Here is a 114,548-nt window from a genome sequence, read left to right as displayed (position 1 = left end):
CGTCGTACAGCGCCGTCTCCTTCACGATGCCGCCGCGTGCGGTGTTGATGAGGTAGGATTTCGGCTTCATCCGGCCGATCCGCGCCGCGTCGAACAGGCCGACGGTCTCCGGCGTCTTCGGGCAGTGGATGGTGACGAAATCGGCGTGCGGCAGCGCGGCATCGAGGTCGGCGACCGGCTCGCAGCCTGCCGCCTTGATCTCTGTGGCTGCCTTGTAGGGATCATAAACCTGCACATTCATGTCCATCGCCAGGCAGCGCTTGGCGGTGCGGGTGCCGATGCGGCCGAAGCCGATGATGAGGACGGTCTTGCCATAGAGATCGAACGGCAGCATGCCGAGGCGGTCGGCCCATTTGCCGTCCTTGACGCAGGAATGCATCTCCTGCGCGCGTTTGGCCAGTGTCAGCATCATGAACAGCGCCTGCTCGGCGACCGAGGGCGAGTTCGCGCTGCCCGCGACCATCAGCGGCACCTTGCGGCGGGAGAGGGCGGGGACGTCGACGGCGTCGTAGCCGACGCCGATCCGGGTCACCACCTTCATGTCCTTTGAGGCTTCAAGCTCGGTTTCGCCGAACGCGGTGGCGCCGAGCGCCACGCCATGGACCGGCGCGTGGCTCTTCAGCAAAGCCTCAAAATCCCTGGCGGAGATCAGGTTCGGAAACTCGATGAGCTCGATGTCATCGCGCTGGGTGAGGAGGGCGCGTGCCCCTTGCGACAAAGTTTGCGTAACAAAGATTTTCTTCTTGTTGGTCGACATCGTCCCTACCTGCACGAGTTTCTTGCCCGGCCGTCACAATACGGCGCCGGTCGCCTCGTTTAGCAGGTGCATATTGTTCAGGTCCATCGCCAAACGCATGGGGCCCCCGTCCTTGGCGCCCGCATTGGGATCGACACGGCCGCAGATCGGCGTGCCCTCCAGTCCGAAATAGACCAGCGTCTCCATTCCCATCGGCTCGGTGACGTCAAGCACGGTGTCGAAGGTCTCGACCCCCGGCTCCAGATGCGCATGCGATTCCGTGAGATGTTCGGGACGGATGCCGAGCAACAGGTTTTCAGCTCGGGGCAGCGCGCTGTAATGGGCGGCGCGGGCCGGCGGCAACGGGAACGAGATGCGGTCCGTCAGGCGGACGTTGAGCTTGCCGCCGACGTCCTCGAGCCGGCACGGAATGAAGTTCATAGCCGGCGAGCCAATGAAGCCCGCGACGAAGCGCGTCGCCGGCTTGTGGTAGAGCTCGTTCGGCGTGCCGATCTGCTCGATCCGCCCCTTGTTCATCACCACGACGCGATCGGCCAGCGTCATCGCCTCGACCTGGTCATGGGTGACGTAGACCGTCGTGGTGCGCACCTTCTGGTGCACCTTCTTGATCTCGATCCGCATCTGCACGCGCAGCTTGGCGTCGAGATTGGACAGCGGCTCGTCGAACAGGAAGACTTTCGGGTTGCGCACGATGGCCCGCCCCATGGCAACGCGCTGGCGCTGGCCGCCGGAGAGCTGCTTCGGCTTGCGGTCGATCAGGTCGGTGATGTCGAGGAGGCGGGCGGCCTCGGTCACCCGCGCCTTGATCTCGGCCTTGGGATAGTGCTTGAGCCGCAACCCGAACGACATGTTCTCCGCGACCGTCATGTGCGGGTAAAGCGCGTAATTCTGAAACACCATCGCGATGTCGCGGTCCTTCGGGGGCACGTCGTTGACTACGTCCCCGCCGATCATGATGTCGCCGTCGGTGATGTCCTCGAGTCCCGCGATCATCCGCAACGTCGTCGACTTACCGCAACCGGAGGGGCCGACGAGCACGATGAACTCATGGTCTGAGATGTCGAGGTCGATGCCGCGCACCGCCTCGACGTCGTCGTAACGCTTGACCACCTTCCGCAACGCAACCTCAGCCATAAGACATCAACCCTTTGTCGCGCCGGCGGTCAGGCCGGCAATGTAATAGTCCATCAGGAAGGCATAGATGACCAGCGGCGGGGCTGCGCCAAGCAGCGCGCCGGTCATGATCTGACCCCAGTTGAAAACGTCACCCTTGATCAAAGTGGTGGTGATGCCGACCGGCAGCACGAGTTGGTCGATGGATGTCGTGAACACCAGGGGATAGAGGAACTGCGCCCAGGACACGGTGAAGGCGAAGATGGTCGCTGCGATTAGGCCGGGCAGGGCGACGGGGATGAAAATCCGCGTCAAGGTCTGGAGCCAGGAAGCGCCGTCGATGAGAGCCGCCTCGTCGAGCTCCTTCGGAATCGAGGCGAAATAACCGATCATGATCCAGGTGCAGAACGGCACGGTCAGCGTCGGATAGATGAACACCAGCACGTACCATCGGTTGAGGAGAGTGATGCCGGTAACGTCCTGGACCACCGCGAGCATCTTGAACAAGGGAATGAACAGGAGGCTGTCCGGGATCAGATAGGTGAGAAAGACGCCGGTCGCGAGCGTCGCCGAGCCCCAGAACTTCATCCGCGCCAATGCAAACGCCGCCGGAATGCTGATCAGCATCGTCACGATCACGACCACGATCGAGATCATCGACGAATTCCAGAAGAATCGCAGGAACTGGTTCGAGGTCAACAGCTCGACATAGTTCGACAGGGTCGGATGAAATACCCACCACGGATTGGTGGCGGCCGAGATCTCCGCGCTGCTCTTGAGCGAGGTGATCAGCATGTAGATCGGCGGGATCAGGAAGAAGATCGCAAACAGCACCAGGAAAAAGTAGGACCAGCGCAGCGCCCAGGTGCGGTCGCGGCTCATGCTTCGAAGCTTGACCTTGCGTGTCGGTCCGGCCTTGTCGATTGCGAGCGTGCTCATCAGGCTTCGTTCCCGCGTTTGTTGACATCACGCAGGATGAAGACCGCTGCGACGGCGAGGATCGGCACCATGAACAGCGAGACGCAGGCGCCGAGCGGAATGTCGCTGCTCTGGATGCCGACCTGGAACGCCCAGGTGGCGAACAGATGCGTCCGGTCCAGCGGACCGCCAGAAGTGAGGATGCGCACGATGTCGAAATTGGCGAAAGTGACGATCAGCGAGAACAGCGTGGTGATGGCGATGATGTTGCGCATCATCGGCAAGGTGATGTGCCAGATCTTCTGCCACCAATTGGCGCCGTCGATCGCTGCGGCTTCGTAGAGCTGGTCGGGTACGGATTTCAGCGCGGCCAGGTACATGATCAGGAAGAACGGCGCTCCGTACCAGACGTTGACGAGGATGACGGAGAAGCGCGCCCAGAAGGTGTCACCGAGCCACGGGATCGGACCGATGCCGAAGAACGAGAGCGTATAGTTGAAGGCGCTGTAGGAGGGATCGAACAGCCACAGCCATGCCAGCGTGCTCATCGCCGGCGGGATCACCCAGGGCACCAGCAGCATGCCGCGCCATTTACGTTGCTTCTTGCCGGGAATGTTGTGGACGAAATGCGCGACGATGAAGCCGATCAGCGCCTTGAAGACCACGGCGGTAATCGCAAAAATGCAGGACTGTCTCACCACCATCCAGAACGTTTCGCGCTTGAACAGGAAGGTGAAATTGCTGAGGCCGACGAACTTCGTCATCGCCTTGTTGAGCGTCGCCAGGTAGACCGAATAGAAGGCGGGATAAAGCACGAGCAGAGCGATCAGGAGGATCAGCGGCAGCGTCAGGAAGAACGCGACGGTCGATTTCCGTCCCATTGCATTGCGCAGGCTCGCCCGTTTGCGCGGGCTTGCAGTTCGAGCGAGACGGCCTTGCTCAACGACGACATCGGCCATGACGTTAGCCTCTTTTGCAGGACACGTAGCAGGACATCTGGAACGGGAAGCCGGCGCAGCCGTCGGCTTCATTCGGCAAGCGGATCGAGCGTGGGGTGCCTCGGCGGCTCACGCGCGAAGCGTGAACCGCCATGGCACATACCCGGCTCAGGTCCGCATGAAGCCTTCGCACTCGCCTTCGGCCCAGGCGAGCGCGGTTTCCAACTTCTCTCCTTGCGCAAAGCGCAGCGCCATCTTGGTCAGCGTCGCCTGGAAGTAGATCTGCTGGGCGATCTTCGGCGGCGCCGGAGACGCGGCGATCGACATCGTCTGCTGCTTGTAGGGATCCGGATAGTGGAACAGCGTGCCCTTCGGCGGCCCTTCCTCGGCCCAGGTCTTGAACTTCGTCATGTTCGCGTAGGCCGGCAGATCGTACCCGCCGCTCGCCGCGACGAACTTCTCGATTGCCGCTGGCGAGGACAGGTGAACGAGCAAGCTCTTGGCCGCTTCCTTGTTCTTGCCAAAGGCCCAGACGCCCCAGAAGTACGGCAGGAAGGGCGCAAAACGTCCCTTCGGACCGGACGGGAAGCCGTGCGTCCAGCACTGTTCGGCGACTTGCGGCGCGTCGCGCTTGGCGACCGCCCAGGCACTCGGCGGATTCAGGATCATCGCCCCGCGGCCCGAGATCAGCCATTTGTTGTTGGAGGCATCGTCCCAGGACGGCGCGTCTGTGGGCAGGACGGCGATCAGCTTCTTGTAGAATTCGAGCGCCTGCCGCACTGCGTCGGTCTTGACGGTGATATCGCCCTTGGCGTTGACGAGCTCGGCCCCGAATGACTGGAAGATCGCGCCGGCGGTGTCGACGCTGTCGGTGGTCTCGCCGAGACCGATGCCGAAGGGGAAGCCGGCCTTGTGACAGGCCTCGGCCGCCTTCAGGAATGTCTCCATGGTCCAGTTGTCCGCCTTTGGCGGACCGCCGGCTGGATACATCTCCTGCACGTCGATGCCGGCGTGTTTCTTCATCAGATCGATGCGGGAGCAGGGGCCCTTGATCTGGCTTCCCGGCGTCGCGGGCACTGCGAGCCATTTGCCGCCCGACCGCCCGAGATATTTGACGGTGTCGTTCACCTCGCCGTTCTGCTTGATGAGCGGCTCCATGACGTCGTTGAGCGGTTCGAGATTCTCGGAATAAGCGTGCGGCCACCAGCTCGGCATCTGCAGAATGTCGTGGCCGGACTTGGCCTGGGCTTCGGCCGCCGCCGTCAGCTCGATCTTCTTGTTGTTGCTGGTGATGTAGTCGATCGAGACTTCAACCTTCTCCTTCTCGCCCCATTCCTTGACGAGCGCGGTGGAGGCATCGTTGGCGCCGGGCACCCAGTGGTCCCAAAAGCCGATCGAGAGCTTGCCGGCGGCGTAAGCGCCTCGGACATAGGGCGCTGTGATCAGCGCCGCGGAGGACATTGCAGTGGCAGCCACAAATTGACGTCGCGTCAGTGTCTTGCGTGACATCTCGTTTCCTCGCTTGGGTGTTTTATTGTTCTGGCGTTTCCTCTGAACTCTTCCGAGTTCTACTTATGATTTTCTTTTTGAGAGTTTCTTGTTCGACGTTTCTTATTGATGCCCTCGGCTTGGAAGGCAAATTGGTAGCGCGATCAGATCATGATTGATTGCGTCTGTCGAGAAAGCCGAACGGTTTGCGCCTAGAACTAACGTTGTGTCCGGGAAGGCGGCAGCGCCCTCGATATCTTGCGCGGACCATGAACCACGATCGGTCATTTTGCGACGCACACTTTGCGCCGACGCGCCCGGTCGATGCATGCGCAATTACGCCGCAGTTTCGAATAAGCCTGCATAAGCGCCTCGCGCCAAACACTTTTCGGGCGTGGATAGCAATTGTCGGTGGCTAGACCTCGAAGCGGTGAAAACGATAGTGTTGCAACTGGCGGGTGGTTCTCACCCCCAACGGCCTAATCAGATCGAAATGGAGACCAGAATGATCAACCCGGCGCCGCTTGCGCGGCTTAACCTGCGGCGATGGTTCGCGCTGGGATCCGTTTTCGTGTTGCTGCTCGGCGCAGCCGCGGTGGCGAACGCTCAAGGCCTGGTCAAAGGGGTTCAGGAAGGAGCGGCGGCCGGGAACAAGGCGGCAGGTCCGGTCGGCGGCGTGCTCGGCGGCGCGATCGGCGGTGTGGTCGGCGTCTTCACCGGCGTGCTCGGTGTTGGCAATAATGGCAATCAGGCGCCTGCCGCCAAGGATTCGAGCAAGGACGCTGCCAAAGACGCCAAGCAGGGCGCCGGCAAGGACAAGGATGCCAAGAGCGCTAAGGCTGGCAAGGGCGCCAAGGCGAGCAAGGAGGCGAAGAACGCGCCGCAGGACAAGGATGTCACCGTCCTCACCCAGACCGGCGCACCGCAATTGACCGCCGACCAGATCGTCACCAACAGCGACTCCTATATCGAGCGGATCAAGACCGAACTGAACCTCACGCCCGACCAGGAGAAGCACTGGTACGGCTTCTCGAGCGCCATGCACTACCTCGGGCATAACGGTGCCGAGCGGCTCAACCTGCGGGTCGCGCGCGCCAAGCGGGATCCGCCCGACGACATCGTCGAGCAGATGCGCAACGAGGCCCAATTCCTCATCGACCGCGCTGCCGACCAGCGCAATGTCGCCGACGCCGCTGAGCCCCTCTATTCGGGCCTCGATGACAAGCAGAAGCAGGTGTTCGTACAGGCGATGGTGCGGCTCAGCCACGAACGAGGACTGGATTGATCAAGTTGAATCGGATCGGGCGCGTCTGAATTAACGGACCCCGCTACGAATTCGTGAATCCTCTTCGCGATTCGGTTATGATTAGCTTCGGAAGCTGATGGGCGGGGTTGATATGGCGGACGGACTCTCCGTTTTCCTGGTCGAAGACGAGACGTTGATCCGGATGATGATGACGGACATGGTGGAGGAACTCGGCCACCACGTCATCGCGGAAGCGGATAATGTTCGGGACGCCAGCGCTTTCGCCATGACCGCGCAGTACGATCTTGCGATCCTCGACATCAATCTCAAGGGCCTCTACGTCGATCCGGTCGCCGACCTGATCGAGCGTCGCGGGAAGCCGTTTTTGTTCGCCACAGGTTACGGTCCGGAGCTGCTGCCGTCCTTGCTCAGGCGCCGGCCGATCCTGCGCAAGCCCATCTCGATCGATCAGCTCAAGGCAATGATCGATTCGATGTTTCCGGAAGCGGCAGCAAAGACGCCTCACTGAGACCAAAAACAAAAATGGCCGCCCGTCAGGGGCGGCCATTTCGCGACGGAATTCGTCGCGGTCTCACATCAGGCCGGCGCCGAGATCGATGCCGCGCGCCATCAGGCCGAACGAGGCGACCAGGCCCGTGCAGCAAAACAGCAAGATGGTCTTGAATGAAGAAAACGAAGAATCGGCCAAACGCGTTTCGCTGGTGGCCGGCATCGCGGCGATCGAAATCATGCTCATGTTCATTCCCCCCTTTGTTGCCCCTGAATTGCATCAGGTGAGGGAACTCCTAGAGCAAAAAGTTTGACGCGAGCTTTCGAGGGATCGTTAACGAAATCGCAATTGATGCCGCGTTTTCGGGCACCGTAGCGCAACCACTCGTTTCACTGGCGCCCGTTCTTCAGCACGGTAGCGATAGTGTGGGCCGTCATGGCGGCGCGGTCCGAAGCGCGCTGGGCGGCGAGGCGGTCACGCGCCTTTTCCTCGATCAAGAGCTCGATCAGGGCCAGCCGCTTGCCATCGTCGTCCGCCTCGAGCAGCAGGCGGTGATAGCGGTGATAGTCGAAACCCAGATCCTGCTTACGCATGTCACGCCCCCGCAACTACGCCACACACAAGCCAGGATTGTTTCTCATCCGGGACGAACGCGCAAGCACGATCCCGCGTCGAGCGGGCGTGCCGTGCAATCAGCTGTGCATGACTGGAATCCGCGGACGGAGGCGCGCGCGGTTAAGGCTGGTTGTGCTCCGCGAACATCTTCAGGCCGAGGAAACTCGCATCAGGTTTCGTGACCAGCCTGGTCGGGATGTCGCGGAGATAGTCCTGGAAGCGTCCCTTGGCTTCGAAGCGCGCCCGGAATGCGGAAGCCGCAAGGAACTCCGGAAAGCGCGGCACGATTCCGCCGGCGATATAGACGCCGCCGCGGGCGCCGAAGGTCACCCCGAGATTGCCGGCGACCGAGCCGAGGATGGCGCAAAACATGTCCAGCGTCGCGCGGCAGAGTTCGCAACTGCCCTCCAAGGCCGCCTTCGTGATGGCAGCGGCATCGCGATGCGGCACCTCGGCGCCTTCCACTTCGGCCAGCGCCTCGTACAGGCTTTGCAGGCCGGAACCGGACAATGCGCCACGCTCGATGGAGACATGGCCGAGGCGCCGGCGCATGCACGCGATCACGCGTTCCTCGCGCTCGTCCTCTGCCGGCAGGGTCGCGTGGCCCGCCTCGGTGACGACGGCCAACCGTGAGCCGTGGCGCTCGACCAGACAGGAAACACCAAAGCCGGTTCCGGGACCGACCACCAGCAACGGTTCTCCGGGAAGACCCTCCTGTCCGCCGAGCGGGATCAGGTCGGCGGGCTGCAGGGCGGGCAGGGACCAGGCCACCACCTCGAAATCGTTGAGAACATGGACGCTGTCGAAGCCGAGAGCCGGCTGAAGCTCGTTGCCGTCGATGACCCACGGGCTGTTGGTCATGACGCAGCGGTTGTTGGTCACCGGCCCCGCGACGGCCAGCACAGCCCTTCGGGGCGTTTTGCCGTCTGAGCGACGCGCGAGAACATCGGCAATGGCTTCCCGGACGGTCGGGAAGTCTGCCACTTTGACGTAGTCGATCGGTCCGGTCTCATCGCCCTGACTGAGCGCGAAGCGCGCATTGGTGCCGCCGATATCGGCGAGAAGAATCTGTCCTGTCTTGCCGATGGTCATGTGGGTATGGCTGCCACAGCCCCTTTCGGGCTGCGGGAACCGCTTCCTCCGCTCTATCCGGTCGCAAAATGCGAACGGCTTTTAGAATCCGTCCCCTGGTGGATCTAGTCAACACGGATGAGCCCAAACCGTTGCATCCCGGCACCGACGGGGTGCATTCGCGCAGATCGCCGCACCGCTTCGGTGGTTGCGAAGCAGCGCGGGAAGATCGACACTGGAGACGTTCGTTCTGCGCCGGTCGCGCGGGATGGCCTGGAATGGACCTTGCGATGAAGATTTCCGACCGCGACGTGCTGCTGGTCATCGATGTGCAGAACGATTTTTGCACGGGCGGGGCGCTCGCCGTGCCCGGCGGCGAGACGGTCGTCCCCGCCATCAATCGGATCGCCCAAAAATTCGCCAATGTGGTGCTGACCCAGGACTGGCATCCCCGCGATCATGTCTCCTTTGCGCCGAACCATGCGGGCAAACAGCCGTTCCAGACTATCGCGCTTGACTACGGCGTCCAGGTGCTCTGGCCGAGCCATTGCGTCCAGGGCACGGCGGGCGCGGAATTTCATCGCGATCTCGACGTCACCCGCGCGAGCCTGGTGGTGCGGAAGGGGTTTCGGCGCGGCATCGATTCCTATTCGGCGCTGTTCGAAAACGACAGGAAAACGCCGACCGGCCTGCTCGGATATTTGCGCGAGCGCGAATTGAAGACGATCTTCGTCGTTGGCCTCGCGCTCGACTTCTGCGTCCGCTTCTCGGCGGAGGATGCCCGCAAGGCGGGGTTCGAGGTCGCCGTCATCGAGGGCGCCTGCCGCGGCATCGATCTCGACGGCTCGGTGGCCGCGACCCATCAGAGTTTTCGGGAGCGCGGCATTTCGCTCGTCAGCTTCGAGGCCTTCCTGTGAGGACCGTGAGATAGCCATGGCGGAGAAGACCGGCAAACAGCAGCGCGCACCGGGCCGGGTCCCGGATGACCCGCTGCTGTGGCCGTTCGCTGCGGCTCGGCTTGCGATGGATGCCTGCTTCGGATGGCTCGAGCGCGCTCCGCCGGAGCAGTCCGACAGCAGCCTGCCGTGGACCACGCCCAACTCCGTCGCGCTGGAGCTCGCGACCATGCGCCTGCGCAATTGCGCGCGGACGGGGGCCGGTCAGCCGGCCCTGGTCTGCGCGCCCTATGCGCTGCACCGGGCCCTGATCGCCGACTTCGCCCCCGGCCACAGCGTGGTGCAGTCCCTGCAAAATGGCGGCATCGACCGGATCTATCTCACCGACTGGCGCTCAGCCACGCCTGACATGCGCTATCTCTCGATCGACAGCTATCTTGGCGATCTCAACGTCGCCATCGACGAGATCGGCACGCCGGTCGATCTCGTCGGACTGTGTCAGGGTGGCTGGCTGTCGCTGCTCTATGCGGCGCGCTTTCCCGCCAAGGTGCGGCGGCTGGTGCTGGCAGGCGCGCCCGTCGACCTCTCGATCGAGTCCAGACTGTCGCAGCTCGCCCGCAACGCGCCGGAGATGGTCTATGGCCAGCTCGTCGCCCGCGGCGGCGGCAATGTCAGCGGCGAGGAGATGCTGCGGGTCTGGTCGAAGGCGCCGAGCCGCGACGACATCGTGACGGCGCTGCAGAGCGACCTCTCCGGCGAGGAAGGTGCGGCGCTGCTGGCACGCTTCGAGCGCTGGAATGCCGAGCCTCTCAATCTGCCCGGCACCTATTATCTCGAGATCGTCAATTGGATTTTCCGGGAGAACCGGATCGCGCGCGGCCAATTCACGGCACTCGGCCGCGTGGTTGATCTGAAGGACGTCAAGGCGCCGGTCTTCCTGCTGGCCGGGCTTGACGACGACGTCGTGCCGGCTGCGCAGGCGCTCGCCACCGCCGGCTTGCTCGGTACCCCACCGGCCTTCATTGCGGCGGTCTCCGAGCCCAGCAACCATCTCGGGCTGTTCATGGGTGCGCGGACCCATGCCCATGCCTGGCCCCGGATCGCCGAGTGGCTGCGCGACGATCTGCCCGGCATGCTGGTGCGCACAGCCTGACGCTGCCCAAGGGCCGGGCAGCGAAGCTGCAAATCCGTTATGCATTCCGTTGAATGGCCTGCACGGGACCATGTCGATGGGTTAAATGGAGTCCAGAGCTGGCGGAGGCCGGTCGCGACGAGACAAAGGGACTGTGCTCGATGAGTTTCCACTCGATCTATGCCCACGGATTTGCGCGCGTGGCGGCCTGCGTCACCACCTCTCATGTGGCCGATCCCACGGCAAACGCGAGGGCGGTTCTGGCGGCGGCGAAGGACTGCCATGCGCAGTCGGTGGCAGTTGCCGTGTTTCCCGAGCTTTGCCTGTCCGGCTATGCGATCGAAGATCTCGTCAAGCAGGACCCGCTGCTCGATGCGGTCGAGCGCGGGCTCGTGGCCATCGTCGAGGCATCCTCGTCCCTGATGACCGTCCTGATCGTTGGCGCGCCGCTGCGCTTTGGCAATCGGATCTACAATTGCGCGGTCGTCATCCATCGCGGCAAAGTCCTCGGCGTCGTGCCCAAGAGCTACCTGCCGACCTATCGCGAATTCTACGAGGGACGGCATTTCGCCTCCGGCGCCGGCATCGTCGGAGAGATGGTGGCCTTTTGCGGGCTGCATGCCCCGTTCGGCGTCGACCTCCTGTTCGCGGCCGAGGACGTTCCGGGACTGACCATCGGCGTCGAGATCTGCGAGGACATGTGGATCCCGGTGACGCCGGCTTCCGAGCTCGCGCTTGCGGGCGCGAGCGTGCTGATCAATCTCTCGGGCAGCCCGATCACGATCGGCCGCGCCCGCTCGCGTGCGCTCTTGTGCCAATCGACTTCGGCGCGCTGCCTCGCGGCCTATGTCTATTCCGCGGCCGGGGCAGGGGAATCGACCACCGATTTGGCCTGGGACGGCCAGACCTCGATCTACGAGAACGGCGTGCTGCTGGCCGAGGGTGAGCGGTTCCGGCAGGGCGGCCAGATCACGCTGGCAGACGTCGATCTGGACCTGCTCAGGCAGGAACGCGCGCTGATGGGCACGTTCGACGACAACCGCCGGCAGCGCGAGGCCTTCTTCCGGAAAGTCGGCTTCGCCTTGAAGCCGCCGGCCGCCGATATCGGCTTCCTGCGCAAGATCGAGCGATTTCCGTTCGTGCCAAGCGACGAGAGCCTGCTCGAGCAGGACTGCTATGAGGCCTACAACATTCAGGTCGCGGGCCTCGTCCAGCGCATGCGTGCGACCGGCACCAAGCGCGTCGTCATCGGCGTCTCGGGCGGGCTCGATTCTACCCACGCTTTGATCGTCGCCGCCAAGGCCGTCGATCTTCTTGGCCTGCCGCGCGAGAACATTCTCGCCTACACCATGCCGGGCTTTGCCACCGGCAGCGAGAGCAAGACCAATGCGCTGGCGCTGATGAAGGCGTTGCAGACGAGTTGGCAGGAGCTCGACATTCGCACCACGGCGACGCAGATGCTGAAGGACATCGGCCATCCCTTCGGCAAGGGCGAGAAGGTCTACGACGTCACGTTCGAGAACGTGCAGGCGGGCCTGCGAACGGACTATCTGTTCCGGCTCGCCAACCACAACGGCGGCATCGTCATCGGCACCGGCGATCTCTCCGAGCTCGCACTGGGCTGGTGCACCTACGGCGTCGGCGACCAGATGGCGCACTATAACGTCAACGCCGGGGTGCCGAAGACACTGATCCAGCATCTGATCCGCTGGGTGATTGCGTCAAAGCAGTTCAGCGACGACGTCAACCAAACGCTTGGATCGATCCTGTCTGCCGAAATCTCGCCGGAGCTGGTTCCGGCCGAGCCGGGCGAGAAGCCGCAGAGCACGGAAGCTTCGGTCGGTCCCTACGAGCTCCAGGATTTCAACCTGTTCTACACGCTGCGGTTTGGCATGCGGCCGTCCAAGATCGCGTTCATGGCGTTCCAGGCGTGGAAGGACGTCGCCGAGGGCGAATGGCCGCCGGCATTTCCGGCCGACAAGCGCAGGGCCTACGATCTCAAGGAGATCCGCCGCTGGCTCGAGGTGTTCCTGCGCCGCTTCTTCGCTTTCAGCCAGTTCAAGCGCTCGGCGATGCCGAACGGACCCAAGGTTTCGGCCGGCGGCTCATTATCGCCGCGCGGCGACTGGCGCGCGCCGTCGGATTCGAGCGCGGCAGCGTGGCTTGAAGATCTCGAACGGAATGTGCCGGTTTGAACGGGAGATGAGCGATGTCGGCCGGCGATGGGCCCGAGCAGGGCGGCAACCCACAGAAGGTCCTCAACGGCCTCTACATCTTTGAGATCGAGATGCGCGACGGCAAGCGCGGCCAGGCCAAAGGCGTCGTCGTGCTCTGCGACGGCCGCATCATGGGCGGCGACAGCTATTTCTACTACACCGGCAGCTACACCTTCCGGAACGGAAAATGGCGCGGCGATATGACCGTCAATCAGCACACCGAGGCCGTCGGCAAGCCGCTCGCGTTCGGCGGCAGGGAAGTGACCTGCGGCTTTTCGGGCGACTATTCCGCCGACGGCGCCGAGGTTGAAGGCATGGCGCTGGTTGGCAAGACCAGCGTGACATTCACGGCGCGGCTCACGATGAAGGACCCGATGTGAGACCGGCCTGAGATGTGAGACCCGCGTGATCGGCCCTCGTTCCTGACCAGGAACCTTCGCACCCACAGAACGTTCGCGTCTGTTGTTGCGGATTTCCGAGGAGAGGGACCATGCGCAAGCACTTGATGTTATCGACTGCAGCGATCGGACTGATGCTTGCTTCCGGCTTCGCCCACGCCCAGGCGCCCGGTGAGCGTAGAGACGAGCCGAGACGGACCGAGGAGCCGGCGAAAGGCGCCGCACCGCAGCGCGGCGGCGCCCAAGAGCGTGTTCAAGAGCGCGCGCAGGGCGCCCAGGACCGATTGCAGGGCGCTGGCCGCGAGGAGAAGGGCGGCGCTGCCAGGCAGGACGCGAGTGACGACAAGCGCCAGCCGGCGAGTTCTGCCGAGCGCAACCAGCCGAAGTCGAAGGATCAGGCACAAGAATCCCGCGAGCCTTCGCGCGATCGCAATCGCGATGCCGAGAGCACGAAACCGGGACGCGACAGCAAGAGCAGAGCCGAGACGAAGCAGGACAAATCGGCGCCGCAGAAATCAACGGCCGAGTCCGAGAAGTCCAAGTCCGGCACGTCTAGCCAGCAGAACGAGCGCACGGGTGCCGCGGCCAACCAGAACGAGCGCAACCAGACCCAGCCGCCGCGCAACGCGGCTGACCAGCAGCAGCCGGCGCAACAGAACAATCGACCGGCCACCGCGACCGACACGAACCGGACGGCCCCGACCAACAATGCGCAGACCGCGCCCGCCACCTCGGGCACGCAGACCAATCAAGCCAACCAGACGACGCAGACCAACACGCAGGCTAATCAGCAGACGCAGGTGACGTCCGAGAAGCAGGTGCGGATCTCCGAAACGGTGAGCCGTGCACGCCTGGCGGAGCCGGAGCGTAATCTGAACATTTCGATCCGGGTCGGCGAGACCATTCCCTCGCGCGTGCGCCTTCACAGGCTTCCGCCCGAGATCGTCTCGATCGAGCCTGAATATCGAGACTACGAATATTTCGCGACCGGTGACGACGTCGTCATTGTGGAGCCGCGGACGCATCGCATCGTCAGCCAGGTCCCTCGCGATCCGTCGCGAGCCCGCGCCCAGATGAGCGGCGGCACCTCATCGGGAATGGCGGCCGCGGGGGGCAGCAATGTGAACTGCCAGATCATGCGGCGTGACGCCTCGGGCAATGTGGCCCAGGCAGAACCCTCCACCGTAGGCTCGACCGCACGAAACGATTCCCTGAGCGTGACCGTCCAGATGCCCGGCGGCGGCTCGTCCGCGCCGATCGCCCTCGGCGCTGCCGCGGGCAACATCGTGGTCGCGACGCAAGGGCAGGGCGACTGCACGGTAACGATCGAGCCGCAGACGCGCTAAGCGCCCGGGTCGGCATAACGACGCCAAAACGACTTCGCGCCGCACGGCTGATCAAGCCGGCGGCGCGAAATCACGTTCAATCTAGAAAGTCCCGAGGTCCGGAGTGCCTAGGAGTCCGGACCTCGTAACCTTGCCCCAGCCTTTGATCCCCCCGCCCCATGTGGTCCCCCAACCCCGTGGTGCGCGATCAGAGGGTGATGCCCTTGGAAGGCCGCCGATCGATGCCCGCGATGTACGCGACATCGGAATAGGATTCCATTCCGGACGACTACGGATTTTATCGTGCTTGCATTTGCGCGGTGCATGCGCCTGCACGCGCGATTGCCCGAAACCAATGCAAGCGCGCGCCGACTTGTAGCCTGGATGGAGCGCAGCGTAATCCGGGGCCGGTCTCGTCCTCCGGCGCGCACTTGCCCTGCGCTCCATCCGCGCTACGAAGAGCCCGCGCCGGGAGCAGGGGAGCCCTGTCCGGCTCAAGTTCCCGTTGCGCGCGTTCCCCCCGTGCGCTATCCGGCCGGAAAGGCCTGAGGCGGCTTCGAAATTTTGCCGCGCCCGGCCAGCCAAACCCGAGGACGGAATCCGCCATGCCAGCCTATCGCTCCCGCACCACCACCCACGGCCGCAACATGGCGGGCGCCCGCGGCCTCTGGCGCGCGACTGGCATGAAGGACGGCGATTTCGGCAAGCCGATCATCGCGGTGGTCAATTCCTTCACCCAGTTCGTGCCCGGCCACGTCCATCTCAAGGACCTCGGCCAGCTTGTCGCCCGCGAGATCGAGCAGGCCGGCGGCGTGGCGAAAGAGTTCAACACCATCGCGGTCGACGACGGCATCGCCATGGGCCATGACGGCATGCTCTACAGCCTGCCGTCGCGCGAGCTCATCGCCGACAGCGTCGAGTACATGGTCAATGCGCATTGCGCCGACGGCATGGTCTGCATCTCCAATTGCGACAAGATCACCCCCGGCATGCTGATGGCCGCGCTGCGGCTCAACATCCCCGCCGTGTTCGTCTCGGGCGGACCGATGGAGGCCGGCAAGGTCACGCTGCAGGGCAAGACCAAGGCGGTCGACCTGATCGATGCCATGGTCGCAGCCGCCGACTCCAAGGTCAGCGACGAGGACGTCAAGGTGATCGAGCGCTCGGCGTGCCCGACCTGCGGCTCGTGCTCGGGCATGTTCACGGCCAATTCGATGAACTGCCTCACGGAAGCCCTTGGCCTTGCGCTCCCCGGCAACGGCACGGTGGTCGCGACCCACGCCGATCGCAAGCGCCTGTTCGTCGAGGCTGGCCACACCATCGTCGATATCGTGCGCCGCCACTACGAGCAGGACGACACTAGCGTGCTGCCGCGCAACGTCGCGAACTTCAAAGCGTTCGAGAACGCGATGACGCTCGATATCGCGATGGGTGGCTCGACCAACACGGTGCTGCATCTGCTCGCCGCCGCCCATGAAGGCGAGGTCAAGTTCACCATGCAGGACATCGACCGGCTGTCGCGCCGCGTGCCCGTGCTGTGCAAGGTCGCGCCGTCGGTCGCCGACGTGCATGTCGAGGACGTGCATCGCGCTGGCGGCATCATGGGCATTCTGGGCGAGCTCGACCGCGCCGGCCTGATCGACACCTCGGTCTCGACCGTGCACGCGCCGACCATGAGCGACGCGCTGGAGCGCTGGGACATCAAGCGTTCCAGGAGCGAGTCTGTCCGCACCTTCTTCCGGGCCTCGCCCGGCGGCATCCCGACCCAAATCGCCTTCAGCCAGGAGCGTCGCTACGACGAGCTTGATTCCGACCGCGAGAAGGGCGTGGTGCGCAACCTCGAGCACGCCTTCAGCAAGGACGGCGGTCTCGCCGTGCTCTACGGCAACCTCGCGCAGGACGGCTGCATCGTGAAGACCGCCGGCGTCGACGCCTCAATCCTGAAATTCGCAGGCCCCGCCCGCGTGTTCGAAAGCCAGGACGCAGCCGTGGAAGGCATTCTGGGCGGCAAGGTCGTCGCCGGCGAGGTCGTGGTCATCATCTATGAAGGCCCGCGCGGCGGCCCCGGCATGCAGGAGATGCTGTATCCGACCAGCTATCTGAAATCGATGGGCCTCGGCAAAGCCTGCGCGCTCGTCACCGACGGACGCTTCTCAGGCGGCTCGTCGGGCCTGTCGATCGGCCATCTGTCGCCGGAAGCGGCCGAAGGCGGCAACATCGGTCTGGTGCGGACCGGCGATCGCATCGCCATCGACATCCCGAGCCGCAGCATCACCCTCGAGGTCTCCGACGAGGAGCTGGCCAAGCGCCGCGCCGCGGAAGAGGCGAAGGGCGATGCCGCCTGGCAGGCGATCGGCCGTAAGCGCAACGTCTCGACGGCGCTTCAGGCCTACGCTGCGCTCACCACCAGCGCCGCGCGCGGCGCGGTGCGCGAGGTGAAACGGCGCTCGAAGTAACAGCGTCTCGTACGCGTGATCGCAAGCATCACGCACAGCGCATGGTCAACGAGTTCTGAACGGCCGGCGCAAGCCGGCCGTTTGCATTAAGGATGCCCCGACGAACTTCGGCAAAGCAAGGTTTTGCGGCGTATACTGGCAGCGACCTTCGCAAATCCATTTTGGCAATTGGGGCACCACAACAATGTCTCGCACTCTCGCTGTCGTTTTCTCGACCGTCGTCGCTGCGATTTCCATGACGAGCGCTGCTTCCGCCGGCTGCTACAATTGCTACACGCCGCCGCCGTGCACGACCTGCTACCAGCAGCAATATGTGCAGCCGCAATACCGCACCGTCGACGAGACCGTGATGGTTTCGCCCGGCTCCGTGGTGGCGCACCGCGCGCCGGCGCAATACCGCACCGTGATGGTGCCGCAGACCGTGATGGTGGCGCCGCCGAGCGTCCAGTACGAGCGCATCCCGCCGCAATACGCCACGCGCCAGCGCGTCGAGATGGTCCAGCCGGGCTATTCCTATTACGCCCCGGTGCAGATGAACTGTGCGTCCTGCGGGTACTGAGCTAAAGCAACAATGAACGGACTTCGCGCGGCGCTCCCTCGGGGGCGCCGCTTTTCTTTGCAGCTGGCAAACGAGGCCCGGAAACGGAAGCGACTCCAAACCGGGCCTCGCAACCGGCAACGCCCTGGGAGATGTCGCCAGTGTCCGGGATTGCCGAGAGGGCAATAGGGTAAGGGAACAGGCTGACGCTCGCCTGACAGATCCGATGCCGGGGAAAGGGGCGGGCGCCAACTTCGCGTTGCTATGCGCCGTCGACTGCGTTAAGCGACAGCCATTCCTGACTTGGAAGGGTGGCCGAGTGGTTTAAGGCACCGGTCTTGAAAACCGGCGTGCCCGCAAGGGTACCGTGGGTTCGAATCCCACCCCTTCCGCCATCTTCTAGTCCGATGGCGTCCTAATCCGTCTTTCTCTGTCGAAGAGGCGCTTGATCTAAATCGGCCGGGTTCGTTGGTTGGGCTTGGTGGCAGCGCGGGGTCCGGCAGCGTGCCCACGTGGTCTGGTGCCGCTCGGCGCCGGAACGGACGGCCTCTCCATTCCCATGTTCGCAAGCGGCACCCCTTCGGCGCCGGGTGGACTCTCCATGGTCGGCGAGAAAGGTCCCGAGCTGGTCAACTTTCCGCACGGCGCGCAGGTTTTCAACGCCAGTCAAACGCGGGGAATGCGGGGATCAGAGCGGCCCTGCTGTGGTCATGCGACGGTGTGCTGGGAGTAGCTGCCGAACTTGTGGACTGGCCGCCCCGCCGCTACGATTTGCGGCATGGGACGGACCAAAAAGCTGATCGATTGCCACGACTGCGACCACCCGGTTTCACCGAGTGCGTCGGCCTGCCCAAATTGCGGCTCGAAGGTGCCGTTCGGTCCTCCCATTCTTCACCGCAAAAGGCCCCCGATCTATAACGTCGAGGCGCGCAACGACCGCAACATGGTCGTCTTTGCCGGAACGCTGGGAGGCTTAGGCGCAGCCTATGGATTTGCGACAAGCGCGGGGCCGCTTAGCGCTGCGCTGCTGGTCACGTCGTACGGCATGCTGGGTGTCTTGGCGGGCGTCCCGCTTGCGGCGTTGTTCAACATCACGCGCCGGCTGTGGCGATAGCGCCCCCCGGAATCTGGGAAGTCCTAGCGTCGCTCCCGGCGCTCTGATCCGCAATTGATCGGCAGCCGGGAGCATGGGGGCTGGTAAGGAAGCGGTGCCATTTCTACATCCGAGTGACTATCCGGGCCGCTTGGGATTCCGGTAGTCTTACGGAATCCTTTTTCGGAACACGGTGTTCTACTGTGAGAACACCGGCGAGATTTAAGTACCAGTTTGTAATTTGACCGGGATGGCCGCAGTGGGGGCTGGAACCACCCTGCGGCCTTTCGCTTTAGCGAAACCCATTTCTAAGTTGAGCCGTACCGTCTCTGGGGCGAAGTCGGCGGAGAGTTCGTGAGCATTCAAATTATTATAGCCGCCATGCTGGAGCGCGAGCTAGCAGCGCGCGGCGTGCAATCGTTGGGACATTCCGATTGCATGGAGATCGTCGAGAACCTGCTCGGGCGACTGAAAGATCTGGACCGGGAGTTAGCTGCGCGAGGCGCCAACCAGGCGGTAGGCTCATGGAGAGGCGGCCCCGGGTCGGAGGGGCCGGGGACTGGTTAGACCGAGGCCGCGACGCGGGAGCTTTGGCATTCTCTTGTTCACGATGCAGGTTCGCGAGAGTTGCAATCGATCGCGGATCGATATTTGCGATCTGCGGTCTGGCAGGCGAGCAATCCGGTCAGCCGGGACGCGTCGCGCCGTGAGCACGATGAGTTTTAGATCGTCTTCCGGTGTCCAATGGTCGGTGCGTATTTGTCCGCTCCAGGCTCAAGATGCTGAGGCCATTCAATTGCCGTGCAGAAAAAGCCGCGTCGCTTGATTTCCCCTGCAAGAGCTTCCGCGCGCAGCCTCGCTGGCAATCCGATAAAACGCGTGCCGGCTAGCCTATCTGCTTGCACCTCTTGGCGAATGAACTCGTGCATCCGCAGAATGAACTGGTCAGATAGGCCTTCGAATTCGCTCATGCCAGCCAATCGCGCGTCAGCCAAAGATATAGGCAACCAAAAAGGTGGCTGGCTGCCAAGCGATGAACCCAATCGCCTCCAGCGAAACAGCTGTGGCCAGGAGGGCTACAGCGCTGAAGGTGAGGGGAATGACGAGATCAAAAAAGTTGTGGGGCTCGTCTGCATCTGCAGTTTGAAATGCGGTTCTATTGGACATTCGAATATTCCTCTATTTCGAGGTCATATCGAATTCGACGCTCTCAGCAAAACGTTCGCTGGGGTTAACCTGACCGCTAAACCTTAACAGTGGTCCAGTCCCTTCAGGAATGTGTCGCGGCACAAAACCGATCGACGGCCTTGATCAGTGTGTCTTTCAATCCACCAGTCTGCTGCCGACTACTCAGCAAGCGCAGGGATCAAAGCCGGCTGACTGCAAGCTCGCGATACTGTGAACAAGACGCAGCCGCCAACGCCAAGGCGCCAACGCAACCTCGTTGGGCTTGTGGTGGTCTGCTCCCGACAATGATTTGTCAGCTGCGGTGGAAATAGAGCGAGAACGTCGATTGTAGTGAATCCTCGTCTCTGCATTTTATAGTCAGTGCGGCGAGTCGTGCACCGCACGTAGAAGGAGTGAGGTCCGTTCGAAAAAAGTCGAAGATCAATACAGTTGACAAGAGACCCCTCCCGCCGGTCTATCCGACCGGTTCTATCCGTCGCGTTTCCCCGGCAGGTAATCAGTGCATCAGACCTCCACTCCGGCCTCCCTCGACAAGCTGAAGCTCCGCATTCAGGCGTTGCGTTCCAAGACGATCGCCAATGGCTGCACCGAGGACGAGGCACTGTCTGCGGCCGCCAAGGTCGCCGAGCTGCTGGATCGACATGATCTGTCGCTCTCCGACGTCGAACTGCGCGCGTCGTCGTGCGAGCGGAGGGTCTACGAGACTTTTCGCAAGAAGCGCATTCCGCTGGACGACTGCGTCGGCGCGATCGCTCATTTCTGCGATTGTCGGGTCTGGCGCGAGAAGAACGCGGCCGGCGACAACCGCTACGTGTTCTTCGGTCTCGGCGCGGATGTCGAGGTCGCGCATTATCTGGCCGAATTGATCGACGGTGCCGTGCGCGCTGACCTTGGCCGCTTCAAGACCTCGGTCGACTACGGCAGGTTCCGGCACCAAGAGCGGCATCTGGCCAATGCCTCCTTCGCGCTCGGGATGGTGGCGTTGATCGCGGACAAGCTGGTCGCGATCAAGGCCGGTCGCGATCAGGTCAACGAAAGCACCGGCCGCGGGCTGGTGGTTCTCAAGACGTCGGTGGTCGATGCGGAGTTCGACAAGCTCGACCTGAAGATGCGGACCCAGCGTAGCGCCAGCCGGATGGTGTCGATGACGGCCTATGAAGCCGGTGGCGCCGCCGGCGCGTCGCTCGCCATCAATCCCGGGCTTGGCAAGTCGCAGTCGGGGACCACTCCCAAAGGACGCTGAACGCGTCGGGGAGGGCGTGCAGCTTCGCCGTCATCGCAGTTCAGTCGATCGACTTCTCGAGCTTCTGGGCTGCGCGGAAGTCGTCCATATGCTGCAGGTTCGGCCCGTACGCGGCCTCCTTGGTCAGCAGGTGGTAGATCCGGGCCACGACGGTTTGCAGATGTTTCATGCGTCCGCGCGGCATCGCCCGGGCCTTGCAAAGGGCTCGGACCGCATGCGCCCGGAAATAATCAAAAGCGTCTGACATCGCGGACATAACGTTCCGCTCGATGATTGGTTCTTGGATCTGTTCTTGCTCGCGCGTCCAAAAACGTCTCCAGGAACACTGTCGAATGGGAGAACTTAGCCAGGCACGAAGCTATGGGACGGGCGAGGCATATTCTTCTTTTTCTCGAACCGATTGGGATGTCTCGGCTCGCTGCTGGTCTCCGGGTTGATCACTCTCGCGCTGCTGTTCATGTTTGGGATCGTTCGGTTCTAAACGCCCGCGCGTTCAGGAACCTGGCCCTCGCTGACCAGTTGTTCGCACGCTGGTCCAGCCACGGAGGGCGCCCTTGGAAAGTACGATCATCGGAGAATTCGACACGCGCCGCGGCGCCGAGCTTGCGGTTGAGCATGTCGTGCAGGAATGCGGCGTGCCGCGAACGGACGTCTTCGTACAGCCGGTCGGCGACGCGAACACGTCGGGGACACGCCCGGCCGGTCCTGACGCCAAGACCGCGCCCGCGCCGGAGGGGCATCAGAAACTGGAAGGCCGGATCGAGGTTTCCGTGGATTTTCACGGCGATGCGCCCGAGAAGATCGCGGACGCCTTGAAGGGCGCAGGTGCAAAGGCGGTCCGAACCAAGTAGCGGCAATCGTGCGGGTCAGCGCCGTGGCTCAGCATGCGGGCAGGCCGCAGGCGAATCGTGGCCATGACGGCAAGGAACCCCTCGCGCGTTCGGTGCGTTTAGACGCGAATGCGAATGGCGAGGTTGACCTGCTTCAGAGCTCATCGACCCTGATTCCCGGCGACACCGTCTGGCGGCGGTGCAAGGCGCGGCGTGTGGCGGTTCTGAACGATGCTGCCGCTTATTTCGCGGCGCTGCGGGAGGCACTGCTGCAGGCGCAGGATCTCGTCTATATCGTCGGGTGGGATATCCATAGCGAAACCAGGCTGGTCGGAGAATCCGGGCGAGCGCATGACGGCTTGCCGGAGCAGCTCGGTCCATTGCTACGCGCGCTGGTCCAGCGCCGTCCCGCCTTGCGGATCAACATTCTCGTCTGGGACTTCGTCTCGTTCTACGCCTCCGAAAGGGAGTGGAATTCCGCGGCCAAATTCAGCGCCGACACCGACAGCCGCGTCCGGTTTCACCTGGATTCCACACTTCCATTTGGTTCGGCCCAACACCAGAAGATCGTCTGTGTCGATGGTTCACTGGCGTTCGTCGGCGGGCTCGATCTGACGATCAGGCGCTGGGACACAAGTGATCATAGCGCCGATCACGCCTTGCGCTGCGATCCCCAGGGCAAGCCATATTTGCCGTTTCATGACGTTCAATGCATGGTCGACGGGGATGCGGCGGCGTGGCTGTTCGATCTCGTGGAGCAACGCTGGCGCGCGGCGGGCCAACAGATTGACGATCGGCGCCCGCTGAAAAGCTTGCGCTGGCCGGCGAATGTGCCGGTCGAGGCTGAGCATATGCCGGTGGGCATCGCCAGGACCGAGGTGGTCTGTCCGGCGGGTTCGACGGTCAGGGAGGTCGAACGCTCGTTGATCGCAGCGATCCGGTCCGCGACGAGCTTCGTGTACATCGAGAACCAGTTCACCAGTGCCACCAGGATCGCGCGCGAATTGGCGGAGCAGATGCTGCGCGTGCCTTCGCTTCGGGTTGTGGTCGTCACGCCAAAACTGCATTCCTCGTGGCTGGAATCCCAGGCCATGCAGAACGGCCGGGGCGCCTTCATCGACTGCTTCAGCTCGGCCGGCGTCGCCGATCGCATCCGCTTCGTCTATCCGGTGTCGGGGAATGGGGACACGGAAGCGGCCGTGATGGTGCACAGCAAGCTCATGATCGTCGACGACCGGATCCTAAGGATCGGTTCGGCCAATTTAAACAATCGATCGATGGGCGCCGACAGCGAATGCGACCTGATCTTTGAAGCCGCATCAGACGAGCATCGGAATTTCATCGCCTCGGTGCGCCGTCGCCTGATTGCCCACTTCTGCGGTCTCGATGAACAGGCCGTGGCGCAAAACGACGATCGTCTTTTTGCGCTCCTGGACGACGTCTCTAGGGCAGGTGCGACGAAGGCGCTGCGGGACGTGGAATCTTCGGTGCTGACCAGCGCTCTGGCCACGATGGTTCAGCCCGTGGCGGACCCCGAGCGGCCTCTACATCTGGAGCGCGCGGCATCGCGCATGTGGAGCACGAAGACGATCATCGGGATGGTCTCGATAGCCGTAGCGCTTCTTGGACTGGCGATGGCCTGGTCGTACACGTCCTTAAGCGATTTCGCCGACGAGGGCCGGATGTCGACGCTTCTGTCTGCCTATTCGCAGTCCGTCTGGGGGCCGCCATTCGCGATAGCGGCTTTCGTCGTCGGCGGGTTGGTCGTGTTTCCGGTTCTCGTGCTCATTGCGGCAACTGCCGCCGCACTTGGACCCTGGCTAGGCTTCGTTACCGCGACGACGGGCGTCTCGCTCAGCGCCTTTGTCCTTTTTGCGATCGGACGGGCACTCGGCCGCGAACGCCTTCAGCGTTTGCTGGGGCGACGTACCGCGCGCATCCAGGAACGTGTGGTCGGCAAGGGCATTCTGGCTGTCGTCGTCATCCGGATGATTCCGATCGCGCCGTTCTCGGTGGTGAATGTCGTGGCTGGCGCGAGCTCGCTGCCTCTGCGTGACTTCCTGGTCGGAACGCTGCTCGGCATGACGCCCGGCATTCTCGCGATGGCAGTTTTGGGTGCTCAGATCGCTGATCTCGCCAGGAATGCGTCTTGGGTCAACATATTGCTGCTCGCACTGGCGTTCCTGGGCTGGCTCGCGATCTGCGCAGGCGCGCAATTCGTCGCGACGTGGCTCGCCGGGAGGCGTTGATGGCGCCGATGCGCTTCATGACGTGGAATGTGCACGGCACCTTCAATCTCAATCCGAAGTTCGATCTCGAGGGAATTTGTTCCATCATTCGCAAATGGGCTCCCGATGTCGTCGCGCTTCAGGAGGTGGATTCGCGATCCCGATCGGACGATCCGTTTGCGAAGCTGGCGAGTGTCGTTGGCGATCACCGTGTTCACGCCAAGTCGATCGTCACGGCGGATGGCGAATATGGCCAGACGCTCCTGAGCCGCTTCCCATTCTCCGGCCTGCCCGAGATCGTCGACGTGTCGTATCGTGAGCGCGAGCCGCGCCGAGCGATCGCCGCGGAACTGCTGACGCCGGTTGGCGATGTCCACGTGGTGGCCACGCATCTCGGCTTGAGCATCCACGAGCGCCATGCGCAGGCTCAGGCGCTGGTGAGCCTGGTGAAACCTGGAAGAACCGTCGTGCTCGGGGATTTCAACGACTGGTTCTGGATCAAATCGGTGCGGCGCGTGCTCGCGCAGGTCTGTCCGAACCGGACGCGGCTGCGAACTTTCCCGTCGCATCTGCCCCTGCTGCGGCTTGACCGGATCTATGCAACGTCCGACAGCCGGATCGGGAAAGTTTGGACCGACGAAGGGGCGAGGGCGTATTCGGACCATTTGCCTGTTATTGCAGACATCGAGATCCCGGCCGGGTCAAACGCACCGTCAGCGCGATAAAAAAGTTCTTTCCGCAGAAGGACTTGGCTACTGTGCATGGGGTTGTTTTCGCAGATTATGCAGTCGACCCGCCGTGCCGCCCAGCGGGACCATGCGGAACTCTTTCCTGACGTCCGCGTTATTTCGCCATGACGGAAGATGTTTCCTACCGGCGCAAGCCCTTGACCCCCGAGCAGCGGCAGGCGCGCGATGCGACACGCCGTATCGAAGCCGAAAAAGCCATGCGCGAGCACGAAGCGGCGCAGAAGGCGTTTTATGCCAACAAGGAACGGCTGAGAGCCGAACGGTTGGCACGTGAGCAGACCGAGGCGAAGGGCTGACCGCACGCGGTCGCTCCGTCAAAGATGTCCTTGCCCGCGAGCGCCGACCTCAGTGCCGGTGAGGGACGCGCGTCACGCTCAACGCCTGCTTCAGCGCCTGGACGGCACTTGCGAAAGGTCTGCGAGGCGATTGTGCCTCGATCGCTTCGGCTGCGACGCGACAATCATCAGCGACCTTGAGCAACCCGCCTCGCGCGAGGTCCATGGTGGAGAGGGCTGCCTGCTCCAGACAGACCCGTTCAAGCCGTCGAAACTCCCGCAGTTCTTTGTTCATGCGTCAGCTCTCGATGTCCCCGGGCCATGCGGCGCTGAGTCTGCTTAACAAATAGTAAACATCCCTCCCTAGCTGAGCTGGCTGGCGTAGAGCTGGTCGGTGCCCTGCAGACGCCCGGTGGGCGCAGCCGAGCGGGCTTGACGGCGCTTGGCTTCCGCCGGAAGCTTCAGATGACCCTGACGTGAACCACGGAGACGTTTGCTTCCAGCCAGTCCGATCCCGATCAGCGAAAACGACATTGGAGCTGACCATGACCACGTTCGACAAGCGCGAGCAGGGCTTTGAGGCCAAATTCGTCCACGACGAGGAGCTCATGTTCAAGGCCACGGCCCGGTCCAACAAGCTGCTCGGGCTCTGGGCCGCAACCCAGCTCGGCCTCAGCGGCGATGTCGCAGCCGGCTACGCGACGGCGTTGGTGACGGACCATCTGGAGAACCAGTCGATGGGCGAGATCCTCGACAAGGTGGCAGGCGATCTCGCCGCCAAAGGCGTCGCGCGCGACCAGGTCGCAGCCAAGCTTCAGGAATGCATGCATCAGGCGTTGCAGCAACTCGAAGCGGACAAGTGAAAGCAAGCCGGCCGTCGACGGCTGGGATCGGGAGGCGGGTGGTGTCTTGCGGAGGAGTATTTTGGAGCAGCTTCGGCACATCGCCCGGCGCGGTCGCGCTCGCTGCTGCGATCCTGTTCGGCTGCAGCGGCGCTGAAGTATCGGCCACGCCGCTGACGCCATTTCGCTACGAGGCGCAGGCGCAGCGTCATTGCCCGCACGACCGGGTCGTCTGGCTCGATTTCAGCAAAGGCGTCTACTACGGCAAAGGCCAGAAGCGGTACGCCCAGGGATTTGACGGCAGCTTCGTCTGCCTGAGCGAAGCCCGTGACAGCCTCCACCGGCGATCGCTGCTTGGACTGCGCTAAGCGTATTTTTTCGGGAAATGCCGGGTGCTCAGGCGAAGGCCAAGGCCACTAGGCTGGAGCACAGCAGGACCAAACCACCGGCGGTCAATGCCAGGAAGCCATCGGATACGAGGTCATGGTTGCGCATGGGACACCTGCCGCTCTCGTCTGCGATGCTCGATCGGATCGCTTAAAAGTGTCCGAACGCGCCGTCTTGAAAGGGTGATGCTTGCCGCCCGCGCGAGTGCCTCAGGCCCTCGTGCGGTAACCTTCAAACGCATGGGCCAGGAAGATCCCCGCGCTTACCAAACCCATCAGTGCCGAAACCGTCTCGATCATCGTCTTATTCCATTCCGCCCTGCACGCGAGAAAACGCGGGCGGCCTTGCACAGTCAAAAGAATTCCAGTGAGCGGCGCGACAATGGGGGTGGAGTGAGGATTTGGCGCAACAGAATGTCCGGCCACGGCACAGAGCAGGGCGCCCGCGCCCCGTAGTTCAACGGGGCGAACGCATACGCCCCGTTTACCATCCCGGCGTGAACGCTGTGGGCTCCCCATTTCCGCCGTGTTCGGGTTGCGTTATCGTTACCACTTCCGACGCGGTGGTGGGCCGCCTCGGAGCAAAGGACCGGATAGCGCTGCCCCGTAGCCAAAGCGGGTTAGGTACGCCTCCGGCGAAATGGTATTTGGGGCGAATGGGGATCCGTCGGTCAGATTCGGTTTTGCGGGTCGCGCGCGCTGCTGCGATGGCCGCGACCTGCCTTGCGCTCGCCAATTGCGCCTCCTCCAACAAATTCGCCAGCCGCGTCGATCCGAAATACGGCGTGTCCTCGAGCCCCCGGGTGGTGGCTTTGGGCGATCCGGTCCCGAAGGGCGGCGGCGCCTACCGCGTCGGCAAGCCCTATGTGGTGGGTGGCCGGACCTATGTGCCCGAAGAGGACGTCAACTACCGCGCCGAAGGCATGGCGTCCTGGTACGGCGACGATTTCCACGGCCGCCTGACCGCCAATGGCGAAGTGTTCGACATGGGCTCGCTGACCGCGGCGCATCCGACCCTGCCGATGCCGTCCTATGCGCGGGTCACCAACGTCTCGAACGGCAAGTCGCTGATCGTCCGCGTCAATGACCGCGGGCCCTACCACGGCAACCGGCTCATCGACGTCTCGAACAAGGCCGCCGAACTGCTTGAATTCAAAGGCAATGGCATCGCCAAGGTCCGTGTCGAATATGTCGGGCGGGCGCCGCTGGAAGGCTCCGACGACCGCCAGCTGATGGCGACCTTGCGCACCGGGACCCCGGCGCCGTCACCTTCGATGGTCCGGGTCGCCTCCGCGAGACCCTTCGTGCCGGAGCTGCCGTCGTCGAACCGCGGTGCCATGCGCGGCGAAGTTCCGACGCCGGAGGGACGGCCCTACAATCTCGGCAACACCTCCGCCGACATGGCTTCACTCAGTGCGACCTCGGAAATGTCGGCCTCGAGCCGTAACCGGGGCCGGGCGCTCCAGAACGCCCGCGCCGTGTCCTATGATGGGGACGGACGCTATGCGACCGAGAGCGCGCCGTCCGGCGCCTACGCCTCGGACGGGGCTGCTGAGGCCCGCGGCATCCTGAGCGGCCGCGGCCTCTACTGAGCCGCGCTTTCCTTCAAGAACCTCACCAGGGCCGCATTCACCTCGTCGGGCCGCTCCTGCTGGACCCAATGGCCGGCGCCCTCGATGATCAGCTTTCGCTTCAGATTGGGCAGCACGCGCTCGAGCTCGTTGACGCGCTTGGCTCCGATCAGGCCGGTGATAACGGCGTCTTTCGAACCGGCAATGAAGAGCGAGGGCTGGTGAATCTGCGCATCCTGCCAGGGCGCCGTCAGCTCCCAATTGCGGTCGAGGTTGCGATACCAGTTCAGCCCGCCGCGGAAGCCGGACTTGCGGAAGGATTCGGTGAAATAGGCAAGGTCAGTCTCGCTGAGCCAGGCCGGCAGAGGCTCCTCCGGATTGCCGTGGCCGAGGAAGCCCTTGCCCTCCTGCACGAACATTGCCGCGGAGGGATCGGCAAGGCCCCGCCCGCCGAGCACGATGCGCATGGTGCGCGCGACGTCGTGCTCGAACTCGGCCTCGGCAATGCCGGGCGCCTGGAAATACTGCCAATAGAAATTGCTGATGCCGCCCTGGCGCAGGAGGTCGAGCGGCTTGCCGCGGCCGCGGAACGGCGGCGGCACGCTCAGGCCAGCGACCGCCGTGAAGATGTCGGGCCGGAACAGCGCCGCGTGCCAGGCCACCGGAGCACCCCAATCGTGGCCGACCACCATCGCCTTGGTCTCGCCAAGTGCCTGCACGAGGCCGACGACGTCGCCGACCGTGTCGAAGATCGAATAAGCCGTCGCCTCGGGCGGCGCTGAGCTCTGGCCATAGCCGCGCATGTCGGGGGCGACGACGCGAAACCCGGCCTGCGCCAGCGCCGGGATCTGGTGGCGCCAGGAGTAGGAGAGTTCCGGCCAGCCGTGGCATAGCACCACCAGCGGCCCCTGACCGGCTTCGCGGATGAACAGGTCGATGCCATTGGCCTTGATTACGCGGGTGGATGACATCGCTTTTCCGCCTTGTTTCAGGGGTTTGGTCAGAAAATCTGAGGTGCCACGATAGGGGCGGGACGAGAATCGTGCAATCTCGGGACAAGCGGCCACCCCGTGTTGTTCGCACCCGCTCCAACTGTTAGAACGCCGCTCTCAGGGCTTGGCCATGGAATTTCATCTTTCCTCGTTGGGGCGCACCCGGTTCATCGCCGGAGCGCTGGCGCGCGGGCTGATCGCGACGGCTGTGGTGGCGGCCATCGGCTGGGGCGGGGCGCTCTACGCCGCCAACCAGAGCGTTCAGGGCGCCAAGAAAACAGATGATGCCGGCTTCGACGGCGACGCCCCGACCGCGATCCTGATCGAGGCGTCCAGCGGCAGCGTGCTGTTCGAGAAGAACGCCGACGAACTGCGTGCGCCCTCGAGCATGATGAAGCTGATGACCGCCGAGGTCGTCTTCAACGCCATCAAGAAGGGCGACATCAAGCTGACCGACGAATACCGGATCAGTGAGAACGCCTGGCGCCGGGGCGGCGCGCCCTCCGGCGGCTCGACCATGTTCGCCGCGATCAACAGCAAGGTCACCGTCGACGATCTCCTGCACGGGGCGATCATCCAGAGCGGCAACGACGCCTGCATTGCGCTCGCCGAAGCCATGGCGGGCAACGAGCGGATTTTCGCCGCCGACTTCATGACCAAGCGCGCCCGCGAGCTTGGCCTGACGAAGTCGACCTTCGGCAATTCCAACGGCTTGCCCGACCCCGCCAACAAGATGACGGTGCGCGAGCTCGGCATCCTCGCCCGGCACATCATTCTCGATTTCCCCGAATTCTATAAACTGTTCGGCGAGAAGGAATACACCTGGAACAAGATCCGCCAGCCCAACCGCAATCCGTTGCTCAATTCCATGGAAGGCGCCGACGGTCTGAAGACCGGCTACACCAAGGAAGGCGGCTACGGCATGGTCGGCTCGGCCGTGCAGAACGGCACGCGGCTGATCGTCGTCGTCAACGGGCTGGAAGACCCCGAAGATCGCGCCACCGAAGCCAAGAAGATGCTGGAATGGGGTTTTCGCAATTTCGAGACCCGCACCCTGATCGCGGCCGATCAGCCCGTCGGCTACGCCAAGGTGTTCGGCGGCGAGAGCCGTTCGGTGAAACTGGTCGCCAAGACGCCCGTGAAAGTGATGGTGCACAAGAACGGCAGCGACAAGCTGATCGCGCGCGTCGTCTATAGCGGCCCGGTGCGCGCGCCGGTCGAGGCCGGGCAGAAGGTCGGGCTGGTCAGGGTCTGGCGCAGCGGCAACATCGCGGTGGAGACGCCGGTCTATGCTGCAGACGCGATCGGCACTGGCTCGACCGTGCGCCGCGCGATCGACGGCGCCAGCGAGCTCGTGATCGGCATGTTCCGTGCGGGCGCCGAGAAGCTCTGATCATGAGTGAAAGTGCGGTAAAGTGGCCGTCCGGACGCGGGCGTTTCGTCACCTTTGAAGGCGGCGAGGGTACTGGCAAGTCGACCCAGATCAAGAAGCTCGCCGATCGTCTCAAGGCAGCCAGGATGCGCATCCTCGTCACGCGCGAGCCGGGCGGCTCGCCGGGCGCCGAGATCATGCGGCATCTGGTGCTGTCAGGCATGGGCAAACTGCTCGGACCCGAGGCCGAGACGTTGCTGTTCGCGGCCGCGCGCGACGACCATGTCCGCACCGTGATCCAGCCCGCGCTCAACCAGGGCACCTGGGTGCTGTGCGACCGCTTCGCCGACTCGACGCGGGCCTATCAGGGCAGCCTCGGCCGGGTACCGGCGGCGCTGATCAACGCGATGGAGCGGGTCACGATCGGAGATCTCAAGCCGGACCTCACCATCATCCTTGATCTGCCGGTCGAGATCGGCTTGCAGCGCGCGGCCGCACGCCGCGGCAGCGGCACGCCGGACAGGTTCGAGGCCGAGAAGCTCGGTTTCCATCAAGGTCTGCGCGAGGCCTATCGCAAGATCGCAGCGGACGATCCTGCGCGCTGCGTGCTGATCGACGCCAATTCCGACCCTGATACGGTTGCCGGACGCATCTGGACCGCGTTGCGTGATCGCCTGCTTCCGACGCCGGCATCGGTGGTGTCCATATGAGCCCGCGTCAGACCGAGCGCGAAACCGCCATTTCTCATCCGCGCGAGACGAGCGTTCTGTTCGGCCATCGCGAGGCCGAGACCGCGCTGCTCGCCGCCTATCGCAGCGGGCGCATCCCGCATGCCTGGCTGATTGGCGGGCCGCAAGGCATCGGCAAGGCGACGCTGGCCTATCGGATGGCTCGCTTCGTGCTCGCTCACGGCCAGCCGCTGGCGCTTTCGGTGCAGCGCGCCGAGGATCTCGCCATCAATCCTGATGACGCCGTGGCGCGGCAGGTTGCGGCGAGCTCGCATGGGGGCCTGTTGACGCTGGAGCGCACCGCCAACGATCGCGGCGTGATGCGCACGGTAATCACCGTGGACGAGACGCGCGAGACGATCGGTTTCTTCGGCTCGACCGCGGCGGCCGAAGGCTGGCGCGTCTGCATCGTCGATACCGTCGACGAGCTCAATCCAAATGCCGCCAACGCGCTGCTGAAAATTCTCGAGGAGCCGCCGCAGCAATCGCTGTTCCTGCTGGTGAGCCACGCGCCGGCGCGCGTGCTCGCCACAATTCAGTCGCGCTGCCGCAAGCTGCGCCTGCGCGCGCTCGCAATTGACGACGTGATTGGAGCAGCCGCCACCGCGGCCGATCTCGACCCGAATGATCCGGCGTTGCGCGAGGCGGCGGAGGCGTCCGAGGGCAGCGTCGCGCGGGGGCTGACGCTGCTCGGCGGTGACGCCCTGAAGCTCCAGCAACGTACGGCCGCGCTGCTGGCGCGACTGCCGCAGGTCGATCCGCGCGAATTGCACACGCTCGGCGAATCGCTCGGCACGAGCGACCGCGTTGCGCTTGCCGCCTTCATCGACGGCATCGATCGCTGGATCGCGGAACGCCTGCACGCCGACGAGGCCAATGCCAACCAGAACCTGCCGCGCCTTGCGCGCCTAGCTGAGGTATGGGAAAAGATCGTCCGCGCCGCGCGCGACACCGAAACCTACAATCTGGAGCGAAAGCCCTTGGTTTTCTCGGTGTTCGGCTGGCTGGCGGACGCAACGCGCTAGAGCATGATCCGGAAAACTGTGCAGCGGTTTTCCAGTGGGATCATGCTCAAGACAATAAACTAACGCAGGTTCGTTTCCAAATTTCGAGACGGTAAAGGAATTCGTCGTGGCAGCGCGAGCTAAGAAAACCGCTAAGGGCAAGGGCAGCAAGAAGGCCGCCACGAAGGCCCTCAAGAAATCCGCGAAGAAGTCCGTGAAGGCGCTCGCGCGCAAAGCTGCCAAGAAGGTCAAGAAAGCCACGAAGACCAAAAAGACGGCTGCCAAAAAAGCCGAGAAGGAGAGCGCCGCGAAGACGGCAAAGAAGGCAGCGAAGAAGCAGGTCGTTGCCAAGAAGACGGTGAAGACAGCGACCAAAAAGCCAGCCAAGGCTTCGGCGAAGAACGAGACTTCGGCAAAAAACAAGGCGTCGGCGAAAAACAAGGCCCCGGCGAAGAAGATAGCCAAGACGGCGAGGGTGGCTGCGCCTGCCGTGACCACCACACTAGCTCCTGTCGCCACGCCGCCGAAGGCTGCGAAGCCCGATGTATCGAAGCCCAAGGCCCCGCGAGCACCGAAGTCCGTCGCCACGCCGCAGGCCACCACGCCAGTGGCCGTCCCCGCGCGCGACAACGTCTTCTACATCACGACTGCGATCGCCTATCCCAATGGCAGTCCTCACATCGGCCACGCCTATGAGGCAATCGCGACCGATACGTTGGCGCGGTTCGCACGACTCGACGGCAAGGACGTGTTCTTCCTGACCGGCACCGACGAGCACGGCCAGAAGATGGTTCAGACCGCGGCCAGCGAAAAATTGTCCGTCTCGGAGCTCGCGGCCCGCAATGCCGGCCGTTTCAAGCAGATGGACGAGCGCCTCAACGTGTCGTTCGACCGTTTCATCCGCACCACCGAGGAGCAGCATCATCGCTCCAGCCAGGAGATCTGGCGACGCATGGAAGCGAACGGGGACATCTATGCCGACATTTATGCCGGCTGGTACTCCGTGCGTGACGAAGCCTATTACGCCGAGGACGAGACGCGCCTGAACGACGACGGGGTGCGGCTCGGGCCGCAGGGAACGCCGGTCGAATGGGTCGAGGAGAAGAGCTATTTCTTCCGCCTGTCGGCCTATCAGGACAAGCTGCTCAAGCTCTACGAGACGCAGCCCAATTTCATCGGCCCCGACTCCCGCAAGAACGAGGTGGTGAGCTTCGTCAAGGGCGGCCTGCGCGATCTCTCGATCTCGCGCACGACGTTCGACTGGGGTGTCAAGGTGCCCGGCGACGAAGAGCACGTGATGTATGTCTGGGTCGACGCGCTCACCAACTACATCACCGGCGTCGGCTTCCCCGACGAGAGCAACAAGAACTGGCGTTATTGGCCTGCCGACGTGCACATCATCGGCAAGGACATCATCCGCTTCCATGCGGTGTACTGGCCGGCGTTCCTGCTGTCGGCCGGGATCCCGCTACCGAAGCGGGTCTATGCCCACGGCTTCCTGTTCAGCAGGGGCGAGAAGATGTCGAAGTCGGTCGGCAACGTGGTCGATCCCTTCAACCTCGCCGACCAGTACGGCGTCGACCAGATGCGCTATTTCTTTCTGCGCGAAGTGCCGTTCGGCCAGGACGGCAACTACAATCACGAGGCCATCGTGGCGCGCATCAATGCCGATCTCGCCAACGATCTCGGCAACCTCGCGCAGCGCTCGCTGTCGATGATCGCAAAGCAGCTCGGCGGCGTGCTCCCGGGCCCCGGCGAATTCAGCGACAACGACAAAGCGATCCTGTCACAGGCTGACGGCATGCTCGCGGCGTCCCGCGAAGCGATGGCGACGCAGCAAATCCATCACTGGCTCAACGCCGTATGGGCCGTGGTCGCGGAAGCCAACCGCTATTTCGCGGGCGAAGCGCCGTGGGCGCTCGCCAAGACCGATCCTGTCAGGCAGAAGACGGTGCTCTACGTCACTGCCGAAGTCGTGCGCCAGATCGCGATCCTGACCCAGCCGGCGATGCCGACGGCCTCGGGATTGCTGCTGAACAGCCTCGGGATCCCCGAAGGGGAGCGCAACTTCGCCGCGCTCGGCGGTGCAACGCGCATCGCGCCCGGTACGACGCTGCCCGCGCCGACGCCGGCCTTCCCGCGCTACATCGAGCCGGCAGCCTAAAGGCGTTCGCACCATGCTGGTCGACAGCCACTGCCACCTGGATTTTCCGGATTTTGCGGAGGATCTCGACGGGATCGTGTCGCGGGCGCGAGCGGCCGGCATCGGCCGCATGGTCACCATTTCGACTCGGGTGAAAAAGCTGAACCAGCTTTTGTCTATCGCCGAGCGCTATGACGACGTCTATTGCTCGGTCGGCACCCATCCGCATAACGCCGATGAGGAAGACGGCATCGCGCCGGACGAGCTGATTGCGCTGACGCAGCACCCCAAGGTCGTCGCGCTCGGCGAAGCCGGGCTCGACTATTTCTACGACAACGGCTCGCCGGAGGCGCAGGCGAGGGGCTTTCGTGCCCACATCGCTGCCGCCCGCGCCACCGGCTTGCCGCTGGTAATCCACACCCGCGAGGCGGACCAGGATTGCGGCCGTATCCTAGAAGAGGAGACGGCAAAAGGATCGTTTCGCGCCGTGTTGCATTGTTACACCGGCGGGCGCGAGCTGGCGCTGAAGGCGGTCTCGCTCGGGCTCTATATCGGCTTCACGGGCATCCTGACCTTCAAGAAGTCCGAGGCCCTGCGCGCGCTTGCGGCCGAACTGCCGTCCGACCGCATTTTGGTTGAAACAGACTCGCCCTACCTTGCGCCCGGCAAGTTCCGGGGCAAGCGCAACGAACCGGCCTATGTGGTCGAGGTCGCAAAAGTGCTCGCCGAAACACGCGGCGTGTCGTTTGACGAGATCTCGCGCCAGACAAGCGAAAACTTCTTTCGCCTGTTCTCCAGGGTGAAAGCTTAGAACTGGGAGCCGCATGACGCTGACGCTGACGATCCTGGGCTGCGGCTCCTCCGCCGGCGTGCCGCGCCCGGCACTCGGCTGGGGTGCCTGCGATCCCACCAATCCCAAGAACCGCCGTCTCCGCTGTTCGCTGCTGGTCGAGCAGACATCGGACGAGGGCACCACGCGTATCGTGATCGACACCTCGCCGGACCTGCGCGAGCAATTGCTCTCGACCAATGTCGACCACATCGATGCAGTGTTCCTGACCCACGAGCACGCCGATCAGACCCACGGCATGGACGATCTGCGTTCGGTCGTGATGCACATGCGCCGGCGGATTCCGATCTATCTCAATCAGACGACCGCGAACGACATCATGTCGCGGTTTTCCTATTGCTTCGTCTCGCCGGCGGGCAGCGACTATCCGCCGATCCTGACGGGACATTCGATCGAGGCCGGTGAAAGCCAGACCATCCAGGGGAAGGGCGGCGCAGTGACGATGACCGCCTTCCTGGTGCAGCACGGCAACATTCCCGCGCTGGGCTATCGCATCGGCGATGCCGCCTACACACCCGACCTCAACGACATCCCGCGCGAGAGCTGGGGCGCTCTGGAAAATCTGGATCTCTGGATCGTCGATGGCCTCCGCTACACCAGCCATGTCAGTCATTTCAGCATCAACGACGCGTTGTCCTGGATCGAGCGCTTCAAGCCGAAGCGCGCCGTCATCACCAATATGACGGCCGACGTCGATTATGAGGTGATCCGGCAGTCGCTGCCGGCGGGCGTGGTGCCCGCGTATGATGGGCTGCGGCTGGAGACCCGCTGAACCTGCGGTGGAAATTCCGGCGAGAGCCGGCATACTGCTTGCTTGCGCTAGCCCCATCATGTTGATCTAACGTCTGAAAGACAGGGCGCTGGGCAGAGGCGATATCCATGCAGGACCGGCGTGCGACGTACGATCGCCGGGACTGTCTGAATCGCCTCGTGTGAGAATGGGGATCGCGTTGGCAGGGGACGATGTCACGAGCCGGGGACCGGTGCGACGCGCGCTGGATCTCCTTTATCTCGGTGCGGGCTACGCCGCCGGCGCCTTCATGGTTGCGATCTTTGCAATCATGATGATCATGTCGATCGGGCGCCAGTTTGCGGTCAACATTCCCGCCGGCGATGATTTCGCCTCCTGGTGCATGGCGGCGATGGCATTCCTCGGCCTCGCTCACACCTTCAAGCGCGGCGAGATGATCCGGGTCGGCCTGCTGCTGGAGCGTCTGCATGGGCGCTCCAAGCAGGTAGCGGAGGTCGTGGCCCTCGGTATTGCCGCCGCTTTCATCCTCTATTTCACCCGGCATGCCGTGCAGATGACCTACGATTCCTGGCGCTTCAACGACGTGGCGCAGGGCGTCGTCGCGCTTCCGCTCTGGATTCCGCAGCTCGGGTTTTCCGGCGGACTCGTGATCCTCTCGATCGCGCTCATTGATGAAATGGTCAGTGTCGTCAGCGGCAACCGGCCGAGCTACGAGAAGGGCTCGCCGGACGAGACCCCGGACGAATTCATCGAGCGGATCTCACAGGGCGGCGGAGGTTGACGATGGCCAATCTCGGCATGATCGAACTGTCGTTCATTCTGCTCGGCGTCATGATCGTGCTGCTGGGAAGTGGCATCTGGATCGCGGTTTCGCTGGGGCTCGTCGGCTTCGTGGCGATGGCGCTGACCACCAGCCTGCCGCTCGGCTCGGTGCTTGCGACCACGACATGGAGCGCAAGCTCGTCATGGACGCTGGCCGCGCTGCCGCTGTTCATCTGGATGGGCGAGATCCTCTTCCGCACCAAATTATCCGAGGAAATGTTTCGAGGCCTGTCGCCCTGGGTTCAGTGGCTGCCGGGGCGTCTCACTCATGTCAACGTGATCGGCTGCGGCATCTTCGCGGCGGTGTCGGGCTCGTCGGCGGCGACCTGTGCGACCATCGGGAAGATCGCGCTGCCCGAACTGGACAAGCGTGGTTACGACAAGAGCCTCAGCCTCGGCTCGCTCGCGGGCTCCGGTACGCTCGGCCTGCTGATCCCGCCGTCGATCCCGATGGTGGTCTATGCGGTCACGGCGAATGTCTCCGTGCTTCAGGTGTTCCTCGGCGGCTTCCTGCCCGGCGTGCTCGTGATGGTGCTCTATTCCGGCTACATCATCGTCTGGTCGCTGCTCAATCCGAAGAAGATTCCGCCGCGCGATCCTCCGATGCCGTTCCGCCAGAAGCTGCGGGAGTCGGCCAGGCTTGCGCCCTGCCTGTTGCTGATCCTAGCGGTCTTCCTCTCGCTCGTGCTCGGCTTTGCGACGGCGACGGAATGCGCCGCCTGGGGCGTTTCGGGTGCGCTGCTGCTGGCGTGGTGGAGCGGCACGCTCACACGCAAGAACTTCCTCGAGAGCATCATGAGCGCGACGCGCCTGACCTGCATGATCATGCTGATCCTGGCGGGCGCAGCCTACACGACCGCAGCCATGGCCTATACGGGCATTCCGGCAGCGCTCGCCACCTGGGTCCAGGGCCAGCAGCTCACCCCGGGCATGCTCGCGCTGTATCTGAGCATCATGTACATCATCCTGGGATGCCTGATCGACGGCATCTCGATGATCGTTCTCACTGCCGTGATCGTGCTGCCGATGGTCAGGCAGGCCGGTCTCGACCTGGTCTGGTTCGGGGTCTATCTCATCATCCACGTCGAGATGGCGCAGATCACGCCGCCGGTTGGTTTCAATCTGTTCGTGCTCCAGAACATGAGCGGGCGAGACACTTTCACCGTTGCGCGGGCGGCGTTCCCGTTCTTTGTCCTGCTGCTCGCGGCCGTGTTCATCATCACGGAATATCCGCAGATCGTGATGTTCTTGCCCAAGCTCGCCTTCCCAGACTGAGCGTACCGTTTTGAAATTGACTGTGAGGAGAAGCCCGATGATGTCTCGTTTATTCCGCGCATCCCTGATCGCCGGCGCCGTGCTGGCCGCGACACCCGCTTTGGCTCAGACCAAATGGAATCTGCCGGCAGCGTATCCGGCCGACAATCCGCACTCCGAGAACCTCGTTGCTTTCGCCAAGGACGTCGAAGCTGCCACTTCCGGCAAGCTCCAGATCACGGTTCATCCCGGCGCCTCGCTGTTCAAGGCGCCCGATATCAAGCGCGCGGTGATGACCGGGCAGGCGCAGATGGGCGAAGTCTTGCTGTCGATCCACGAGAACGAGGATCCGGTGTACGGGGTCGATGTCGTGCCGTTTCTGGCGACCAGCTTTCCGGACGCCATGAAGCTCTATCAGGCGTCGAAGCCGCTGATTACGAAGAAGCTCGATGCGCAGGGGCTCAAGCTGCTGTTCGTCGTGCCGTGGGCGCCGCAGGGCGTCTATGTCAGCAAGCCGCTTGCGACCATCGAAGACATGAAGGGCCTGAAATGGCGGGCCTATAATGTTGGGACCGCGCGCATTGGCGAGCTGGTCGGCGCGCAGTCCGTCACCATCCAGGCCGCCGAGTTGCCGCAGGCGCTTGCCACCGGCGTCGTGAACTCCTTCATGTCGTCCGGCGGCACGGGCTACGATGCGAAGGCATGGGAGTCGCTGAAATACTTCTATGATGTGCAGGCCTGGATCCCGAAGGACTACACTTTCGTCAACAAGGCTGCGTTCGAGGCGCTCGACAAGCCGACCCAGGAGGCCATCCTCAAGGCCGCAGCGACCGCGGAAACCCGCGGCTGGAAGGCCTGGCAGGACAAGAGCACCTGGTACATCGATCAGCTCAAGGCCAAGGGCATGACGGTCGAGCCGCCGAGCCCGGCCCTGAAGGCCGGATTCCAGAAGATCGGCGAACAGCTCACCGCCGACTGGCTCAAGAAGGCGGGAGCCGACGGCCAAGCCCTGGTTGACGCCTATAAGAAGATGTGAGGGCCAAGGGGCTCGGCAAACCCGACCGCGTCGAAACTGCACAATGACTTCGCGGCGACACGCAGCCGCCGCGGAGGTCGAGACAAGCTCAGGCCGAGATCGCCTTCGCCGATCCCGCTTCGTTGCGCAGCAGGAATTTCTGGATCTTGCCCGTCGACGTTTTCGGGATCGGCCCGAACACGACGGCCTTTGGCGTCTTGAAGCCGCTCATATGCGAGCGGCAGAAGGCGATGATGTCGGCTTCGCTCGCGCTGGCGCCGTCCTTCAGCTCGACGAAGGCGCAGGGCACTTCGCCCCATTTCGGATCGGGCTTTGCGACCACGGCGGCGAACAGCACAGCGGGGTGCTTGTAAAGGATGTCCTCGACCTCGACAGAGGAAATGTTCTCGCCGCCGGAGATGATGATGTCCTTGGAGCGATCCTTGATGATGACGTAGCCGTGCGCGTCGAGCACGCCGAGATCTCCGGTGTGAAACCAGCCTCCTTCGAAGGCTTCCTTCGTCGCCTTGTCGTTCTTGAGGTAGCCCTTCATCACGATGTTGCCGCGGAACATGACTTCGCCGATGGTCTCGCCGTCGCGCGGCACCTGCCTCATGGTCTGGGGATCGATGACGGTGACGTCTTCCTCGAGCGGGTAGGGCACGCCCTGCCGCCGCTTCAAGCTGGCGCGCTCGGCTGCGGGCAGATCATCCCAGCCTGGCTGCTCGGCGCAGACAGAGGCGGGGCCGTAGACCTCGGTCAAGCCGTAGACGTGCGTCAGCTTGATCCCGATGCTCTCGGCGCCCTCGAGCACCGCGACCGGCGGCGCGGCACCGGCGATCAGGCCGACGACTCGGCGGGCAGTGCCGTTCTTCGGTGCATCGGGCGCGTTGATCAGCGTGTTGTAGACGATCGGCGCGCCGCACATGTGGGTGACGCCGTGCTGCTTGATCAGCTCGAAGATCTTGGTCGGCTCGACCTTGCGCAGGCAGACATTGATGCCGGCGGCCGCCGCAATGGTCCAAGGGAAGCACCAGCCGTTGCAGTGGAACATCGGCAGCGTCCAGAGATAGACCGGATGCTGGCCGAGTTGGCCCGCGAGGATGTTGCTGACGGCATTCAGATAGGCGCCGCGATGATGGGTCACGACGCCCTTGGGATTTCCCGTGGTGCCAGAAGTGTAGCTCAGCGCGATCGCGTCCCATTCGTCCTTCGGCGGGATGGCGGTGAAATTGGGATCGCCTTGCGCGACGGCAGTCTCGTACTCGATCTCGCCGATGCGCCTGCCGCCCTTGAATGCGGCGTCGTCGACGTCGATCACGAACGGTTTTGGACCACTCATCTGCGTGAGCGCATCGGTGATCACGCCGGAAAACTCCGGGTCGACCAGAATGATCCTTGCGCCGCCATGGTCGAGCTGAAATGCGATCGAAGGCGCATCGAGCCGGATGTTCAGGGCGTTGAGCACGGCACCCGTCATGGGTACGGCGAAATGCACCTCGTTCATCGCCGGAATGTTCGGCAGCATCGCAGCGACGGTGTCGCCGACGCCGATGCCCTTGCCGGCAAGATACGAAGCAAAGCGCTTGCAGCGCTCATGGGTCTCGCGCCAGGTGAAGCTGCGCCCCTCGTAGACCTTGCTAACGTGATCGGGATAGACCGCGGCGCTGCGCGCAAGGAAGCTCAACGGGCTCAGCGGCACGTAGTTGGCGGGCGTCTTGTCGAGACCGATATTGTACTGGTTCTGCCGCTCGCTCATCGACACCTCCCTCACGCGCCGGCTTACAGGAATCCGATGGAGATCCACGGAAACACGGCGACGACGATCAATCCTACCAGCAGTGCCAGCAGATAACCCCAGATCGGCCTGATGCCTTCGGCCGGATCGACGCGTCCGATGGCGCAGGCGGCATAATAGCCGACCCCGAAGGGCGGGGCGAATAGCCCGATACCCATGGCGAGAATGATCACCATGGCATAGTGCACCTCGTGCACGCCGACCGCACGCGCAATCGGAAACAATAGCGGCCCGAACAGCACGATCGCCGGGATGCCCTCCAGCACGCTGCCGAGGATGGTGAAGGCCAGGATCGAGACGGCGATGAAGGTCGCCGCGCCGCCCGGCAGTCCGGTCATGGCCGACGCCAGCGCGCGCGAGAACCCTGATTGCGTCAGGCCCCAGGCCATGCCGGTGGCCGTGCCGATGATCAGCAGGATCGCGCCCGACAGCGCGGCGGTTTCGACCAGCATGGGAAACAGCCGCCGCCAGTCGAAGCGGCGGTAGACCAGGAGGCCGACCAGGGCGCCATAGACGATGCCGATGGTGGAGACTTCGGTGGCAGTCGCGATGCCTTCGACCACGGCGTAGCGGATCACGAATGGCAGCGCGAGCGCGGGCAGGGCGATGATGAAGGTCTTGCCGATCTCGCCGCCTGTGGCGCGACGGACATGGCTCATGTCCTCGTGGCGGTAGCGCCACCACACCAGCATGCACAGCGTGATCGCCAGCACCACCCCGGGCAGCAGGCCGCCGGTGAACAAAGCGGCGATCGAGACGCCCGTGACCGATCCGATCGTGATCAGCACGAGACTCGGCGGAATGGTTTCGGTCTGCGCGCCGGTGGCCGCAAGAAGCGCGACGAGATCGCCGGGCTTGGCGCCGCGCTGCTTCATCTCCGGGAACAGCACAGGCGCGACCGCCGCCATGTCGGCGGCCTTGGCGCCGGAGATGCCGGAGACCAGATACATCGCGCCGACCAGGACGTAATGCAGCCCACCGCGGACATGGCCGAGCAGGCTCGCCAGGAACGCCACCATGGCCCGTGCCATGCCGGTCATTTCGATCAGGAGTCCCAAAAATACGAACAGCGGCACCGAGAGCAAGATGAGGTGGCTCATGCCCTCGTCCATCCGCCCGACCAGCACCATGACCGGCGTGCGCGTGGTCAGTGCCAGATAGCCGAAAATCGCGAGCCCGAAGCCGAACGCGATGGGAACGCCGGCAAAGACGCAGAAGCCGGCGACGCCAACGAAGAAGATGACGAGGTTGAGATTGCCGAGCGGCCGCAGATAAGGCTGCGCCAGCCAGAACAAGCCGACGACGACGGCAACGGCGACCGCGGCCGTCAGCACCATACGGTAATCGGCTGCGCGCAGCAGCCGCAACAGCGCGAACACCGCCATCAGGCAGATTCCGGCCGGCAGCGCCGCGGCGCGCCACATATTGGAGATCTGCAGCGCCGGCGTGGTGATGAAGCTTTCCTCGTAGGCGTAGTCCCAGGACGGCCAGACGATCAGCGCCAGGAAGGCCAGCGCCGCGCAGGTCGCGACCAGATCGAGCCAGGCCCGCGTGGCCGGCCTGGTGCTGGCGACAACCGCGGTCATGCGCATGTGCTCGGAGCGGCGGAACGCGACCGCCGCGCCCAGCATGGCGAGCCACAGGAACAGGATCGAGGCAAGCTCGTCCGACCAGATCAGCGGCCTGTGCAGCCCGTAGCGCGCGACCACGCCGGCAAACAGGATTGCGATCTCGGCGACCACCAAAATGGCCGCCGGGATTTCGACGAGGAGCCCGAGTGCGCGCTCCGTCGAGGCCAGCAACGAAGGTCGGCGAGGGGACCGAACAGTCGCCTCGCCCGCCACTCCGTTCACTTCGACCTCGATATGAGCCATGACGGCTCCAACGCGTTACGACAGCTTGCCGACCGCCTTTTCCAGCAGGTCCCAGGCCTGATCGCCGTATTTACCTTTCCACTCGGCATAGAAGCCGGCGGACCGCAGCTTGTCGCGGAACGGCGCGACTGCGGGCTGGTTGAAGGTCAGGCCCTTGCCCGCGAGCTCCTGCTGCAGGTTGGCATTGAGCTTGGCGGTATCCTCACGTTCCTTGAGCGCTGCGGCATTGATGTTCTTGGCGACGATGGTGCGCACATCCTCGGGCAGGCTGCTCCAGGCCTTGCGGTTGGCCAGGAACCAGAAGCCGTCCCACATGTGGTTGGTCAGCGAGCAGTATTTCTGCACTTCGTAGAGCTTGGCGGTCGAGATGATCGCCAGCGGGTTCTCCTGGCCCTCGACGATTCTGGTCTGCAGCGCGGAATAGACCTCGGCGAAATTGATCGAGGCGGGCGCCGCATCGAACGCCTTGAACATCGAGGTCCACAGCGGCGACACCGGCACGCGGATCTTGAAGCCCTTGAGATCGTCCGGACCGGTGATCGGCTTGCTCGACGACGTGGTCTGGCGGAAGCCGTTGTCCCAGATCTTGTCCATGACCTCGAGCCCGGCCTTCTTGATCTCGCCGCGGACAAAGGCGCCGAGATCGCCGTCCATGGCCTTCCAGACCGTGCCGTAGTCCGGGAACGCGAAGCCGATGCCGTTGATGGAGGCCGCGGGCACCAGGGTCGACAGGATCAGCCCCGACAGCGTGAAAAACTCGACGCCGCCGGACCGGATCTGGCTCAGCATGTCGGTGTCGGACCCGAGCTGGTTGTTCGGGAAGATCTGGAGGTCGAACTTGCCGTTGGTCTCGGCCTTGATCGCCGCCGCCATCTCCTTGGCGCGCACGTTCAGCGGATGGGTGTCCGGCAGGTTGTTGGCGTATTTGTAGGTGAACTCGGCGCTCTGGGCGCGGGCCACATGGGGCGCACTGAGGCCGCCCAGGACCGCGGTGGCGGCGGAGGCCTTGAGAAGCGTGCGGCGGGAAAAGCTCATGGGTCTGCTTCCTCGGAAAGTTTGTTGTTGTTCTGAGATGCAAACCTATACGGACGGAAGGTCAGAAGGTCATCTGCGATCTCGCGAAGCTTCGCTTATTGCAGCCGGACATCCTCACGGCAATATCGGCTTTCGGAGGCATGGGCCGGATTCAAAAACCGAAAAACAACCCCATGCACAGTAGCCGTCGAAAGTCGGGCGACGTGCGACGGGCCGGCCCGGAAGAGAACGAGGAACGAAGGTCCGATGAGAGGAATTCTGGCTAAATAACTGATCTGATTGTATATAAAATATTCCATAATATACCTTATGCGAATCATGGATATGGCCGTGCAGATCAGGCCAGATAAATCCACAGCTACCCAGAACCCCTCTCTCGGCTCACACTTGGCGCCAAACAAGCCCCGGGCAAACCGACGCTGCGGTTGATGCCCACGGCAGCATTGGAGGTTCGTCATGCAGGAGAACGTCGCCCGCACAGATCGCTCGCGCGCCATTCCATTCGATGCGGCCAAGCTCGACCGTCTGATGGAGGCCGCCGGCCTCGACGTCCTAGTCGCGACCTCCAAGCACAATGTGCAGTACATGCTCGGTGCCGAGCGCGCGATCTTCTTCGACTACATGGATGCGCTGGGCGTCAGCCGCTATCTGCCGGTCCTGATCTATCCCAAGGGCGCGCCGGAGCACGCGGTCTATGTCGGGCACCGGCTGGAGACCCATCAGCGCGCTGTCGCGCCGCCATGGATTGCGCAGGTCCGGACCGAGTCCAACGGCTCGGTCGATGCGATCACGCGGGCCGTAAGCCTGATCCGGGATGCCGGCGTGCCCTTGAAGCGGGTCGGGGTCGAGATGGCGTTCCTGCCGATGGATGCGGGCCGGGCGCTCGCCGACGCCCTGCCCGGCGCCGAGCTCAAGGACGCACTGCTGGTGCTGGAGCGGCTGCGCGCGGTGAAGTCGGCCGACGAGCTGGCGAAACTCAAGACGGCCTCCGAGCTCGTCATCGCCTCGATGCTGGAGGTGATCGCCGGGCACGGGCCGGGCACGACCAAGCAGCAATTGTCGGACGCCTTGCGGATCGCCGAAGCCAATCGCGGGCTGACCTTCGAATACTGCCTGCTCGCCTGCGGCAACAGCCACAACCGGGCGCCGTCGGCGCAACGCTGGGAGCAAGGTGACGTGCTGTCGCTCGATTCCGGCGGCAATTATCACGGCTATATCGGCGATCTCGCGCGCATGGCCGTGCTCGGCGATCCCGATACCGAGCTGAAGGAGTGGCTGGCCGAGATCGAAGCCGTCCAGCGCGCCGCCTTCGCGGCGGTGCGGCCCGGCGCCATGGGCGGTGACATCTACGTCGCGGCCGAGCGGCAGCTCGCGAAGATCAGCCAGCGTGACTGCACGGAGTTTTTGGCCCACGGCATGGGCCTCGTCAGCCATGAGGCCCCTCGCCTGACCGCCAAAGGCCCAATCCCCTACGATGACACCGACGCCCGCCTGCCGCTCGAAACAGGCATGGTGGTGTCGATCGAGACCACGATGAAGCATCCGAAGCGCGGGTTCATCAAGCTCGAGGACACGGTCGCGGTGACGGCGACGGGCTACGAGATCTTTGGCGAGGGTGGCCGCGGCTGGAATCTGGGGGGCAGTGCGCTGTAGGCCGGCACCACACACGGCGCTTACGGCAGACATTCGCCCTCTGCCCGAGCACCACTGGGTGGTCAGCGCCCTCACCTACACTGCCATGACCTAGACTTCCGCGGAAGCAGTAGCTCTCGGCATTCGCATGACTTGCTCGAGGGCATTTCGGTGCTTCAGCACGGCAAGGGTCTCGCGTGCGCTGAGGCTGCTGACGACTTCCTCGAAGTCGTCGCTCTGCTCGATCTTGGCCCGGCCGATCGCGAGATCTATGTCGATTTGGCCCGATTTGCGAGGCGGCGTTTCGAGGGACTGCATGTGCGGTCCCAGCAACGCGGGGTTCTGTCGAAGTTCGATCAGAGCTCCATGTGCCTGGATCCGAGCCTGGCTGGCAAGCTCTCTCGCCCTCTGCAACAGCGCCGGCGCGCGATTGTCCTCGGGGGTCGCAAACAGGTGCGCCATTCGCGGCGCCGTCGACGTCACGAGACCGATCGGAATGGCGCAAACGAGGCCGATGATCACTGGCGACATCCAGAGCAGCAGCGGAAGCGACACGGCGTAGGCGCTTGCCGCCATTGCCAGACCGCATAGGGTCGGCACCGTGAACTTGCGATAGACTTCATCGCGCGTGATCCTGCCATCGCTTCGCCGTTGAACTTGCCAGCCCGCGTCACGGCCCAGCAGGATCTCCGCAACGGCGGTGGATTGAAAGATCATCATGGATGGGGCGATCAAGGCGGCAAGCAGGCTCTCGGCGACTACCGCCAGCAGCACGCGAAATCCGCCGCCGAATGCCTGCCGTTCCGCACGCCTGGTGAGCAAAACGAGGTAGGCCAGCAATTTGGGCAGGATGAGCAGCCCCATTGTCGCGGCAAAGACCCAGGCGGCAAGCACGGGATCCTGTGCGGGCCAGGTTGGAAACAACGAAAAACCCTTGGGAAAGTACTCCGGCTTGACGAAATAGGCCTGCAAGGAGATCAGGATTCCGAGCAATAGAAACAGCAGCCACAGGGGCGCGGTGAGATACGAGCCGATGCCTGTCAACAGGTGAAGCCTGGAGACCCAGTGCAGGTCTCGAGCCGGCAGAACGGCAAGATGCTGGAGATTGCCCTGACACCAGCGGCGGTCCCGCGCCGCGAAATCCAGCAGGGACGGTGGTACCTCCTCGAAACTTCCACCGAGGCCTGGAGCCATGAAAATCCCCCACCCCGCCCGCCGCATCAGCGCGGCTTCGACAAAATCGTGGCTGAGGATGTGGCCGCCGAAAGGCTTCCTCCCGCGCAATTCGGGCAAGCCCGCCTCTTGCGCAAAAGCCTGCACCCGGATGATGGCATTATGTCCCCAGTAGTTGCCCTCTGAGGCGTGCCACCAGGCGTTCCCGGCCGCGATCAGCGGACCGTACAAACGACCCGAGAACTGCTGAAGCCGGCTAATCAGGGTTCGCGCATTGACGACGATCGGAAGCGTTTGAATCAGCGCGGCCTGCGGGTTTGCTTCCATCGCGCCCACCAGCCGAACGATGGTCTCTCCGCTCATCAGGCTGTCCGCGTCGAGAATGATCATGTAGTCGTAGGCACCACCGAACCGCCTCACCCATTCGGCGATGTTGCCGGACTTTCGGGCGGTGTTGTCGGATCGGTGACGATAGTAGAGATGGCCCGAACCGCAGTTGCGCTGCAGTTCCAGAAACGCAAGCTCCTCGGCAATCCAGATGTCCGGATCTGTGGTGTCACTGAGCAGAAACCAATCGAACAACGGGGCCTGTCCGGTTTCGCCGACCGACTCGTACATGGCGCGGAGTCGCGCCATGAGATGGTGCTGGTCCTCGTTATAGGTCGGCAACAGCATCGCCGTTCGGCCGGTGATCCCGGGCAGCGGACCGTGGCTGTTAATTGGCAGCACATCCGGTCGGCCCCGCAGGAGCACAAAAAAACCGGCGACTGAAGACACGAACGAAAACGCGATCCAGGCGAGCAGCACGAGAAATAGCCCGAACACCATGCCTTCGAGGACCGTGACGCCACCAACCTTGAGAACGTCGTACATCTCAACAGCGCCCGCAGCGGTAATCGCGACCGTTCCGCCAAGAATGAACAGGCGCCGCGCTGCAACGGCAGGGGCGGTCCGCAGTCGCGCCGGATAGGCACGATTTGTCCCGTCCAATCGGCAGGGCAGCATCGGGAGAGGCGTTTCGTCGGGAAGATACCGAATGCCAAGCTCAGGCGAAAGCGCGGGCGACGGCGTCAGGGCGCCCATCGGTAAACCCAGACTTCGGAGATCGGTTGGTCGCCCTGCATCAAGACCGCCCTCAACTCGATAGGCGCGTCCTTCACGGCGCATTGAAAACTCAGGCGCCAGCCGCCGGTTTCCGGGTTTGGCTGTGTGACGACGTTCTTGATCTCGGATTTGTCGGCGCTGACGGCGCCCCTCACCTTGTCAGGGTCGACCTCCTTCAGCTTGTCACCGAGCAGCTCGAGCACGAACAATTTGCTGTCGTCGCCCCGGGCGCCAACGCCTGTGCGGGTGAACCGGGCCAGTGAATTGGGCTTCGGCGCGTCCGGACCCCAGTGCAGACGATAGGTGTAATTGTTTTCGCTCTTGGCCTGGAGAGCTGTTTTCGGGCGCCAGAAGGCGGCGATGTTGTCGTGAACTTCCTCCTTGGTCGGGATCTCAAAGAGGACCACACTGCCCTCTCCCCAGTCTCCGATCGGTTCGACCCAGAGGCTCGGGCGACGCTCAAAGCGCGATTCGATGTCTTCGTAGGCAAAGAAATTTCTCTCCCGCTGCATCAGGCCGAAGCCGCGAGGATTGAGATCATTGAATGTGCTCGCCTGCAGATCGCGCGGATTGTTGAGAGGACGCCAGAGTTGCTCGCCCTTTCCGTTGAACACGGCGAGCCCATCGGAGTCGTGCACCGCAGGGCGGAAATCATCGACATCGTGTCGGTCGTTCGGACCGAAAAAGAACATGCTCGTCATGGGCGCCAGGCCGGCATGCTGCAGCTCGATCCGCGGATAGAGCGACATCTCCACGTCGAAGACCGTCGGAGCGCCGGGCCTGATCGTGAAGCGATAGCTTGCCGTAGCGCTCTTGCTGTCAAGCAGCGCGTGTACCACGACAGATGTGGCACCCGGCGCGGGCTTCTCCAGCCAGAAGGCCTTGAAGAAGGGAAATTCCTCCCCCTTGCTCTCGCCGGTATCGATCGACAGGCCGCGCGCGGAAAGGCCGTAGGTCTCGCCTTTGGCAACGGCACGGAAGTAGCTGGCGCCGAGAAACGCGCAAACCTCGTCGAAATAGTCGGGGCGATTGATCGGGGTGTGAATGCGAAACCCGGCAAATCCGAGATCGGCGTCCGGTATCTGGCCGATATTGTCGCCGAATGCAAAATCGTCGCGCCGGTACCTGATCGGTACGGCTCGTCCGCCGGAGACCTCGTAAATGTCGACCTTGTTCTTGTAGAAAAAGCCGCGGTGGAAAAACTGGACCTCGAAGGGCAGCTTCTCGCTGCGCCAAGCCGCGCGCTCCGGCAGAAAGCGAATTGACCGGTACTGATCGTAGGTGAGATCCTTGAGCGCGTCCGGGACCTTTTCATCTGGTGGCTCAAAGGGCTTACTCGCCAAGTTGCGGGCAAGCTCGCGGACATAAGAGGGGCCAAACGGCAACTCCGCCGCCGATGCCGCAGAGAGTGCGCCGGGCAGTAGTGTTGCCAAGGGCGTCAATGCCGAGGCTTCCAGGAATTGTCGGCGATTCAACTGTGCTACCCGTTCGGTTCCAACCGCAGTGCAACCCCCTCGTCGCGAACGAGTTCCATGAGCGCGGCCGAATCCGAGCACCCTGTTGCCGACGAGCTCGTCGATGCGGACTTGGCAACATCGCGCTGATCCGCCTCGGTTGCGCCTGCAGGACGAGCTGCAATTTCCGATTGAGCATTCTCGAGCCATGGCGCCGCACAACGCTGCAGCCCCCGAAGGTAACTGGATGATCGCCTTAGCGCAGCGGCAGCAACTCCAGCTGGCTCTGCGCTTTCTTGACCGCCGTCGAATACCAGCTCTGGCTTGGTGCCTCCTTGGCGAAGCACGCCGTGTACGCGGTCATCGCGTTGTCTTCGCGGGTGATGTCGCCGCGGGGGTCTTTCTTGTCGATGGGTTTGGCCATCATCTGCTTCCAAACCTTTTCGCAGGCCGGGATCTCAGCCGTCTTCACCGCGTCGCTTGCGGCGAGAAAGAAGACCTTGTCGCCCTGGATTGCGACGACGTCGATTTCATGCGGCGGTCCCTTCAAATCGCCATTGCCGCGCACGCCCAGTACAGCGACCGCAGCGCTTGCTCCCGCGGGCTTCGTGATCGGCAGCTCGGCATATTTGGCGAAGGCGGAGTCCTGGATCGCCTGATAGTAGAAGCGGTCCGACTTGAACGCCGCGCCGATCTCCTGCGGCATGCCGTCCTCGCGGTGCTCGCGCAGCCAGTGCTTGAGCAGGCCAGTCGTGGTCACCACCGCCTGCATCTTGTCGCCCTCGGAGGCGAAGCCGAGCCCGTCGAGATGGCCGAAGCCGGAATCGCCCTTGAAAAGCGTGTCCGCGTTCGTCTTGCCGTCGGCCGGCAGTCCCTTGATCGCGACGGCGCCCACCATGCCGCGCAGGACGCCCGTCAATTCCTTGAGTGCCGCATCGCGCTGCTTATAGGTCTCGTCATTCTCCGTGGCTTTCGAGAACTTTGCGATGTAGCGATCGCGCAGGTCGAGATAATGCTGCTCCGGGCCAGCCGCATGTGCGGGCGTGGCGAAAGCGAGCAGGCAGAGCAAGGCGAGCGATCTCATGTGATTTCCGACAGGGCTGGGTCTGATCTCCAGTCTTTGTGCCGGTGCCGTGCGGGAAGGTTCATCCCCGAGCGGCCAGGAGCCCTATTCCGCCGGCGTCAGTTGCTGCCGGCTCGGGCGCATCGCCGCCGTCTCGCGGACGCGGATACGGGCGCGGCGTTTGCGCCACCAGATCACGATTCCGGTAACCGAGAGTGCTGCCACCACCAGCCCCATGATCGAGATCAGGATGCGGCCGAATAGTCCCACGATGCGGCCTGAATGCAATGGGAATTGCGCCTGCACGAAGATGTCGGCGGCGGTGCCGACCCAGGGCAGCCGTTCGCCGATCGGACGACCGTCCTCGCTGTCGTAATAGAGCTGCGCCGGGCCGACGCCGCCGGCGCCGTGATCGTCGCCCGGATGGAAGAAGGCGGCGGCATAGACGCCGTGGGCCGGGCCGTAATTGATTGAGCCGACCGGGACGGTCCACCCTCGCCCCTTGCCGTCGGCCGCCGCGCGCGCGGCGATGTCGGCGAAGCCGACCTTGGGCTCGATGGGATCGTCGAGATCGCGATATGGCCGCTGCTCATAGGGTGTCGGCGTGTAATTCGACACCATCTTCATCAGCGGCGAGAACACCTCGAAATAGAGGTTCAGCGAGAACGCCGTGAAGGCGATGATGAACAGGAGACCCCAGGTCCACAGGCTGAAAGCGCGATGGAGGTCGAAATTGATCCGGTAGGCGCTGCCCGAGGTTTTGATGGTCCACGCCGGCGCCCAGCGCGCCCAGAAGCCGCGTTCGAGCTGGCGCGTGACCTGGGGCGCCCGTGCCGCCTTGGCGCGCGGGCGCGAGGGCAGCGTCAGGTAGATGCCGACGAAGCAATCGATGGTCCAGATGATGGCGATGATTCCGAGCAGGCGCATGCCCCAGCGGTCGCTGCCCCAGAATTCCGGGATGTGCATGGTGTAGTGCAGCTTGTAGAGAAACGAGACGAAGTTTTCGCGCGTCACCGGCCACACCGCGCCCCAATAGCGCCGGCCGAGCTCCGCGCCGGTGTTGGGATCGAGGAAGATCTGATTGTAGTCGAGCGCGTAACGCTTGCCGGTCGCGGGATCGATCCTGGCCATGACGAAGAACCACAGCGAGTGGCCCGCCTCCGGCGTCATGAACAGGTAGACCACGCGCGCGCGGGGATCGCGCTGCTCGATCATCTTGGCGAGATCGATCGAGGGAATGGCCGGGCCTTTGCTGCTGACGTCGAACAGATGGCTGTTCAGGACCTCGTCGATCTCGTGATCCCAGGAGATGATCGCCCCGGTGATGCCGGAGAAGAACAGGAAGCCGGCCGTCAGCAGTCCCGCCCAGCGATGCAGCTTGCCGAATATCGCTCTCATCGTCTTCTCTCATCAAGCGGGCCCGGCCGCCATCACGGCCTGTCCTCATTCGAACTCACCACCGATACGTCAGCTTGCCGATGGCCTTGCGTCCCTCCGCATAGAAGCAGCCCGACAGGCTGTAGCAGGCGGCGACATAGCGGGTGTCGGCGAGGTTGGTGACGTTCAGCGACAGCCGCCAATTGTCCCTGGTGTAGGCGAGCAGCGCGTCCAGCACGGTCGCGGATCCGACCTCGAACGTGTTGGCGTCATCGCCCCAGGTCGCGCCGACATAGCGGAGGCCGCCACCGAACTGCAGCCCCGCGAGCGGCCCGGTCTGAAGCGTGTAGTCGTTCCACAGCGAGGCGCGGTTGAGCGGCACGGTGACCGGCGCCTTGCCGACATTGACGGGATCCTGCGTGACCATTGCATCGACATAGGCGTAGGCCGCGCGCAGGTTCCAGCCGTCGGCGAGCGACATCGTGCCTTCGAGCTCAAGGCCGCGCGATTTTACTTGCCCGGTCTGTTCGGCAATGTTGAGCGGAGGCGCAAAGGTGACGACGTTGTCGCGCGTCAGGTCGAAGGCGGCGAAGGTGAACAGCGCGTTCCAGCCGATCGGCTGATACTTGACACCCACCTCGTACTGCACGCCGGTCTCGGGATTGAGCAGCTGTCCGCTCGGGCCGGTGGCGAGCACCGGCAGGAACGATTCCGAATAGCTGAAATAAGGCGCGATGCCGTTGTCGAAATTGTACATCAATGCGGCGCGGCCGGTGAAGGCCGATGCATCCTTCGCGACGGACGTATTGAAGATTCCGCTGTCTACCTGCGTCGTGACGAAATCCTGACGGCCACTGAGCTGGAACGAGAGCCGGCCGAGCTTGATCTGGTCCTGCGCGTAGAGGCCGACCTGCGATTGCTTGACTCCGGTGTCGTCGCTCATGGCGCCCATGGTCCAGTCGTAACTGTAGACCGGGTTGAAGACGTTGATCTCGGGCGCGGACGTCGTGACGCCAAAGGCGGTGTCGCGGAATCTGGTGTTGCGATAGTCGAGCCCGACCAGCGTGGTGTGGCTCAGGAAACCCGTGGTGAACTTGCCCTGGAGCTGATTGTCCACCGCGAAAGAGTTGATGTAGGAGTTGCTGTAGCTGCCGAAACGCGCGAGCTGTCCCGCGGCCTCGTCGGTATAGCCTCCGCCGAAAAACACCTTCTCCTCGTTGTGCTGATAGGCATAGCGCAAATTCTGACGGAACGTGATGTTGTCGGTGAAATTGTGCGAGAGCTGGTAGCCGGCGGTCGCGATCTCGGTGTTGAACGCGTTGAAGCTCGGCACGCCCGCGAAGAACGAGACCGGGATGGTGCGGCCGTTGATCGGCCACACCGTGCCCGAGGCCGGCAGGAACTGAAGGCCCCACCCTGCCCGGTCGCGCTGGTAGTTCGCGAGGATCGTGATGGTGGTGTCCTCGTTCGGCTTGAACGTGACGGCGGGCGCGATGAAGACGCGGTTGTCCTTGGTGAAGTCGACCTGGGTCTCGCCGTCACGAACGACGCCGGTCAGGCGCCACAGCACCGTGCTGTCCTTGTTGGCGGGACCGCCCATGTCGAACTGGCCCTGATAACGGTTGAAGCTGCCGCCGGAGATCGAGACCTCGCCGAATTGCTGCGCCGTCGGCAGCTTGGTCACGTAGTTGAGGATGCCGCCGGTGCCGCTGCCGCCATACATCGCCGAGGATGGGCCCTTCAGGACCTCGAGGCGCTCTGCGCCGTAGGGATCGAGGCCGTTGAAGTGCACGTAATTGCTGGAGGGAATCCGCAATCCGTCGACGTAGAGGCCCGACATGGTGGTGTCGAAGCCGCGGATCTGGAGGGCGCCGAAACGGGTATCCGAGCCGCCGTTGACGTCGCCGCTGACACCCGCGGTGTAGCGCAACGCCTCGCCGATCGAGACCGCACCCTGGTTCCTGACCTGGTCGGTCGTGACGACCGAGACGGACTGCGGGGTTTCGATCAGCGGCGTATCCGTCTTGGTCGCGGTGCCGCTGCGCGTCGCAACGAAACCGCGCACCGGACCATTGGCGCGTTCACCCGTGGCACCGTTCGAGGATGCCGATTGGGTTGGCGCGACTTGCTGCGCCGGAGAGCGACGATTGGCGCGTGCGGTGGGTGTCGCCCCTGAGCGTCGCGTTGATGCGACCGCCGCAGGCCGGGCGCGCTGGGCCGGGGCTTCGACGGTGACGGCGGGAATCTGCGTCTGCGCCTCCACGGCACCGAAGGGTACGACGAGAGCAAATGTGCTGGCCGCTCCGAGGAAGAGAGTCTGTATCTGTCGACGACGCGTGTCGGAACGCGAAGCAAGTTGGAAGTTGGTCACGTCGAGGCCCCACGCACTGCCGGCTTCGCCGGTATCGTTTTTGATGCCTCGCCCTAACGCAGGCGATTTCGGAGTGCGATAGGAACTGCGTTAGAATTTCTCCAGACGCGTGCGCAACGCGTGCGACGAATGCGCTCAGTCGTGTCTCGAAGTTTGGAATGTTTCCAGACCGACAAGAACCTGCTTGTTCGAAATGTCTGAAACGGCGTCAGCGATGTCGCAGCCGGCGGTTGACCCGACGCGCGAAATAATCGCCAGCGCTCTGCACCAGCTGCACCAGCGCGATCAGCACCACGACGACGGCGAGCATCATCTCCGGCATGAAGCGCTGATAGCCGTAGCGGATACCGAGATCGCCCAGGCCCCCGCCTCCGACGGCACCGACCATGGCGGAATAGCCGAGCAGGCTGACCACCGCGAGCGTCAGCGCCAACAGAAGACCCGGCAGCGCTTCGGGGATCAGCACCTTGAGCACGATCTGCATCGGCGAGGCCCCGAACGAGGACGCGGTCTCGATCAGGCCACCATCGACCTCGCGGATTGCGGCCTCGACCAGGCGCGCGATGAACGGCGCCGATGCGATCGTCAACGGCACGATCGCGGCCGTCGATCCGATCGAGGTGCCGGCCACCAACCGCGTGAACGGGATGATGGCGACGACCAGAATGATGAAAGGCGTGGACCGCGTCGCGTTGACGACGGCACCGAGCACGCGATTGACGATGGGCGCGGCGAACAGCTCGCCTTTCCGGCTGGTCGCGAGAAAGACGCCGAGCGGCAGTCCAAACGCGGTGCCGATCAGCGCCGCGAGCCCGACCATGTACAGGCTCTCGCCGGTCGCCTGGACGATCAGGTTGATGAGTTCAGGCGACATAGCCGAGACGCTCCGCGGGGAATTGATATTGTGACAGCCAGGCCAGCGTGCGCGTCGTCGCGTCCTCGTCGCTGGACATGCCGAGAGGGATACCTAGCGTCAGTGAGCCCACATGCTGGCCGCCGATCTCGTCGATGCGGGCCGACAGCAGCGACACATCGAGGCCGAGTTCCCGTGCGAGCCGCGCCACCAGCGTGTCGCCGGCCCCTGCCCCGCGCACCTGGACGCGGATCACCGCTTGTCCGCCCGCAGGCGGCTCCGAAACGATCCGGCTCGCCAGCGACACCGGCAGGCTGTCTCCGATCACTTCGGCCAGGAAGGATTGCGTGATCGGATGCTTGGGGTGGGTGAAGATGTCGGCGACATGGCCGCTCTCGACGACGCGGCCGGCGTCGAGCACCACGACGTCCTTGGCGAGCTGGCGCACCACGGACATCTCGTGGGTGATCAGCACGATGGTCACGCCGAGCTCGCGGTTGATGTTCGCGAGCAGATCGAGGATCGCCCGCGTGGTCTGCGGATCGAGCGCCGAGGTAGCCTCGTCCGACAGCAGCACGCTCGGCCGCGTCGCCAAGGCTCGCGCGATGCCGACGCGCTGTTTCTGGCCGCCGGAGAGTTCGGACGGGTAGCGGTCGTGCTTGTCGGCGATGCCCACCAGCGCTAGCAGCTCGGCGACCCGGGTTTTGATGTCCGCTTTGGCCCAGCCGGCAATCTCGAGCGGCAGCGCGATATTGGCGGCTGCGGTGCGCGAGGACAGCAGGTTGAAGTGCTGGAAGATCATGCCGATCGAGCGCTGCGCCAGCCGCAAGTCTCGGCCCGCGAGCGCCGAGATATCTCTGTTATCGACGATGACGCGGCCCGTGGTCGGCCTCTCCAGGCCGTTAATGAGCCGGACCAGGCTCGATTTGCCGGCGCCGGAGCGGCCGATGACGCCGGTGATCGAACCGCGCGGGATCGCGAAGTCGATGTTTTGCAGGGCATTGACGCCGGGCTTGCCGCGATAGGCCGGATAGGTTTTCGAGATGCCTTCGAAGCGGACCATCGCGTCAGGCGCAGTCGCGGCAGGCGAGATCGCGTGACCTGAGATCGCGTCAGGTTTTTCGATCGGCTGTCCGATCGCGAGCGACGGGTGGACGTTCATGGAGGCGGCCTTCATGCAAAATAGTTCCGCTTGCCTCTGGGGGCATCCGGGAACCGGTCGCATCAAGCGACGGAGAGTGAAACCGCGATGAGGACTCGGCTGGAGCGCGCTGCACCGCAGCAGGCACCATCGCCCTTTCAGGTCTCTCTGGCAATGTCAGATATTTGCGGGGAGTTGGACGAAGTTTTCCAAATTTCTCCCCACTGAAGAAAATTCATCTGTCGCCGTCTTAGCCCTCGCCCCGGCTCAGGTGACCCGCAACCAGGGCCATACGATCAGCAGGAGCCCCGCGAAATAGAGCACCCCGAAAATCAGCCCAAAGCCCCAGAACTGACCCTTGCCGATATAGCCACTGCCGAAATACATCGGCGCCGGCCCGGTCGCGTAAGGCGAGATCACGCCCATCAGGCCGAGCGAATACATGCAGAGCATGGCGAGCGTCGTAACCGGCAGGTCGGGGATGCCGGATCCGACCGCGAGCACCACGGGCAGCACGGCGGCGGCATGCGAGGTGATGCTCGAGAAGAAATAGTGGATCCAGAAGAACAGTGCGACCAGCAGGAGCATTGCGGTCGACGGCGACAGCCCGGCGAGCGGCTTTGCATATTCGGTCGCGAACCATTTGATGAAGCCGATCTCGTTGAGGCCCGAAGCCAGCGTCAGCAGCGAGGTGAAATAGAAGAACACCTCCCAGGCGCCCTTCTCGGCGACGATGTCGGCAAACTCGATCACGCCCGTCACCAGCATCAGCGAGATCACGATGAACACGACGGTGGTGGCGTTGACGAAATTCGAGCCCAGCAGCGGCACGCGGATGTCCGGGCTCGAGCCCGCGATCCACAGGAACATCGCGAGCAGGATCAGCGCCAGCATGATCCACTCGTTACGCGACATCGGGCCCATCTCCGCGAGCTCCTTCGATGCCCATTCGGAAATTTCCGGGCTGCTCTTCACCTCGGGGCGGCAGACCGCGTAGCTGAGCAGTGGGACCAGCACCATCAGGAGGAGGCCGAGCGGCGCAAAGCCGATGAACCACTGCGCCCAGCTGACCTCGATTCCGACGGTCTTCTTTGCGATGGCCAGCGCCGCTGCATTGGGCGCGAGCGCGGTGAAAAACAATGAGCTGGTGACGGCGGTCGACGCGAACGCGGTCCACATCACGTAGGTGCCGATCTTGCCGGCGGTCGGTCCCGGCTCGGAGCCGTAGATGCGCGGGATGTTGCTGATGATGGGATAGACGATGCCGCCGCTGCGCGCGGTGTTGGACGGTGTCGCCGGCGCCAGCAAAAAGTCCGACATCGCCACCGCATAGCCGAGACCGAGCGTGTTGGTGCCGAGCTTTTGCACCAGCACGAGCGCAATACGCCGGCCCAGGTGGCTCTTGCGATACCCGATCGAGAACACGAAGGCGCCGACGATCAGCCACACCGTGCTCTCGGCAAAGCCCGCCAGCATCCAGCGCAGCGACTTGGTCGGATCGGGATCGATATAACCGCCGACGCCGGCAACCGTCAGCCCGATCAGGCCGACCGCGCCGACCGGCATCGATTCCAGGATGAGCCCGGTGATGACGGCCGCGAAGACGGCAAAATAGTGCCACTGATTGACGTTGAGCCCTGCCGGCACCGGCCACAGATAGATCACCAGCCACACCGCGAGCGGCGCGATCAGCTTCCAGCGAAACCCTTTCGCCTCAGGCGCCTGCGAGCTAGTGGCCATGGGCCCTCCCCCTCGATCGTCGTTGTCGTCTGACGGCCCGTTGATCGGGCCTATTTTGTCCCAGCGCCGCGTATACGGATAGTCCGCGGCGCAATCAATGGCCCGAGCCTGCTTCTACCGCCCTCTGAACTTCGGTTTGCGTCGCGTCAGGAACGCCTCGACGCCCTCCTTGTGGTCCTCGCTAAGGCTTGCCAGGGCGAACTGGTCGACGTCCATGTGGCTGGCGAGATTATCCAGCGCATGCGCCAGCCGGTTGACAGTGAGTTTCGTCATGGCAACGGAGAGCGGCGGCTGCGCTGCCACCTTGCGCGCAAGCTCCATCGCGGCATCGAACGCATGGCCGGGATCGACCACCTGCTCGACCAGGCCCCACTCATAGGCCTCATCCGCGCTGATGCGCTGATCGGCCAGGATCACCGCCTGCTTGGTCCGAGCCGGGCCGATCAGATGCAGCATGCGCGGAATGCTCTGCCAGCTCATGTTCATGCCGAGCCCGATCTCGGGCACGCGCAGATGGGCATCGCGTCCCATGACGCGGAAGTCGAGCGCGACGGCCAGCGCGACGCCGCCGCCGACGCAAAAGCCCTCGATGGCGGCGATCGTGATCTGCTCCATCTCCTGCCAGGCGTGGGTCAGGCGCGGTCCGAGCTTGAGATGCCGCCGCAGCGTGCCGAGATCCATGTCCTTGCGCGAGCGCCCTTCGGCATCCTTGAGATCGAAGCCGGCGCTGAACGCAGCCGCGCTGCCTGTCAGCACCACGACAGAGGTTGCGGAATCATCCTCAAAACTGCGCGCGGCCGCGGTGAGCTGGCGCAGCGCCTCCGGCGACAACGCGTTGATGCCGTCGCCGCGGTCGAACCGCACCACCGCGATCCGTCCCTCCGGGCCGAGGCCCTTCTCGATCTTCACATAGTCAGGCAACGCAATCTCCCCTGGTCTTGGTCTTCCTGGTGCTCACAGATGCCCGGTACGCCGATGTTCGGGTTCGCTTCCATGGACCGGAAACCGGATCGTGGTCCCGATGGTGATCCAGTTGGCATTTTCGCCGGTGATGTTGTGGCCGTAGATCACGTCGACGGAAAAGATCTCGTTCGGCCGGTAGCGGACGCCGGTCTGGAAACGCGGCTGCACGACGCTTGCGATTTCGGCGGCGCCCGCCTGCCCGTACGCCTCGATCGTCCATTGCAGGGTGTCGGTGAATTTCCAATCGAAGCCGATGCCGTAGGTCAGGTAATGGCGATCCACCGTGCGATCCCAGAGCCAGCCGCCATTGACGTTGATGCGCATGGTCTCCGACAGGCGGAAGGTCACGGGGATGACGGCGAAGGCGGTCAGCGCCTCGCCGGTCGCCGCATCGAACGATCCGCCGCCATATGCCGACAATCCCCACCGGCCTATTCCGGTCGGGATGAAATTCGTCTTGGCCTTTGGAGCGACCGTCGTGCTCAAGTCGCCATCGCTCCGGGCCCGGATGGTCTGCAGGCTCAGCTCGATCGGCCTGAAGGGATCGACGACACAGGAGGGATTGGCGACCGCCGAAAAATCCGCGTTGGTCGCGGTCGACAGCCAGCTTTCCACCTTGCAGGAGCCGACCTCGGAAATGTCGGCGGCATCGACCGCATAGGCGCCATTCGCGGCGCGCGCATCCTGCCCCGCGAATGCGCCCAGAGCCGCGATTGCGGCGGTTATTCCGGTTCGTACAGCCCAGCCCATGGTGCGACGTTAGCAGAGTCTTCGCCTCGACAACGCCCGGATTCTGGGACTATCTTCGCCTCATGAGCGAGCATCATCATCACCACGATCACGACCATTCCGAGCTGTCGGAGACCGAGCTGCGCGTGCGCGCGCTTGAGACGATCCTGACCGAAAAAGGCTATGTCGAGCCGGCCGCGCTCGACGCCATCATCCAGGCCTATGAGACCCGGATCGGCCCCCATAACGGCGCGCGCGTCGTCGCCAAGGCCTGGAGCGATCCCGCGTTCAAGAAGGCACTGGTGGAGGACGGCTCGAAGGCGATCGGCACGCTCGGCCATGTCAGCCGCGTCGGCGACCACCTCGTGGTGATCGAGAACACGCCGCAGCGTCACAACATGGTCGTGTGCACGCTGTGCTCCTGCTATCCCTGGGAAATGCTGGGGCTGCCGCCGGTCTGGTACAAGGCCGCGCCCTATCGCTCCCGCGCGGTCAAGGACCCGCGCGGCGTGCTCGCCGATTTCGGTGTGGAGGTCGCAAAGGACGTTGAAATCCGGGTATGGGATTCGACCGCCGAAACGCGCTTTCTTGTGCTGCCGATGCGCCCCGCGGGGACCGATGGCTGGAGCGAGGAGCAGCTCGCCGAGCTGGTCACGCGCGATTCCATGATCGGCACCGGCTTTCCCAAAGCGCCCGGAGCGCCGTCATGAACGGCGTGCACGACATGGGCGGCATGGACGGCTTCGGCAAGGTCGAGCCCGAGCCCAACGAGCCGGTGTTCCACGAGGAATGGGAGTCGCGTGTTCTCGCCATGGTGCGTGCGATGGGCGCAGCCGGCGCCTTCAACATCGATACCTCGCGCTTCTATCGCGAGACGATTCCGCCGCACGTGTACCTGTCGAGCTCCTATTACAAGAAATGGTTTCTCGGGCTCGAGGAGATGCTGATCGAGAAAGGCTATCTCACCCGGGAGGAAGTCGCCGCCGGCCATGCGATGCAGCCGTCCAAGGCGCTCAAGCACGGCAAGTTCGATCTCGGCCAGGTCGAGCGCATCATGGTGCGCGGCAAGTTCGCCCGCCCTGCCCCGGCACTGGCGAAATACAAGATCGGTGACAAGGTCCGCGCGAAGAACATTCATCCGGCGACCCACACGCGGCTGCCGCGCTACGTGCGCGGCCATGTCGGCGTCGTCGAGCTCAACCATGGCTGCCACGTATTTCCGGACTCGGCGGCGATGGAGCTCGGCGAGAATCCGCAATGGCTCTACACGGTGGTATTCGAGGGCCGCGATCTCTGGGGCGCGGACGGCGATCCGACCTCGAAAGTCTCGATCGATGCGTTCGAGCCGTATCTGGACCCGGCGTGATGAGCAGCACGGCTGCTGCTGCCGCGACGGCAGCCATCCCGAGCATTCCGCGCGACGATGACGGCCCCGTGTTCCGCGCGCCCTGGGAAGCGCACGCCTTCGCGATGGCGCTGACGCTGCACGAGCGCGGCGTGTTCACCTGGCCCGAATGGGCGGCAGCCCTGGCCTCCGAGATCAAGCGCGCGCAGGCGGCCGGCGATCCCGATACTGGCGAGACCTACTATCTCCATTGGCTCGCCACGCTGGAAGGTCTCGTCGCGCGCAAGGGCGTTGCGTCTGCGGAGACGCTGCATCGCTACCGCGACGCCTGGGATCACGCGGCAGATCGCACCCCGCACGGCAAGCCGATCGAGCTGAAGGCGGAGGATTTTCGGTAAGATCGCGCACACCCATCATTGCGAACGTAGCGAATCCAGAATCCCTCAGCAGAGGCAGTCTGGATTGCTTCGTCGCAAGAGCTCCTCTCAATGACGGCGGAGTGAGGCACCTCACCGGCCCGCCACGTACTCCCGCCACCCCTTTGCCCGCAGGCTGCACGCAGGGCACTCGCCGCAGCCGTATCCCCAATCATGCTGCGCGCCACGTTCGCCGAGATAGCAGGTGTGCGACTGCTCGCGGATGAGATCGACCAGCCCGTCGCCGCCGAGCTCATGGGCGAGCTTCCACGTCGCGGCCTTGTCGATCCACATCAGCGGTGTGTGCAACTCGAACTTGCGGGCCATGCCGAGCGACAGCGCGGCCTGCATCGCGCGAATGGTGTCGTCGCGGCAATCGGGATAACCGGAATAGTCGGTCTCGCACATGCCGCCGACGATGTGACTGATGCCGCGCCGGTAGGCCAGTGCCGCGGCGAATGTCAAGAACACCAGATTGCGGCCGGGCACGAACGTGTTCGGCAGGCCGTCGGCGCCCATCGCGATCGCGACGTCGCGCGTCAGCGCCGTCTCGGATACGGCCGCGAGCGTTGGGATCGACAGCGTGTGGCTCTCGCCAAGCCTGGAAGCCCAATCCGCGCGCAGATCCTTGATGCCGTCGAACAGTCGGTCACGGCAGGCAAGCTCGATGGCGTGGCGCTGGCCGTAATCGAACCCCAGCGTCTCCACGCGCGCAAACCGGTTCAGCGCCCAGGCAAGGCAGGTGGTGGAATCCTGGCCGCCGGAGAACAGCACCAATGCGGTTTCGGATGAAAATACGTCGCTCATGGCCCGCGCTTTAGCATTGCGCACGCTGCTCGCCAATCCGGCCCGCCAACCGGTGGAAATCACCCTGTTCCGCCGCGCTGCGCTGGGAACGGGAGCTCGCTTTTGGCATAAGGCTTGGGAGCCAGGAGACTGCCCCGCAATGACCCCTTCCCGCGACATTTCCCGCCTGATCGAGATCATGGCGGCGCTGCGCACACCGGTGACAGGCTGCCCCTGGGACCTCGAGCAGAATTTTGCGACCATCGCGCCCTATACGATCGAGGAAGCTTATGAGGTGGTCGAGGCCATCAGCCGCGGCGACCTCGACGATCTCTGCGAGGAGCTCGGCGACCTCCTGCTGCAGGTCGTGTTCCACGCCCACATGGCATCGGAGCAGAACGCGTTCGCTTTTGGCGATGTCGTCGAGGCCATCACGCGAAAAATGATCCGGCGCCATCCTCACGTTTTCGCCGACAAGGAGGGCAACCTCGCCTCCTCCCACGTCAAGGAAGTCTGGGACCGCATCAAGGCGGAGGAGAAAGCCGAGCGCGCCGCGCGCCGGCCGCCGCAGGAAGTGCCGTCCCACAAGTCGCTGCTGTCAGGCGTGAAGCCCGGCCAGCCCGCGCTGACGCGCGCCATGGAGCTGCAGCGCAAGGCCTCCACTGTCGGCTTTGACTGGAACGATCCGCGCGCGGTGCTGGCAAAAATCCGCGAGGAAGCCGACGAGATCGAGGCCGCGCTCGACCGCGACGACAGCGAGGGCCTAGCGGAAGAGACCGGCGACCTGATGTTCGCGCTGGTCAATCTCGCCCGCCATGTCGATGCCGATCCGGAAGCCGCGCTTCGCGCGACCAACTTGAAGTTCGAGCGCCGGTTTGGGTTCATCGAGCGGGCGCTGGAGGCGCAGGGCCGCACGCTGGAGCAGGCGTCGCTCGCCGAGATGGACGCGTTGTGGAACGCGGCGAAGAGCGAGGAGAAAAGCGCCGCGCCGGCCGAGAGAAGTAACCAGGCGAGCGGCTAACTCCGTCGTCGTCCCGGCGAAGGCCGGGACCCATAACCACAGGGAGGAGTTGGGCGAAGGCTTGGAGTGAAAATGTTCGTCGGTATGAAGACCGCCCTGCCTCGATGGATCACGCGGTATGGGTCCCGGCCTTCGCCGGGACGACACCTGTTATGCCGACAGTCGCGGCACGGCGTCAAACCGGTTCACCACGATGTCCCGCTTGGTCTCGTCCACCCGGACCGTCATGTTGAAGCGGCCGTCGTGCAGCTCTTTCGCCAGCACTTCGGAATTCCGATGCAGCCAGCTGATGCCGGCGCCGTCGGAGGCATCGATCGAGAGGTCGAGCGTGATGCGCTTGGCAGCCAAGCGCTCCTCGATCGCGGCGAGCAGTGCGTCGACCCCCTCGCCCGACACGGCCGACACCAGCATCGCCGGATGATCCTGCGGCCTGCGCGCCGCGATGTTCAAAAGCTCTTCGCGCTGTTCGGGACCATAACGGTCGATCTTGTTCCAGACCTCGATGATGCGGCCTGAGTCATCGGGATTGATGCCGAGTTGGCGCAGCACGGCGTCGACGTCGCTCTGCTGCGCCTCGGCGTCGTCGTGCGAGATGTCGCGCACATGCAGGATGACGTCGGCTTCCAGCACCTCCTCCAGCGTGGCGCGGAAGGCGGCGACGAGCTGTGTCGGCAAATTGGAGATGAAACCGACGGTGTCCGACAGCATCGCCTTGCCGCCATGCGGCAAGGTGAGCGCGCGCAGGGTCGGATCCAGCGTGGCGAACAGCATGTCGGCGGCCTGCACGTCGGCGCGGGTCAGGCGGTTGAACAGCGTCGATTTGCCTGCATTGGTGTAGCCGACCAGCGCCACGACGCGGTACGGCACGCGCTGGCGGCCTGCGCGATGCAGGCGGCGTGTGGCCTGCACCTTCTTCAGCTCGCCCTCGAGCTTGGAGATGCGCTCCTGGATCAGGCGGCGGTCGGCTTCGATCTGGGTCTCGCCGGGACCGCCCATGAATCCAAAGCCGCCGCGCTGGCGTTCGAGATGGGTCCATGAGCGCACCAGGCGCGAACGTTGATAGTTGAGATGCGCGAGTTCGACCTGGAGCGAGCCTTCCTTGGTCTTGGCGCGGCGGCCGAAGATTTCCAAAATGAGCCCGGTACGGTCGAGCACCTTTGCCTGCAGCTCCTTCTCGAGATTGCGCTGCTGGATCGGCGCAAGCGCGCAATCCATCACCACGAGCTCGACGTCGAGGCTCTTGGCGAGCGCAGCGATCTCCTCGACCTTGCCCTTGCCGATATAAGTCGCAGGGCGGATCTGGTTGATCGGCGCGACGATGGCATCGGCAACGACGAGATCGATCGCGCGCGCGAGGCCGGCAGCTTCGTCGAGCCGGGCTTCCGCGTCACGCAGGACATGAGCTTCCGATTGCGCGTCGGCATTGCCTGCGCGCACCCGCAAATAGGGACCGATGACAAGCACCCGCCCCGTCTGCGTACCCCCTGCCGACCGCGGACGGTCGGCATCCCCGTCGAAATTCCGGGGTTCCAATCAGATCACTCTCAAGCCGGCTGGTCCTCGCCGCCTTCGAACAACTGGATCGGAGCGCCCGGCATGATGGTCGAGATCGCATGCTTGTAGACGAGCTGCGAGTGACCGTCGCGCCGAAGCAGCAAACAGAAATTGTCGAACCAGGTCACGATGCCCTGGAGCTTCACTCCGTTGACCAGAAAGATCGTCAGTGGCGTTTTGGTTTTGCGAACGTGATTAAGGAAGGTGTCCTGCAGGTTTTGTGCGCGGTCTGCCGCCATTGTTTTTTTCTCGCTTTGAGTTTCTTTTTATTGCGCCGGTTGCGGCCCTCTTTTGAAAATCCGGGGTCCTCGTCCGGTGCCGTCCCTCATGAGATCCCCCTCGGAGGGACAGCGGTTCGATTAGAGGACAGGTAGGCTTATTAGGCAAGCCGCTTCACGCGGCAGCCCACGCCGTATTGCCCCGAAAAACTACGGAAATCGATGATTTTCCTCGCCTATTCCAACGACGTCGCAGCGTTAGCCGACGCCGAGCGCCTTCAACTTCCGGTGCAGTGCCGAGCGTTCCATGCCAACAAACTCGGCCGTGCGAGAAATATTTCCTGAGAAACGGCTGATCTGTGCAATCAAATAGTCGCGCTCGAACACTTCGCGCGCTTCGCGCAGCGGCAGGCCCATGATGTGCTCGCCATTGTTGCTGGTCGGCATCGCCGGCACCATGGAGCCGACATCCTGCGGCAGCATGTCGGCAGTGATGATGACCTCAGGCCCGCCCGCGGCCAGAATCATGACTCTCTCAACGTTGTTGCGGAGCTGGCGCACATTGCCCGGCCAGACATGCGACTGCAGCACCGCCATCGCGTCCTGGCCGATCTGCCGCTTGGGCAGGCCGCTGCCCGCGGAGATCTGCTCCATGAAATAGTCGATCAATTCCGGAATGTCCTCACGCCGCTCCGACAATGCGGGCACGCGGATCGGCACCACCGAGAGCCGATGATAGAGATCCTCGCGGAAATGGCCGGCCGCGATCTCCTCTTCCAGATTGCGCGCGGTGGAGGAGATGATGCGGACGTCGACCTGGACCTTGCCGTTGCCGCCGACGCGCTGGAACGACTGCTCGACCAGCACGCGCAAGATCTTGTTCTGGGTCTCGCGCGGCATGTCCGCGATTTCGTCGATGAACAGCGTGCCGCCATGGGCCTCTTCGAGCGCGCCGGGCTTGCGCGCGTGCTCGCCGTTGGACTGCTCGATGCCGAACAACTCGTGCTCCATCCGCTCGGGCGTGATCGCAGCGGCGTTGATGACGACGAAGGGGCCGTCGGCGCGGCCCGAGGCCGTGTGCAACGTGCGGGCGGTCAGTTCCTTGCCGGCGCCAGCGGGACCGACGATCAGGATGCGGCTGTTGGCCTTGGCCGCACGCTCGATGGTCTGGCGCAGCTGGTTCATGCTGGGCGAGCGGCCGACCAGCGAGCTTGCGCTCGGCGCGAGCTGCTTCAGCTCCTTGACCTCGCGCTTGAGCCGCGAGTTCTCCAGTGCACGGTTGGCGACCAGGATCAGCCGGTCGGTCTTGAACGGCTTCTCGATGAAGTCGTAGGCCCCACGCTTGATCGCGGCGACCGCGGTCTCGATGTTGCCGTGGCCTGAGATCATCACGACCGGGAGATCGGGGTTGTCCTTCTTGACCTGCTCCAGGAGCTGCAAGCCGTCGAGCTTGGAGCCCTGCAGCCAGATGTCGAGGAACACCAGATGCGGCCTGCGGTTGGCGATCTCGGCGAGCGCCGTATCGCTGTCGCGCGCGGTCCGGGTCACGAAGCCCTCGTCTTCGAGGATGCCCGCAACGAGATCCCGAATATCGGCCTCATCATCGACAATCAGAATTTCACTTGCCATGGGTCGCCTGTTTTCTCAGCTGCCTGTTGAGGCTTCGATCTTCGTTGAATCATTGGTCTTTTCAGCCGGCTCTTTGGTTTCGACGGCCGCTTGCTTTGTTTCCGGATCCTTGACGGATTGCGTGGCCGTTTCGCCGATTTCCGGCTTGGTCGTTGCCCCGCCCGCCGGTTCGGCCCCCTCGCTCTTCGCGGGAGCGCCGGAGATCGCAAAACGCATCCGCATCCAGGCGCCACGCTGGCCCTCGCGGAAGTCCGAGGCATCCTTCAGCTCGATGCGCCCGCCATGGTCTTCCAGCACGCGACCGACGATCGCGAGCCCAAGGCCGGTGCCCTTGGCGCGTGTCGTCACATAGGGCTCGAGCAGGCGCGAGCGAACCTTGGGCAGGCCGATGCCGTTGTCGACGACGTCGATCAGCACGTCCTCGCCCTCGTGCGAGACCACGACGTCGATCCGGCCCTTGCCGAGCTCCTCCAGGGGAACCTGCTCGATCGCCTCGGTGGCGTTCTTGACGATGTTGGTGACGGCCTGCGAGATCAGCCGCCGGTCGAACTGGGCGCGCAGCGGGTCTTCCTTGAACTCGGCCTCGATATCGATCTCGGGGTGGGCGACCTTCATCAGGAACACCGCCTGCCGCACTGCGTCGGCGACGTCCTCACCCTCCATCACCGGCTTCGGCATCCGCGCAAAGCGCGAGAACTCGTCGACCATGCGGCGGATATCGTCGACCTGACGCACGATGGTGTCGGTGCACTGTTCGAAGATCTGCTTGTCCTTGCCCTCGGTGATGTCCTTGCCGAATTTGCGGCGAATGCGCTCGGCGGAGAGCTGGATCGGGGTCAGCGGGTTCTTGATCTCATGCGCGATGCGGCGCGCGACGTCGCCCCAAGCCGAGGTGCGCTGCGCCGAGACCAGTTCGGTGATGTCGTCGAGCGTGATGATGTAGCTGTCGTGCGGCTGGCTGGTCTTCTCGGCGCTGACGCGGACCGACAGATTGCGTTCCTGCCCGTCCCGCGTGATCGTGATCTGCCCCTGCACCAGGCGCTGGGTCCCTTCCCGCGCCGTCTTCATCATCTCCTCGAGCTCGGGCAGCACGTCGGAGAGCGGATGGCCGAGCGTCTCGGCTTCGGAGTGCCCGATCAGCTTTTCGGCGGAACGGTTGAGAATGCCGACGCTGCCTGAATTATCCACGCCGATGATGCCGGCGCTCGCGGACGACAGCACCGCCTCGATGAAGCGGCGGCGGCTGTCGATGAGGTCGCTGGCGTTGACAAGCTCGTCGCGCTGGCTGCGCAACTCCTCCGTCATCTTGTTGAAGGTCTCACCCAGCTGGGCGAGGTCGCCTTCCGACTGGTGCACCGGCACTTTCACATGGAGGTCGCCCGTCGAGACCGTCTGGGCCGCGTTCATCAGCCGCCGGATCGGCGAGACCAGCGAATTGGCGAAGTTGAGGCCGATCAGCACCGAGGCCATCAGGATGGTCAGCGCGATCACCGCGAACATCAGCGCGAACGCGACCTGGATGCCGAGCCGGCGCGACTCGATCTGGGCGTATTCGGCGACGCTGACCTCGGTCTGTTTGAGCTGGTTGACGACATTCGGATCGAGCGGCCGCGCGACGTAGAGGAAGGTGTCGCTGAAGGCGCGCAAGCGGACCACCGCGGCGACGAAGCTCGCATCGGGCAGCACCGCGATCTCGGGCTCGGATTCGTTGACGTTGCTGAGGAAGTCCGGCGCCGGCGGCGAATAGGCCAGCCGCATGCCGGTATCGGCGGATTCGAGAATGTTGGTGTTCTTGTCGATGATCATCGCGCCCGGCAAATTGCGCGAGGCGGCGCTGGACGTCAGCAATTCGCGAAAAGAGCGGCGATCCTGGTCGTAGAGCGGCCGGGCGTGGGCGATGTCGTTGGCCATCCCGAGAATGTCGCCCCGGATCAGTTGCGCGTGGTCCTGCATGTAGGCGCGCGCGATCGTCAGCGAATTCTGGATCACCTCCTTGGTCGGGCCGGAGAACAGGCGGTCGAGGCCGCGCTCGATGGTGACGTTGGCGACCACGGCGACCAGCACCGCCGGCAGCACCGCCACGATCGAGAACAGGCTGACGATCTGGACATGGAGGCGCGCCGCCGCCCTGCCGCGGCGTCGCGCCAGAATGAGCTGCCAGAGCTCGCGGATGATGATGCCGACCAGCAGCAGGATCGTGCCCGCATTGATCAGATAGAACGAGCGGACAACCGCAGGGGTCGGCTCGATTGACGTGAGGCCGGTCAGGACCAGGAATGTCAGGCAGGCCGACAGCAGGGCCAGCGCCACGGCGAACGGCGCCAGCCAGCGTCGCGCCGACCAACGCCGGGGCTCTTCAGCTGGGGCCGTGTCAAAGGATGCGGCCGAGGTGTCTGCGCTGGTCATTCCGGCAATGGGTGCTGAAAAACGGGGTCCGCGGCGGGCGGATACTGATGTATTCGTACCACATTGTTGCCGAATTGCGACAATTCCGCGGCGCCCTCGCCGCGACCGACCCGCGCATCCACAGCGACATGCCGGAGGGGGGAACGCATTCCGGCCCTTACGGCTTGACCAGCATGCACAGGTTCTTTCTAGCAATGATGGTGTCGGCCGTGCTGCTGCTGATCGTGGCGGCGGACCTGCTGGTCAATGGTCTCGGGGTGCAGGAGCCCAATGCGAACGTCGCCAGCGGGATACAGGTAGCAGGCCGGTTTGTCAGATAGGTGTGAGGCCGCGTCCCGCGGCTGAAATCATCATTTGAATGTTCCTGCGGAACATTTCAATCCGGTCCGGACTTCTGCTCACCGCGTCAGCCACAACGGCCAGCGCGATCCGGACAGGCTCAGCTCCGCTTGGTAGGGGGAGCTGAGCCACCGTCCGGTACGGGAAGGCTAGCCCCCGCTCCGATACACCTGGATATCGAGATCCCGGATCTTCTTCCGCAGCGTGTTGCGGTTGAGGCCGAGCAGATCGGCCGCGCGGATCTGGTTGCCGCGGGTCGCCGCGAGCGCGGCCGTGAGTAGCGGCACCTCGATCTCTTTCAAGATGCGGTGATAGAGGCCCGGCGGCGGCACGCCGTTGGGGAATCCCTGGAAGTGCGAGGAGAGATACGCTTCCACGGCGCCGCCGAGATTGTCGACACCATGCTGGACTGCGGCACCCGGGCTGACCGTGGGTGGCGCCAACTCGCCGTCGATGACGGAGCCCGTGATCACGTCCTGCGGATAAAGCGCCGCGAGGCGACGGGCGAGGTTCTCGAGCTCGCGTACGTTGCCCGGCCAGCGGTGCTGCTTCATCCGCTCCAGCGCCAGCGCGTCGAGCTTCTTCGGCGGCAGTCCGTCCTTCTCGGCCAGCGCGAAGAAATGACGGATGAGATCGGGCAGATCCTCGATGCGTTCGCGCAACGGCGGCAGCCGCAGCGGCACGACGTTGAGGCGGAAGAACAGATCTTCGCGGAACAGGCCCTGCTGGATCAGGACGCGCAGATCCTTGTTGGAGGCCGCGACGATGCGCACGTCGGTCTTGATCGGGGTGCGGCCGCCGACCGTGGTGTATTCGCCCTGCTGAAGCACGCGCAGCAGGCGGGTCTGCGCCTCCATCGGCATGTCGCCGATCTCGTCCAGGAACAGCGTGCCGCCCTCGGCCTGCTCGAAGCGGCCGGAGGCGCGGGTATTGGCGCCGGTGAAGGCGCCGCGCTCGTGGCCGAACAGTTCGGACTCGATCAGGTCGCGCGGGATTGCCGCCATGTTGACCGCGACGAACGGGCCGTTGCGGCGCTTGCCGTAGTCGTGCAGCGCGCGCGCCACCAGCTCCTTGCCGGTACCTGACTCGCCCGTGATCATCACGGTGAGGTCGGTCTGCATCAGGCGCGCCAGCACACGATAGATTTCCTGCATCGCCGGCGAGCGGCCGACCAGCGGGATCGCCTCCATCTCGGCGTCCTCGTTCGGCGTCGAGACCCGCTCCTTCGGCTCGGCCAGCGCGCGGCCGACGATGGCGATCAGCTCCTTCAGGTCGAAGGGCTTCGGCAGATATTCATAGGCGCCGCGCTCGGAAGCCCGGATCGCCGTCATGAAGGTGTTTTGCGCGCTCATGACGATGACCGGCAAATTCGGCCGCATCTTCTTGATCCGCGGCAACAGGTCGAACGCGTTCTCGTCGGGCATCACCACGTCGGTGATGACGAGATCGCCCTCCCCCTGGCTGACCCATCGCCACAGCGTCGCGGCATTGCCGGTCAGCCGCACCTCGTAGCCGGCGCGCGATAGTGCCTGGTTGAGAACCGTGCGGATGGCGGTGTCGTCATCAGCAACGAGAATGCTACCTGCGGGCATCGTTAATCCTCATTTTGCCCCCTGTGACGCAGACGACGACTTCCCGGCAGAGCCGTCGCGACTGCTTTGATCGGCATGTTTCACCGATGTGGAATACATCGGCATCAGCACGCGGAAGGTGGTCTTCCGCGGCTGAGATTCGCATTCGATGATGCCCCCGTGATCCCCGATGATCTTTGCGACCAGCGCGAGGCCCAGACCCGAGCCGGTCTGCTTGGTGGTGACGAAGGGATCGAACAGGTTGGGCAGAAGATCGTCCGGCACGCCTGGTCCGTTGTCCTTCACGCAGAATTCGAGCGGCAGGGATACACGGGATTTTTGACCGGGGACTGACAGGCGCACGCCGGGGCGAAACGCGGTGGTGAGCTGGATTTCGCCGTCGGGAACGTCGATCAGCGCTTCGGCGGCATTCTTCACCAGGTTGAGGAACACCTGGATGAGCTGGTCCTGGTTCGCCAGCACCGGCGGCAGCGAGGGATCGTAATCCTCGACGAAGCGGATGTTGCGGGCAAAGCCGGACTGCGCCAGCCGTTTGACGTGATCGAGCACCGAATGGATGTTGACGGGGCCGCGCACCACGGGGCGCTCGTCGCCGAACACCTCCATGCGGTCGACCAGCGTCACGATGCGGTCGGCCTCATCGCAGATCAGCCGCGTCAGCATGCGGTCTTCCGAGGAGGCCTGCTGCTCCAGGAGCTGCGCCGCGCCGCGGATGCCGGAGAGCGGGTTCTTGATTTCATGCGCCAGCATCGCGGCGAGCGCGATCACCGAGCGCGCGGCGCTGCGATGGGTGAGCTGGCGGTCCATCTTGTCGGCGATGGAGCGCTCCTGGAGCATCACCACGATATGGCCGGGCCGTTCCGTGACGGGGGCAACATGCAGATCGACCTGGCGGTCTCCGCCCATGCGTGGCGTGCCCAGATCGACCTTGTATTCGTTGACCGGCGCGTTCGACGAACGCACCTGGTCGATCAGCGCCAGCAAGGGGCTGCCGAACGGCACCAGCTCTTTCAGCGACTGCCGCTTCAAAAACTGCGTCGAGATATCGAAGAAGGCTTCGGTTGCGATGTTGGCGGCGACGATCTTGCCGTCCGGTCCGATCATGAGCACGGGATTGGGCAGTGCATCCAGGATGGCATCGCTGTCGGACGGAAACGGCCGACGATGTTCAGCGGCTGAGCTCATGCAGCGGCGCTCCATGCGAAGTCGTCGAAGGCATCTTGCAGTGACCGGTGGACGAGGCGCGGATCCTCCGAGGTGAGGATTTTCTGGCGCCAGGATTTCAGCTTCTCGGCCGGCGCGCGGCTCACATCGGCCGCGACGTCGAGCGCCCAGCCCAGATGTTTTCGCGCATGCCGCAGACCGATGCGCAGGCCGTAGAGCGCGCAGACGCCTTCATAAAGCGTGCGGACGTAATGCAGCTGCGTCTCGAGCGACGGCGTGGCTTCCGCCCCCCCGCCCCTCAAGCGTCGGCCGATCTGGCCGGGCAGCCAGGGCTGGCCCTGCGCACCGCGGCCGATCATCACGGCATCGGCGCCGGAGGCCTCTAACGCCGCGAGCGCCTTCTCGAAAGTGGTGATGTCGCCATTGACGACGAGCGGAATGGAGATGGCCTCGCGTACGGCGCGGATCGCGTCCCAATCGGCCTCGCCCTTGTAGAATTGGCAGCGGGTGCGGCCGTGCACGGTGACGAGCTTGATGCCTGACGCCTGCGCGCGACGCGCCAGTTCCGGCGCATTGCGGGTGCGGTCGTCCCAGCCGAGCCGCATCTTCAGCGTCACCGGTACCTTCACCGCCGCGATCGTCGCTTCGATCAGGCTGACGGCGTGGTCGAGGTCGCGCATCAAGGCGGAACCGGACTGGCCGCCGGTGACGTGACGGGCCGGACAGCCCATGTTGATGTCGATGATGTCGGCGCCGTCGGCTTCGGCAATCCGGGCGCCCTCTGCCATCCAGTGCGTCTCGCAACCGGCGAGCTGGACCACGTGCGGACCGATCCCGGTGGCTTCGCAGCGCAACCGGGACATCCGATGGCCATTGGCGAGTTCGTCGCTGGCCGTCATTTCGGATACCACCAGACCCGCCCCCAACTCCGCGGCCAGCCGGCGGACGGGCGAGTCAGTTACCCCCGACATCGGCGCCAGGAAGACCGGGGTGGCGACATCAATATCACCTATCTTCAATGGCTTAGAGCCTGATACTGCCGAGCCGGTCACAGGGGTCTCGCTGCGTTGGCAGCGCCTCATCGCGCCTGCCATGACCTATCTTGCGCACAATTCTTGTGCAGTCAAGCGTCATGCCTACAGTTTAGACAGTTCTGACAATCTTTCAAGTGCAGTGCAGCAAAATGCTGTTTCCCACAATCCAGGGAAACCCCTTTTTTTGCGGGCCTGCCGTGCTAGAGGCATGCGGCAATCACCCCACCCCCGACTCTCTTGATCACCAAATGAGTATTTGAGTCCTATGGCGAAATCACAGCGCACCGCAGTCGTCCTCGTCGCGGCCGGACGCGGCCTGCGCGCAGGCGCCGGTGGCCCCAAGCAATATCGCGAGATCGGCGGCGTGCCAGTGATCTATCGCGCCATGGAGGCCTTCAGCCGTCATGCGGACGTGTTCGCGGTTCAGCCGGTCGTGAACCCCGATGACAGTGCCATATTCACGGCGGCGGTCGCAGGGCTCAGCCACGAGGCTCCGGTCAATGGCGGCGCAACCCGGCAGGCCTCGGTGCTCGCCGGTCTCGAAGCGCTCGCCAGGCACAAGCCCGACATCGTCCTGATCCACGACGCCGCGCGCCCCTTCGTTTCGGAAGGCGTGATCACCCGCGCGATCGATGCGGCCAGCCGCACCGGCGCCGCGATCCCCGCCGTTCCCGTCACCGACACCATCAAGGTCATCGGCGAGAACGGTAATGTCGAGGACACGCCGGACCGGGCGCGGTTGCGGATCGCACAGACGCCGCAATCCTTTCGCTTCGACGTCATCCTCGAAGCCCATCGTCGCGCGGCCCAGGATGGACGCAGCGATTTCACTGACGATGCCGCGATTGCCGAATGGGCGGGATTGACGGTTGCAACCTTTGAAGGCGATGCTGCCAATATGAAGCTCACCACTCCCGAGGATTTCGTGCGCGAGGAAGCGCGGCTGGCCAGCCTGCTCGGCGACATCAGGACCGGCACGGGCTACGACGTCCACGCCTTCGGCGAGGGCGACCATCTCATGATCTGCGGCGTGCGCGTACCGCACACCAAGGGATTCCTGGCCCATTCTGACGGCGATGTCGGCCTGCATGCGCTGGTCGACGCCATCCTCGGCGCGCTCGCCGACGGCGATATCGGATCGCACTTCCCGCCCAGCGACGCGAAGTGGAAGGGCGCCTCCTCCGACCTGTTTTTGAAATACGCCATCGAGCGCGTCACCCAGCGCGGCGGCCGCATCGCCAATCTCGAGGTCACCATGATCTGCGAGCGGCCGAAGATCGGCCCCTTGCGCGACACCATGCGCGCGCGCATCGCCGAGATCTCCGGCGTCGACATCTCCCGGGTCGCGGTCAAGGCGACCACTAGCGAGCGGCTCGGCTTCACCGGCCGAGAGGAAGGCATCGCGGCCACCGCGAGCGCTACCATCCGCCTGCCCTGGAGTGTCTAGGCCATGGCCGGCAGCGACGCACGCGCCCTCTCCCGCTCGCTGCTCGATCTGTGCCGGATGCGCAAGCTGACGATCGCGACCGCTGAATCTTGCACCGGCGGCCTCGTCGCGGGTGCGCTGACCGACATTCCCGGCTCCTCCGACGTGATCGATCGGGGCTTCGTCACCTACTCCAACGACGCCAAGCGCGCGATGCTCGGCGTCGAGGCCGGCACGCTTGCGAATTTCGGCGCCGTCAGCAGGGAGACCGCAACGGCCATGGCGGTCGGCGCGCTGGAGCGTGCCGGCGTCGATCTTGCAGTCGCTATCACCGGCATTGCCGGCCCCGGCGGCGCCACGCCCGGCAAGCCGGTTGGCCTCGTGCATTTCGCCGCCGCCGCGCGCGATGGACGCATCGTTCACCGCGAGCATCGTTTTGGTGCTATCGGCCGCACCGCCGTGCGCCAGCGCTCGGTGGTCGAGGCGCTGCGCATGCTGATGGATCTCGCCCGCGGTCCAGCCCAGACCAAGCCTCGTCGTGAAGCCGCGGTAACCCGCCTTCGCCCCCGCGTGACACGCTCGCCGCGCCGACATGTGGCGAAGCGCAGGCCGCCGCGGTCGCCGCGCGGCTGAGCCAGGCAACCACCACCGTCAGTCGGCCGAAATGAAGCGGAGCGTGCCGGCCCGCCGCGTCGGCTGGCCGGTGTCGTTGGTGTGGTTGATGCCGTCCATGACCGGCACCTCAGTGAAATCGAACGGGCTTACCCCATCCAGGCAGGCGACGTTGACGGCATAGAGAGATTGGTCGGATCGTCGCTGATGGTGCGTGTAGATTCCGCAACGGGAACAGAAGAAGTGCTGCGCTGATCCGGTATGGAAGCGGTAGCTTGTGAGCGCATCCTCGCCCTGGAGGAACTTGATCCCGCCCATTGCCGCCATGACGACGACGGCGCCGCGCATGCGGCAGTAGGAGCAGGTGCAGCGGCGGATAGAATTGAAGCCGTCGCTGAGCGTCGCCTCGAAACGCACCGTGCCGCAATGGCACTGGCCGGCCCGAACGTTCGTGTCGCCCATCATGTTGCCGTCTCCCGTTGCTGTCGCTTGTACGTTATCCCAGATCGGGAAACCAAGCCCGTCACGCGGCCGAGCAGCATTCCACGCGAACGGTCCCGCAGCCCGGATGGCGCGAAGCGCATCCCGGCCACAAGACCTTGCGTTCCCCGACGGGCAAAACACACAAACAACGGGTCAATCCGCTAGCGCAAAGATATTCCACTTTACCGAAATTCGGCTTTGGCGTATTCATCCCGCACCTCATCCCTGTCAGAGGGGCGTATCGCGATCGTCACGAACGCGGGGTGAGCTGCGGTGGACGCTAGTCACATCGGCGCGAAGGGCTTCGCAGGGCGGGAAACCGTGAGCGAGGGTGTCGCGCAAACGACCGATGCTGACAGCGTACGGCAAAACCGTGTCGTCCTGACGCCCGGGGTCTGTGCGTCAAGTCTTGTGGTGATGTGGGCGGCCCGACCGGGCACGCGCATCAGCCATCCGCAAGGCGACGGGGGCAATAGTGCATCCCCGGGGAGAGCTCGGCATAAGCCGTCAAACCACTGCGCAGGGAAGGCCGTGTGTTGGGCTTCACCTGTATGCCGCTGTGCAGCCTCTTGTAGCGCAACCTTCGCACAGTGGACCGTGGGTGCCAGCCGGCACCCGGCCTTCCCTGCGCCCTCTGACAGAGGGCGTACGCACACGCCGACTCGGGCAGGAACTGTCGCGAGGTCGCCGCGTTATGTCCAGTTTTCAAAAAGCACGCAAACATTGTCGAATCCGATCGGGATCGCAGATATCGACCGCGGCCAAACGTCATGGCTTCTGTCTGAACTTGGCGTGGGAAAATTATTGGCGCAATAATGATCCGCTACGTTGCGGCCGGGAATCAACCCGGTCCTGTTTTCTGGAGGGCGACGGCGTGTTCGCTCGCTTCACTGCTCCGGCAATCGCCATTGCCATCCTGAGCGCCTTTGATGGTGCGGCCGCACAAACCGCTAACCAGCCGCCGGATACGATGGCGGCGCGGGTGGAGGCCTGCACGGCCTGTCATGGCAACAAGGGCGAAGGCACCCGCGACGTCTACTTCCCGCGTCTCGCAGGCAAGCCGGCCGGTTATCTCTACAACCAGCTTCTCGCTTTCCGTAGCGGCCGGCGCAAATACCCACCGATGAACTATCTGCTGGAATTCCTGCCCGATCCCTACCTGGAGGCGATGGCGGAATATTTTGCCAGCGAGCACCCGCCGCTCCCACCGCCGGCGCCGAGCGAAGTCAGCAAGGACGTTCTCGCGCACGGTGAGCTGCTCGCCACCAGCGGCGATGCCGGCCGCAACATTCCGGCTTGCGTGAGCTGTCATGGCCCTGGACTGACGGGTATGCAGCCCGGCATCCCCGGCCTGCTCGGCTTGCGCGCCAATTACATCAGCGCCCAGCTCGGCGGCTGGCGTTATGGCACTCGCACCGCGAAATCCCCTGATTGCATGCAGCTCGTCGCCGGTCACTTGACCGAGGCGGACGTCACCGCCATCGCAGCCTGGCTTGCGACGCGGCCTGCCCCCGCGAACCCAGCCCCCGTGCCGAAAGGCACCTATGCGCTGCCATTCGGCTGCGGTAGCCAGCCCAACTGACGAGGCGGATGATGGGCTTCAAATTGTCGATCAAGCTCCTGTCCATCAAGTTGCTCGCCATCGCCGCGTTCACCACGGCAGCAGCCGCGCAGGACAAAGACAAGACCGGCGACATCATCGCGCGCGGGGAATATCTGGCCCGTGCCGGCGACTGCACTGCCTGCCACACCGCGCCGGAAGGACGTCTGTTTGCCGGCGGCCGTGCCATGCCGACACCGTTCGGCACGCTGTACACCTCCAACATCACCCCCGATCCGGAGACAGGCATTGGCAAGTGGAGTGCCGACGACTTCTACAAGACCATGCACAGCGGCCGCTTTCCCGACGGCGGGCTGATCTACCCGGCGATGCCGTTTGCGTCCTACACCAAGGTCACGCGCGCCGACAGCGACGCCATCTTCGCCTATCTGCGCTCGATTGCGCCGGTGAACCAGAAGAACAAGCCGCACGAATTGCGTTTCCCTTACGACAACCGCCAGCTCATCCTCGGCTGGCGCACGCTGTTCTTCAGCGAGGGCGAGTTCAAGCCGGATCCGAAAAAATCGGCGGAATGGAATCGCGGCGCCTATCTGGTCGAGGGCCTCGGCCATTGTGGCATGTGCCATTCGCCGATCAACGCGCTCGGCGGCACCTCGCAATCGGACGCGTTCAAAGGCGGCCTGATCCCGATGCAGAACTGGTACGCGCCCTCGCTGACGTCGAACCATGAGGCCGGGCTCGGTGACTGGAGCATCAAAGACATCACGGATCTGCTCCAGACCGGCGTTTCCATGCGCGGCGTGGTTTACGGCCCGATGGCCGAGGTCGTGCACAACAGTCTGCAATATCTCGATGACGCGGACACCAGGGCGATGGCGGTCTACCTCAAGGGCATCGCGGAGCCCTCGCCTCCGCCGGCCGCGAGCTCGGCGCTGCCGACCAGCGAGAGCAGCCTTCTGATCAGCCTCGGCAAGACCGTCTACGACAAGAACTGCGCGAGCTGTCATGGCACCCAGGGCGAGGGCAAGCCGCCGCACTGGCCGCCGCTCGCCAACAACCAGTCCATCGAGATGCAGTCGGCGGTCAACCCGATCCGCATGGTGCTCAATGGCGGCTATCCGCCGGGCACCAAGGGCAATCCGATGCCCTACGGCATGCCGCCCTTCGCCGGCCTCCTCTCCGACAACGAGGTCGCCGCCGTCGTCTCCTACATCCGCACCGCCTGGGGCAATCGCGGCACGCCGGTCTCGGCGCGCGAGGCCAACGAGCTGCGCTCGGCACCGCTGAACTGAGGGCCCCATGTTCAATTCCGACCCGCCAACCAGCCCAGCCGTCGCCGACCAGGCCATCGAGGAAGTCGTGGCGCAGGGCCCATCCGGCGCGATAGTGGTCGCCGGCATCGCCACGGCCTGCGTGGTCGCGATGTGGTTCGCCTTCTATCTGTTCGTGTTCCTGCCGCGCGGCTCGCTGCAATGAGGGTCGAGGGAGCCCACAGCAACGGTAGCGCCAGCGCCGAGGTCGCAGCCCGCGTCGAGCGGCGCTGGGCCACCATCGCCGTGATCATCGTCGTGATGATGGCGCTGCTGGCGGCATTCGCCGGTATCCATCGCGCGACCATGCCGCAGCCGCGCGTCGAAACCACCGATCCCTCGCGGCTGCATCTGAGCGGTGAATTCGTCGAAAGCAATCTCGGCAGCGTGCTGGAGGCCAACGGCAATGTCACCGTGCGCGCGATTGGCCAGCAATATTCCTTCACGCCGGCCTGCATCGTGGTGCCCGTCGACACGCCGATCACGCTGCGCGCCACCAGCGCCGATGTCGTCCACGGCATCCTGATCCAGGGCACCAACGTCAACACCATGCTGGTGCCGGGCTACATCTCCGAGCAGCTCATGCGCTTTACGAAGAGCGGCGACTATCTGATGCCCTGCCAGGAGTTTTGCTCCTTCGGCCACGAGGGCATGTGGGGCAAGGTCAAAGTGATCGACAAGACGGACTTCGCGAACCGCGCGAAGGGTGGCGGGAGGCTGAGCTGTGTTGGTCAATAGAAAGCTCATCCTCGCCCATTTCTGGCTGGCCTTCGCCGTGTTCGGCATCGCGCTCACGCTCGGCGCCTGGCAGATGTTCATCCGCAGCCCGATCGGCACTTGGCTGTCCAATCCCGAACTCTATTACCGCTCGCTGACCGCGCACGGCACGGTGATGGGCTATGTCTTCCCGACGCTGGTCGCGATGGGCTTTGGCTATGCCATTAGCGAGTCCGCGCTGGAGCAGCGGCTGGTCGGTGTGCGCTGGGCTTGGGCGGGATTCTGGCTGATTGTGGTCGGCGCGATCATGGCGATGGTCCCGGTCGGGCTCGGCCGCGCTTCGGTGCTCTACACGTTCTACCCGCCGCTGATCGGCAACGTGTTCTACTATCTTGGCGTCGTGCTGGTCGTGGTCGGCTCCTGGATCTGGGTCGCGCTGATGTCGATCAATCTGCGCGTCTGGCGCAAGGCCCATCCCGGCGCGCCGGTGCCGCTGGCGATGTTCGCCAATGTCGCGGGCTCGTATCTGTGGGCCTGGACTGCGGTCGGTGCCGCGCTCGAGCTGCTGCTGCAGATCATTCCGGTCGCGGCGGGGCTGAAGGCCACCATCGACGCCGGCCTTGCGCGCGTGTTCTTCTCCTGGACGCTGCACGCCATCGTCTATTTCTGGCTGATGCCGACCTACATCGCCTATTACACCATCGTGCCGCGTGCGATCGGCGGCCGCGTCTATTCCGACAGCATGGCGCGGATTTCCTTCATCCTGTTCCTGGTGGTGGCGATGCCGATCGGCATGCACCACACCTTCGCGGATCCGCAGGTCGGCGCCGGCTTCAAGTTCATCCATTCGGCTTTCACGGCGCTGGTCGCGCTGCCGACGCTGCTGACCGTGTTCACGATCTGCGCCTCCGTCGAGATCGCGGCGCGCCTGCGCGGCGGCCGCGGCATGTTCGGCTGGATCAGGGCCCTGCCCTGGGACAATCCGATGATGCTGGCCCTCGCCTTTTCATTCGTCATGCTCGGCTTCGGTGGCGCCGGCGGCCTCATCAACATGAGCTATCAGCTCGATGCGTCGATCCACAACACGCAGTGGATCACCGGCCATTTCCACCTGATCTTCGGCGGCGCCATCGTGATCATGTATTTTGCGATCGCCTATGATCTGTGGCCGCATCTGACCGGGCGCCAGCTGATCGACGTCCGCCTGATCCGCAGCCAGCTCGGGCTGTGGTTCATCGGCATGATCGTCACGACCTTTCCCTGGCACTGGGTCGGCATTCTCGGCATGCCGCGCCGCATGGCCTATTTCGACTTCGGAGACCCCGCGATCGCGCCGCAGGCCCTCTCGGTCACCCTCTCGGCCATCGGCGGCTTCATCCTGCTGGTGTCGGGCATCATGTTCATCGTTATCCTTGCTCGCGGCATGCGCGCGCCGCAGGTCGACGCCGGCCCCTATCGCTTCGCGCTGGCGGTGCACCAGCCCACAACGGTCCCCGTCGCGCTCAACACTCATGCGCTGTGGGTGGCGCTGATGATCGCGCTCACCCTCACCAACTACGGCTATCCGATCCTGAATCTGGCGTTGACCGAGGGCACCTCTGTGCCAGCCGTTTATGTGGGAGCGCAGTGATGAGCACGCGCGACCTCTTCACCTTCACCAATCGTCATTTCAAGGCGAGTGTGATCATCACCGCCGCGATCCTGATCGTCACGGCGATTGCGGGCTTCCTCGTGCTGCCCTTCGCACAGCCCTGGGTTCAGTTCGCCGACGTCTGGGACGCGATCTGCAGCGCTGCCGGTGTGCCGCAACGCGCAGCGAGCGTGACTACGCCGGAGCAGACCAGGCGCCTCTCGGGGGTCGTGCTGACGTCGAACACGCTGGCACGCCCGAACCAGGAGGCGATCGGACGCGGCGCCACGCTGGCGCAGCGTTGCGCGATCTGTCATGGCCCGACCGGTGTCAGCCGCGCGGACTCGCCCAATCTCGCCGGCCAGTACGCGGCCGTGATCTACAAGGAGCTGCATGATTTCCGCACCGGCGCGCGCGCCAACGCCGTGATGTCGCCGTTCGCCGTGAATTTGACGGACCAGGAGATCGCAGATCTCTCGAACTATTACGCTTACCTGCCGCGGCTGCCGGCCTATCACCCGACGCCGCAACTGCCGAAGCCAAGCATCGTGATCTACGGCGCACCGATGCGCGGCATCGCGCCCTGCGGCGCCTGCCACGGTAGCCTCGACAACAAAACCGGCAGCCCGTGGCTCGAAGGCCAGTCCGAGGCCTACATGAAGGCGCAGCTGCAGGCCTTTGCCTCCGGCGAGCGCCGCAATGACATCAGCCAGCAGATGCGCAACATCGCGCGGGCGATGACCCCGCAGGAAATCGAGCAGGCCGCGGCGTATTATGCCTCGCAGCCGCCGGATGTCGTGAAGGCGGTGGATTGAAATTTTTGGCACGCCTGCCTCCCCCATTGTCATTGCGAGCGCAGCGAAGCAATCCAGAGTCTCTCTGCGGAGGGATTCTGGATTGCTTCGTCGCAAGGGCTCCTCGCAATGACGGAGGAGAGAGCGTGCCCGTCCGCAACCACTACGACGACGCCAGCTTCCGCCGTCCGTAGATCGCATCCGCCCGCTTCTCGAACGCGATGGAAAATCGCGCGAACGCGGCGTCGAACATCGAGCCCATCAGGAGCGCCAGCATGCGGCTCTTGAACTCGTAGGCAAGGAAGAAACCGACGTCGCAGACGCTCTCGCCTTTGGGCTCGAACGTCCAGCGGTTTTCCAGATTGCTGAAGGGACCTTGCAGATATTCGACCAGGATCTTCAAATTGGCGCGGTCGAGCGTCACGCGGCTGGTGAAGGATTCCCTGACCAGCTTGAACGACACCGTCATGTCTGCGACCAGCACCTCGGTGCCGTCGGGTTTCGCCATGCGCTGACGGACCTTCAGCGCGCTGCACAGCGGCACGAATTCCGGGTAGCGCTCGACGTCGGCCACCAGATCAAACATCTCGGACGCGCTGTGATCGACACGGCGCTTGCTCGAAAAATTGGGCATGGCGATTCAGCGGGTGCTTGCTGCCCGCGCGGCCTTCAGTTTCGCAAAATCCTCGCCGGCATGATGCGACGAACGGGTGAGCGGACTCGCCGAGACCATCAGGAAGCCCTTGGTGTAGGCGACCTTCTCGTAGGACGAAAACTCGTCCGGCGGCACGTAGCGCATCACGGCGTGATGCTTGCGGGTCGGCTGGAGATATTGCCCGATGGTCAGGAAATCGACGTCGGCGGAACGCAGATCGTCCATCACCTGCTGCACCTCGTGGCGCTCTTCCCCGAGGCCGACCATGATGCCGGACTTGGTGAAGATGGTGGGATCGAGCTCCTTGACCCGCTGCAGCAGCCGGATCGAATGGAAATAGCGCGCGCCCGGCCGCACCGTGAGATAGCACGACGGCACGGTCTCGAGATTGTGGTTGAACACGTCGGGCTTCGCGGCGACGACGACCTCCAGCGCCCCCTCCTTGCGCAGGAAGTCGGGCGTCAGGATCTCGATCGTGGTCGAGGGGCACGCGGCGCGGATCGCGCGGATGGTCTGGGCGAAATGCTCGGCGCCGCCGTCAGTGAGATCGTCGCGGTCGACGGAGGTGATGACGACATGGGCAAGTCCGAGCTTGGCCACGGCCTCGCCGACGTTGTGCGGCTCGGCCGCGTCGAGCGCGTTCGGCATGCCGGTCTTGACGTTGCAGAACGCACAGGCGCGGGTGCAGGTGTCGCCCATGATCATGAAGGTCGCGTGCTTCTTGTCCCAGCACTCGCCGATATTCGGGCAGCCCGCCTCCTCGCACACCGTATGCAGGCCGTTGGCGCGCACGATTTTGCGGGTGTCGGCATAGCCGCGGGTATTGGGGGCGCGTACGCGGATCCAGTCCGGCTTCGGCGGCGAAGCGGAATCGGGCCGATTCACCTTTTCGGGGTGACGTGGGCGCAACGGGTTCGAGATGGTATCGACAATAACGACCATGGGGTGTCCGGTCTGACCAAGTCCTACCTAGTCGGTCTGGCCGGGCATCGCAACCCGGCTCGCCCCGCTTCAGGGAACATGGCAGATATGGGCAATATCCTGCTCTGTTCTCTGGCGATTCTCACCTCGAATGGCTCCAGTCTCGAAACCTTCCACACCCCGGCTCGGCAAAGCCCTGAAGCGTGCCTTTTTCGCGCGCAGCGTCCACGAGGTCGCGCCCGACTTGATCGGCGCGACCATGCTTGTCGACGGCGTCGGCGGGATCATCGTCGAGGTCGAGGCCTATCATCATACCGAGCCGGCGGCGCACTCCTACAATGGCCCCACGCCGCGGAGCCAGGTGATGTTCGGGCCGCCCGGCTTTGCCTATGTCTACCGCTCCTACGGCATCCATTGGTGCGTGAACTTCGTCTGCGAGGAAGAAGGCTCGGCGAGCGCCGTGCTGATCCGCGCGCTGGAGCCGACCCACGGCATCGCCGCGATGCGTCGGCGGCGCCATCTCCAGGATTTGCACGCGTTGTGCTCGGGCCCGGGCAAGCTGACCGAAGCGCTCGGCATCACCATCGCGCACAATGCCTTGCCGCTGGACCGCCCGCCGATCGCGCTGCATGCGCGGACGGAGGATCTGGAGGTCGTGGCCGGAATCCGGATCGGCATCACCAAGGCCGTCGAGCTGCCCTGGCGCTATGGCGTCAGGGGCTCGAAATTCCTCAGCAAGCCGTTTCCGAAATAAGCCTACGAGGCCTGCTTCAGCCGCTCCAGCGCCTCGAGGAGCTTGGCCTTGCGGGCGAGCGCAGCCTCACGCTTTTCGCGCTCCTCCTCGACGACCTCCTCGGCCGCGTTGGCGACGAATTTCTCGTTCGCCAGCTTGGACTCCGCGCGCTTAATGTCGGAATCGGCCTTCCCGATCTCCTTGTCGAGACGCGTGCGCTCGGCGGCGACGTCGATCACGCCCTTCAGTGGCAGCGCAGCCACCTCGCCGCGCACCAGGAGCTGGACCGCGCCGTCGGGCGCACGGTCGGCGAAGGAGATGTCCGACAGCCGCGCCATGCGCTTGATGACGTCGCTCCAGCGCGGCGCGCGCTCCTTCGTCTCGGACGATGCGCCTGCGACCACCAGCGCCGTCAGGGTCGCCGGCGGAATGTTCATCTCGGCGCGCACCGAACGGATCTGCGTGACGAGGTCGATCACCCAGCCGATCTCGGCCTCGGCCGCGGGATCGGTGAAGTCGGCATGGTCGAAGATCGGCAGCACCCAAACCGGTGAGACGAGCGCGTCGGTCGGCCCCGTCGTCGCTGCGAGCATCGCAAGCTGCTCCGGCGTCGGCCCGGCCGGCTTCAGCGGCCACGGTGCCAGCGCGAGCAGACCGTCGCGCTTGGCCGTCACCTCCCACAGCTCCTCGGTGATGAAGGGCATGAAGGGGTGCAGCAGTTTCAGGATCTCGTCGCGCGCCCATGCCACCATGGCGCGGGTTTCCGCCTTGGCAGGGCTGTCGGGACCGAGCAGCACGGGTTTTGCGAGCTCGAGATACCAGTCGCAATAGACGTTCCAGACGAAGCGGTAGATGCTGCCGGCGGCGTCGTTGAAGCGGTAGGCCTCGATCGCCTCGGTCACCTCGCGCGTGGTGTGCGCGCTCTCATGCGCGATCCAGCGGTTCAGCGTCTCCTTCGCCTTCGCCGGCTCGAAGCCCTCGGGCACGGCGCAATGGTTCATCTCCGCGAAGCGCGACGCATTCCAGAGCTTGGTCGCGAAATTGCGATAGCCCTCGACACGGCTGGTAGCGAGCTTGATGTCGCGCCCCTGCGCGGCCATCGCGGCAAGCGTGAAGCGCAGCGCGTCCGCGCCATATTGGTCGATCAGGCTGAGCGGATCGATGACGTTGCCCTTCGACTTCGACATCTTGGCGCCCTTCTCGTCGCGGACGAGGGCGTGGATGTAGATCGTCGAGAACGGCACCTCCTTCATGAAGTGAAGCCCCATCATCATCATGCGGGCGACCCAGAAGAAGATGATGTCGAAGCCGGTCACCAGCGCATTGGTCGGGTAGTAGCGCTGCACTTCCGGCGCGTCCGCGGGCCAGCCGAGGGTCGAGAACGGCCACAGCGCCGAGGAGAACCAGGTGTCGAGCACGTCCTCGTCGCGCGTGATGAAGCCGTCACGCTTGTTGCGGTCGAGCGCCATCTCGCGGCCCTGCTCGACCGTGATGACCTCCTGCTCGACGTAATAGCCGAGGGCGTGGCTGACGGCCTCCTCCTCGGTCTCGGCGACGAACACCTTGCCGTCGGGACCGTACCAGGCTGGAATCTGGTGGCCCCACCAGAGCTGGCGCGAGATGCACCAGGGCTGGATGTTCTCCATCCACTCGAAATAGGTTTTTTCCCAATTCTTCGGCACGAAGGTGGTTTCGCCCGAACGCACGGCGGCCATCGCCGGCTTCGCCAGCGTCTTGGCGTCGACATACCATTGGTCGGTAAGATAGGGCTCGATCACCGTGCCGGAGCGGTCGCCATGCGGCACCATGTGGGTATGGGGCTCGATCCGCTCGACGAAGCCGAACGATTCCAGCCGCTCGACGATGCGCTTGCGCGCTGCAAAGCGATCGAGCTTGTTGAACTCCTCGGCGAACTGCGCGGCACCTGCCGGCAGGTCGCGCAGATAATCTTCGTTGTCGAGGAGATCGAGGCAACCCTCCTTGTCGATGACGCTGATCCGGGCGAGGCCATGGCGATTGCCGACCTCGAAGTCGTTGAAGTCGTGCGCCGGTGTCACCTTGACCGCGCCCGAGCCCTTCTCCGGATCGGAATAATCGTCGGCGACGATCTGGATCTTGCGGCCGACCAGCGGCAGAATCACGTTCTTGCCGACCAGCTTCTGATAGCGCTCGTCATCGGGATGCACGGCGACGCCGGTATCGCCGAGCATGGTCTCCGGGCGCGTGGTGGCAACGACGATGAAGCTCGAGGGATCCTCGGGGCTGAAAGTCTTGCCCTCGATCGGATAGCGCAGGTACCAGAGGCTGCCCTTGACCTCGGTCTGCTGCACTTCGAGATCGGAGATCGCGGTGAGCAGCTTGGTGTCCCAGTTCACCAGCCGCTTGTCCTTGTAGATCAGGCCGTCGCGGTGCAGCTCGACGAAGACCTTGACCACGGCCTTGGACAGGCCCTCGTCCATGGTGAAGCGTTCGCGCGACCAGTCGCAGGAGGCGCCGAGCCGCTTGAGCTGGTTGATGATGGTGTCGCCGCTCTCGGCCTTCCACTGCCAGACCCGTTCCAGAAACTTCTCGCGACCCATCTCGCGACGGCTGGGCTGCTGGCGCTCCATCAGCTGCCGCTCCACCACCATCTGGGTGGCGATGCCGGCATGGTCGGTGCCGGGCTGCCACAGCACGTCGCGGCCGCGCATGCGCTCGAACCGGCACAGGATGTCCTGGAGCGTGTTGTTGAGGGCGTGGCCCATGTGTAGCGAGCCCGTCACGTTCGGCGGCGGGATCACGATGGTAAAGGGCACTGCGTCGCGGCGGTCCGGGCGGCCGGCCTTGAAGGCAAGGCTGTCCTCCCACACGACGGACATGCGGGCTTCTATATCGGCGGGCTGGTAATTTTTCTCGATCATGGCGCTGTTAGAAAGCCGCGCACGGGGTCCAAGTCAACGGACAAGTCAACGGAAAGCCAGGCGGCAACAGGGCTTTCCGGTCCGGTCAGGGGACGAAATATATCGCACAAGCAGGGCTTTATGAGGGCTCTGCGGCCCGATCTACCTGCCGCCGCGCGATACCCGCTCGATTTCCGCCTTCACGATGCGTTCAACGAGGCCCGGCAAATTGTCGTCCAGCCAGGATTTCAGCATCGGACGCAGCATCTCCTTGACCAGATCCTCCAGCGTTCGCGCATTGCTGCTGAGCACCGTGTGGGCCAGGGAATTGAAGGCGGATTCGACCGCGGAGACCGTCGATTGCGCCAGGATCGGCTGTTGGGGCGGCAGTGGCGGCGCATCGAAGTCCACCGGCGCATAGGATGCCGGCGTCGGACGCGGCGACGGCGATTCGGCGAATTCGAGATCGTCGCGCGGCTCGACCTTGCGGAAGCTCGGCGGCGGCGGAGACGGCGTTGGCTCCATCGCCAGCGCCATATCGTCGGTCAATTCCAGCACGTCGGGCTCAGGTTCGGGCTCCGGCTCGGGAGCACGGATTTCCGGCGCAGCGGTGGCCGTGTCGAGGCCCGCTAGCAGTGCGTCGATATCGTCCTGATTGTTGGATGCATCCGCCTCGGGTGCCGGGGCTGGCGGCGCTGCCGGCTTTGCAGCCGGAGCCGGTGCGGGCTTCTCGGCGGCCGCTTTGGGCGGCGCGACCTTGGATGGCGGAATATCGTTGATCGCCTGCGGCTTCGGTGGCGCGGCGGGGGCGGCAGCTTTCTCGGGCTTGGCAGCATCCGCCGGCGGCGGCTTGGCCTCATCGTCGGCAATGATGCGCCGGATCGAGGCCAGAATCTCCTCCATCGAGGGTTCTGTGACCTTTGCAGGCTGCGTCATCTCCGACTCCACATCATCAACGCCCTCGCATGCGTTGTTTTACACCAAGCACGACAGGATTGGCCGGTTCCGGATGGGTGGCCCGACATTTTCGTCACGGCAGCCCGACTTGTCCCCAGATGACGGCTCAACGTGCAGCGGTGCGCCCCTGCCCTCGGCACTCATGCTTTACGCACACGGCATCGGATGCAGAGCGAATCGGCCCGCATCTTCTTGGCAAGGCTATGTCAGGGATTTTGCTGATTGCAAGCAAAGCACCGGTCGGCTTCGACTATTCGCGAGGCCGACCGGACGATTACGGGACTCTAGCGTCCGTCAGGCGTGCGCACGCCGGCCCAGCTGTCGCGAACCTGTTGGTAGTGAACGCTGGGATCGTAGACCGTGGTGTTGAGGCCGAGGACTTGCGGCGCGAGACGGCCGACCGCATTGAGCACCGAATAGGACGCCACCACGCGGTCATGCTGGGCAGTGACGAGCGCAACGCGTGCGTTCACCAGCGCCTGCTGCGCGTTGAGCACGTCCAGCGTGGTACGCTGGCCGGCCTTGGCTTCTTCGCGCACGCCGTTCAGCGCGATCTCGGAAGCCGTGACCTGCGCCTGCGCAGATTGTACCTGCGCCTTGCCGGCTTCCAACTGCCCCCAGGCCTGCACGACGTTGGCACGGGTCTGGTCGCGGGTGGTTTCGAGATTCAGGCGCTGCTGCGCCAGGTTCTCTTTCGATTGGCGGATGAGCGCATATTCAGCGCCGCCCTGATAGATCGGCACGGAGGCGGTCGCGATGGCGGAAGCGGTCGTCGTTCGGAAGACCGTAAGGGTCTGCTGGTACGACTGGGTGATGCCGGCCTGAACCGTGAGGGTCGGCAGCAGCGCGCCTTCGTTGATCTTGACCTGAAGATAATTGACATCGATGCCGAACATCGAGGCCGTGACGTTGGGGTTCTCCACCAGGCTGAGACCGACGGCGGAGGCGAGCGTCCCGGGCAGGAAACGATCGACGGGCGAGCCCGGCGCAAGGTTCGTCGGCTCATTGCCGATGATGCGGCGGAAATTCGCGCGCGTCGTCGTGAGATTCGATTCGGCAGTCAGTGCCTGGGTCCTGCCGGCCGCGAGCTGCGCTTCGGATTGCGCCACGTCCGTGCGCGTCACTTCGCCGACATTGAAGCGATCGCGGGTCTGCTTGAGCGTCTGTTCGAGCACGCGCACGTTGCTGCGCTGAACTTCGAGGGTGGCGGAGTCACGAAGATAATCCATGTAGCTGGTGGCAGCCTGCAACAGGACCGTCTGCTCGAGCACGCGCAACGCCTCGCGGGATCCCGAGACCTGGCTCTCCGCCGCGCGCGTCCTGTTGGCGGTCTGATTGCCGTTGTAGAGCGTCTGGTTGATGGTCAGGCTGGCGCTATTGGGCTGAAGGGGCGGGTCGCTATGGATCGGCAGACCCTTCTGCTGCTGCTGAATGTCCTGATATTGATAGCCGGTGCTGAGGTTGACTCCGACCTTGGGGCGATAGCCCGACAGCGCCTGTGGCACGTTTTCGTCAGTCGAGCGCACCTGGGCGCGCTGCGCGTTAAGCTGCGGATTGTTCTGATAGGCGCGCACCAGCGCAGCCTCGATTGTATCCGCCAAGGCAGGCGTCGGCGCGACAAGCGCCAGCAGCAGGACCGAAACCGCTGCTCCGGTGAAGAGCTTCACCCCATGCATCCAAAAATTCCGTTCATTCTAACGCCCGGCTCGTGCCCGCGAGCTGGGTTACCGTCTACGAGTGGAGTCGTTGCCCCGTCGCAACATAGGACGCGGTCAAGCGCGACGGAACTACCTGAGGGTGGTTCTCAGTGGAAACTCTTCACGTGCAGCATCCCGGCCACACTTCTGATTCAGAACGGGATTTTAACGGGCTAAAGCCGCTATCGGGCCGTCAGAATACGAAGGCGGCGGCCCGTTCCAGCCCGGGAAGGACCGGGGCCGCGGCATCGAACAGCGCCCGATGGCCGAATTCGCCGTGGGTATGGGTCACGATCATGGCGCGCGGCGGCCTGGATTCGGCCGAAACCCCCAACAGACGCCCACCCTCCTTGAGCTGCCCGAGCAGCCCTGCCGGCGTCACCTCGGTGGCGCCATTGAGGACGATCACATCATAGGGACCACCAGCAGTATCACCCTCGGTGCAGGCCGCGGCCTTGCAGGCCACGTTGGCAAGCCCGAGGGCGGCGAAGGCGTCATTGGCCTTCTTGGCCAGCGCCGAATCGCATTCCGTCGCGGTGACCTGGCGTGCGAGCTTGGCGGTCAACGCAGCGAGATAACCGGTGGCGCAGCCGACGACCAGCACGTTGTCGTCCTCGCCGATCTCGGCGGCCTGGAGCAGCTTGCCCGTCAGCTGCGGCTTGATCAGGAACCGCTTGGCGCCGCCCTCGCTGACGTCGAGATCGATGTCGAGATACGCCAATGCCTGCCGGCTGGCCGGCACGAAGGCCTCGCGCGGAACCGTGAGCATGGCGTCGAGAACACGACGGTCGGTGACGTCACTGGTGCGCACCTGGCCATCGACCATTTTTAGGCGCGCCGTCGAGAAAACGGACATTTGCGGACCCTGCAAGGCGGACGATGCCGCGGACGAAAGTTGGCGGCATCTTTGGAGCAGGCCCTGCAAAAACGCAACATGGCTTTGGCCCAGCGAACCGGGCCTTTCCGCAACTCGCAACGTCCAGGGTGAGCCGGCCTATTCGATCGTGACGGCGAGGCGGCCGATCAATGCGGCGACTTCATCCAGCCGTGCCGAATCGTGGGTCTCGACCGCGCGCGCCAGACAGGCGAGGCATTCGTCGTCGCTGAGTTCGGGGATGTCCGCCGGCAGAATGGAGGGAGCCAGCGGGGAACGGTCGACCTGGATGTCTCGCATGGGAATCAGCTCCGTAAAGGACCGGCGCCTGGAAGCTTGATTTCAATTGAGTCGTTTTGGCGTCACCCCGGTGGATGCAGGCTCGCCACGGTACACATCTAATTGAGAATTTGCCGCAACGAGATCGCACGCCAGATCAGAGTCTTGACGCAAGCCATTGAAGATGAAGCGGAATTTGGCTCCCCGGGCTGGATTCGAACCAGCGACCATCCGATTAACAGTCGGATGCTCTACCGCTGAGCTACCGAGGAAAAGGGCGAACCCGTCGTTCGCGCGCGGCTGCGTATAACAAAGCCGCTTGCGCTTGCAAAGGACGAATTCGCCATCTCGCACATTGCGGCGAGGAAGGGCGCTTGGCCCCTCCTCCGCCTGGCCTCAGGTCAAGTTACTCGGCGACGAACGAAGTGGTCTTGGTGCCGGAATCGTAGCGCAGCCGAAGCGCGGTGAACTTGCAGAGGTTGACGTTCTTCCAGAGCACGGTCTCGTCATAGTTCTGCCAGTCGACGCGGACGTTCCAGACGCATCCTTCGTCGTCATCATCGAACTCGACATAAGTGCTCGCCTGGTTCTGCAAAACCTTGTCCAGCTCGTTGTCCCATTCGTCCATGCCGTCATCCGGGGCGTTGAAGCCCAGGAATTTGATCGCATAGCCGGTCTCGTTGACGACAGTGACGTTGCGCGCGTCAGCCGCGAAAGACGGCGCGGCGGCAATCGATAGACCGATCGCAATCAGTGCAGATAGAAAATACTTCATATGAAATTCCCCCGATCGAAACGGGCTTTCGGTGCCTGACGTCGATCGGCGCAGGCGCCGCGGCAACCAATGGCGTTGCCTCGAAGGATTCGTCGGAGGCGCAATCGAAAGGTTCAAGACGCGATCGATCCGCCTCCGGCGCGTTGCACGACGCGAGACGCGCAACGAGCTAATTCTTACCGATTCGAATTCTCCGCAGCAATGAACCGGCATTCATAGATCGGCGCGGCTTGCAGTCTCCGGCGCGGGCGCCACATGCTGACGGGCAACGCAAGGTCTTGTAGCCCGGATGGAGCTAAGCGTAATCCGGGGCCCTGTATCCGCGGAACGAATTCCGGATTGCGCTTCGCTCCATCCGGGCTACGGGCTGTCGCCTCACGGCCGGCGGCAGACCAGGTCAATCTCGATCAGCGCGTCGTAGGCAAGCCCGGTGACACCGACGCAGGTGCGGGCCGGCAGGCGGTCGGGCGGAAAGAACCCGCGATAAGTCTCGTTCATTGCGGTGTAGTCTTCCTTGAAACGTGTGAGATAAATGCGTGTCATCACGACGTGTTCGAGACCGAGATCGACGCCCGCCAATACAACCTTCAAATTCTCCATCACCGCCCTCGTCTGCGCGACGATGCCGTCGGGTAACACGCCCGGTGTTTGCGGCGTGTCCGGCATCTGGCCGGTGACGAAGACAAAACCGTCGGTCTCCACCGCGTGGCTGAAGGGCGCGACCGGCTTCGGTCCGCCGCTGATCATGTGGAATTTCACTGGGGTTCCTTGTTACGGCGCTTCTTTCAAGGGAAGGCTTGTCTAGGGGAAGGTTTGAAACAGGCGCTTGCTGATGATCGCGTGCACGCCCCAATTGCCGTCGACCACCTGCGTGACGCCGAAGTCGACGGCGGCCGACATCAGCGCGATCGCCTCGTCCTCGCTGAGGCCCTTCACGTTCATCAGGAAGCGCCGCATCTTGCGGAACGCATCTTTCATGGCGAGGTCGAGCGAGGATTTTGCGTAGACCTCGCTCTGGCCCTGAGCGCCGAACTCGGCGAGGTAGTTGGGATGGCTGAATCCGGTCAGGACCCAGTCGGTCTCGGTCTCGATCAGGGGATAAGAGAGATCGGCGAAGGGCTGGCCGGCGAGATCGGCCTTCTTGTGCAGGATCACCTCGAACGTTCCGGTCATCGAGCATTCGATCGCGGTGCCGCTCAATTCGCCGTCGCCTTGCGTGGCATGGGGATCGCCGACTGACAGCAATGCGCCGGGGACGGACACCGGAAGATAGACGGTCGCCCCCTTCCCCAGGCGCCAATTGTCGAGATTGCCGCCGAAATAGGACGGCGGCACGGAGTCGATGAAATCCACCTCGCGCGGCGCCACCGCGATCACACCGAAATGGGGGCGCAAGGGAATGCGGACGCCGTCGAGCACGGCGTGGCGGCGCTTCACCGTGCCGGGCAGGACCGGAACGCCGGGATAGTCGTAGGTGGCGTGCACCACGCCAAACGGGTCGGTCTGCGGCTCCCAGCGGTAGGAATACAGCGCCCGGGCATGTGGCGCATCGGCGTCGTCGAAGATTTCGTAGATCGTCACGACCTCGCGCGGCCTCGGCCCTGAAAGAAATTCGTCGTAATGATAGCCCCACCAGGCCGCGACCGAGGAGCCGAACACGCGTCCTGAATGTTTCGGATGACGACTTGCGCGCGGTACGATGTCAAGGATCCGCACTTCCAGCACGTCGCCGGGCTGGGCGTCCTTCACCGACACGGGCCCCGTGCAGATGTGCACGCCAAAGCCTTCGCCCGCGCCGCGCCCGAATATGCTGGCATCCATCGGACCCGCGCCGCGGCGATCCACGTTCTTCCTCGCCTTGGTCCAGCCGAATACGTCTTCGGCGGCGGCATCGCCCGCGATCATCAGCTCAGGATCGTCGGAGGCGTGCTGCGTCAGGGTTTCGATGGTGATGGTATCGCCCGAGGCGATCTCGAGCTGCGGCTGTAACGAGCGACTGAAATATCCCCAATGAACACGGTCGGCTTCGACCAGAAGATGATGATGCTTGCGCTCGGCCGTCCTCGGCTCATCGATGTCGGTACGGGCGAGATTGCCGCGCGCCTCGGCACTCGCCTGGTGCACGCGAAGCTGCGCCAGCGCATCCTGCGGCCAGCCGCGCTGACCGGTTATCCCATGCTGCGTCGTCGCCCGCTCCGCCTCCTGTTGGCGAAACTCACGCGGCGGCAGCCCGAAGCGATGGCGGAAGGCGCGGCTGAAATGCGCGGAATCGCCGAAGCCATAGGCGTAGGCGATCTCCGAGATCGAACGATGCGCCTCGGACGGATTGGACAAATCGGCCCAGGCGCGCTGCAGCCGCCGCTCGCGCACGTAGTGAGTAAAGTTGTCGCCGACCGTCTCGAACAGCTTTTGCAGATAGCGCTCGGAGATTCCTTCGGCCTGCGCGACGCGCGCGGGCACCAGTTCGGGATCGTCGAGGCGGCGTTCGATGCTCTGGCAGATCCGGTGCAGGAGTGCCGACTGCGTCGCGCTCGATCCGGCGTCGGACGTCGAAGCCGCCAATTGATGGGCGAGTGTCAGCAGGAGATCGACGAGCGACTGCGTGACCGCATTCCATTCGGCATCGCTCAGGGTGTCGAGCGTGCGCGCGGTCGCGTCCATCAAGCGCGCGAAGACGTCGGCAAAGCCGCTGGGCGGAACGACCCTGGGTTCGCCGAGCCGCGGCCTACCCGAGAGGCGGCCGTGCAGCGCGTCCGACGTCACCGACAGCACGATGGCGCGCATGTCGCGCTGGAACACGATACTCCAGTCCCCGCTCCGCGGCAGCAGCACGAGATGGCCCACCGGAACAATGCGATGGCCGCCGGCACTGTTGAGCACCATGCCGTCTTCGACCGGCATCAGCGCAATCGGCAGGTCTTCGTTGGCCTGCGAACGCGGACCAATGGTCTGGGCGCCGGCCGCCATGCGCGTCAGCGCAACGCCTGCGGCGTGACGATGTGACGCCGTTGCGTGCCCATCCAGGAAGGAATGGCCTGCCGCCGGCTGCAGGCCGACCGCGGCGAGCACGTCCCGCCAGGCTTCGGGCCGGTCGTCTTGCGCGTAGGACTCGCTCGTGAAGGGACGGAAGCTCATCGGATCGACCCAGATTGCAGTGGATCGAAGCAACCTCTGTGCCAGACGCAATTGGTCATCCGTCGCAGCGACGGGCCGCAAATGACGGTCTTTGGTCACGTCCTCGTCCCGGAAACGGATTACCTCTCAAAGCATTAGTCACATCGGAAAATGTTCTTGCGGATCGTGCCGTGAACGCCCCAATTGGCGTCGACCACCTGGGTGACGCCGAAATCGGCGCCGACCGATAGCAGCGAAATCGCCTCGTCCTCGCTGAGGCCGTGCACGGTCATCAGGAAACGGCGCAGTTTTCTGAACGCGTCGCGCATCGCACGGTCGAGACTCGAGTGATTGGCAATCTCGGTTTGTGCGTCGACGCCGAGCGCGGCGAGGTAGTTCGGATAGGTGAAGCCGTAGAATGACCAGGCCTGATCAGTTTCCAGCATCGGATGGTCGAGACCTTCGAGGCTGGTGCCGGCGAGATCGGCTTTCTTGTGCAGAACGAACTCGAAATCGCCGGTCAGCGAGGTCTCGATCGCAGTGCCGCCAAGCTCGCTGTCACCTTGCGCGGCGTGCGGATCGCCGACCGAGAAATAGCCGCCGGGCACCGCGACCGGATAGAACATCCGCGCGCCCTTGCCGATGCGCCAGTCGTCGATGTTGCCGCCGGTATAGCTCGGCGGGATCGAGCTGACGAAATCGGCCTCCGATGGTGCGAGCCCCATGGTGCCGAAATGCAGCCGTGCCGGCACCTTGACGCTCGCGAGGATGTTCTCCCGCTTCTTGATGGTGGCGTGATCGACGCGCACGCCGGGATAATCGATGGTGGGATGCACGATGCCGTCAGGATCGGTCTGCGGCGTCCAGACGTAGTTGTAGACCGCCTTGGCGCAGGGCTCGCCGGAGGTGTCGAGCTCGAAGATGGTGACGACCTCGCGCGGCTTCGGCTCCTCGATCAGATCGTGATAGTGAAACCCCCAATTCGCGGCGACGTTGGAGCCGAAGCAGCGCCCGGCATGACAGCCGCTGCAGCTCGGCCGTGGCCTGATATCGAGGATGCGCACTTCGAGGATATCGCCGGGCTCGGCGCCATCGATCGCGACGGGACCGGTGAGGAGATGCACGCCGATCCCCTCGCCTGCGCCACGAATGAATGGGCCTTCGACAGGACCCGAGCCGCGCCGCGCGACTGCCTTGTGCTCGCGCGTCCACTGGAACACGCTCTCGGCGCCGGGATCGCCCTGGATCATGCGCTCGTAATCGTCGTTGGCGTGGTGGGTCAGCGTCTCGATAGTGGCGCGATCGCCCGAGCGCAGCGTCAGGGCCGGCGCGACCTTCTTGGAGAAATAGCCCCAGTGGACGGTTTTCGGTGAAACCGGCAGCGTGAAATGCTTCATGAGATGGCCTCTTCTGGAAACGCGGTCTTGAACGTTGCGGGTGCGGCTCTCATCGCACCGCCTCCGGAGTCTTGTCGGATTCCATCACGCTGAGGAAACGCGCAGTCAGCGGATTGCGGGGGCTGGAGAGAACCTCATGCGCGGGCCCCTCCTCGATGATCGTGCCGCCGTTCAGGAAAGCGACACGGTCGGCGACCTCGTCCGCGAAGCGGATCTGGTGCGTCGAGATGATCATGGTGAGGCCATCATCGATGGCGAGCCGCCGGATCACCTCCAGGACCTCGCTGACGAGCTCGGGATCGAGCGCCGAGGTCGGCTCGTCCAGGAGCAGCACGCTGGGGTTCGGTGCGAGCGCTCGGGCGATCGCGACGCGCTGCTGCTGACCGCCGGAGAGATGCCGCGGCAGCGCGTCGGCGCGGTGCGACAGCCCGACCCGGTCGAGCAGCTCGGCGGCGCGGCGATCGGCATCGATGCGGGTCATGCCGTGCACCCAGCGCAAGGGACCGGCAATGTTCTCCTTCGCCGAGAGATGGGCGAACAGGTTGAATTGCTGGAACACCATCCCGACGCCCACGCTTGCCCGCTCATTGGCGATCGCGCGGGGCGGCAGCAGCTTGCCGTTGTCGTCGAAACCGAGACGGCGTCCCCCGACGCGCACCGTGCCCCCGTCCCAGCTTTCGAGATGATTGATGCAGCGGAGCAGCGTGCTCTTGCCGGAGCCGCTGGGCCCGAGCAGTGCGACGACCTCGCCGACGCGCACCGTAAAATCGAGGCCGCCAAGCACCTTTTGCCCGCCGTAGCTCTTGGTGAGGTCCCTGGTCTCGACCGCGATGTTGTTTCGAGAGATCGTTGCCGCACGCCGGGTGCGCTCCTCGCGGGTCAGCGCCCGCGGCGGCGTGTCGGTGAGCTCTGCCTGTGCGGACACCGGGACGTCGACGGTCGCCGCGGCAAGTTCGAGCTTGGTGGCGAGATCGACGCGGCGCCACGGCAGATAATCGGCGAGCTTGCGCTGGCGACCTTTGGCGCGGTCGAGATCGAGCAGCCATTCGACAAAAAGCTGGATGATGCTGATGGCAAAGGTCAGCACGAGATACAGCAAGCCCGAGGCGAAGAAGATCGAGAAGAAGTCGAAGGTCGAGGACGCAAGCTGGGTCGAGCGCAAGGTCAGCTCCTGGACCGCGACCACGGAGGCGAGCGACGAATTCTTCAGCGCACTCACGGCCTCGTTGCCGAAGGCCGGGATCATGGTGCGGATCGCCTGGGGCGCGATCACCCGCCACATCAGGATCCGCGGCGTCATGCCGAGCGCCTGGCCGGCCGTCACCTGCCCGCGATCGACGCCGAGCACGCCGGCACGCAGCATCTCGGCGATGAACGGCGCCTCGTTGCAGGCCAGCGCAAGGCCGGCGGCCAGCACCGCCGGCAGTTTGATGCCGATATGCGGCAACGCGTCGTAGGCGAACACCATTTGCAGGATCAGCGGCGTGCCGCGGAAGATCACAGTGTAGGCCCTGGCGATCGCCGCCAGCAGCCAGAAGCGGGAGAGCTGCATGCCGGCGAGGATCAATCCGAGGATCAATCCTCCGCCGAGCCCGAGGGCAGTCACCTCGAGGGTGAGCTCAATGCCCTCGAGCAGATACGGCATGCTCAGGTAATGGAGGAACAGCGACATCAGTCGGCCGTCAGAATGTCAGGCTCCTTGAAGTTGTTCACGTCGAGCCCATGCTTCTTCAGAAGCTCCATATGCGTTCCGGCCTTCTGGACCTCGATCAGGGCTGCGAGCACGGCGTCGCGGAATTTCGGCTTATCCTTCGGAACGGCGATGCCGACGGAATACGGGATCGTCACCGCGGTCGCCTTCTCCAGCTTGTCCGGATAGGCCTTGACCGCGCTGTCGACGGTGTTGACGTCGTTGACATAGGTGTCGGCACGACCGGCGAGGATCGCCTGGATGCAGTTGGCGTTGTTGTCGTAGAGCTGGACGGTCGGCTCGGACTTGCCGGCCTTCTTGCACTCGGGCATCAGTGCCTGGATCAGGGGCACCTCGACATAACCGGTGTTTTCTGCGGCAGCGGCGCCGCACATCGACATGTTGATGCCGTTGATGCCCTTCGGATTGCCCTTGGCCACCAGCACGCCGTCGAACACTTTCGAATAGGTGATGAAGTCGGCGGCCTTGGCGCGCTCCTTGGTGGCGTAGATATCGGAAATGACGATGTCGGCTTGTCCCGCGGCCAGCGTGGTCAGGAGCGCCGCGAACGTCACCGGCTTGTAGGTCAGCTTGAAGCCGAGGCATTCACCGATGGCTTCGCCGAGATCGATGTCGAAGCCGATATATTTGCTCGGATCCTTCGGGTCGATGGTCTCATAGCCCGGCGTGTGCGGGTTGATGGCGTTGACGAGGGTCTTGCCCTTCCAGTCCGGATATTTGTCCTGGAGCGCGGCGCAGGCCGCAGGCGCCGCAGCCTGCGCGCTCAGGGGCGCGGCTGCCAGCGCGCCGAAAGTGACCGCGGCGCCGACCGCGGCCTTGCGCCAAGACAGCGATGCACGCGCGTTCCCCCGCGCCTGGGGCAATACCGGTCTCTCCATCTCCAGCTCCTTCGAATTGTCATGGCAATGGCCATGTTCCAGATCTCGGAAGCGAGCCTAGGAGGAGAGCGGACTGGAAAGCTTGTCCGCGGGCGTACAAAAAATTGGATGGAGGGAGCCCGCCATTTGGGCAGGCGGCTGCACAAAAACTGTTCGTGAATGCGGACGCCGCAGCGCGCAATTCCGAATTCGGGGAAACCACATGACCGTGCGTGACGCCGCGATCTGCACGATCAGGGAATCATGCGGCGAGGTCATTTGACAGAGATATGACAATCGAAGGACGCATCTGCGGGCGGCTCCGAAGCACATCACCGCTGTTCCACAGCCTGTCCGCAGCATACCCACAGGTATATCCACAGGCCGACTATGCCGGATTCGCGAGCCCACGTGAGCCACTTGCTGCGCACAAGCCCACAGGGCCGGTATGTCAGCCGCCGGCCTGATCGAACACGGTGCGGCAAGCCTCACTCAAGCTTGGCCTGTTGCGGCGCAGGCAGGCCGTGATGGCGCGAACATTGGGGATTTCGCGGGCGCAGAGCCGGTAGACGTCGGGGGTACAGGCCCGGCGCTGCTCGGGCGTTCCCTGCTGCGCATGGGCGGCGGAGGCAAACAGCGTCAGGAACAGCCCGACCGTCGAGGCGCGACGCGCCCGGCTTTTCACACCCGCAAACCGCAAGAACCTCGCCTTCATGACCAGTCTCCCGTTCTGCCCTGCCCGCCGGCCTGTGTTGGCCGGTGTGCGAACGGGTAGGAGAAATAAACAGCCGAAGATGTGACCTCCTTCACACTGCGGGCATCCGGCAGGAACCTAAGTTTCCCAACGGGATTTCATCAATCGCTAACCAATCGGGAACAGATTCGCCGATCGTTAAAATGCGAACGATCGGCTCAATCGGGAAACAAGCCGGCTTTGCGACATTGCGCCATCCGGTCCGGAGGGTGTGATGAGCGAAGCCGAATTCAACTTGCTGCTGGATGCCGTCCAGGACGCCATAGTCCATGACGATCTGGCGGTCGTGCCGGGGGAGGATTTCGTGCCGCGCTCGTGGACCTATTACGCGAAGCCCAAAGCCGCCAATGACAACGAGGGCGCATGGCCCCTGCTGCCGTTTCCCGACGGCTGGTACGCGGCCTGCTAAGGCCAATTTCACCGTGAGCCGATGCGCCCGCGCTCTGCGGGCGTTTTGCTATGGGCCCTACGCCGCGAGATTCGGCATGCCCGCGATCAGGTCTTGACGCGCTCTCCGCCGTCCTGCGGCGCCTGGTCGGGTGCGGCCGGCGGAAAGATGCTGTCATAGATCGCGCGGGCCTCGCGAATGAGGCGAGCCCGCTCCAGCTCGCATTTCGGGACAAATCGGACGATTTCGCTCACGTGCTCTCCAGCGCTCGATCGTTGGGATGCATCACTTCGCAGATGCGAAGACTATGCCAGCAGGCTGAATGACGGGTTTCCACCGGGCCCCGGGCAAACCCGGTGTGCGCGGCCAGCATGCATCGCTCGCGCGGGCCCATAGCAGGCGCGACACGATCGAATATTGCTGAGATATCAGGAGGTTGTGATGGAGGCCACGTCGGGACTCGAACCCGAGTAAACGGTTTTGCAGACCGGCGCGTAACCACTCCGCCACGTGGCCCCAACGAGGGCGGAGCAATATAGGGGATCACGGGTTTAGGCAACCCCGACCGGGCAGCTACGCCTTCGCGCCGCCGAGATATTGGCCGAGAATCTCATCGGTTGCGCCGGCCGCCACGATCCGCCCCTCCTCCAGCAGGATCGCGCGGTTGCAGGTGCTCTTGATCAGCGCGACGTCGTGCGAGGCGAGCACCAGAATGCCGGCGCGCACGACGATCTCGTCGAGCCTCTGCCGCGCCTTCTTGCGGAACTGCTGGTCGCCGACGCCGATCCATTCGTCGAGCAACACGATCTCGCCCTCGACGGCGGTTGCGACCGCAAAGATCAGGCGCAGCATCATGCCGCTGGAATAGGTGCGCAGCGGCAGGTCGAGCCGGTCGCCGAGCTCGGTGAATTCGGCGATCTCCGCGCGCCGGGCATCGATCTCGGAGCGCCGTGCGCCGATCACGAGCCCGCGCCGCATGATGTTCTCGTAGCCGGTCGCTTCCTCGTCGAATCCGGCCGAGAGATCGAACAGCGGCTGGCAGCGGCCCAGCACGTCCACGCTGCCGGACGTCGGATGGTAGATGCCGGCGAGCACCCGAAGCAGCGTGGTCTTGCCGGCGCCATTGGCGCCGATGATGGCGACGCGGTCGCCGGCACGGATATCGAGGCTGACGTCGTTCAACGCCGAGACGATGTGCGGGACCGCTGTGTTCCGCCGCAGCGTCACGGCGCTGACGAACCGGCTGCGCAGCGAGCGGTCGCGGAACGACAGCACCGGAAACCTCACCGAGACGTTGCGAAGCGCGATATGAGCTGCGGGGGTCATATCTCGCGCCTCACAGCCAATACGCCACGCGATGGCGGTATTTCGCGTAGCAGCCGAGGCCGATGACGGCCACGACGGCCGCATAGATGATCCCGAGCAGCCACTGCTCCGCATCGGTCGGCTGCGACAGCAGCGGCCTGCGGACCAGATCGAGCAGCGTTGCAAACGGATTGGCGCGGATCAGCCAATAAAACGCGGTGCCGCGCACGGTGTCCTCGGTCCAGATGATCGGCGTCAGGAAGAATACGAATTGCAGGCCGCTGACGATCGCCGAGCCGATGTCACGAAACCGCGCGCAGAGCATGCCGAGCGCAACCGAGCCGCCGAGCAGCACGACGAGCAGGATCGCAATGCCCGGCACCGCGAGCAGCATGCTCGCATGCAGCGGCCACGGCATCACGAGATAGAGCAGGACGACGATCACCAGATGATGCGCAAAGATGAGGACGTTGCGCGCCATCATCTGGAGCACATGCACGATCAGCGGCGCCGGCACGGCCTTGATCAAATGGCCTGAAGCCACGAAGATGTTGGAACCTTCCTGCAGCGTCGTCGCGATCAGCGTCCAGACAATCAGGCCGACAGCGAAGGTCGGCAGAAAGCTCGCGATGTCCTGCCTGAACAGTGCCGCATAGACCGTGCCGACGCTGGCAATGGTCGCAGCGAGCGTCAGCGTAATCCAGAGCGGGCCGATCACAGTGCGCCGGTAGCGCAGCGAAATGTCCATCAGGGCAAGCGTGCCCCAACGATCGAACCGCGCCGCCTGGGCAAGGATCTCCTTGGCTGCAAGCTGAATGCGACGGCCCTTTCCGCTTCCGGCGTTCCGATGGTGCGACAGGATAGCAGATCGCGGCCTGTTGGCCGATGGTCTCTATTCGCCCGCCTCTCGCGGGACAATCGGCCGTATGGATGATCCGGACCGGATTCAGGCTCGCTTGCCCCGCCGCACACCGCGCCGGCGGTCCTTGACCGGCGGCTTTGGCGCCAATTCGGGCATCTCGGTCTGAACCTCGCGGTAGCGGGTTAACATCCGTTCGAAACAGGCATTCAGCGTCTCGGCGATGTCCGGGCGCTTCTCCAGAACGGAGAGGATCGTCGCTGCGGCCTCGATGGTCGACAGTCCGTCCTTCCGAGGCTCCTTGCGCAGGCGCCCGTAGCGCGATGGCGCGGCCGGATTGAGGATGACGCGCTGGCATTTCAGCATCCAGGGATTGCGCCACCACAGGGCCTTGGCTTGGCTCCAGGTGCCGTCGAGCAGCACCACACCTTCGAGCTTGCCGAGGCGCGCGCGCTGGTTGTCCGCGACCTCGCCCTTGCGGTTGAGGGCCAGGATTTCGCCCTCGGCCTCGAGATCGGCGGCGTGCGCGGAGCCGAGATAGAGCACGGCCCAGTGCGAGGCGTTCTCGATCGGCTGCCCCAGCGCCTTGGACAGGCTCGGCCAGGACAAGCCGACCCGCAGCGTGGCACCGGCGAAATGCTTCGCAAGCAGCCGGGCGGTGCCGAGCGCCCTGTCCTGCTCCTGCGGATGCTGAAGGATCAGGAGTCCAAGGCGGTTTTTGAGCGGCGTGACGCTGTCGCAGATGCACAGCGGCATCGGCTTTTGGCAGTGCGGGCATTCGGGGATCGGATCGGCCGGCGCGGCGGCGGTGGGGTGCGACATGGTCGCCGCTATACGCTTTGCAGGGCGGTTCAACAACCCGCCTATTCCGCCGGCGCGGCCAGCGGGCGCGGCTCGCGCCGTCGGCGCAGGCGGTCGATCAGCAGGTAGATCACGGGCGTGGTGTAGAGCGTCAGGATCTGCGACACGAACAGCCCACCGATGATGGTGATGCCAAGAGGTCGGCGGAGCTCCGTGCCGGGCCCGGTCGCGACCACCAGTGGAATGCCGGCGAACAGCGCCGCCATCGTCGTCATCAGGATCGGCCGGAAGCGCGCCTGGCAGGCCTCGAAGATCGCCTCCGCCGAAGACAGGCCGCGCTGGCGCTCGGCATCGAGCGCGAAATCCACCATCATGATGCCGTTCTTCTTGACGATGCCGATCAACAGGATGATGCCGACGAAGGCGATCACCGTCAGTGGCGTGTTGGTGAGCTGCAAGGCCAGCAGCGCGCCCAGACCCGCCGAGGGCAGCGTCGAGATGATCGTGAGCGGATGGGCGAGGCTCTCATAGAGTACGCCGAGCACGATATACATCGCCACCAGCGCGCCGAGGATCAGGAGCGGCTGGCGGCCGCTGGTCTTGGCGAAATCCCCGGCATTGCCGTCAAAACTGCCGCGAATGCCCTCCGGCATGTGCAGCTCCTCGACCGCGCGCTGGATGTTCTGCGTTGCGGCCTGGATCTGCACGTCCGGCAACAGATTGAACGACACGGTGGTCGATGGGAACGATTGCGAATGATAGACCGCGAGCGCGGCCAGCCCGCGCGTCGCATGCACCACGGCCGACAGCGGCACCTGCGCGTCGCCCGCGCCGGCGACATAGATGCGTTCGAGGTTGGACGGGTCGACCTGGAATTTCGGGTCGATCTCCAGCACGGTCATGTACTGGTTGCGCTGGGTGTAGATGATCCCGATCTGCCGCTGCGAGAACGCATTGTTGAGCGCGTTGTCGATATCCTGGACGCGGACGCCGAGCGCCGAGGCCTTCTGGCGATCGATCGACAAGGTCAGTTGAAGCCCGCCGGGATCACGGTCGCTGGAGATGTCGGTGATGCCCTCGACGCTCTCCATGCGCTTGGCCACGATCGGCGCCCACTTTTGGAGCAACCCGAGATCGGTGCTGGTCAGCGTGTACTGGTAGTCGGAATCGCTCTGCCGTCCGCCGGCGCGCACGTCCTGGGCGGCGAACATGAACAGGCGGATGCCGGGCACCGGGTATAACGCTCGCCTGAGACGGTCGATCACCACCTGGGTCGAGACGTGGTCGCGCTCCTCCGGCGGCTTCAGGCTGATGAACATGGTGCCGCGATTGGAGGTCGCGCCGCCCGGCCCGCCGCCGCTGCCGACGGTGGAGCCGATGCCGGCCACGGCCGGATCCTGCATCACGATGTCGGCGAGCCGCTGCTGCAGGCTCAGCATCGACTGAAACGAGATGTCGGCCGAGGCACGCGTCGCCCCGATAACGAAGCCGGAATCGTCGGTCGGGAAATACCCCTTGGGGATCTTGATGTAGAGCGTCACCGTCAACGCGATGGTGGCGAAGAACACCAGCAGCGTCAGCAGCGGATATTCCAGCACGGTGCGCAAGGAGCGGGTGTAGAAAGCGACGATGCGCGACAGCGAGCCCTCGATGATCCGGTCGAACAGGGTCGCCGTGCCGGACGTGGTCTGCCGGATATAGTGCGCGCAGATCATCGGCGTCACCGTGAGCGACACCAGCGTCGAGACCAGGATCGCGAAGGTCAGCGTCAGCGAGAACTCGCGCAGCAGCCGGCCGACGATGCCGTCCATGAAGATCAGCGGCGTGAAGGCCGCGATCAGCGACAGGCTGATCGACACCACGGTGAAGCCGATCTGCCGGGCGCCGTCCAATGCCGCCTGGAGCGGCCGCATGCCGTGCTCGAGGTTGCGGTACATGTTCTCGATCATGACGATGGCGTCATCGACCACGAACCCGACGGAGATCGCCAGCGCCATCAGCGACAGATTGTCGATCGAGAAGCCGGCGACCCACATGCCGGCGCAGGTCCCGGCCAGCGCCAGCGGCACGGAGATTCCGGCCGCGATCGTCGGCGTGAGCCGCCGCAGGAATACGAACACGACGACCATCACGAGAATGGCCGTCGCGAACAAGGTCCACTGCATGTCGAGCACGCTGGCGCGGATCGTGCTGGTGCGGTCGACCAAAGTGGAGATATCGACGCCGGCCGGAATCCACTGCTTCAGCGCGGGGATCAACGCCTTCACCCGGTCGACGGTGTCGATGACATTGGCATCGCCCTGCTTGGTGATCTGGATCAGCACCGCCGGCTGCTTGTTGAACCAGGCGATGGAACGGGCGTTGCGGACGGAGTCCTCGATGTCGGCGACGTCGGCCAGCCGGACGAAATTGCCGTTCGAGCTCTTGATGACGATGTCGCGGAACTCTTTCGCGGTCCGCATCTGCCTGTTGAGCGACAGCGTTTCACTCTGGCGCTCGCCGTTGAAGATGCCGACCGGACCGAGCGGGTTGGCGTTGATGATCGCAGTCCGCACGTCGTCGGTGGCGATGCCGGCGTTCGACAGCGCAACGGGATTGAGCTGCACCCGCACCGCCGGCTGATCGGCGCCGGACACCGTGACGTCGCCGACGCCCGGCACCTGCGAGATGCGCTGCGCCAAAACCGTATCGGCGACGTCGTAGATCGCGCTTGCGGACAGCGTCTTCGAGGTCAGCGCCAGCACGAACACGGGAGCGCCGGCAGTGTTGGCCTTGCGGAAGCGCGGCAGCGTCGGCAAATCGCTGGGCAGGTCGACGAGCGACGCGTTGATCGCCGCCTGCACGTCGCGTGCGGCCTTGTCGATGTTGCGGCCGATGTCGAACTGGAGCTGGATGTTGGTCGTGCCGAGCGACGAGGTCGAGGTGATCTGGTTGATGCCCGATATCTCGCCGAGCCGCCGCTCCAATGGCGAGGCGACCGTCGCGGCCATCACGGACGGGTCGGCGCCGGGACGGCTGGCGGAAACGAAGATGGCGGGGAAATCGACGTTCGGAACCGAGGCGACCGGGAGGAACTCGTAGGCCACAATACCCAGCAGGAACAACCCGATCGACAGCAGCGTGGTCGCGACCGGGCGGCGGATGAAGGGCTCCGAGATCGATGCCATCACTGCATCCCCTCGGTCGCGCCCGCGACGGGCGGCCCGCCGGACTCCGCCGGCGGCAGCGCCTGCTCGAGGCGGCGGTTGATGCGGTCGAGTGCGAGATAGATCACCGGCGTGGTGTAGAGCGTGAGCAATTGGCTGAGCAGCAGGCCGCCGATGATGGAGATGCCGAGCGGAAAGCGCAGCTCGGCGCCGGTGCCGCTCTCGATCGCCAGCGGCAGCGCTCCGAACAGCGCGGCCAGCGTCGTCATCATGATCGGGCGGAAGCGCAAGAGGCAGGCCTGCACGATCGCCTCATGCGCCGGCATCCCCTGCCCGCGCTCGGCCTCGAGCGCGAAATCGATCATCATGATCGCGTTCTTCTTGACGATGCCCATCAACAGGATGATGCCGATCAACCCGATCACCGAGAGATCCTGCCCGCACAGCATCAGCGCCAGGATCGCGCCGACGCCGGCCGAGGGCAGCGTCGAGAGGATCGTGATCGGGTGGATGTAGCTCTCATAGAGCACGCCGAGCACGATGTAGATCGTGATGACGGCGGCGAGCAGCAGCCAGGGCTGGCCCGCCAACGCCTTGGCGAATTCGGCGGCGTCGCCGGCATAGACGCCGACGATGCTGTTGGGCATCTCGATCCGGGTCTCGATGGTCTTAACGGCCTCGACAGCGTCGCCGAGCGCCGCGCCCGGGGCGAGATTGAAGCTGAGCGAGATCGACGGGAATTGCGCCTGGTGCGAAATCGCGAGCGGCGCGGTGGTGCGGGTCAGCGTCGCCACGGCGGAGAGCGGCACCTGTGCGTTGGGCGCGCCGGCAGTCGCGCTCGCCGCGCCCGGCAGATAGAGCTTCGACAGGATCGAGGGATCGCGCTGGTACATCGGCAGCGCTTCCAGCACCACGCGGTACTGGTTGGCCTGGCCGTAGATGGTCGAGATCTGCCGCTGCGCGAAGGCGTCGTTGAGCGTGTCGGTGATGCCCTGGAGGCTGACGCCGAGCTGGCCGGCGCGGGTGCGATCGACCGTGAGCTGCGCCCGCAGACCGCCTTCCTGCGCCTCCGAGGAGACGTCGCGGAACAGCGGATCGCGCCGCATCTCGGCAACCAGCTTGCGCGCCCATTCCGACACCAGGGCAGCGTCGGTGCCGGTCAGCGTGTACTGGTATTGCGAGCGGCTCGACTGGGTCGAGATCTGCACGTCCTGCACCGGCTGGAAATAGACGGTCATGCCGGGGATGGCGGCCACTCGCTCCTTCAGCCGGGTGATGACCACGCTGACATCATCGCGCCGCTCGCCGCGAGGTTTCAGCGTCATGACAAGACGGCCGACATTGGTGGTCGGATTGACCGAACCAGCACCGATCACCGAGACCACGCCTGTTACATCGGGGTCGGCCTTGATGGCGTCGGCCGCCGCGGCCTGCCGCTTCTGCATCTCCGCGAAGGACACGTCCGGACCGGCTTCCGTCACCGCCGTGATCGAGGCGGTGTCCTGCAGCGGCAGGAAGCCCTTTGGCGCGACGACATAGAGCGCCAGGGTCGCAATCAGCGTGGCGAAGGTCACGACCAGCGTCGCGCGCTGGCGCTCCAGCACCCAGAGCAGCGTGCGGTGATAGAATTCGACGGTGCGGTCGATGAAGCGGCTGACCGCGGCAAGACCCGGCACTGCCAGCTCTTCATGGGCATGCTTCAGCAGGCGCGAGCACATCATCGGCGTCAGCGTCAGCGAGACGACGGCCGAAGTCACGACGGCGATCGTCAGCGTCAGCGCGAATTCGCGGAACATGCGGCCGACAAGGCCCGACATGAACAGCAGCGGGATGAACACCGCGATCAGCGACACCGTCAGCGAGATCACGGTGAAGCCGATCTCGCTGGCGCCCTTTAGCGAAGCCTCCATCGCGCTATCGCCGTTTTCCATGTGGCGGACGATGTTCTCGATCATGACGATGGCGTCGTCGACGACGAAGCCGGTGCCGATGGTGAGCGCCATCAGCGATAGATTGTCGAGGCTGAAGCCGGCGAAATACATGATGCCGAAGCTGGTGATCAGCGACAGCGGCAGCGCCACGCCGGCGATCAGCGTGGCCCGCAGCGAACGCAGGAACAGCAGCACCACCAGCGTCACCAGCACGACGCTCAGGATCAGCGTGAACTGCACGTCGCGGACCGAGGCACGGATGGTGACGGTGCGGTCGGAGACGATGGTGAGGTTCACGCCGGCCGGAATAGCGCGTTGAACCTTTGGGATTTCCGCGCGGATCTGGCTGACGACGTCGATCACATTGGCGCCCGGCTGACGCTGGATGTCGATGATGACGGCGGGCGAGCCCTGGTACCAGCCGCCGGTGCGGTCGTTCTCGAGCCCATCGACGATCTGCGCCACGTCGGCGATGGTGACGGGGGAGCCGTTGCGGTAGGCGATGATGACGGGCTTGTAGGCGTCGGCGGCGGCGATCTGGTCGTTGGCGGCGATGATGTAGGATTGCTGCGCGCCGTCGAGCGAGCCTTTCGGCCCGGAGACGTTGGCATTGGCGATCGCGGTGCGCAGGTCTTCCATGGCGATGCCATAGGCGGCCAGCCGCGCGAGATCCGCCTGGATGCGGACGGCTGGCTTCAGTCCGCCGAGCACAGAGACGCGCCCGACGCCGGAAATCTGGCTCAGCCGCTGCGCCAGAAGCGTGTCGGCGATGTCGCTCATCGCCCGCAACGAGATCGTGTCGGAGCGCAGCGCCAACGTCATCACCGGCGCATCGGCCGGGTTCACCTTGGCGTAGGTCGGCGGATAAGGCAGCGTCTTGGGCAGCACGCCGGCCGCAGCGTTGATCGCGGCCTGGACGTCCTGGGTCGCGCCGTCGATGTCGCGGTTGAGATCAAACTGGAGCGAGATCTGGCTGACGCCGAACGAGCTCGTCGAGTTCATCGCCGACAGCGACGGGATCTGGCCGAGTTGCCGCTCCAGCGGCGCGGTGATCAGCGAGGCGATCACGTCGGGGCTCGCACCGGGCAATTGCGTCGTCACCTGCACGGTCGGGAAATCGACCTGCGGCAGCGCGGACACCGGCAGCGCGAAATAGCCGAGCAGCCCGCCAATCAGAAGCGCGATGCCGAGCAACGAGGTCGCGATCGGCCGTCGGATGAAGGGTTCGGAGACGCCCATGGGATGCGCCTGCCGCTCAGGCGGCTGTTGTCGGGATCATGGCTGCTTGGCTCCACTTCCCGATGCACCAGGACTTGACGGAGGCCCTGGTGCCGGTCCGGTCTGGCCCTTCTGGTCGCCTTCGCTGCTCTTGCGCTTGCCGCGGAACTCGCCGTCCTTGTCTTGTCCGTCCTTCTGGCCGTCTTTTGCGCCGTCCTTCTTCTGACCATCCGGCCCGCGCGAGCGCTTGCGCGGCGCCAGATCGGCCGACGGGGTCTGGTCGTCGCGCCCGATGACCACCTTGGAGCCATCGGACAGATTGGCAAAGCCGGTGGTGACGACCTTGTCGGTCGCCGACAGGCCGCTGGCGATCACGGCGTCATGCTCGTTCTGCTGCGTCACCGTCACCGGCTTGGCCGCAACCACGTTGTCCTCGCCGATGACATAGCTGAAGGTGCCGATCGGTCCGCGCTGCACCGCCGAGGTCGGCACCACCAGCGCCTGCGTCAAGGTCTCGACCTTGAGGCGGACATTGACGAACTGGCCGGGCCAGAGCTGGTAATTGGCGTTGGGGAATTCGGCCTTGAGCCTGAGCGTTCCCGTGGTCTGGTCGACCTGGTTGTCGATGCCGGTGAGCTTGCCGGTGTCGATCACGGTGAGGCCGTCATTGCCGAACACGTCGACCGCGAGCGCGCCCTTCGCCGCCGCGGCGTTGACCCGCATGATCTGCTGCTGCGGCAGGCTGAACCACACCGCGATCGGCTGCAATTGCGTGATCACCACGAGGCCGGTGGTGTCGGAGGCGTGGATGATGTTGCCTTGGTCGACCTGGCGCAGGCCGGCGCGGCCCGAGATCGGCGCCACGATCTTGGTGTAGCTCAGCGTCGCCGCCGCATTGTCGATCGCGGCCTGATCGGCCTTCACCAGCGCCTCCGTCTGCGCGACCAGCGCGCGCTGGGTGTCGGCCTGCTGCTTGGATCCGGCATTGGAGGCAGCTAACTGCTCGTAGCGCGTGAGGTCGATACGCTGGTTGGCGAGCTGGGCCTGGTCCTGGGCCTTCTTGGCGACGGCCTGATCGTACGTCGCCTGGTAGAGCGCCGGGTCGATCTCGCCGACCACGTCGCCTTTCTTGACGTCCTGGCCCTCGGTGAAATTCACCGCGATCAGCTTGCCGTCGACCTGCGAGCGGACGGTCACGGTGTTGAGCGCGCGGATCGCGCCGACGCCGTCAAGATAAACGGGAACGTCCTGGATACGCGGCGTCGCCGCCAGCACTGGTACCGGCAGATCGGGCCGTTGGTTGCGGCCGTTCGCCTGCTGCGGCTGCTGGTGCCAGGTGCTCCAGCCGTAGTAGCCAAGCCAGCCGAGGATCGCCAGCGTGATCAGGGTCATGATGAAGCCGCGCCCGCGCGACTTCTTCGCCGTTCCCTCCTTCGCGCCTTGCTTCGTATCCGGCTTAAAGAGCATTGACCGGTTTCTCCATCCTCGGCTCCCAGCCGCCGCCGAGCGCCTGATACAGGCTGACGATAGCAAGAAGGCGGGCAAGTTGCGCCTGCGACAGCGCGTCTTCCGCCTGGAACAGGGTCAGTTGCGTGTTGAGCACGGTGACGATGTCGGCGGTGCCGGCGCGCAATTGCTGTTCGGAGAGATCGAATGCGCGGCGGGAGGCGTTGAGGACATCGCGCTGCAATTGCAGCCTGATCGTGGTCTGCTTGATCGAGAACAGCGCATTGTCGACATCGGCGAACGATTGGATGATGGTCTTGCGGTAGGTCTGGAGCAGTTCGTCCTGCCGCGCCTTGGCAAACTCGAAATTGCCGAGGATCTTGCCACCGTCGAAGATCGGCTGCGTCGCGCTGCCGACGAGCTGGAAGAAGGCCGCATGCGGCTGGAATAGCGAGACCAGGGCTGAGCTCTGATAGCCGCCATTGCCGGTGAGCTGGATGGTCGGAAAGAACTGCGCGCGGGCATTGCCGACGTTCGCGGTGGCGGAGGCGAGCTGGGCCTCCTGCCGGCGAATGTCGGGGCGCTGCGTCAAGAGCTCCGACGGCAGGCCGGGCGTCACGCGGGGAATCGCGATCCGGTTCAGCGAGCCCCCGAGCACGCGCACGCTCTCCGGCGGCCGCGACACCAGGACTGCAAGCGCATTGACGTTCTGGTCGAGCGTCTGGCGCAGCGGCGGCACCAGTGCCTTCTGGTTTGCGAGCACGCTCTCCTGCTGGGCGACGTCGAGATCGGTGCCGGTGCCGGCCTTGCGCCGTTCCCTGACGGCATCGAGGATGCGCTGCGCGCTCGCGATGTTGCGCTGTGACGTCCGGATGCGATCCTGCGAGGCCAGCACCTGGAAGTAAGCGTTAGCGACGCCTGCGAGCGTGGTCAGCGCAACGACGTCGCGATCGAAGCGGTTGGCATTTGCCGTCTCTTCCGCCGTTTGCAGGGCGTCCCGGTTCTGGCCCCAGAAATCGAGCTGGTAGCTTGCGCTCAGCGAAGCCTGGTAGTTGACGACCTCACGGCCGCCATTGGTGAGCCCCGAGGCGGAGGAGCCGGAGGTGCGCGAATAGGCCTCCTGCCCGGTGCCGGAAAGGCTCGGCAGCAGCGCCGCACCCGCCTGCCGCGCCTGCGCGTCAGCCTCGACGATGCGGGAAACGGCGGCGGCGATGTCGAGGTTGACGGTCTGCGCCTCTTCCATCAGCTGTGTCAGCTCCGCCGAGCGAAAGCTGCGCCACCAATCCAGCGACGGCGGGGCATCCGCCTTGCCCGCGTATTTGTACTGCGTGGGAACGTCGAGCGCGGGATCAGGTAGATCCTGCGTCAACACGCAAGCGCCCGAGCCGGCGGCAAGGCAAACGACCGCAAGCCAGCGCGCCGCACGTCGCGTCCGGGACGTGGCGCCTGGAGACCGCCGCACAGCGATCGCAGGAACATCCTGTGTCACACATACCCCCCGCCGGGCAGATCGAGCCGCCACCGCGCAGCTGGAGTAACCGATTCGCGGCGGCACAGTCGGGGGGCTTTGGACAACTCGTTCACAAGGTGAGGCTTTCTACGGAACCGGACACCCATACTAGCCGGGTGCGGAACAGCGGGACAGTCCCGCAGTTGCGAGATGGTCGCCAAAGTGCGACGATCCCGCGGCGAACAAATTGAAAAAAGTCTCTGTCCTGCAGTACTTTCTTGAATCTCGAAGCCGTTCCGGAGCGCATTCAAGCTTACCAACATTTCATGTGATATTGCCGCCACACCAACTTCAGTGGCTTTAATTCGTCCGTAGCGCTCGCAATCCGGCTTCAGAGCTGGTCGCGAAGCCGGCCGAGCCGGTCCACGAGGTTGTTTACCGTCGAAAATAAACAGGCATTCGTCGTGCCGATATGTCTGCCGGCTTCTGCAGGCTATCCACGCGCGTCGTTATCGACGCGTCCCGCCCAAAGGCGATGAATTGTCGCGAGTGCGCTGACGACGGCCGTAATCTTCCATGTTTTGGCAGAGTCCGACCCGATCTTCCTACTGTTGTCGGCGCCGCGTAGCCCAGCATCATCGGCCATCGTCCCTCGCAAGAATTTCACTGCTTCGACGGGCACTTCCGCCGGTTTCGCCGCAGCGCAAAAGCCTTCCCCTTTGGCCTCCCAAGCACTAGGTTCTGGCCAACCTGATCAACCCCTTTGCCAGTGATTTGCCCAGACATGACCATCAACAACGACGTTGTCGAAGCCATCGGCAACACCCCGCTGATCAAGCTCAAGCGCGCTTCCGAACTGACCGGCTGCACCATCCTGGGCAAGGCCGAGTTCATGAATCCCGGCCAGTCGGTGAAGGATCGCGCCGGCAAATGGATGATCCTTGAGGCCGAGAAGCGCGGCGAGCTCAAGCCCGGCGGTCTCGTGGTGGAATCGACCGCCGGCAATACCGGCATCGGCCTTGCGGTCGTGGCCAGCGCGCGCGGTTACCGCACGCTGATCGTGATCCCGGAAACGCAGAGCCAGGAGAAGAAGGATTTTCTGAAGCTGTGCGGCGCCGAGCTGCTGGAATCACCGGCACTGCCCTATTCCAATCCGAACAACTATCAGCATGTCGGCCGCCGCCTCGCCGACGAGTTGCGCAAGACGGAGCCGAACGGCGTGCTGTTCGCCGACCAGTGGAACAACCTCGACAATGCGAAGGCGCATTACGAGTCCACAGGTCCCGAGATCTGGGAGCAGACCGGCGGCAAGATCGACGGTTTCGTCTGCTCGGTCGGCAGCGGCGGCACGCTCGCCGGCACCAGCCGCTTCCTGAAAGAGAAGAGCAAGGACGTCAGGATCGCCTGCGCCGATCCCCATGGCGCCGGCATGTATGAATATTTCAGAACGGGCGATGCCAAGGCGACGCCGGGCGGCTCGATCACCGAGGGCATCGGCCTCAACCGCGCGACCGCAATCGTCGAGAGCGCAAAGGTCGATGACGCTTATCTCATTCCCGATGCGGAAGCAGTTACGGTGATCTACGAACTGCTCCAGCACGAAGGCTTGTGCCTCGGCGGCTCGACCGGCATCAACGTTGCCGGCGCGATGCGTCTCGCAAAACAGCTCGGGCCCGGCAAGACGATCGTCACCGTGCTCTGCGATTCTGGCAGCCGTTACCAGTCGAAGCTGTTCAACGCCGACTTCATGCGCGCCAAGAGCCTTCCGGTGCCTGAATGGCTGGAGAAGCGCAGCAACATCAAGCTGCCGTTCGTCTAGCCCCAAGTCGGCCGCGACGATCCCTGCGACACCCGCGCGAGGCGCTCGTTCGATAGCGAAGGCTTGTTCGCGCGCGTGCGCGGCGGGAGGGGAGCGCCGTAGGAGCCTTCGCTGTCGCCGCTCGGCCAGAACATGAGCGCGAGCATCAGCGCGAGGTTGACGAGCGCGCCGATCGCCGTTGCCTGGTGCTCCTGCCCAATTGCCCAGGCCGGAAACCGGCCCGGGACGACATGGTCGACGATCATGAGCGCGAACCAGGCAGGCACCACGCAGGCCGGATCCCAGCCGATGTCGCGGATGCGCATCGATTGCAGCGTGACGGTCGCAACTCCGAAGAACACGATTGCGACCATCATCGCCCAGCTCTTGGTGAGGTCTTCGGGTCGGATCGCGCCGGGCGAGGTGTTGTTCAGCACGGCCATTGCGATTGCAAAGCAGATCGCCGTCATCACGATCGCAAGCGCGACCGTCGCGAGGAAGAAATGCAATCGCCCGAGCCGGGCGTTCAAGCCGAAGACGAAACCGAGCATTAGCGCACCCTTTTTGGCGCCACATGCCCAGAGATAGCTTTCGGAGCCATGAACCTGCACGGTCGCGCAGCGCCGCATGGTTTCCGGAGGACTAAGGTGGCCGGCGCGATTCGAGGCTTCGCTCCACCCGGCACGGTCAGGCGCCCTCGCCGCCTTCCGAGGCCGCAGCACAATAGTTGCGCCAGAACTGGCGGTAACCCGCCTCGACCCTGGCCGTGTAGATTTCGACATTGCCGGCAGGCGAAGCCGCGATCCGAGCCGGCAAGTCCGCGCGCAGCTTCGCCAGATGCGCCGGCTGTGCCGCATATTTGGATGCGATCGCGGCATAGCCCTCGTCATTATCGGCGACCCAGTCATTGAGACCGACCGCAGCCACGATCGACCCGCCGGCGCGCGACGATGCACCGTTGCCGAGCTTGGCTACGACCGGCACGCCCGCATAGAGCGATTCCCAGGTGCTGACGCCGCCGTTTTGCGGGAACGTGTCGAGCGATATGTCGATGTTCGCAAACGCCAGCAGGTGCTCGTGGCGCGGCGACGAGCCCAGGCAGGTGACATTCTCCTCGGCAATGCCCTGTGCTACGAACCGCGCGATCAGGTTGTCGCGCAGCATGGGATCGTCGAGCAGGGTATGCTTGATGATGATCTTCGAACCCGTCACCTCGCGCATCACTTTCGACCACACCCGGATGGCCTCGTCCGAGATCTTGTAGATGCGGTTGAACACGCCGAAGGTGACATAACCATTGCGGAG

101 protein-coding genes, 3 tRNA genes and 2 pseudogenes (1 of these 106 running past the window's edge) are annotated in these 114,548 nt (G+C 64.2%); 46 read left to right on the top strand and 60 right to left on the bottom strand.

The window, feature by feature from the left end; genetic code table 11:
* The 5 genes from N551_RS0110665 to N551_RS0110645 form a co-directional block, all read right to left on the bottom strand.
* Positions 1-757: the 5' portion of a hydroxyacid dehydrogenase gene (locus N551_RS0110665; RefSeq protein ID WP_027566976.1), read on the bottom strand. Its footprint begins 233 nt before the window's first position; 757 of the gene's 990 nt are visible here — the first part of the coding sequence; its start codon is at positions 755-757; its stop codon lies beyond the left edge, outside the window.
* A 33-nt stretch (positions 758-790) separates the two neighbouring features.
* Positions 791-1,891 (bottom strand): ABC transporter ATP-binding protein, encoded by a 1,101-nt coding sequence (locus N551_RS0110660; protein ID WP_027566975.1) that lies wholly within the window; start codon positions 1,889-1,891, stop codon positions 791-793.
* Positions 1,892-1,897: 6 nt separating this feature from the next.
* Positions 1,898-2,809: a carbohydrate ABC transporter permease gene (locus N551_RS0110655; protein WP_018457902.1), complete on the bottom strand. Its 912-nt coding sequence runs from the start codon at positions 2,807-2,809 to the stop codon at positions 1,898-1,900.
* Positions 2,809-3,747, bottom strand: coding sequence for a carbohydrate ABC transporter permease (locus tag N551_RS0110650; protein WP_027566974.1), 939 nt, complete (start codon positions 3,745-3,747; stop codon positions 2,809-2,811). Before N551_RS0110650 ends, N551_RS0110655 begins: the two co-directional genes overlap by 1 nt.
* Before the next feature lie 147 nt (positions 3,748-3,894).
* Positions 3,895-5,235 (bottom strand): ABC transporter substrate-binding protein, encoded by a 1,341-nt coding sequence (locus N551_RS0110645; RefSeq protein WP_027566973.1) that lies wholly within the window; start codon positions 5,233-5,235, stop codon positions 3,895-3,897.
* Between the two features lie 484 nt (positions 5,236-5,719).
* Here N551_RS0110645 and N551_RS0110640 point away from each other — a divergent pair, with 484 nt between their 5' ends.
* The 3 genes from N551_RS0110640 to N551_RS38710 all read left to right on the top strand — a co-directional run bounded on the left by N551_RS0110640 (position 5,720) and on the right by N551_RS38710 (position 7,284).
* Entirely contained in the window at positions 5,720-6,499 is a 780-nt protein-coding gene (locus N551_RS0110640) for a Spy/CpxP family protein refolding chaperone (protein WP_027566972.1), read from the top strand.
* Positions 6,500-6,611: 112 nt separating this feature from the next.
* Positions 6,612-6,989: a response regulator gene (locus N551_RS0110635; protein ID WP_027566971.1), complete on the top strand. Its 378-nt coding sequence runs from the start codon at positions 6,612-6,614 to the stop codon at positions 6,987-6,989.
* Positions 6,990-7,077: 88 nt separating this feature from the next.
* Positions 7,078-7,284 (top strand): hypothetical protein, encoded by a 207-nt coding sequence (locus N551_RS38710; RefSeq protein ID WP_197031126.1) that lies wholly within the window; start codon positions 7,078-7,080, stop codon positions 7,282-7,284.
* A 76-nt stretch (positions 7,285-7,360) separates the two neighbouring features.
* On the opposite strand, the gene N551_RS0110625 is transcribed toward N551_RS38710, so the two are convergent.
* A complete protein-coding gene (locus N551_RS0110625) occupies positions 7,361-7,564 on the bottom strand; it encodes a hypothetical protein (protein WP_007590943.1) in 204 nt (67 codons plus the stop codon).
* Positions 7,565-7,706: 142 nt separating this feature from the next.
* Complete coding sequence (gene glk / locus N551_RS0110620) at positions 7,707-8,678, bottom strand: glucokinase (RefSeq protein WP_027566970.1); 972 nt, start codon at positions 8,676-8,678, stop codon at positions 7,707-7,709.
* A 257-nt stretch (positions 8,679-8,935) separates the two neighbouring features.
* Between glk and pncA the strand changes: the two genes are divergently transcribed.
* From pncA to N551_RS0110575, 9 genes are all read left to right on the top strand, one after another.
* The gene (gene pncA, locus N551_RS0110615; RefSeq protein WP_027566969.1) at positions 8,936-9,574 is read left to right on the top strand and encodes a bifunctional nicotinamidase/pyrazinamidase; all 639 of its coding nucleotides are present in this window, start codon (positions 8,936-8,938) and stop codon (positions 9,572-9,574) included.
* 16 nt (positions 9,575-9,590) lie between these two features.
* The gene (locus tag N551_RS0110610) at positions 9,591-10,706 is read left to right on the top strand and encodes an alpha/beta fold hydrolase (RefSeq protein ID WP_027566968.1); all 1,116 of its coding nucleotides are present in this window, start codon (positions 9,591-9,593) and stop codon (positions 10,704-10,706) included.
* 140 nt (positions 10,707-10,846) lie between these two features.
* Positions 10,847-12,880, top strand: coding sequence for an NAD(+) synthase (locus N551_RS0110605; RefSeq protein ID WP_027566967.1), 2,034 nt, complete (start codon positions 10,847-10,849; stop codon positions 12,878-12,880).
* A 14-nt stretch (positions 12,881-12,894) separates the two neighbouring features.
* A complete protein-coding gene (locus tag N551_RS0110600; protein WP_027566966.1) occupies positions 12,895-13,281 on the top strand; it encodes a GrlR family regulatory protein in 387 nt (128 codons plus the stop codon).
* Positions 13,282-13,391: 110 nt separating this feature from the next.
* Positions 13,392-14,645: a DUF1236 domain-containing protein gene (locus tag N551_RS0110595; protein WP_027566965.1), complete on the top strand. Its 1,254-nt coding sequence runs from the start codon at positions 13,392-13,394 to the stop codon at positions 14,643-14,645.
* Positions 14,646-15,229: 584 nt separating this feature from the next.
* Positions 15,230-17,080: a dihydroxy-acid dehydratase gene (gene ilvD, locus N551_RS0110590; RefSeq protein WP_027566964.1), complete on the top strand. Its 1,851-nt coding sequence runs from the start codon at positions 15,230-15,232 to the stop codon at positions 17,078-17,080.
* A 235-nt stretch (positions 17,081-17,315) separates the two neighbouring features.
* Complete coding sequence (locus N551_RS0110585; protein WP_035961287.1) at positions 17,316-17,639, top strand: hypothetical protein; 324 nt, start codon at positions 17,316-17,318, stop codon at positions 17,637-17,639.
* A 284-nt stretch (positions 17,640-17,923) separates the two neighbouring features.
* A tRNA-Ser gene (locus N551_RS0110580) sits at positions 17,924-18,013 on the top strand.
* Between the two features lie 383 nt (positions 18,014-18,396).
* Positions 18,397-18,732, top strand: a complete 336-nt coding sequence (locus N551_RS0110575; protein ID WP_027566962.1) for a zinc ribbon domain-containing protein — start codon at positions 18,397-18,399, stop codon at positions 18,730-18,732.
* Between the two features lie 701 nt (positions 18,733-19,433).
* On the opposite strand, the gene N551_RS35310 is transcribed toward N551_RS0110575, so the two are convergent.
* Together N551_RS35310 and N551_RS0110560 are read right to left on the bottom strand one after the other, a co-directional pair.
* Entirely contained in the window at positions 19,434-19,682 is a 249-nt protein-coding gene (locus N551_RS35310) for a hypothetical protein (protein WP_051462681.1), read from the bottom strand.
* A gap of 16 nt (positions 19,683-19,698) precedes the next feature.
* On the bottom strand, positions 19,699-19,878 hold the full coding sequence (locus N551_RS0110560) for a hypothetical protein (protein ID WP_027566961.1): 180 nt from the start codon (positions 19,876-19,878) through the stop codon (positions 19,699-19,701).
* A 520-nt stretch (positions 19,879-20,398) separates the two neighbouring features.
* Here N551_RS0110560 and N551_RS0110555 point away from each other — a divergent pair.
* Positions 20,399-21,142, top strand: a complete 744-nt coding sequence (locus tag N551_RS0110555) for a DUF2786 domain-containing protein (protein ID WP_027566960.1) — start codon at positions 20,399-20,401, stop codon at positions 21,140-21,142.
* 40 nt (positions 21,143-21,182) lie between these two features.
* On the opposite strand, the gene N551_RS39650 is transcribed toward N551_RS0110555, so the two are convergent.
* Positions 21,183-21,389: a hypothetical protein gene (locus tag N551_RS39650; RefSeq protein ID WP_007591053.1), complete on the bottom strand. Its 207-nt coding sequence runs from the start codon at positions 21,387-21,389 to the stop codon at positions 21,183-21,185.
* A 307-nt stretch (positions 21,390-21,696) separates the two neighbouring features.
* On the opposite strand from N551_RS39650, the gene N551_RS0110545 reads away from it, so the two are divergent.
* The 4 genes from N551_RS0110545 (at position 21,697) to N551_RS0110530 (ending at position 25,245) form a co-directional block, all read left to right on the top strand.
* A complete protein-coding gene (locus N551_RS0110545) occupies positions 21,697-21,993 on the top strand; it encodes a hypothetical protein (RefSeq protein WP_027566959.1) in 297 nt (98 codons plus the stop codon).
* An 8-nt stretch (positions 21,994-22,001) separates the two neighbouring features.
* A complete protein-coding gene (locus tag N551_RS0110540) occupies positions 22,002-24,221 on the top strand; it encodes a VTT domain-containing protein (protein WP_245287756.1) in 2,220 nt (739 codons plus the stop codon).
* Positions 24,221-24,925: an endonuclease/exonuclease/phosphatase family protein gene (locus tag N551_RS0110535; RefSeq protein WP_035961244.1), complete on the top strand. Its 705-nt coding sequence runs from the start codon at positions 24,221-24,223 to the stop codon at positions 24,923-24,925. The genes N551_RS0110540 and N551_RS0110535 overlap by 1 nt, the downstream gene beginning before the upstream one ends.
* 128 nt (positions 24,926-25,053) lie before the next feature.
* Complete coding sequence (locus N551_RS0110530; RefSeq protein WP_027566956.1) at positions 25,054-25,245, top strand: hypothetical protein; 192 nt, start codon at positions 25,054-25,056, stop codon at positions 25,243-25,245.
* 49 nt (positions 25,246-25,294) lie between these two features.
* Here the strand turns inward: N551_RS0110530 and N551_RS39645 are convergent, their stop codons facing one another.
* Positions 25,295-25,519, bottom strand: coding sequence for a hypothetical protein (locus tag N551_RS39645; RefSeq protein WP_027566955.1), 225 nt, complete (start codon positions 25,517-25,519; stop codon positions 25,295-25,297).
* Positions 25,520-25,769: 250 nt separating this feature from the next.
* Between N551_RS39645 and N551_RS0110515 the strand changes: the two genes are divergently transcribed.
* The 3 genes from N551_RS0110515 (at position 25,770) to N551_RS0110495 (ending at position 28,044) form a co-directional block, all read left to right on the top strand.
* The gene (locus N551_RS0110515; RefSeq protein ID WP_027566954.1) at positions 25,770-26,087 is read left to right on the top strand and encodes a DUF1476 domain-containing protein; all 318 of its coding nucleotides are present in this window, start codon (positions 25,770-25,772) and stop codon (positions 26,085-26,087) included.
* A 41-nt stretch (positions 26,088-26,128) separates the two neighbouring features.
* Entirely contained in the window at positions 26,129-26,434 is a 306-nt protein-coding gene (locus tag N551_RS0110510) for a hypothetical protein (protein ID WP_027566953.1), read from the top strand.
* Positions 26,435-27,108: 674 nt separating this feature from the next.
* The gene (locus N551_RS0110495; protein WP_081747816.1) at positions 27,109-28,044 is read left to right on the top strand and encodes a septal ring lytic transglycosylase RlpA family protein; all 936 of its coding nucleotides are present in this window, start codon (positions 27,109-27,111) and stop codon (positions 28,042-28,044) included.
* Here the strand turns inward: N551_RS0110495 and N551_RS0110490 are convergent.
* Positions 28,038-28,994, bottom strand: a complete 957-nt coding sequence (locus N551_RS0110490) for an alpha/beta fold hydrolase (protein ID WP_027566951.1) — start codon at positions 28,992-28,994, stop codon at positions 28,038-28,040. The genes N551_RS0110495 and N551_RS0110490 overlap by 7 nt on opposite strands.
* Positions 28,995-29,145: 151 nt before the next feature.
* Between N551_RS0110490 and N551_RS0110485 the strand changes: the two genes are divergently transcribed.
* The 9 genes from N551_RS0110485 to N551_RS0110445 all read left to right on the top strand — a co-directional run bounded on the left by N551_RS0110485 (position 29,146) and on the right by N551_RS0110445 (position 38,975).
* Positions 29,146-30,408, top strand: a complete 1,263-nt coding sequence (locus tag N551_RS0110485; protein ID WP_027566950.1) for a D-alanyl-D-alanine carboxypeptidase family protein — start codon at positions 29,146-29,148, stop codon at positions 30,406-30,408.
* A gap of 2 nt (positions 30,409-30,410) precedes the next feature.
* Positions 30,411-31,097, top strand: coding sequence for a dTMP kinase (tmk, locus tag N551_RS0110480; protein WP_027566949.1), 687 nt, complete (start codon positions 30,411-30,413; stop codon positions 31,095-31,097).
* Positions 31,094-32,140 carry a DNA polymerase III subunit delta' gene (locus N551_RS0110475; RefSeq protein WP_027566948.1) on the top strand — a complete coding sequence of 349 codons (1,047 nt, stop codon included), beginning with the start codon at positions 31,094-31,096 and terminating at the stop codon, positions 32,138-32,140. Before tmk ends, N551_RS0110475 begins: the two co-directional genes overlap by 4 nt.
* A 106-nt stretch (positions 32,141-32,246) precedes the next feature.
* The gene (gene metG, locus N551_RS0110470) at positions 32,247-34,283 is read left to right on the top strand and encodes a methionine--tRNA ligase (protein ID WP_081747815.1); all 2,037 of its coding nucleotides are present in this window, start codon (positions 32,247-32,249) and stop codon (positions 34,281-34,283) included.
* A gap of 13 nt (positions 34,284-34,296) precedes the next feature.
* Positions 34,297-35,073 (top strand): TatD family hydrolase, encoded by a 777-nt coding sequence (locus N551_RS0110465; protein ID WP_027566946.1) that lies wholly within the window; start codon positions 34,297-34,299, stop codon positions 35,071-35,073.
* A 13-nt stretch (positions 35,074-35,086) separates the two neighbouring features.
* Positions 35,087-35,884, top strand: a complete 798-nt coding sequence (locus N551_RS0110460) for an MBL fold metallo-hydrolase (protein ID WP_027566945.1) — start codon at positions 35,087-35,089, stop codon at positions 35,882-35,884.
* 166 nt (positions 35,885-36,050) lie between these two features.
* Positions 36,051-36,644 carry a TRAP transporter small permease gene (locus tag N551_RS0110455; RefSeq protein WP_007591089.1) on the top strand — a complete coding sequence of 198 codons (594 nt, stop codon included), beginning with the start codon at positions 36,051-36,053 and terminating at the stop codon, positions 36,642-36,644.
* A 2-nt stretch (positions 36,645-36,646) separates the two neighbouring features.
* Positions 36,647-37,960, top strand: coding sequence for a TRAP transporter large permease (locus tag N551_RS0110450; RefSeq protein ID WP_027566944.1), 1,314 nt, complete (start codon positions 36,647-36,649; stop codon positions 37,958-37,960).
* A 37-nt stretch (positions 37,961-37,997) separates the two neighbouring features.
* A complete protein-coding gene (locus N551_RS0110445; RefSeq protein ID WP_027566943.1) occupies positions 37,998-38,975 on the top strand; it encodes a TRAP transporter substrate-binding protein in 978 nt (325 codons plus the stop codon).
* A gap of 88 nt (positions 38,976-39,063) precedes the next feature.
* On the opposite strand, the gene N551_RS0110440 is transcribed toward N551_RS0110445, so the two are convergent.
* From N551_RS0110440 to N551_RS0110430, 3 genes are read right to left on the bottom strand one after another with little or no spacing between them, the layout of a single operon-like run.
* Positions 39,064-40,713, bottom strand: a complete 1,650-nt coding sequence (locus N551_RS0110440) for an acyl-CoA synthetase (protein WP_027566942.1) — start codon at positions 40,711-40,713, stop codon at positions 39,064-39,066.
* A gap of 23 nt (positions 40,714-40,736) precedes the next feature.
* Positions 40,737-42,626 (bottom strand): TRAP transporter large permease subunit, encoded by a 1,890-nt coding sequence (locus tag N551_RS0110435; protein ID WP_027566941.1) that lies wholly within the window; start codon positions 42,624-42,626, stop codon positions 40,737-40,739.
* 15 nt (positions 42,627-42,641) lie between these two features.
* Positions 42,642-43,661 (bottom strand): TRAP transporter substrate-binding protein, encoded by a 1,020-nt coding sequence (locus N551_RS0110430; protein ID WP_027566940.1) that lies wholly within the window; start codon positions 43,659-43,661, stop codon positions 42,642-42,644.
* A gap of 456 nt (positions 43,662-44,117) precedes the next feature.
* On the opposite strand from N551_RS0110430, the gene N551_RS0110425 reads away from it, so the two are divergent.
* The gene (locus tag N551_RS0110425) at positions 44,118-45,314 is read left to right on the top strand and encodes a Xaa-Pro peptidase family protein (protein WP_027566939.1); all 1,197 of its coding nucleotides are present in this window, start codon (positions 44,118-44,120) and stop codon (positions 45,312-45,314) included.
* 90 nt (positions 45,315-45,404) lie between these two features.
* Here the strand turns inward: N551_RS0110425 and mdoH are convergent, their stop codons facing one another.
* From mdoH to N551_RS0110375, 10 genes are all read right to left on the bottom strand, one after another.
* Positions 45,405-47,549, bottom strand: a complete 2,145-nt coding sequence (gene mdoH / locus N551_RS0110420; protein WP_027566938.1) for a glucans biosynthesis glucosyltransferase MdoH — start codon at positions 47,547-47,549, stop codon at positions 45,405-45,407.
* Positions 47,537-48,991, bottom strand: a complete 1,455-nt coding sequence (locus tag N551_RS0110415; protein ID WP_371180058.1) for a glucan biosynthesis protein G — start codon at positions 48,989-48,991, stop codon at positions 47,537-47,539. The genes mdoH and N551_RS0110415 overlap by 13 nt, the downstream gene beginning before the upstream one ends.
* A gap of 289 nt (positions 48,992-49,280) precedes the next feature.
* Positions 49,281-50,108, bottom strand: a complete 828-nt coding sequence (locus N551_RS0110410) for a hypothetical protein (protein WP_027566936.1) — start codon at positions 50,106-50,108, stop codon at positions 49,281-49,283.
* 84 nt (positions 50,109-50,192) lie between these two features.
* The gene (fsrB, locus tag N551_RS0110405; RefSeq protein WP_027566935.1) at positions 50,193-51,485 is read right to left on the bottom strand and encodes a siderophore utilization protein FsrB; all 1,293 of its coding nucleotides are present in this window, start codon (positions 51,483-51,485) and stop codon (positions 50,193-50,195) included.
* Positions 51,486-51,540: 55 nt separating this feature from the next.
* Positions 51,541-53,529 carry a TonB-dependent siderophore receptor gene (locus tag N551_RS0110400; protein ID WP_027566934.1) on the bottom strand — a complete coding sequence of 663 codons (1,989 nt, stop codon included), beginning with the start codon at positions 53,527-53,529 and terminating at the stop codon, positions 51,541-51,543.
* A 514-nt stretch (positions 53,530-54,043) separates the two neighbouring features.
* Entirely contained in the window at positions 54,044-54,709 is a 666-nt protein-coding gene (locus N551_RS0110395) for a methionine ABC transporter permease (protein WP_027566933.1), read from the bottom strand.
* On the bottom strand, positions 54,699-55,865 hold the full coding sequence (locus N551_RS0110390) for a methionine ABC transporter ATP-binding protein (protein WP_027566932.1): 1,167 nt from the start codon (positions 55,863-55,865) through the stop codon (positions 54,699-54,701). The genes N551_RS0110395 and N551_RS0110390 overlap by 11 nt, the downstream gene beginning before the upstream one ends.
* Positions 55,866-56,096: 231 nt before the next feature.
* Positions 56,097-57,569: a DASS family sodium-coupled anion symporter gene (locus N551_RS0110385; protein ID WP_027566931.1), complete on the bottom strand. Its 1,473-nt coding sequence runs from the start codon at positions 57,567-57,569 to the stop codon at positions 56,097-56,099.
* Between the two features lie 114 nt (positions 57,570-57,683).
* On the bottom strand, positions 57,684-58,490 hold the full coding sequence (locus N551_RS0110380; protein WP_027566930.1) for an enoyl-CoA hydratase/isomerase family protein: 807 nt from the start codon (positions 58,488-58,490) through the stop codon (positions 57,684-57,686).
* A gap of 33 nt (positions 58,491-58,523) precedes the next feature.
* Positions 58,524-59,282, bottom strand: a complete 759-nt coding sequence (locus tag N551_RS0110375; RefSeq protein ID WP_027566929.1) for a hypothetical protein — start codon at positions 59,280-59,282, stop codon at positions 58,524-58,526.
* Between the two features lie 62 nt (positions 59,283-59,344).
* On the opposite strand from N551_RS0110375, the gene nthA reads away from it, so the two are divergent.
* Genes nthA through N551_RS0110360 form a run of 3 tightly spaced genes read left to right on the top strand, consistent with a single transcriptional unit; the run spans position 59,345 to position 61,004 of the window.
* A complete protein-coding gene (nthA, locus tag N551_RS0110370; protein ID WP_027566928.1) occupies positions 59,345-59,971 on the top strand; it encodes a nitrile hydratase subunit alpha in 627 nt (208 codons plus the stop codon).
* Entirely contained in the window at positions 59,968-60,627 is a 660-nt protein-coding gene (nthB, locus tag N551_RS0110365; protein ID WP_027566927.1) for a nitrile hydratase subunit beta, read from the top strand. Before nthA ends, nthB begins: the two co-directional genes overlap by 4 nt.
* Positions 60,627-61,004: a nitrile hydratase accessory protein gene (locus N551_RS0110360; RefSeq protein ID WP_027566926.1), complete on the top strand. Its 378-nt coding sequence runs from the start codon at positions 60,627-60,629 to the stop codon at positions 61,002-61,004. Before nthB ends, N551_RS0110360 begins: the two co-directional genes overlap by 1 nt.
* Before the next feature lie 111 nt (positions 61,005-61,115).
* Here the strand turns inward: N551_RS0110360 and queC are convergent, their stop codons facing one another.
* Positions 61,116-61,829, bottom strand: coding sequence for a 7-cyano-7-deazaguanine synthase QueC (gene queC / locus N551_RS0110355; RefSeq protein ID WP_027566925.1), 714 nt, complete (start codon positions 61,827-61,829; stop codon positions 61,116-61,118).
* A gap of 139 nt (positions 61,830-61,968) precedes the next feature.
* On the opposite strand from queC, the gene mazG reads away from it, so the two are divergent.
* Positions 61,969-62,829: a nucleoside triphosphate pyrophosphohydrolase gene (gene mazG / locus N551_RS0110350; RefSeq protein WP_027566924.1), complete on the top strand. Its 861-nt coding sequence runs from the start codon at positions 61,969-61,971 to the stop codon at positions 62,827-62,829.
* A 150-nt stretch (positions 62,830-62,979) separates the two neighbouring features.
* Here the strand turns inward: mazG and hflX are convergent, their stop codons facing one another.
* From hflX to N551_RS0110330, 4 genes are all read right to left on the bottom strand, one after another.
* Complete coding sequence (hflX, locus tag N551_RS0110345) at positions 62,980-64,362, bottom strand: GTPase HflX (protein WP_027566923.1); 1,383 nt, start codon at positions 64,360-64,362, stop codon at positions 62,980-62,982.
* Positions 64,363-64,373: 11 nt separating this feature from the next.
* The gene (gene hfq / locus N551_RS0110340; protein ID WP_007591126.1) at positions 64,374-64,622 is read right to left on the bottom strand and encodes an RNA chaperone Hfq; all 249 of its coding nucleotides are present in this window, start codon (positions 64,620-64,622) and stop codon (positions 64,374-64,376) included.
* Positions 64,623-64,859: 237 nt separating this feature from the next.
* The gene (locus N551_RS0110335; protein ID WP_007591127.1) at positions 64,860-66,230 is read right to left on the bottom strand and encodes a sigma-54 dependent transcriptional regulator; all 1,371 of its coding nucleotides are present in this window, start codon (positions 66,228-66,230) and stop codon (positions 64,860-64,862) included.
* Between the two features lie 15 nt (positions 66,231-66,245).
* The gene (locus tag N551_RS0110330; protein WP_027566922.1) at positions 66,246-68,636 is read right to left on the bottom strand and encodes a PAS domain-containing sensor histidine kinase; all 2,391 of its coding nucleotides are present in this window, start codon (positions 68,634-68,636) and stop codon (positions 66,246-66,248) included.
* A 47-nt stretch (positions 68,637-68,683) separates the two neighbouring features.
* On the opposite strand from N551_RS0110330, the gene N551_RS35305 reads away from it, so the two are divergent.
* The gene (locus tag N551_RS35305; protein WP_035961241.1) at positions 68,684-68,956 is read left to right on the top strand and encodes a hypothetical protein; all 273 of its coding nucleotides are present in this window, start codon (positions 68,684-68,686) and stop codon (positions 68,954-68,956) included.
* 168 nt (positions 68,957-69,124) lie between these two features.
* On the opposite strand, the gene ntrC is transcribed toward N551_RS35305, so the two are convergent.
* From ntrC to dusB, 3 genes are read right to left on the bottom strand one after another with little or no spacing between them, the layout of a single operon-like run.
* Complete coding sequence (ntrC, locus tag N551_RS0110320; protein ID WP_027566921.1) at positions 69,125-70,567, bottom strand: nitrogen regulation protein NR(I); 1,443 nt, start codon at positions 70,565-70,567, stop codon at positions 69,125-69,127.
* Between the two features lie 9 nt (positions 70,568-70,576).
* Positions 70,577-71,752 carry a nitrogen regulation protein NR(II) gene (locus N551_RS0110315; protein ID WP_027566920.1) on the bottom strand — a complete coding sequence of 392 codons (1,176 nt, stop codon included), beginning with the start codon at positions 71,750-71,752 and terminating at the stop codon, positions 70,577-70,579.
* Positions 71,749-72,750: a tRNA dihydrouridine synthase DusB gene (dusB, locus tag N551_RS0110310; protein ID WP_197031125.1), complete on the bottom strand. Its 1,002-nt coding sequence runs from the start codon at positions 72,748-72,750 to the stop codon at positions 71,749-71,751. Before dusB ends, N551_RS0110315 begins: the two co-directional genes overlap by 4 nt.
* Positions 72,751-73,030: 280 nt before the next feature.
* On the opposite strand from dusB, the gene N551_RS0110305 reads away from it, so the two are divergent.
* Together N551_RS0110305 and N551_RS0110300 are read left to right on the top strand one after the other, a co-directional pair.
* Positions 73,031-74,212 (top strand): bifunctional 2-C-methyl-D-erythritol 4-phosphate cytidylyltransferase/2-C-methyl-D-erythritol 2,4-cyclodiphosphate synthase, encoded by a 1,182-nt coding sequence (locus tag N551_RS0110305; protein WP_027566918.1) that lies wholly within the window; start codon positions 73,031-73,033, stop codon positions 74,210-74,212.
* A gap of 3 nt (positions 74,213-74,215) precedes the next feature.
* Positions 74,216-74,824 carry a CinA family protein gene (locus N551_RS0110300; protein WP_027566917.1) on the top strand — a complete coding sequence of 203 codons (609 nt, stop codon included), beginning with the start codon at positions 74,216-74,218 and terminating at the stop codon, positions 74,822-74,824.
* Between the two features lie 18 nt (positions 74,825-74,842).
* On the opposite strand, the gene N551_RS0110295 is transcribed toward N551_RS0110300, so the two are convergent.
* Positions 74,843-75,268, bottom strand: a complete 426-nt coding sequence (locus N551_RS0110295) for a GFA family protein (protein ID WP_027566916.1) — start codon at positions 75,266-75,268, stop codon at positions 74,843-74,845.
* Between the two features lie 892 nt (positions 75,269-76,160).
* On the opposite strand from N551_RS0110295, the gene N551_RS0110290 reads away from it, so the two are divergent.
* Genes N551_RS0110290 through N551_RS0110265 form a run of 6 tightly spaced genes read left to right on the top strand, consistent with a single transcriptional unit; the run spans position 76,161 to position 81,319 of the window.
* Positions 76,161-76,868 carry a c-type cytochrome gene (locus N551_RS0110290; RefSeq protein WP_027566915.1) on the top strand — a complete coding sequence of 236 codons (708 nt, stop codon included), beginning with the start codon at positions 76,161-76,163 and terminating at the stop codon, positions 76,866-76,868.
* An 11-nt stretch (positions 76,869-76,879) separates the two neighbouring features.
* Positions 76,880-78,139, top strand: a complete 1,260-nt coding sequence (locus tag N551_RS0110285) for a cytochrome c (RefSeq protein ID WP_371180057.1) — start codon at positions 76,880-76,882, stop codon at positions 78,137-78,139.
* 7 nt (positions 78,140-78,146) lie between these two features.
* On the top strand, positions 78,147-78,323 hold the full coding sequence (locus tag N551_RS38705; protein WP_027566913.1) for a hypothetical protein: 177 nt from the start codon (positions 78,147-78,149) through the stop codon (positions 78,321-78,323).
* Entirely contained in the window at positions 78,320-78,895 is a 576-nt protein-coding gene (locus N551_RS0110275; RefSeq protein WP_027566912.1) for a cytochrome c oxidase subunit II, read from the top strand. The genes N551_RS38705 and N551_RS0110275 overlap by 4 nt, the downstream gene beginning before the upstream one ends.
* Positions 78,882-80,504: a b(o/a)3-type cytochrome-c oxidase subunit 1 gene (locus N551_RS0110270; protein WP_027566911.1), complete on the top strand. Its 1,623-nt coding sequence runs from the start codon at positions 78,882-78,884 to the stop codon at positions 80,502-80,504. The genes N551_RS0110275 and N551_RS0110270 overlap by 14 nt, the downstream gene beginning before the upstream one ends.
* The gene (locus N551_RS0110265; protein ID WP_027566910.1) at positions 80,504-81,319 is read left to right on the top strand and encodes a c-type cytochrome; all 816 of its coding nucleotides are present in this window, start codon (positions 80,504-80,506) and stop codon (positions 81,317-81,319) included. Before N551_RS0110270 ends, N551_RS0110265 begins: the two co-directional genes overlap by 1 nt.
* Positions 81,320-81,461: 142 nt before the next feature.
* On the opposite strand, the gene N551_RS0110260 is transcribed toward N551_RS0110265, so the two are convergent.
* Both N551_RS0110260 and lipA read right to left on the bottom strand, forming a co-directional pair.
* Positions 81,462-81,932, bottom strand: a complete 471-nt coding sequence (locus N551_RS0110260) for a type II toxin-antitoxin system RatA family toxin (protein ID WP_007591145.1) — start codon at positions 81,930-81,932, stop codon at positions 81,462-81,464.
* 6 nt (positions 81,933-81,938) lie between these two features.
* Complete coding sequence (lipA, locus tag N551_RS0110255; RefSeq protein WP_027566909.1) at positions 81,939-82,895, bottom strand: lipoyl synthase; 957 nt, start codon at positions 82,893-82,895, stop codon at positions 81,939-81,941.
* A 130-nt stretch (positions 82,896-83,025) separates the two neighbouring features.
* On the opposite strand from lipA, the gene N551_RS0110250 reads away from it, so the two are divergent.
* Complete coding sequence (locus N551_RS0110250; protein ID WP_027566908.1) at positions 83,026-83,628, top strand: DNA-3-methyladenine glycosylase; 603 nt, start codon at positions 83,026-83,028, stop codon at positions 83,626-83,628.
* A gap of 2 nt (positions 83,629-83,630) precedes the next feature.
* On the opposite strand, the gene N551_RS0110245 is transcribed toward N551_RS0110250, so the two are convergent.
* From N551_RS0110245 to N551_RS0110185, 13 genes are all read right to left on the bottom strand, one after another.
* A complete protein-coding gene (locus N551_RS0110245) occupies positions 83,631-86,507 on the bottom strand; it encodes a valine--tRNA ligase (protein ID WP_027566907.1) in 2,877 nt (958 codons plus the stop codon).
* Positions 86,508-86,648: 141 nt separating this feature from the next.
* On the bottom strand, positions 86,649-87,422 hold the full coding sequence (locus N551_RS0110240) for a PopZ family protein (protein WP_027566906.1): 774 nt from the start codon (positions 87,420-87,422) through the stop codon (positions 86,649-86,651).
* A gap of 305 nt (positions 87,423-87,727) precedes the next feature.
* Positions 87,728-89,119, bottom strand: a complete 1,392-nt coding sequence (locus tag N551_RS0110235) for a TolC family outer membrane protein (protein ID WP_027566905.1) — start codon at positions 89,117-89,119, stop codon at positions 87,728-87,730.
* Between the two features lie 214 nt (positions 89,120-89,333).
* Positions 89,334-89,996 (bottom strand): protein-L-isoaspartate O-methyltransferase, encoded by a 663-nt coding sequence (locus N551_RS0110230; protein WP_027566904.1) that lies wholly within the window; start codon positions 89,994-89,996, stop codon positions 89,334-89,336.
* 138 nt (positions 89,997-90,134) lie between these two features.
* Positions 90,135-90,314 (bottom strand): hypothetical protein, encoded by a 180-nt coding sequence (locus N551_RS0110225; RefSeq protein WP_007591158.1) that lies wholly within the window; start codon positions 90,312-90,314, stop codon positions 90,135-90,137.
* 176 nt (positions 90,315-90,490) lie between these two features.
* A tRNA-Asn gene (locus tag N551_RS0110220) sits at positions 90,491-90,565 on the bottom strand.
* Positions 90,566-90,699: 134 nt separating this feature from the next.
* Positions 90,700-91,068: a hypothetical protein gene (locus tag N551_RS0110215; protein ID WP_007591185.1), complete on the bottom strand. Its 369-nt coding sequence runs from the start codon at positions 91,066-91,068 to the stop codon at positions 90,700-90,702.
* A gap of 375 nt (positions 91,069-91,443) precedes the next feature.
* Entirely contained in the window at positions 91,444-91,827 is a 384-nt protein-coding gene (locus N551_RS0110210; RefSeq protein ID WP_027566903.1) for a RidA family protein, read from the bottom strand.
* Between the two features lie 42 nt (positions 91,828-91,869).
* Positions 91,870-94,203, bottom strand: coding sequence for an acetamidase/formamidase family protein (locus N551_RS0110205; protein ID WP_027566902.1), 2,334 nt, complete (start codon positions 94,201-94,203; stop codon positions 91,870-91,872).
* Positions 94,204-94,337: 134 nt separating this feature from the next.
* Entirely contained in the window at positions 94,338-95,579 is a 1,242-nt protein-coding gene (locus tag N551_RS0110200) for an acetamidase/formamidase family protein (RefSeq protein WP_027566901.1), read from the bottom strand.
* Between the two features lie 49 nt (positions 95,580-95,628).
* Complete coding sequence (locus N551_RS0110195; protein WP_027566900.1) at positions 95,629-97,251, bottom strand: amino acid ABC transporter permease/ATP-binding protein; 1,623 nt, start codon at positions 97,249-97,251, stop codon at positions 95,629-95,631.
* Entirely contained in the window at positions 97,251-98,168 is a 918-nt protein-coding gene (locus N551_RS0110190) for an ABC transporter substrate-binding protein (RefSeq protein ID WP_027566899.1), read from the bottom strand. The genes N551_RS0110195 and N551_RS0110190 overlap by 1 nt, the downstream gene beginning before the upstream one ends.
* A 430-nt stretch (positions 98,169-98,598) precedes the next feature.
* Positions 98,599-98,862, bottom strand: a complete 264-nt coding sequence (locus N551_RS0110185) for a hypothetical protein (protein WP_027566898.1) — start codon at positions 98,860-98,862, stop codon at positions 98,599-98,601.
* Between the two features lie 253 nt (positions 98,863-99,115).
* On the opposite strand from N551_RS0110185, the gene N551_RS0110180 reads away from it, so the two are divergent.
* Positions 99,116-99,310 (top strand): hypothetical protein, encoded by a 195-nt coding sequence (locus tag N551_RS0110180; protein WP_027566897.1) that lies wholly within the window; start codon positions 99,116-99,118, stop codon positions 99,308-99,310.
* Positions 99,311-99,396: 86 nt separating this feature from the next.
* Here N551_RS0110180 and N551_RS38700 read toward each other — a convergent pair whose 3' ends face one another.
* From N551_RS38700 to N551_RS0110135, 9 genes and pseudogenes are all read right to left on the bottom strand, one after another.
* Positions 99,397-99,543: a hypothetical protein gene (locus N551_RS38700; protein WP_197031124.1), complete on the bottom strand. Its 147-nt coding sequence runs from the start codon at positions 99,541-99,543 to the stop codon at positions 99,397-99,399.
* A gap of 188 nt (positions 99,544-99,731) precedes the next feature.
* Positions 99,732-99,805 (bottom strand) — tRNA-Cys (locus N551_RS0110170).
* 57 nt (positions 99,806-99,862) lie between these two features.
* A pseudogene (locus tag N551_RS0110165) lies at positions 99,863-100,459 on the bottom strand (ABC transporter ATP-binding protein); the annotation flags it as partial.
* Positions 100,460-100,625: 166 nt separating this feature from the next.
* The gene (locus N551_RS0110160; RefSeq protein ID WP_027566895.1) at positions 100,626-101,342 is read right to left on the bottom strand and encodes an ABC transporter permease; all 717 of its coding nucleotides are present in this window, start codon (positions 101,340-101,342) and stop codon (positions 100,626-100,628) included.
* A 198-nt stretch (positions 101,343-101,540) separates the two neighbouring features.
* Positions 101,541-102,275 (bottom strand): tRNA-uridine aminocarboxypropyltransferase, encoded by a 735-nt coding sequence (locus N551_RS0110155; RefSeq protein WP_027566894.1) that lies wholly within the window; start codon positions 102,273-102,275, stop codon positions 101,541-101,543.
* Positions 102,276-102,316: 41 nt separating this feature from the next.
* On the bottom strand, positions 102,317-105,421 hold the full coding sequence (locus N551_RS0110150; protein WP_027566893.1) for an efflux RND transporter permease subunit: 3,105 nt from the start codon (positions 105,419-105,421) through the stop codon (positions 102,317-102,319).
* Entirely contained in the window at positions 105,421-108,570 is a 3,150-nt protein-coding gene (locus N551_RS0110145; protein ID WP_027566892.1) for an efflux RND transporter permease subunit, read from the bottom strand. The genes N551_RS0110150 and N551_RS0110145 overlap by 1 nt, the downstream gene beginning before the upstream one ends.
* 36 nt (positions 108,571-108,606) lie before the next feature.
* Entirely contained in the window at positions 108,607-110,016 is a 1,410-nt protein-coding gene (locus N551_RS0110140) for an efflux RND transporter periplasmic adaptor subunit (RefSeq protein ID WP_027566891.1), read from the bottom strand.
* Positions 110,006-111,457, bottom strand: a complete 1,452-nt coding sequence (locus tag N551_RS0110135) for an efflux transporter outer membrane subunit (protein ID WP_027566890.1) — start codon at positions 111,455-111,457, stop codon at positions 110,006-110,008. Before N551_RS0110135 ends, N551_RS0110140 begins: the two co-directional genes overlap by 11 nt.
* 772 nt (positions 111,458-112,229) lie before the next feature.
* On the opposite strand from N551_RS0110135, the gene N551_RS0110130 reads away from it, so the two are divergent.
* Positions 112,230-113,264, top strand: a complete 1,035-nt coding sequence (locus N551_RS0110130) for a cysteine synthase A (RefSeq protein ID WP_027566889.1) — start codon at positions 112,230-112,232, stop codon at positions 113,262-113,264.
* Here N551_RS0110130 and N551_RS0110125 read toward each other — a convergent pair.
* Together N551_RS0110125 and N551_RS35300 are read right to left on the bottom strand one after the other, a co-directional pair.
* A complete protein-coding gene (locus tag N551_RS0110125; protein ID WP_027566888.1) occupies positions 113,261-113,794 on the bottom strand; it encodes a DUF805 domain-containing protein in 534 nt (177 codons plus the stop codon). The genes N551_RS0110130 and N551_RS0110125 overlap by 4 nt on opposite strands.
* 136 nt (positions 113,795-113,930) lie before the next feature.
* Positions 113,931-114,548 (bottom strand): annotated as a pseudogene (locus N551_RS35300) (acetylglucosamine transferase); the annotation flags it as partial.

The organism is Bradyrhizobium sp. URHA0013, from assembly GCF_000518345.1.
GTDB lineage: Bacteria > Pseudomonadota > Alphaproteobacteria > Rhizobiales > Xanthobacteraceae > Bradyrhizobium.
Note: the sequence above shows the minus strand (reverse complement) of the source record. Positions and strands in the feature narration are given on the sequence as shown.

What these genes read in the sequence shown, in the direction of transcription:
- N551_RS0110125 (WP_027566888.1), bottom strand. Translation starts at nt 113,794, where the DNA reads ATGCTCGGTTTCGTCTTCGGCTTGAACGCCCGGCTCGGGCGATTGCAT.
- queC (WP_027566925.1), bottom strand. Translation starts at nt 61,829, where the DNA reads ATGAGCGACGTATTTTCATCCGAAACCGCATTGGTGCTGTTCTCCGGC.
- N551_RS0110530 (WP_027566956.1), top strand. Translation starts at nt 25,054, where the DNA reads ATGACGGAAGATGTTTCCTACCGGCGCAAGCCCTTGACCCCCGAGCAG.
- N551_RS0110390 (WP_027566932.1), bottom strand. Translation starts at nt 55,865, where the DNA reads ATGAAGGCCGCCTCCATGAACGTCCACCCGTCGCTCGCGATCGGACAG.
- pncA (WP_027566969.1), top strand. Translation starts at nt 8,936, where the DNA reads ATGGACCTTGCGATGAAGATTTCCGACCGCGACGTGCTGCTGGTCATC.
- N551_RS38710 (WP_197031126.1), top strand. Translation starts at nt 7,078, where the DNA reads ATGCCGCGCGCCATCAGGCCGAACGAGGCGACCAGGCCCGTGCAGCAA.
- N551_RS0110145 (WP_027566892.1), bottom strand. Translation starts at nt 108,570, where the DNA reads ATGGGCGTCTCCGAACCCTTCATCCGACGGCCGATCGCGACCTCGTTG.
- N551_RS0110275 (WP_027566912.1), top strand. Translation starts at nt 78,320, where the DNA reads ATGAGGGTCGAGGGAGCCCACAGCAACGGTAGCGCCAGCGCCGAGGTC.
- N551_RS0110205 (WP_027566902.1), bottom strand. Translation starts at nt 94,203, where the DNA reads ATGAGCTTCCGTCCCTTCACGAGCGAGTCCTACGCGCAAGACGACCGG.
- N551_RS0110490 (WP_027566951.1), bottom strand. Translation starts at nt 28,994, where the DNA reads ATGTCATCCACCCGCGTAATCAAGGCCAATGGCATCGACCTGTTCATC.
- N551_RS0110425 (WP_027566939.1), top strand. Translation starts at nt 44,118, where the DNA reads ATGCAGGAGAACGTCGCCCGCACAGATCGCTCGCGCGCCATTCCATTC.
- N551_RS35310 (WP_051462681.1), bottom strand. Translation starts at nt 19,682, where the DNA reads ATGAGCGAATTCGAAGGCCTATCTGACCAGTTCATTCTGCGGATGCAC.
- lipA (WP_027566909.1), bottom strand. Translation starts at nt 82,895, where the DNA reads ATGGTCGTTATTGTCGATACCATCTCGAACCCGTTGCGCCCACGTCAC.
- N551_RS38705 (WP_027566913.1), top strand. Translation starts at nt 78,147, where the DNA reads ATGTTCAATTCCGACCCGCCAACCAGCCCAGCCGTCGCCGACCAGGCC.
- N551_RS0110190 (WP_027566899.1), bottom strand. Translation starts at nt 98,168, where the DNA reads ATGGAGAGACCGGTATTGCCCCAGGCGCGGGGGAACGCGCGTGCATCG.
- N551_RS0110315 (WP_027566920.1), bottom strand. Translation starts at nt 71,752, where the DNA reads ATGAGCTCAGCCGCTGAACATCGTCGGCCGTTTCCGTCCGACAGCGAT.
- mdoH (WP_027566938.1), bottom strand. Translation starts at nt 47,549, where the DNA reads ATGGGCGCCCTGACGCCGTCGCCCGCGCTTTCGCCTGAGCTTGGCATT.
- N551_RS0110395 (WP_027566933.1), bottom strand. Translation starts at nt 54,709, where the DNA reads ATGTCGCCTGAACTCATCAACCTGATCGTCCAGGCGACCGGCGAGAGC.
- N551_RS0110230 (WP_027566904.1), bottom strand. Translation starts at nt 89,996, where the DNA reads ATGTCCGTTTTCTCGACGGCGCGCCTAAAAATGGTCGATGGCCAGGTG.
- hfq (WP_007591126.1), bottom strand. Translation starts at nt 64,622, where the DNA reads ATGGCGGCAGACCGCGCACAAAACCTGCAGGACACCTTCCTTAATCAC.
- N551_RS0110305 (WP_027566918.1), top strand. Translation starts at nt 73,031, where the DNA reads ATGGCGAAATCACAGCGCACCGCAGTCGTCCTCGTCGCGGCCGGACGC.
- N551_RS39645 (WP_027566955.1), bottom strand. Translation starts at nt 25,519, where the DNA reads ATGAACAAAGAACTGCGGGAGTTTCGACGGCTTGAACGGGTCTGTCTG.
- N551_RS0110455 (WP_007591089.1), top strand. Translation starts at nt 36,051, where the DNA reads ATGGGGATCGCGTTGGCAGGGGACGATGTCACGAGCCGGGGACCGGTG.
- N551_RS0110200 (WP_027566901.1), bottom strand. Translation starts at nt 95,579, where the DNA reads ATGAAGCATTTCACGCTGCCGGTTTCACCGAAAACCGTCCACTGGGGC.
- mazG (WP_027566924.1), top strand. Translation starts at nt 61,969, where the DNA reads ATGACCCCTTCCCGCGACATTTCCCGCCTGATCGAGATCATGGCGGCG.
- N551_RS0110160 (WP_027566895.1), bottom strand. Translation starts at nt 101,342, where the DNA reads ATGGACATTTCGCTGCGCTACCGGCGCACTGTGATCGGCCCGCTCTGG.
- N551_RS0110430 (WP_027566940.1), bottom strand. Translation starts at nt 43,661, where the DNA reads ATGAGCTTTTCCCGCCGCACGCTTCTCAAGGCCTCCGCCGCCACCGCG.
- N551_RS0110535 (WP_035961244.1), top strand. Translation starts at nt 24,221, where the DNA reads ATGGCGCCGATGCGCTTCATGACGTGGAATGTGCACGGCACCTTCAAT.
- N551_RS0110465 (WP_027566946.1), top strand. Translation starts at nt 34,297, where the DNA reads ATGCTGGTCGACAGCCACTGCCACCTGGATTTTCCGGATTTTGCGGAG.
- N551_RS0110330 (WP_027566922.1), bottom strand. Translation starts at nt 68,636, where the DNA reads ATGACCAGCGCAGACACCTCGGCCGCATCCTTTGACACGGCCCCAGCT.
- N551_RS0110285 (WP_371180057.1), top strand. Translation starts at nt 76,880, where the DNA reads ATGGGCTTCAAATTGTCGATCAAGCTCCTGTCCATCAAGTTGCTCGCC.
- N551_RS0110445 (WP_027566943.1), top strand. Translation starts at nt 37,998, where the DNA reads ATGATGTCTCGTTTATTCCGCGCATCCCTGATCGCCGGCGCCGTGCTG.
- N551_RS0110300 (WP_027566917.1), top strand. Translation starts at nt 74,216, where the DNA reads ATGGCCGGCAGCGACGCACGCGCCCTCTCCCGCTCGCTGCTCGATCTG.
- N551_RS0110185 (WP_027566898.1), bottom strand. Translation starts at nt 98,862, where the DNA reads ATGAAGGCGAGGTTCTTGCGGTTTGCGGGTGTGAAAAGCCGGGCGCGT.
- N551_RS0110575 (WP_027566962.1), top strand. Translation starts at nt 18,397, where the DNA reads ATGGGACGGACCAAAAAGCTGATCGATTGCCACGACTGCGACCACCCG.
- N551_RS0110450 (WP_027566944.1), top strand. Translation starts at nt 36,647, where the DNA reads ATGGCCAATCTCGGCATGATCGAACTGTCGTTCATTCTGCTCGGCGTC.
- N551_RS0110195 (WP_027566900.1), bottom strand. Translation starts at nt 97,251, where the DNA reads ATGTCGCTGTTCCTCCATTACCTGAGCATGCCGTATCTGCTCGAGGGC.
- N551_RS0110650 (WP_027566974.1), bottom strand. Translation starts at nt 3,747, where the DNA reads ATGGCCGATGTCGTCGTTGAGCAAGGCCGTCTCGCTCGAACTGCAAGC.
- nthB (WP_027566927.1), top strand. Translation starts at nt 59,968, where the DNA reads ATGAACGGCGTGCACGACATGGGCGGCATGGACGGCTTCGGCAAGGTC.
- nthA (WP_027566928.1), top strand. Translation starts at nt 59,345, where the DNA reads ATGAGCGAGCATCATCATCACCACGATCACGACCATTCCGAGCTGTCG.
- N551_RS0110295 (WP_027566916.1), bottom strand. Translation starts at nt 75,268, where the DNA reads ATGATGGGCGACACGAACGTTCGGGCCGGCCAGTGCCATTGCGGCACG.
- N551_RS0110385 (WP_027566931.1), bottom strand. Translation starts at nt 57,569, where the DNA reads ATGGCCACTAGCTCGCAGGCGCCTGAGGCGAAAGGGTTTCGCTGGAAG.
- N551_RS0110655 (WP_018457902.1), bottom strand. Translation starts at nt 2,809, where the DNA reads ATGAGCACGCTCGCAATCGACAAGGCCGGACCGACACGCAAGGTCAAG.
- N551_RS0110460 (WP_027566945.1), top strand. Translation starts at nt 35,087, where the DNA reads ATGACGCTGACGCTGACGATCCTGGGCTGCGGCTCCTCCGCCGGCGTG.
- N551_RS0110625 (WP_007590943.1), bottom strand. Translation starts at nt 7,564, where the DNA reads ATGCGTAAGCAGGATCTGGGTTTCGACTATCACCGCTATCACCGCCTG.
- glk (WP_027566970.1), bottom strand. Translation starts at nt 8,678, where the DNA reads ATGACCATCGGCAAGACAGGACAGATTCTTCTCGCCGATATCGGCGGC.
- N551_RS0110265 (WP_027566910.1), top strand. Translation starts at nt 80,504, where the DNA reads ATGAGCACGCGCGACCTCTTCACCTTCACCAATCGTCATTTCAAGGCG.
- N551_RS0110485 (WP_027566950.1), top strand. Translation starts at nt 29,146, where the DNA reads ATGGAATTTCATCTTTCCTCGTTGGGGCGCACCCGGTTCATCGCCGGA.
- N551_RS0110585 (WP_035961287.1), top strand. Translation starts at nt 17,316, where the DNA reads ATGACGAGCGCTGCTTCCGCCGGCTGCTACAATTGCTACACGCCGCCG.
- N551_RS0110595 (WP_027566965.1), top strand. Translation starts at nt 13,392, where the DNA reads ATGCGCAAGCACTTGATGTTATCGACTGCAGCGATCGGACTGATGCTT.
- N551_RS0110360 (WP_027566926.1), top strand. Translation starts at nt 60,627, where the DNA reads ATGAGCAGCACGGCTGCTGCTGCCGCGACGGCAGCCATCCCGAGCATT.
- ilvD (WP_027566964.1), top strand. Translation starts at nt 15,230, where the DNA reads ATGCCAGCCTATCGCTCCCGCACCACCACCCACGGCCGCAACATGGCG.
- N551_RS0110645 (WP_027566973.1), bottom strand. Translation starts at nt 5,235, where the DNA reads ATGTCACGCAAGACACTGACGCGACGTCAATTTGTGGCTGCCACTGCA.
- N551_RS0110140 (WP_027566891.1), bottom strand. Translation starts at nt 110,016, where the DNA reads ATGCTCTTTAAGCCGGATACGAAGCAAGGCGCGAAGGAGGGAACGGCG.
- N551_RS0110215 (WP_007591185.1), bottom strand. Translation starts at nt 91,068, where the DNA reads ATGAAGTATTTTCTATCTGCACTGATTGCGATCGGTCTATCGATTGCC.
- N551_RS39650 (WP_007591053.1), bottom strand. Translation starts at nt 21,389, where the DNA reads ATGTCAGACGCTTTTGATTATTTCCGGGCGCATGCGGTCCGAGCCCTT.
- N551_RS0110260 (WP_007591145.1), bottom strand. Translation starts at nt 81,932, where the DNA reads ATGCCCAATTTTTCGAGCAAGCGCCGTGTCGATCACAGCGCGTCCGAG.
- N551_RS0110375 (WP_027566929.1), bottom strand. Translation starts at nt 59,282, where the DNA reads ATGGGCTGGGCTGTACGAACCGGAATAACCGCCGCAATCGCGGCTCTG.
- N551_RS0110635 (WP_027566971.1), top strand. Translation starts at nt 6,612, where the DNA reads ATGGCGGACGGACTCTCCGTTTTCCTGGTCGAAGACGAGACGTTGATC.
- N551_RS0110600 (WP_027566966.1), top strand. Translation starts at nt 12,895, where the DNA reads ATGTCGGCCGGCGATGGGCCCGAGCAGGGCGGCAACCCACAGAAGGTC.
- N551_RS0110155 (WP_027566894.1), bottom strand. Translation starts at nt 102,275, where the DNA reads ATGTCGCACCCCACCGCCGCCGCGCCGGCCGATCCGATCCCCGAATGC.
- N551_RS0110335 (WP_007591127.1), bottom strand. Translation starts at nt 66,230, where the DNA reads ATGGCAAGTGAAATTCTGATTGTCGATGATGAGGCCGATATTCGGGAT.
- N551_RS0110240 (WP_027566906.1), bottom strand. Translation starts at nt 87,422, where the DNA reads ATGACGCAGCCTGCAAAGGTCACAGAACCCTCGATGGAGGAGATTCTG.
- N551_RS0110150 (WP_027566893.1), bottom strand. Translation starts at nt 105,421, where the DNA reads ATGGCATCGATCTCGGAGCCCTTCATCCGCCGCCCGGTCGCGACCACG.
- N551_RS0110605 (WP_027566967.1), top strand. Translation starts at nt 10,847, where the DNA reads ATGAGTTTCCACTCGATCTATGCCCACGGATTTGCGCGCGTGGCGGCC.
- N551_RS0110515 (WP_027566954.1), top strand. Translation starts at nt 25,770, where the DNA reads ATGACCACGTTCGACAAGCGCGAGCAGGGCTTTGAGGCCAAATTCGTC.
- N551_RS0110180 (WP_027566897.1), top strand. Translation starts at nt 99,116, where the DNA reads ATGAGCGAAGCCGAATTCAACTTGCTGCTGGATGCCGTCCAGGACGCC.
- N551_RS0110560 (WP_027566961.1), bottom strand. Translation starts at nt 19,878, where the DNA reads ATGTCCAATAGAACCGCATTTCAAACTGCAGATGCAGACGAGCCCCAC.
- N551_RS0110660 (WP_027566975.1), bottom strand. Translation starts at nt 1,891, where the DNA reads ATGGCTGAGGTTGCGTTGCGGAAGGTGGTCAAGCGTTACGACGACGTC.
- N551_RS0110495 (WP_081747816.1), top strand. Translation starts at nt 27,109, where the DNA reads ATGGGGATCCGTCGGTCAGATTCGGTTTTGCGGGTCGCGCGCGCTGCT.
- N551_RS0110640 (WP_027566972.1), top strand. Translation starts at nt 5,720, where the DNA reads ATGATCAACCCGGCGCCGCTTGCGCGGCTTAACCTGCGGCGATGGTTC.
- N551_RS35305 (WP_035961241.1), top strand. Translation starts at nt 68,684, where the DNA reads ATGTATTCGTACCACATTGTTGCCGAATTGCGACAATTCCGCGGCGCC.
- N551_RS0110250 (WP_027566908.1), top strand. Translation starts at nt 83,026, where the DNA reads ATGGCTCCAGTCTCGAAACCTTCCACACCCCGGCTCGGCAAAGCCCTG.
- N551_RS0110475 (WP_027566948.1), top strand. Translation starts at nt 31,094, where the DNA reads ATGAGCCCGCGTCAGACCGAGCGCGAAACCGCCATTTCTCATCCGCGC.
- N551_RS0110225 (WP_007591158.1), bottom strand. Translation starts at nt 90,314, where the DNA reads ATGCGAGACATCCAGGTCGACCGTTCCCCGCTGGCTCCCTCCATTCTG.
- N551_RS0110440 (WP_027566942.1), bottom strand. Translation starts at nt 40,713, where the DNA reads ATGAGCGAGCGGCAGAACCAGTACAATATCGGTCTCGACAAGACGCCC.
- N551_RS0110410 (WP_027566936.1), bottom strand. Translation starts at nt 50,108, where the DNA reads ATGAGATCGCTCGCCTTGCTCTGCCTGCTCGCTTTCGCCACGCCCGCA.
- tmk (WP_027566949.1), top strand. Translation starts at nt 30,411, where the DNA reads ATGAGTGAAAGTGCGGTAAAGTGGCCGTCCGGACGCGGGCGTTTCGTC.
- N551_RS0110435 (WP_027566941.1), bottom strand. Translation starts at nt 42,626, where the DNA reads ATGGCTCATATCGAGGTCGAAGTGAACGGAGTGGCGGGCGAGGCGACT.
- N551_RS0110610 (WP_027566968.1), top strand. Translation starts at nt 9,591, where the DNA reads ATGGCGGAGAAGACCGGCAAACAGCAGCGCGCACCGGGCCGGGTCCCG.
- ntrC (WP_027566921.1), bottom strand. Translation starts at nt 70,567, where the DNA reads ATGCCCGCAGGTAGCATTCTCGTTGCTGATGACGACACCGCCATCCGC.
- N551_RS0110245 (WP_027566907.1), bottom strand. Translation starts at nt 86,507, where the DNA reads ATGATCGAGAAAAATTACCAGCCCGCCGATATAGAAGCCCGCATGTCC.
- N551_RS0110130 (WP_027566889.1), top strand. Translation starts at nt 112,230, where the DNA reads ATGACCATCAACAACGACGTTGTCGAAGCCATCGGCAACACCCCGCTG.
- N551_RS0110235 (WP_027566905.1), bottom strand. Translation starts at nt 89,119, where the DNA reads ATGCATGGGGTGAAGCTCTTCACCGGAGCAGCGGTTTCGGTCCTGCTG.
- fsrB (WP_027566935.1), bottom strand. Translation starts at nt 51,485, where the DNA reads ATGAGAGCGATATTCGGCAAGCTGCATCGCTGGGCGGGACTGCTGACG.